Raw genomic sequence first — 108455 nt, 5'->3', positions numbered from 1 at the left:
CCGGTCGGCAAGCACATCCTGCACGCGGCGGCGGACAACCTGATCCCGTCGACGGTCGAGCTCGGCGGCAAGAGCCCGAACATCTTCTTCGCCGATGTGCTCGACCAGGACGACGCGTTCCTCGACAAAGCGCTCGAAGGTCTCGCGATGTTCGCGTTGAACCAGGGCGAGGTGTGCACGTGCCCATCGCGCGTGCTGATCCAGGAATCGATCTACGAGCGCTTCATCGAGAAGGCGGTCGCGCGCGTCGAGCGTATCAAGGCCGGCCATCCGCTCGACCTGCAGACGATGATCGGCGCGCAGGCGTCGCAGCAGCAGCTCGACAAGATCCTGTCGTACATCGACATCGGCCGCGGCGAGGGCGCGCAGTGCCTGACGGGCGGCGAACGCATGGCGCCCGCCGAGGAGCTGGGCACCGGCTTTTACGTGAAGCCGACGATGCTGCTCGGCAACAACAAGATGCGTGTGTTCCAGGAGGAAATCTTCGGGCCGGTCGCGTCGGTGATGACGTTCAAGGACGAGCAGGACGCGATCGAACTCGCGAACGATACGTTCTACGGGCTCGGCGCGGGTGTCTGGACCCGCAACGGCACGCGCGCATACCGGATGGGCCGCGAGATCGAGGCGGGGCGCGTGTGGACGAACTGCTATCACCTGTATCCGGCGCATGCGACGTTCGGTGGCTACAAGCAGTCGGGCATCGGCCGCGAGACGCACAAGGTCGCGCTGTCGAATTATCAGCAGACGAAGTGCCTGCTCGTCAGCTATCAGGCGGAGGCGCTCGGGTTCTTCTGAGCGTGCAATTTCCGACGATAAGAGGAGGCAACTGGTGCCCGCGATGCGGGCGGGCACCCAGTCGATGCCGGCGATTGGGTGCGCGTTTCGCGTGGTCAGGTTGGGCCGGCTGCCGTCACCCGGGTCCTACTTTTCCCGCTTGTCATGCATCACCATGATCGTTTGCTGCATCAGCGCACAAAGCGTTTCACGACCATTCTTGACCGCGAATACCTCTGCCTGAGTGACGATCAGCGTACGGCCCGGACGGACGACCTTGCCACGGGCGATCAGCATTTCGCCAGCGGCCGGGGCGACCAGATTCATCATGTACTCGACGGTCAATACGGAGGAGTCGGCCGGCGCCGTGGTCATCGCTGCGTAGCCGCCTGCAGAATCTGCGATCATGCCCACCACGCCGCCATGTACAAAACCGTGCTGTTGTTCGACGCCACTCCAGACAGGCAGGTGAATTTCGGTGTGGCCGTGCCCGATCACGGGTAAGGTTGCCTGGATCAGCGCCATCGCATTCTGGCGCGTGAAACTGGCGCGGACGTGCTCGGCGAAGAGTGGGGAGGAAGGATGTGTCATGGGCGCGATTGTGTGGGTAGATGCCACGCCGCAAACAATGCAGCTGGCGTAAACGACCGAACCAGGGGCGTGCCCGTTTGACCGGGCCGCATCTTCAACGCATTGTCGGAGGTTACTGTGGTGCCATCGCCGGAATTGCTCTATACGCAGCAGGTTCGCTCCTACCTCAAGGCGCTGGAGCGCGGTGACGTCGCCGCGATCTGCGCCCTGTTTACACCGGATGCCCGGATTTTCTCGCCGTTTCTCGGCTGGATGCAAGCTGCGCCGTTCTTTGCCAAAGTCAACGAAGCGTCGGGGGAGAGCACGATCACACCTATCGATATCTGCGTGAGCACGACGGGCAGCCGCCGAGCGACGGGTTACTTCATCTACGATTGGGTGTTGAAGGACGGTTCCGCCGTGCGCTTCGAGTGCGTCGATGTGTTCGAGTTCGACGCCAACGGGCTGATCGAGCGCATGAAAATTGTGTACGACACTTATCCCATCCGCAGTACCGTCGGCGACAAATACGCGTAGCGTTCGAAACAGCGAATCCGAATAGAATGACAAACAACCGCGCGGGCCTGCGCGTATGCCCATGGGCAATCCATGATACCGAAACTCGTTCACCAGACGTTCAGAGATCGCAATCTCCCGGAAGAGATTCAACTCAACATTCGGAATCTCACGGCAAACAACCCCGGCTGGCGACATTTTTTTTACGATGATTTCGATATGTTCCTGTTTATACGAAATCATTACGGCCATAGAGTGCTGAAGGCATTCAACTCGATCAATCCACTCTACGGCGCATCGCGGTCCGATTTCTTCCGGTATCTGCTGATATACAAGGTCGGCGGCGTGTATCTCGATATAAAAAGTTCGGCGGCCCGCCCGCTGGATTCCGTCACGGCAGGCCATCAATATCTCCTTTCATACTGGGACAACGGTTCGACCGGCACGCACAGCGGCTGGGGGCTGCACGTCCCAGGCTCGCCTCGCGGAGAGTTCCAGCAGTGGCACATTGCATCGATCCCGGAGCACCCGTTCCTCAAACGCGTGATCGAGCGCGTGCTGCACAACATCGAAAATTACAGTCCGCAACGTTTCGGGGTCGGCAGAATGGGCATACTCAACACGACGGGACCCATCGCGTACACGGAATCGATCATGCCCATGCTGCGGCAACATGATCACCATTTCGCGGATACCAACCATGAATTGGGCCTCGTCTACAGCATCTATAGCGATCACTGGAAGTCGCAACTGTATGATTTCCGGCACCCGCACTATTCATGTCTTTCCGACCCGGTCGTTCTCTGAGCGGTCGACCCCTCCTTTGCGTTTCGCCTTCCTGATGCGTCAGGTCGCGTGCAGCCCGTCGGCGCTGTAGCGCATCGCCGGCTTCGCTTTCTCGAGCGTGCGCGACTGGCCATCAAGCCGGAGATTCGGTAACATCCCGTTTTTTACATTTTCCTTACTTGACGTTGCGCATACCGAACCGACATCGCACTCTGACTGCCTGGATGGGCATGTTCGCGATCTGGTTCGCGATCGTGGCGCCGTTGGCATCGCAGTGGCGGGCCGCGCAGGCTGCCGTGCCGGACGCGATCGTCTGCAGTGCAGAGCATCGTGCGTATCAGGCATCCGATGCGGACGGCGCGCATCGTCACGCGCTACATCTCGATGCGTGCGGCTATTGCAGCTTTTTCGCGCATTGCCCGGTGCTCGGCGGCGCGTCCGCCGCGCCGGCGCCGCCCGTTCTCCCTGGCGCTTCGTCCGTCGCCGCGCCGGTCGCGGCCGTGGCGAGCGTCTACCGCTATCCGCGCGCCTATCCGCGCGCGCCGCCCGGGAACGCCTGACGCGTTCTCTTTCTTTTTTGTTTCCGCCGTTATCCGGGCGATCCATCGATCGCGTGGAGGGCGTTACCTGGGCGTTCGATCATGATTACCAACAAGTTGCGTGCGCAACCCGCGCCACGCGATGCCGGTTTGCGGCGTATGCCGCTGATGTTGAAACTCGCCGCGTCGGCGCTGGCCACCAGTGCAATGACGGCGGCTAGTGCCGAGACCGACACCGAGACCGGGGTCGCGGTCGCGGTCGCGCGCGCGGCCGGGGCGGGGCCGGCCGTGCCGGCCGATGCTTCCGTGGTGCTGCCGCCGGTCGAGGTGGTGGCGTCGCCGCTGGCGATGCCGCTCGTCGTCGTCACCGATCCGAAGGCGCCGCGCCAGCCGCTGCCCGCCAGCGACGGCGCGGATTACCTGAAGACCATTCCCGGTTTCGCGTCGATCCGCAGCGGCGGGACGAACGGCGATCCGGTGCTGCGCGGCATGTTCGGCTCGCGGCTGAACATTCTCGCGAACGGGGCGCCGACGCTCGGCGCATGCCCGAGCCGGATGGATTCGCCGACGTCGTACATCGCGCCGGAGAGCTACGACAAGGTCACCGTGGTGAAAGGGCCGCAGACGGTGCTGTACGGCCCCGGCGCGTCGGCGGGCACGGTGCTGTTCGAGCGCGTCACGCCGCGCTTCGGGAAACCCGGCGTGCGCTTCGACGGCAGTACCGTCGGCGGCTCGTTCGGCCGTAACGACCAGAACGTCGACATGACGGCCGGCACGCCGGACGTCTACGGGCGCGTGATCGCCAATCACGCGCATGCGCAGGACTACCGGGACGGCAACGGCCGCACGGTGCCGTCGCAGTGGGATAAATGGAACGCCGACGCCGCGTTCGGCTGGACTCCGGACGACCGCACGCGCGTCGAGCTGACGGCGGGCGGGGGCGACGGCTATGCGCGCTACGCGGGCCGTGGAATGGACGGCGTGCACTTTCGCCGCGAGACGTTCGGCCTGTCGTTCGACAAGCGGGACATCGGCGACGTGCTCGAGCGCGTCGAGGCGCGCGTGTACTACAACGAAGCCGATCACCTGATGGACAACCACACGCTGCGGCGGCCCGATCCGGCGAGCAGCATGCCGATGCGGATGGCGTCGGAAGTGCGGCGGCGCACGTTTGGCGCGCGTGCCGCCGCGACGTTCCGTTTCGGCGATGATTTCAAGCTCGTCGCGGGCGTCGACGCGCAATCGAACCGGCTTGATTCGCGCGCGGCGATGGGGCGGCGGAACTACGCGGATCAGCCGTGGAATGCGCAGGCGACGATGTGGAACGGCGGCGCGTTCGGCGAACTGACGTGGCATGCGAGCGATGCGTCGCGCGTGATCGGCGGCGCGCGTGCCGACTACGCGAGCGCCCGGGACAAGCGGGCAATGACGGGGGGTATGGCGGGCGGTATGGGGGGCGGCATGTCCAGCCGGCCGAACCCGACGTTCGACGACGATCGCGCGCGGGTATTGCCGAGCGGCTTCGTCCGCTACGAACGCGATCTCGCGGCGCTGCCGGTCACGTGGTATGCGGGGATCGGCCATGCCGCGCGTTTCCCCGACTACTGGGAGCTGTTTTCCGCGAAGCGCGGGCCGGACGGGGCGATCAACGCATTCTCGGCCGTTCGGCCCGAGCAGACCACGCAACTCGACGTCGGCGCGCGGTACGGCGGCGACAGGCTCGACGCGTGGGTGTCGGCCTACGCGGGCTATGTGCGGGACTTCATCCTGTTCGACTATGCGCGCGGCAGGATGGGCCCGAGCACGCAGGCGACCAACGTCGACGCGCGGATCATGGGCGGCGAGGCGGGCGTCGCGTGGCGGCCGGTCGGGCCGTTGCGCGTGGAAGCGTCGCTCGCGTATGCGTGGGGGCGCAATGCGTCGACCGGGGCTCCGCTGCCGCAGATGCCGCCGCTCGACGCGCGCTTCGGGCTCGAATACACGCGCGGCGCGTGGTCGGCCGGCGGGCTGTGGCGGGTCGTTGCGCCCCAGCATCGCTATGCGCGCAACCAGGGCAACGTCGTCGGCAAGGACTTCGGTCCGAGCGCGGGCTTCGGCTTGCTGTCGCTGCATGCGCAGTACAACGTCCGCAAGACCGTGCAGATTTCCGTCGGCATCGACAACGTGCTGAACAAGGCCTACGCGGAACACTTGAACCTCGCGGGTAACGCGGGCTTCGGCTATGCGGCGCATGTGCCGGTGACCGAGCCGGGCCGCACCGCGTGGGTGCGGGTCAGCACGAAGCTGTAGCGGCGCATCTGCGCATCGGCGCATCAGCTCAAGCGCGCGCGCGTGCGATCGTTGCCCGCACGTGAAGGTCGCACGCCGCGCATGCGAGCGGTCGGACATCGTCCTGACGGACGACGCGCAACCATTTTCCGCTCCCTAAAGTGGCTCCACTGTTCCGTGAACGAGGAGCCCGCGCATGAGCCACAGTGCCGTCGAAATCGCGAATCTGCTGTACCGCTACGCGGAGCGCCTGGACGGCGGCGACCTGGAAGGCGTCGCCGAGCTGTTCGCGCATGCGCGCATCAAGCTGCGCGACGGCGACGCGTCGGCCGGCGCGTTGTTCAGCGCGGCGGATCTGCTGCGCGTGCTGCGCGAGCGCGTGAAGCGCTATCCGTGCGGCACGCCGCGCACGAAGCATGTCGTCACGAACCCGATCATCGAAATCGACGAAGCCGCGAATCGCGCGACCGCGCGCTCGTACTACACGGTGCTGCAGGCCACCGACGCGCTCGCGCTGCAACCGATCGCCGCCGGGCGCTATCACGACGCGTTCGAGCGCGTCGACGGCGTATGGCGGTTTTCGTTCCGCGACTACACGATGCTCGATGCGGTGGGCGACCTGAGCAACCATCTGAACGCGGCAGTGGGGGGCAATGCATGACGCGCGCGATTTTCGGCCCGATCGATCAGATCGGCTATCTGGTCGACGACCTCGACCAAAGCATCCGCCGCTGGATCGACCGTCTCGGCGTCGGCCCGTGGACCGTGTTCCGGAACGTGCGAATGGCCGGCCGCTATCGCGGCGAGGCGGTCACGGTGACGATGGACGTCGGGCTCGCGTATCAGGGTGACGTGCAGATCGAACTGATCCAGGCGACCAACGACGCGCGCTCGCCGTATCGCGACGCGCAGGGCCGGCCGATTCTCGGGATGCATCACGTCGCGTGGGTCGTCGACGACGTCGACGACGCGATCGCGCGGCTGACCGCGAACGGACTGCGGGCCGTGTTCGACGCGCGCAATGACGCGACGCGCGTCGCGTATTTCGACGACGAACGCGAGCCCGGCGTGCTCTTCGAGGTGATCCAGGGCGCGGGGATGCGCGACATGATCGACCACGGAATCGCCGCCGCCCGCGCGTGGGACGGCACGCATCCGGTCACGACGATCGACGCCGGCGCCTGAGTGTACGAACAAGCACGAACGACAAGCACGAACGACAAGCACGAACAACCACGAACGCGCGCGCATGAACAGGCACGAACGCGCGCTCATCCCTTTCTTCCGATCAGGAGCACACACACGATGAGACGTCTCGAAGGCAAGGTGGCATTGATTACCGGCGGCGCACGCGGGCAGGGCGAAGCGGAAGCGCGCAGGTTCGTCGAGGAGGGCGCGCGGGTCGTCATCGCCGACGTGCTCGATGCGGACGGCGAGCGCGTCGCGGCCGAGCTCGGCGACGCGGCGGCGTTCCAGCATCTGGACGTGACGCAGCCCGACGCGTGGAGCGCGGCCGTGCGTGCCGCGCAGACGCGCTTCGGCAAGCTCGACGTGCTCGTCAACAACGCGGGCATCCTGAAGCTCGCGCCGCTCGAATCGTGCTCGCTCGACGACTATCGCAAGGTGATCGACGTGAATCAGGTCGGCTGCTGGCTCGGCATGAAGTCCGTGCTGCCCGCGATGAAGGACGCGGGCGGCGGCGCGATCGTGAACGTGTCGTCGACCGCGGGGATGGAAGGCGTCGCGACCGGCACCGCGTACGTGTCGAGCAAGTTCGCGGTGCGCGGGATGACGAAGGCCGCCGCGCTCGAGCTCGGGCGCTACGGGATTCGCGTCAATTCGGTCCATCCGGGCGGCATCGATACCGTGATGGCGCGCCCGCCGGAGTTCGCGGACTTCGAACCGTCCGCCGTCTATCGCGGCCTGCCGATCGCACGCATCGGCCGCCCGGACGAAGTCGCGAATCTGGTGCTGTTTCTCGCGTCGGACGAATCGAGCTACTGCACCGGCTCGGAATTCATCGTCGACGGCGGGATGCTCGCGGGGTCGACGTTCGGCTGAGTGCATTCGATTTCGACCCGCCGCATGGCCGGCGACGGTGAGCCGTCGCCGGCCTTTCTTTGCGCATTTCTTTCCTTGCGCGCGCAATGCGGTCGCGTGATCGTGTCATCGCGCCGGCGAGCCGGCGGAGTCGAGATCGGCGTCGCCGAGCGGAATGAACGCCATCACCTCCAGGTCGTGGCCCGACAGCGCCGGCAGCCGGAACGGGCTCGACAGCACGTTCAGCCGCCGCACGCCGATGTCGCGCAGGATCTGCGAGCCGATGCCGGTCACGCGGCCGTCGCGGCGCGCGGCGGCGCCATGTGCGCCATGCGCGCCGCTCGCCTGCGGCCTTGCCGCGTCGCTGCGCATCTCGCAGTCGAGCAGCACCGCGACGCCGCAGCCGGCCGCGTCGATTTTCTGCAGCGCCGCGTGCAGCGGCCACGAATGCGCGGATGGCTCCGCGTCGAGCAGATCGAGGATCGAATAGCACTCGTGTACGCGGGTGAGCACCGGTGTCGCCGGATCCGGCTCGCCGCGCACGAGCGCGAGATGCGGCGCGCGATGCACGGTGTCGCGGTATTCGATCGCGCGGAACGGCCCCCACGGCGTGTGCAGCGGCCGCTCGCCGACGCGCTCGATCAGCGATTCGTGCTCGCGCCGGTAGTGGATCAGGTCGGCGATCGTGCCGATCTTGAGCCCGTGCCGCTCGGCGAACGCGCGCAGCTCGGGCAGCCGCGCCATCGTGCCGTCGTCGTTCATCACCTCGCAGATCACCGACGCGGGCGTGAGGCCCGCCAGCGCGGCCAGGTCGCACCCCGCCTCGGTGTGGCCGGCGCGCACGAGCACGCCGCCGGGCCGCGCGGCGATCGGGAACACGTGACCGGGCTGAACGAGATCGTCGGCCCGCGCGCCGTCGCGCACCGCGGTGCGGATCGTGTGTGCGCGGTCGGCGGCGGAGATCCCCGTCGTCACGCCTTCGGCCGCCTCGATGCTGATCGTGAACGCGGTGCCGAACGGCGTGCCGTTGTGGTCGGCCATCGGCGGCAGCTTCAGCTGCGCGCAGCGCTCGGCTGTCAACGTCAGGCAGATCAGCCCGCGCCCGAAGCGCGCCATGAAATTGATCGCGTCGGGGCTCACGTGATCGGCGGCGATCACGAGGTCGCCCTCGTTCTCGCGGTCTTCCTCGTCGACGAGCACGATCATCCGGCCCGCGCGCAGCTCGGCGACGATTTCGGCGGTGGTGGCGAGCGTCATTGCGTATCCCGGCCGGCGTGTGCGTCGTCGAACGCGCGGCGCAGCGCATTCGCGCCGAACGTCAGCACGCGGTCGGCCGCGTCGAGCGCGCCGAGCATGCTCGCGAACCCGTGAATCTGCCCGGGCCAGCGCACCAGTGTCGTCGGCGTGCCGGCCTGCGCGAGCCGCGCCGCATACGCTTCGCCCTCGTCGCGCAGCGGATCGAATTCGGCGGTGATGATCGTCGCGCCCGGCAGGCCGGACAGATCCGCCGCGCAGGCGGCCAGCGGGCTCGCGAGCGGCGACGCGCGGTCGGCGCCGTCGTCGAAATACTGGTTCTTGAACCAGCGCATCGTGTCCGCCGTCAGGAAGTAGCCGTTGCCGCACGATTCGTAGGACGAACGTTCGTTCTCGCAATCAAGGACCGGATACAGCAGCAGCTGATGCGCGAGCCGGATGCCCGAGCCGCGCAACTGCTGCGCGGCGACGGCCGACAGATTGCCGCCCGCGCTGTCGCCGGCGACAGCGAGCGTGGCGTCGCGTGCGCCGAGATCGCGCGCGCTCGCGGCGGCCCAGCGCAGCGCGTCGATTGCGTCGTGCGCGGCCGCCGGAAAGCGTGCCTCCGGCGCGAGCCGGTAATCGACCGACAAAACCAGCGTGCGCGCGCGATGCGCGAGCGTGCGGCACACGTTCGCGTGCGAATCGAGCCCGCATGCGACGAACCCGCCGCCGTGGAAGAACACGGTCAGCGGCAGCGGCCCGTCCGCATGCGGACGGTACAGCCGCGCGGGCAGCGTGCCGCCGGACGCGGGAATGCGCCAGTCCTCCTCCGCGGCGACCGCGTCGCCGGGCGCGAATGCGCCGCCCGCCGCGACGATCGCGCGGTATTCAGGAACGGTCAGTTGATCGAAATTGATCGCGGGTGCTTGAGCGAACGCGGCGAGCAGCGCCTGCGTCTGAGGGTCGAGCGGCATCGGAACTCCAGTTCATCGGATGAATGCGGGGATCAGGTATACCCGCATCGCGGTTCCCCTGATATCGCGCCGAACGCTTGTCGGCGCAGCCTGACGGCCATTCCAGCGCAGCGGGCCGTCGGGTACATCGTCCGATCGGACGATGGTTCGCGCGCGCGAATCCCTAAAGCTGCGGGTTCAGTGAATGTCCCAATGACACCCGGCCCGGACACAATTTATCTTGGCGGCGCGGCGGGATCGAACAGCGTTGGATGGAGGATGGAGCGTGCTGATGGAGACGAGGTGGGCTTCGCAAGAAAGCCAGGCAGTGAATGAGGAAGCGAACCTCGGTATCGAGGCGTTCAGCGAGCTGATGGCGCGCATTTATCAGGGGCCGCTCGAGACGCCGCCGTGGGCGGGCGCGCTCGAGCTGATCCGTCGCGAGCTGCAGGCGAGCTACGTGACGCTGATTCTGCGCGCGGCCGCGAGCGACCGCCGCGCGCCGCTGTCGATCCATGCGTCGGAATTCGGGCCGGTCGTGCCGAACGACGGCGAGGAGCTGTACAACAGCTACTACTATTCGCTGGACCCGTTCGTCGGGCTGCCGTCCGACCGGGTCGTGACCGTCGACGACGTGTTCGGCGACACCGGCTGGCTGTCGAGCGAGCTGTACAAGCAGTTCCTGAAGCCGTCCGACATCCGCTACATCCTCGGCGCGGATCTGCGCACGCCATCCGGGGTCGAATGCCGTTTCCGCGTGTGCCGCAATCACGCGTCGAAGCAGTTTTCCGCGAGCGACAAGGCGTTCTGCGCGCTGCTGCTGCCGCATCTGAAGCGCGCGGTCGAGCTGCATTCGCGGCTCGACTCGGCCGAAGTCGAACGGTCGATCTACGCGAACGCGATCAACCGGATGCAGGTCGGCACGGTCACGCTCGACGAGAACGGCACGATCATCGACACGAACGACGTCGCCGACGAGATCCTGAAGCAGGGCAACGGGCTCACGATCGCGCGCGGCACGATCGAGGCGACCGACGCGCAGGAGAACCGCACGCTGAAGCGGCTGATCCGCCACGCGGTGATGGGGCATCACGGCACCGCGGCCGCGATCGTCGAGGCGATGCCGATCACGCGCAGCCACGACCGGCCGCGCCTCGGGCTGCTGGTGCGCACGATCCTGCTGTCGGACTGGTCGGAGGACAACAAGCGGCGGCCGGCCGTCGCGCTGTTCCTGCGCGATCCGGACCGCAAGCCGCAGGGCGCGCAGGAGATCATCCGTAAGCTGTTCGACCTGACGCCCGCCGAAACGGCGCTCGCGCTGCTGCTGACGAACGGACTCACGCTCGAGGAAGCGGCCGAGGAATCGGGGATCAGCAAGAACACCGCGCGCACGCATCTGCGCGCGATTTTCTCGAAGACGGGCGTGACGCGCCAGGCGACGCTCGTGCGAATCCTGCTCGGCAGCGTGGTGCCGCTCGGCTGATGCGCGCCTGACGTGCGGCGACGGGCGCAAGCGTGCGCCCGCGCCCGCTCCCGATTACTTCATATCATTCATCCGGACAACGGTGGAACGGCGAGCGCGTCGCCGCTCTGCCTGCTCAAGCGGCCCGCTTCTGGGAGATCACGAGCAGTCCGCCGCGGCGATCCTCGAGCACCGCGCGGAACTCGTGCGGCCCCGCCTGAACCGGCACGCGCACCGACGCACCCGCCTTCACGACGCGCTCCATCGCCGCATACAGATCGTCGTTCTCGTCGACGCGCAGCGTCAGCGCCGCGCGCTCGACGATCCGCTCCTCGCCGGCGACGAGCGCGATCGTCAGCGGCCCGCCGTCGAGCGCGCAATAGCGGTCGCCGTCGCGGAACTTCACACTCATCCCCAGCCCGTCGACGAACAACGGCAATGCCGTGTCGATGTCGTCGACCGGATACAGCAGCGTCGAAACCTTCATCCTCTCTCTCCGTTGTCGTTGCGCGGTCCACGCCACGCATTCGGCCGATCCTAGCGCGGGCGCCGCGCCCGCACGCAGTCCGATCGGATGACGGTGAAACCCCTCTGTCGTCCGACGTGCCCCGTTACTCCAAACAGACGATGTAGGCCGGCGCCCGCGCGCCGACACTCCCATTCGTGGACTCTGTCGCACGTCGTCTGCGCGTCGCAGGCAGCCGGCGCGACCGCGCCCCGTCCAACGAACCAGGAGACGCACGCAATGAAGTTTTCCCTTATCTACGAAGCCCAGACCACGGACGCGTCGCGTGAAGGCGACCACCGGGTGTTCAAGGAAACGGTCGAACAGGCGCTGCTCGCCGAACAGGTCGGCTTCGACACGGTCTGGTGCGTCGAGCACACGTCGCTGACGAACTACGCGCACATGAGTGCGCCGGAGACGTTCCTCGCGTATCTCGCCGGCCGCACGACGCGGATCGGCCTTGGTCACGGTGTCGTGTGCCTGCCGCCGGCGATGAATCATCCGATCAAAGTGGCGGAGCGCGTCGCGATGCTCGACATCCTGTCCGGCGGCCGCGTGCACTTCGGCGTCGGCAAGGGCGGCAGCCAGCAGGAAGCGGGCGCGTTCGGCTACGACCTCAACGAACTGCAGCCGATGATCGACGAATCGATGTATCTGGTGCCGAAGATGTTCGTGCAGGACGAGATCGAGCACGACGGCACGTACATCAAGATCCCGAAGCGCCCGATCCATCCGAAGCCGCTGCAGGACCCGCATCCGCCGATGTATCTCGCGTGCACGAACACCGACGCGCTGCTGCGCGCCGGCCAGCGCGGGATGGGCGCGCTCGTGCTCGGCTTCGGCGGCCCGGATGAGGTCGCGAAGAAGAACGTGGTGTATCGCGAAGCGTGGGCGAACCGCAAGCCGGAAGATCAGGTCGGCTTCCGCCCGACGCAGCATCTGGCCGCGCTGTGCCCGACCGTCGTGCTCGCGGACGGCCAGCAGGCCCGCAAGATCGGCATCCGCGGCCAGCGCTACTTCATGGAGTCGCTCGCGTACTGGTACACGGGCGGCGAGCGGCCGGACCCGTCGAAATGGGGCGACGACCTCGTGAAGGCCGACACCGGCGAGATGGTGATCCGCTCGCGCTTCGCGTCGGAGGAAGTCGTCGTCAATTTCGCGGACCCGGCGCTCGCGATGATGAACCCGAACCACGCGTACGGCACCGTCGACGACTGCATCGGCTACGTCGGCCGGCTGCAGGAAGCGGGCGTCGACGAAGTGCTGTTCCTGTGCCAGATGGGCACGGTGCCGCACGAAGCGCAGATGGAGACGATCCGCAACATCGGCGAGCACGTGATTCCGTACTTCAACCGCGAGAACGCGCGCGCGGTCGCGTAACGGCGCCGCTGCGCCACCGGCCTCGCGCGCTGATCGTCCTTTCGGGTGATGCGGCGCGCGGGCCGGACGCGGAATATCGACAACAGACACAACGGGCGCGGCGCGAGCCGGGCCGAACAGGAGACTGAAGCCGTGCATCGCGATAACGATTCGAACGCGCTGGCCACCGCGCTGATCGCCCAGGCCCACGCGCTGGCCCCGACGCTGGCCGCGCGCGCCGCGCAGGCCGAGGCCCAGGGCCGCATTCCCGCCGAGACGATTGCCGACATGCAGGCCGCCGGCTTCTTCAAGGTGCTGCAGCCGAAGCGCTACGGCGGCTACGAGCTCGATCCGCAGACTTTCTTCGACATCCAGATCGCGCTCGCGCGCGGCTGTATGTCGACCGCGTGGGTGTACGGCGTGGTCGGCGTGCACAACTGGCAGCTCGCGCTGTTCGACGAGCGCGCGCAGCACGACGTGTGGGGCGCGGATCCGACGACGCTGATCGCGTCGACGTATATGCCGGTGGGCCGTGTGACGCCGGTCGACGGCGGCTTCCGCCTGTCCGGGCACTGGAAGTTCTCGAGCGGCAGCGAGCTGTGCGACTGGGTGTTCCTCGGCGCGCTCGTGCCGCCGGCGAAAGCGGGCGAGCCGCCCGAATACCGGACGTTCCTGCTGCCGAAATCCGACTACCGGATCGAGCAGGACTGGGACGTGCTGGGCTTGCGCGCGACCGGCAGCCACGACATCGTCGTCGACGACGTGTTCGTGCCCGCGTACCGCACGCACAAGGCGATCGACGGGATGATGGGCACGAGCCCGGGGCTCGAAGTCAACGGCGCGCCGCTGTTCAAGCTGCCGTTCGCGCAGATTTTCGTGCGGGCGGTGTGCACGTCGTGCATCGGTGCGCTGCAGGGTGCGCTCGACGATTTCACGTCGTATGCGGCGACGCGCGTGTCCGCGAACAGCGGCGCGAAGACGACCGACGATACGGGCGCGCAGACCGCGTGCGCGAACGCGGCCGTCGCGCTCGACGAGATGCAGGTGCTGATCAAGCGCAACTTCGCCGAGCTGATGGCGGCGGCGAACGGCGGCCCGGCGGTGTCGATCGAGCGGCGCGTGCATTTCCGCTACCAGTCGGCGCAGGTCGCCGAGCGCTGTGCGCAGGCGGCGAACCAGTTGCTGCGCTACGCGGGCGGCAACGGGATCTACAACCGCAACCCGCTCGTGCGCCGCTTTCTCGACCTGCACGCGGCGCGCGCGCACTACGCGAACAACGTCGACCGCTTCGGCCAGAACCTCGGCGCGGTGATGCTCGGCCGCGAGAACACCGACTTCTTCATCTGACGAGACGGCGATGAGCGACACGCACGCGCAGCAATACGTATTCGACGTCGTCGTCGTCGGCTCCGGCGCGGGCGGGTTGCTCGCCGCGTGCCGCGCGGCCGACCGCGGCCTTTCCGTGATCGTGATCGAGAAGACCGCGCAGTACGGCGGCACGTCGGCGGTGTCGGGCGGCGGGATCTGGGTGCCGTGCAACCACCACATCGCGGAGCTCGGCGCGACCGACACGCGTGCCGCCGCGCGCCGCTATCTCGACGCATGCGTCGGCGGCGCGACGCCTTCGGACAAGCTCGACGCGTATCTCGATCGGGCGCCGGAGATGCTGCGCTATCTGGAATCGAAGACGCCGGTGCGCTACCAGGCGCTGCCGAAGTACGCGGATTACTTCCAGAAGCTGCCGGACGCGATGCCGGGCTACCGCGCGCTCGATCCGCTGCCGTTCGACGGCGCGCGGCTCGGTGACGAGTTCGAGCGGCTGCGCGCGCCGTCGCCGGGCACGCTGATCGGCGGGCGCGTCGCGGTGACGTCGAAGGAAGCGCACACGCTGTTCTCGCGCGGCCCCGGCTATATGAAGCTCGCGCTCGCGCAGTTCGGCCGCTACTGGCTCGACTGGCGGATGCGCCGCCGCTCGGCGCGCGACCGGCGCCTGACGCTCGGCAACGCGCTGATCGGCGGGCTGCGCCGCGCGCTGATGGACCGCAACGTGCCGCTGTGGCTCGACACGCCGATGCGCGACCTGCTCGACGTCGACGGCCGCGTGAGCGGCGTGCGCGCGGATCGCGCGGGGCAGCCGGTGACGCTCGTCGCGCGGCGCGGCGTGATTCTCGCGGCGGGCGGCTTCGAGCGCAATCAGCCGATGCGCGAGCGCTATCTGCCGCAGCCGAGCGCCGCGCAATGGAGCGCGACGCCGCCCGCGAACACCGGCGACGCGATCGCCGAAGGCGAGCGGCTCGGCGGCGCGCTCGCGCTGATGGAGCATGTGTGGGGCGCGCCGACGATTCGCGTGGCGGGCGAGGAGAAGCAGCGCGCGCTGTTCGTCGAGCGCAACCTGCCGGGCTGCGTGATCGTCAACGGGCTCGGCAAGCGCTTCGTGAACGAGGCCGCGCCGTATTCCGAGTTCGTGCCGGCGATGTATCGCGACCACGCGCGCACCGGCGCGAGCGTGCCCGCGTGGATGGTGTTCGACGCGCGCTTTCGCCGCAAGTATCCGTGCGGGCCGATCATGCCGGCGTCGATGATGCCGGACGCGCGGATTCCCGATGCGTTCCGCGACGTACTCGTGAAGGCGGACACGATCGATGCGCTCGCCGCGCGAATCGGCGTCGACGCGGCGGGCCTGCACGGCACGCTGCGCGACGTCGCGCGCTATGCCGCGACCGGCATCGACGAGGCGTTCGGCAAGGGCGACAACCTGTTCGACACGTATTACGGCGATCCGCAGGTGAAGCCGAACCCGTGCCTCGCGCCGCTCGACGAAGCGCCGTTCTACGCGGTGCGGATCGACGCGGGCGACATCGGCACGAAGGGCGGGCTCGTCACCGATGCGCACGCGCGCGTGCTGCGCGGCGACGGCACGCCGATCGACGGGCTGTACGCGATCGGCAACACGAGCGCGTCGATGATGGGCGCGAGCTATCCGGGCGCGGGCTCGACGCTCGGGCCGGCGATGACGTTCGGCTTCGTCGCCGCCGATCACCTGGCCGCGCAGTCGGCCGACGGCGCCGGCGCGCATGCCCGGCCGACCACGACAGAACTTGACGGAGTCCGATCATGACCGATCTCAACCCCGATCCGCTTCGCGCGGACATGTTGCTCGCGATGCGGCGCCTCGCGCGCTCGGTTGCGGTGATCACCTGCGCGCACGAAGGCCAGCGCTACTCGATGTCCGCGACCGCGGTCGATTCGCTGTCGACCGAGCCGCCGTCGCTGCTGATTTGCGTGAACCGCGCGACGTCGATGTATCAGGCGCTCGACGCGGGCGTGGACTTCTGCGTGAACGTGCTGTCCGCACGCCACGAAGGGATCGCGATCGACTGCGGCGGCCGGCTGAAGGGCGAGGCGCGCTTCACGACCGGCGACTGGCAGATGTCCTCGCACGGCGTGCCGTATCTGCACGATGCGCAGGCGAGCCTCGTCTGCGCGCAGGACGGCCGCTTCGAGTACGGCACGCACACGGTGTTCATCGGGCGCATCAAGGAAGTGCAGGTGACCGGCGACGTCGATCCGCTCGTCTACCTTGACGGCGCGTACACGACGCCGGGCGCGCCCGCGAGCCGCGTGGCCGCCTGACGCGCAAGCGCAACAGCTAGAGCAAGACTATGGATGAATCGCGTTTCCATCGACTGACCGTCGCCGAAGTGATCGACGAAAGCGCCGACGCCCGCTCGTTCGTGTTCGACGTGCCGGCCGCGCTGCGCGACGCGTTCGCGTACCGGCCCGGACAGTTCCTGACGCTGAACGTGCGGTGCGGCGACGCGACGGTGTCGCGCTGCTACTCGCTGTCGAGCGCGCCGGGCATCGACGCGGTGCTGAAGATCACCGTGAAGCGCGTGCGCGACGGCCGCGCGTCGAACTGGCTGTGCGACCACGTGTGCGCGGGCGACGTGCTCGACGTGATGCCGCCCGCGGGCGTGTTCACGCCGCGCGAGCTCGACGCCGATCTGCTGCTGTTCGCGGGCGGCAGCGGGATCACGCCGGTGCTGTCGATCCTGAAATCGGCGCTCGTGCACGGCCGGGGGATGCTGACGCTCGTGTACGCGAACCGCGACGAGCGCTCGGTGATCTTCCGCGACGAGCTGCAGCAGCTCGCGCAGCGGCATCCGGCGCGCATACGCGTGATCCACTGGCTCGACAGCGTGCAGGGCGTGCCGCAGCAGCGGCATCTCGAGGAGCTCGCGCGGCCGTTCAGCCGGCAGGAGACGCTCATCTGCGGCCCGGCGCTGTTCATGGAGAACGCGCTCGCCGCGATGCTCGGGCTCGGGTTGCCGCGCGCGCGCGTGCATGTCGAGCGGTTCGCGTCGCTGCCCGATGCGCCACCGGCGAAGTCGCCACGCGTGGCGGACGGTGGTGATACCGCCGCGTCCGGTGCCGGTGCGGGCGATACCGCGGGCGATGGTTCGAGTGAGGGTTCGGGCGACGGCGCGGCGATCGAAACCGTACTCGACGGCGCGTCGTTCGCGTTCGACAGCCGGCCGGGCGAGACGCTGCTCGACGCGATGCTGCGCGCGGGGCTGTCCGCGCCGAATTCCTGCCGGATGGGGCAGTGCGGCGCGTGCATGTGCCGGATCGAGCGCGGCGAGGTCGCGCTCGACGGCAACCACGTGCTCGACGAAGACGAACTGGCCGCGGGCTGGACGCTCGCGTGCTGCGCGAAACCCGCGAGCGACGCGCTGCGGGTCGTGTTTCCCGATTGAGCCGTCGCGCGCCGGCGGGCGGCGCGCGCGGCATTTCCTCCGTAGCGATGCAGACGATGACGCACAACGACGACACCCTGACCACGCCCGCGCTGATCGCGCGGGCCGCCGCGCGCCACGGCGCGCATCCGGCGATCGAATCCGAGCATGGCCGGCTGACCTACGCGGAGCTCGACGCGGCCCGCATCGAGGCGGCGCGCGCGCTGCTCGCGAGCGGCATCGAGCCGGGCGACCGGATCGCGATCTGGGCGCCGAACCTGCCGCAGTGGATCGTCGCGGCGCTGGCAATCCATAGCGTCGGCGCGGTGCTCGTGCCGGTCAACACGCGGATGAAGGGGATCGAAGCCGGCGGCATTCTGCAGGACAGCGGCGCGCGGCTGCTGTTCTGCTGCGGCACGTTCCTCGGCGAATCGTATCCGGAGATGCTCGCGCCGCACCGGCCGGCGACGCTCGAACGCGTGATCGTGTTCGACGGGGCGCCGGCCGGCGGCGCGCACGACGACACGTGGAGCGGGTTCGTCGCGCTGGGCGCGCGGGTGCCGCCCGACGCGGTGCGCGACCGGGCGGCCGCGGTCACGCCGGACACGGTGATGGACCTGATGTTCACGTCGGGCACGACGGGCCGCCCGAAGGGCGTGATGACGACGCACGGGCAGAATCTGCGCGCGGTGCAGGACTGGGGGAAGATCACCGGCGTCGCGCAGCACGACCGCTATCTGATCGTCAATCCGTTCTTCCACACGTTCGGCTACAAGGCGGGCTGGCTCGCCGCGCTGTCGTGCGGCGCGACGGTGCTGCCGCATCTGGTGTTCCAGCCGGACGACGTGCTGCGCCGCGTCGCCGACGAGCGCGTGTCGGTGCTGCCGGGCCCGCCGACGCTCTATTACGCGCTGCTCGATGCGCCGGCGCGCGCGACGCTCGATCTGTCGTCGCTGCGGATCGCGGTGACGGGTGCGGCGGCGATCGCGCCGAGCCTGATCGAGCGGATGCGCGACGAGCTCGGCTTCGAGACCGTGCTGACCGGGTACGGGCTGACCGAATCGTGCGGGTTCGCGACGCTGTGCCGGCACGGCGACGACGCGCAGACGGTCGCGACCACGTCGGGCCGGGCGATGCCGGGCGTCGAGCTGCGCATCGCGGGGCCGGACGGCGTGGCGCTCGGGGCCAACGAAACCGGCGAGATCCGCGTGCGCGGCTACAACGTGATGCGCGGCTACTTCAACCAGCCGGACGCGACGCGCGAGACCGTCGACGCCGACGGCTGGCTGCATACCGGCGACGTCGGCTGCGTCGACGAGCACGGCAATCTGCGGATCACCGACCGGATCAAGGACATGTTCATCGTCGGCGGCTTCAACTGCTATCCGGCGGAGATCGAGCGGCTCCTGACCGCGCATCCGGCGATCGCGCAGGTCGCGCTGATCGGCGTGCCGGACACGCGGCTCGGCGAGGTCGGCCACGCGTACGTGGTGCTGCGCCCGGGCGCGCGCGCGAGCGCGGACGAGCTCTCCGACTGGGCGCGGCGCAACATGGCGAACTACAAGGTGCCGCGCGCGTTCACGTTCGTCGAGCAGTTGCCGACGAGCGCGGCGGGCAAGGTGCTCAAGTATCAGCTGCGCGCGACGGCGCACGGCGCGGCGTGAGATCGGGGAGAGGCGGATGAGCGACAAAAGGATGAGCAACGACAGGTCGTTTCCGGATGGCGCCGCGCTGGTGTTCGGCGGCAGCGGCGGGATCGGGCAGGGCGTCGCGCTCGAGTTCGGGCGCGCCGGGGTGCCGGTCGCCGTCGGGTATCGCAGCAAGGCGGATGTCGCCGAGCGGGTCGCCGCGTCGATTCGCGGCGAGGGCGTGAAGGCGAGCACGCATCGGGCCGACGTGACCGATCCCGCGCAGATCGCGGCGGCGCTCGACGCCGCGATCGACGTGCACGGACGCATCCATACGATCGTGTGGGCGGCGGGGCCGCTCGTGAACCAGCGGCTGATCGCCGAGATGACGGCCGACGACTGGCGGCGCGCGATCGAGGTCGAGACGATCGGGTTCTTCAATGCGGCGAAGGCGGCGCTGCCGCACTTTCGCGCGGCGGGCGGCGGCTCGTTCGTCGCGCTCGGCTCGGCGGGCCACCTGCGCTGGCCGGATCGCGACGGGCTGTCGGTCGCCCCGAAGGCGGCGAACGAATCGCTGATCAGGGGCCTCGCGCGCGAGGAGGGGCGCCACGACATCCGCGCGAACTCGATTCTGGTCGGCGTGATCGAGGCGGGGATGTTCCCCGTGTTGCTCGAGCAGGGGCAGTTCGATCAGGCGTGGATCGACGAGACGATGAAGATGCTCGCGCTCAAGCGCTGGGGCAAGGCCGCGGACGTTGGCCGAACGGCCGTGTTCCTCGCATCCGACGATGCGGCTTACATTACCGGACAGCAGATCAATGTGTCCGGTGGGTACGGTTTATAGCGCGGGACGGCTTTCCGGGATTCATCCATCGGCACGCATCCGGGCGATCTCGATCGAGATCGGGGTGATAACAATGCTTGCATTTCGCTTGCTTGGTGATAGCATTGATATCACTTCAGGCAGGAGGATGTATGGCGAACCTATTGGTGCGAAACGTGGATGAAAGTATCGTTCAGAGCCTGCGCGAGCAGGCTGCGGCACATGGCCGGAGCGCGGAGGCCGAACATCGCGCGATTCTCGCGCAGGCGCTGGGCCGGCCCAAGCGCAGAACCTTCGCGGAAGTGCTCGCGAGCATGCCGAGCGTCGGCGAGGACGCGGATTTCGAGCGCATGCAGGACTCCGGCGAGGCCAGGCGTGTATTTGATTGATACGAACGTCATCAGCGAAATCAGGAAAGGGCCCCGGGCGAACAAGGGCGTGCGGGCGTTCTTTCGTGAAGCCGAAGGCGACGCGAGCCCGCTGTACCTGTCCGTCGTCACCCTTTCCGAGCTGCGGCGCGGCGTCGAGATGATCCGCCATCGGGGCGATGCGCGGCAGGCGTCGATGCTCGACACGTGGCTGGCGACGATCATGCGCGACTACGCGTCGAACATTCTGTCCGTCGATGCCGAAATCGGTCAGCTGTGGGGGCATCTTCGCGCGCCGAATCCGCAGCATGCACTGGACAAGCTGATTGCCGCGACCGCGTTGATTCACGACCTCACCGTCGTCACGCGCAATGTCGACGACTTCGCGAACACCGGCGTGAGGTTCGTGAATCCGTTTACGCGTTTCCCCCACCTCTCGTCCCAACAGACGATGTAACGCCCTCCCCGTCCGGCCAGAATCGTTTCACCAACAACGCATTCTGAACCGAACTGGAGGAGGCCGACATGATCGATGTTCGTGCGCTCGGCTATGCCGTCGTGGAGGCGACGCACGTCGATGCGTGGCGCCGCTACGCGGAGGACGTGCTGGGCATGCAGGCGCTCGACGCGCCCGGTGGCGCGCTGTACCTGAAAATGGACGAGCGCGATTTCCGCTACCTGATCGTTCCCGGCGGCGCCGATCGCTATTTCGCGTCCGGCTGGGAGCTCGCCGACGAAGCCGCATTCGACGCCGCCTGCGCGGCGCTCGCGCGCGCCGGCGCCGATCCGGTCCGCGCGACGCCCGAAGAAGCCGCGCTGCGCCGCGTGCAGGCGATGGCGTCGTGTACCGATCCGTCCGGCAACCGCCACGAGCTGTACTGGGGCGCGCGCTGCGACTTCCGCCGCTTCGCGTCGCCGATCGGCGTGTCGCGCTTCGTGACCGGCGACATGGGGCTCGGCCACGCGGTGCTGCCCGCGCCGCAGTTCGACGCGACCGACACGTTCGTGCGCGAGGTGCTCGGCTTCGAGCTGTCCGACATCTACCGCGTGAAGTTCACGCCCGATCCGGCCGAGCCGGAGAAGCGCATCCACTTCATGCACTGCCGCAACGCGCGCCATCACAGCCTCGCGCTGTTCGAAATGGCCATGCCGTCGGGCTGCGTGCACGTGATGGCCGAGGTCGACTCGATGGACGAGGTCGGCCGTGGGCTCGACCGCGCCGTCGCGCACGACGTGAAGCTGTCCGCGACGCTCGGCCGGCACTGCAACGACCAGATGATCTCGTTCTACATGAAGACCCCCGGCGGCTTCGATCTCGAATACGGCTTCGGCGGGCTGACCGTCGACTGGTCGCGGCACACCGTGTTCGAGGCGACGAAGGTCAGCCAGTGGGGCCACGACTTCAGCATCGGATACCGGTAACGCACGACGATGAAACCACTCGACAAACAGATGACCGCGCGCGACGTGATCGCGCAGCTCGCCGACGGGATGACGATCGGCATCGGCGGTTGGGGCCCGCGCCGCAAGCCGATGGCGCTCGTGCGCGAAATCGCGCGCTCCAACCTGAAGGACCTGACGATCGTCGCGTACGGCGGCGCCGACGTCGGCCTGCTGTGCGCGGCGGGCAAGGTGCGCAAGGTGGTCTTCGGCTTCGTGTCGCTCGACGTGATTCCGCTCGAGCCGCACTTCCGCCGTGCACGCGAGCAGGGCCGCATCGACGTGCTCGAACTCGACGAAGGGATGCTGCAGCTCGGCCTGCGCGCGGCCGCCGCGCGGCTGCCGTTCCTGCCGACGCGCGTCGGCCTCGGCACCGCGCTGCTCGATCAGGCGCCCGAGCTGCGCACCGTCCAGTCGCCGTATAGCGATGGCGAGACGCTGCTCGCGATGCCGGCGCTCGAGCTCGACGCGGCGCTCCTGCACGTGAACGCCGCGGACCGCGCCGGCAACACGCGGATCGACGGTCCCGATCCGTTCTTCGACGCGTGGTTCGCGCGCGCCGCGAAGCGCTGCTACGTATCGGCGGAGACGGTCGACGCATCGCTCGCGAGCGACGACCTCGCCGCCGCGCGCCGCAATCCGTTCGAGCGCTCGCTCGTGACGGGCGTCGTGCACGCGCCGGGCGGCGCGCATCCGACGTCGTGCGCGCCTGCGTACGGCTGGGACCTGCCGCATCTGCGCGCGTACTGCGCGAGCGCGGAGGACGACGCACAAGCCGCCGCGTATCTGCGCGACGTCGTGGGCCAGGACGAACGCCAGTACCTCGAAGGTGTCGGCGGTCTGTCGCAAGTGACGGCGCTGCCGTTGCCGATTCTGTAAAGGAGCGCCTGTGAGCGATTCTCTCGACCATTCCCTCGCGGAACTGATGATCGTCGCGTCCGCGCGCCTCTGGCGCGACGACGGCGAAGTGCTGGCGACCGGCATCGGTACCGGCCCGCGCGTCGCGGCGGGCCTCGCGCGCCTCGCGTACAACAACGGCCTGATGCTGACGGACGGCGAAGCGTATCTCGTCGAGGAGCCGGTGCCGCTCGGGCCCCGCCCCGACGGCTATCGCGTGAAGGCGAGCGGCTGGATGACGTACGAGCGCGTGTTCGACTGCGTGTGGCACGGCCGCCGCCACGCGCTCGTGATGCCGACGCAGATCGACCGCTTCGGCCAGGCGAACATCTCGCGCCTCGGCGGCGACCACGCGCGCCCGAAGACGCAACTGCTCGGTGCGCGCGGCTTCCCGGGCAACAGCATCAACCACGCGAACTCGTTCTTCGTGAGCGGCCACGGCAAGCGCACGTTCGTCGAAGGCGAAGTCGACATGGTGTGCAGCGTCGGCTACAACCCGGCGCGCCAGCTGCCCGGGATGAAGACGTTCGTCGATCTGCGCAGCATCGTCACCGATCTGTGCGTGATGGATTTCGGCGGGCCGGATCACGCGATCCGCGTGCGTTCGCTGCATCCGGGCGTGAGCTTCGACGAGGTGCAGGACGCGACCGGCTTCCCGCTCGTCGCGCATCCTGAGCTCGGCACGACGCCGCCGCCGACCGCGGACGACCTGCGCATCGTGCGCGCGCTCGACCCGCACAACCTGCGCGCGGCGATCGTGCGCAACAATCCGGCTCCGCGCCGGGGATGAGGTCCGATATGGAAACGACCCGGGAAGCGACCCAGATTTCGTTCGGCGACGGTGTCGTCGAGTATGCGGTCGAGAACGGCATCGCGACGATCACGATGAACCGCCCCGAGTATCACAACGCGCAGAACTCGAAGATGACGTATGCGCTCGACGCCGCGTTCAAGCGTGCGTCCCACGATGACGCGGTCAAGACGATCGTGCTCGCGGGCGCGGGCAAGCACTTCTCGGCCGGGCACGACATCGGCACGCCGGGGCGCGACATCAACGAATCGTTCGAGCGCACGTCGCTGTGGTACGACCACGTCGACAAGGACGGCGGCGAGTTTCTCTATGCGCGTGAGCAGGAGGTCTATCTCGGCATGTGCCGCCGCTGGCGCGACCTGCCGAAGCCGACGATCGCGATGGTGCAGGGCGCGTGCATCGCGGGCGGGCTGATGCTCGCATGGGTGTGCGACCTGATCGTCGCGTCCGACGACGCGTTTTTTGCCGATCCCGTCGTGCGGATGGGGATTCCGGGCGTCGAGTACTTCGCGCATGCGTACGAGCTGAACCCGCGCATCGCGAAGGAGTTCCTGTTCCTCGGCGAGCGGATGCCGGCCGAGCGCGCGTATCAGATGGGGATGGTCAACCGTGTCGTGCCGCGCGATCAGTTGCGCGACACGGCGTACGCGATCGCCGCGAAGATCGCCGCGATGCCGCGCCTCGGCCTCGCGCTGACGAAGCAGGCGGTGAATCACGTCGAGGAGTTGCAGGGCAAGCGCGCGGCGATGGACGCGGCATTCGCGTGGCATCACTTCGCGCACGCGCACAACGAGCTCGTCAGCGGCGACAAGCTCGGCGGCTACGACGCGCGCCGGATGGCGAGCTCGCAGCGCGAACCGTCGGAGGCGGCAGCGGCCGCAGCGCCGAATGGTGCTGTCAATGCGGCCGTCAACGGTGCGGCCGCGCCGGCCACGCCGGCCACGCCGCCGCGCACGCCGGGTTCGGCCGCGATCAACGGAGCCGCCGCATGAGCAAGACGCTTGCCACGCCGCTGACCGACCTGCTCGGCTGCCGCTACCCGATCGTGCAGACCGCGATGGGCTGGGTGGCCGACGCGAAGCTCGTCGCGGCCACCTGCAACGCGGGCGGCTTCGGCTTTCTCGCGGGCGCGACGCTCGACCCGGAGCACGTCGAGACCGAGATCCTGCGCGTGAAGCTGCTGACGGACCGGCCGTTCGGGATCAACTTCCACATGTTCCAGCCGAACGCCGCGCAGATCGTCGAGCTCGCGATCGAGCACAAGCTGCGCGCGGTCAGCTACGGCCGCGGCCCCGATGCGCAGACGATCCGCCGCCTGAAGGACGCCGGCGTGCTGTGCATGCCGACCGTCGGCGCGCCGAAGCACGCGGCGAAGGCGGTCGAGCTCGGCGCGGACATCGTGACCGTGCAGGGCGCCGAAGGCGGCGGCCACACGGGCTCGGTGCCGACCACGCTGCTGCTGCCGAAGGTGCTCGACACGGTGAAGGTGCCGGTCGTCGCGGCGGGCGGCTTTTTCGACGGGCGCGGCCTCGCCGCCGCACTCGCGTACGGCGCGGCCGGCATCGCGATGGGCACGCGCTTCCTGATGACCGCCGAGTCGCCGGTGCCGCGCACGACGCTCGAGCGTTACGTCGCGGTCGGCGATCCCGCGCAAATCCGCGTGTCCGACGCGCTCGACGGCCTGCCGCAGCGAATGATCGACAACCCGTACCTGCTGCGCCTTGAACACTTCGGGCCGCTGCGCCGCACGCTGTTCGCGCTGCGCACGGCCGACGCATGGCGCAAGCAGAACGGGCTGCGCGCCGGCCAGATGCTCGGCCTCGCGCTGAAGGCGCTGCGCGAGCACGACTACACCGCGAGCCAGACGCTGATGGCGGCGAACGCGCCGTTCCTGATCCAGCGCGCGATCGTCGAGGGCAAGCCGGACGAAGGCGTGCTGCCGAGCGGCCAGGCGGCCGCGATGATCGGCGCGATCGAGCCGTGCGACGCGCTGATCGCGCGAATCGTCGACGAAGCGATCGCGCGGCTCGATGCGATCGCGGCGCTGCGTGCCGGGGCGAGTGCGGCGGCCGAGCAGGCCGCGTAAACCATCTGAGAACGACGACCTGAACACGACAGGGGAAGAGGCAGACGACATGACAGCATCCATTCAGAAGAGCGAGACGAACGGCAGGCAGCCGTTCCGGATCGACCGGGCCGACGGCGTCGCCGAACTGGTGATCGACCAGCCGCCCGTCAACGCGCTCGACGCGCAGGGCTGGCACGCGCTCGCCGGCGCGCTCGACGCGCTCGGCCGCGACGACGACGTGCGCGTGATCGTCGTGCGCGGCGAGGGGCGCGGCTTCTGCGCGGGCGTCGACATCAAGGAACTGGCCGCGCATCCGGAGCGGATCGTGACGGTGAACGCCGGTAACTACGAGACGTTCCGCGCGGTGCACCGCAATCCGAAGCCGGTGATCGCGGCGGTGCACGGCTTCGTGCTCGGCGGCGGGATCGGCATCTGCGGCGCGGCGGACATCGTCGTCGCGGCCGACTGCGCGCGCTTCGGCGTGCCGGAGATCGATCGCGGCGCGATGGGCGGCGGTGCGCATCTGCAGCGTCTGTTCGGCGTGCAGAAGGTCCGCGCGATGTATTTCACGGGCGAGATGATCGACGCCGCCGAAGCATACCGGCTCGGCGCGATCGAGCAGGTCGTGCCGCGCGAAGGCCTGCGCGACGCGGCGCTCGCGATCGCGCGCAAGATCGCCGAGAAAAGCCCGGCGATGGTGCGGCTCGCGAAGGAGGCGCTGAACGGCGTCGAGGACGGCAATCTCGAGGACAAGTACCGCTGGGAGCAGGGCTTCACGCTGCAGGCGTACATGACGCAGGACTCGAGCGAGGCGCGCGCGGCGTTCGTCGAGAAGCGCGACGCGCGTTTTGATGCGCAGTCTGACGTGCAAGGGGCGCAGTCGGCGCAAGCCGACGCACCGGCGGAGGCGCGCGCATGAACCTGACCTACACCCCGCAGCAGCAGGCGTTCCGCGCGGAGATCCGCGACTGGCTCGCGACGCACGTGCCGCGCGAGCGGCTGCCGAGCTTCGACACCGAGGAAGGCTTCGCCGCGCACCGCGAATGGGAGCGCACGCTGCACTCGGGCCGCTGGAGCATGGTCACGTGGCCGCGCGAGCTCGGCGGGCGCGGCTGCGACCTGATCGAATGGCTGATCTTCGAGGAAGAGTACTGGCGCGCCGATGCGCCGATGCGCGTGAACCAGAACGGGATCTTCCTGCTCGGCCCGACGCTGATGGATTTCGGCACCGATGAGCAGAAGGCGCGCTTCCTGCCCGCGATGGCCGCGGGCGAGCACGTGTGGGCGCAGGGCTGGTCGGAGCCGAACGCCGGTTCCGACATGGCCGCGATCCGCACGAGCGCGATTCGCGTCGGCGACGAATACGTGCTGAACGGCCAGAAGATCTGGTCGACGCGCGCGGTGTGGGCCGACTGGCTGTTCGGCCTGTTCCGCAGCGATCCGGAATCGTCGCGCCATCACGGGCTCACGTTCCTGATGGTGCCGCTGTCCGCGCCGGGCATCACGGTGCGGCCGATCAGGCAACTGAACGGCCAGACCGGCTTCGCGGAGATTTTCTTCGACGACGTGCGCGTGCCGGTCGAGAACCGGCTCGCGGCGGAAGGCGCGGGCTGGCAGGTCGCGATGGCGACCGCCGGCTTCGAGCGCGGGCTGATGCTGCGCTCACCCGCACGCTTCCAGCGCACCGCGCAGGCGCTGCGCGACCTGTATCTCGCGCACCGCGACAGCGCCGACCGCGACCCGACGCTGCGCGAGCGCGTCGTCGCCGCGTGGATGGACGCGCAGGCGTACGCGCTGTCGACGTACGCGACCGCATGCCGGCTCCAGAAGGGCGGCCACATCGGCGCGGAATCGAGCACGAACAAGGTGTTCTGGTCGGAGCTCGATCTGCGGATGCACCAGACCGCGCTCGACATCCTCGGCGCGCACGGCGAGATCGTCCCGCAAACGCCCGCGCAGCACGCGCTGCTCGGCCACTGGCTCGACGGCTTCCTGTTCGCGCAGGCCGGCCCGATCTACGCGGGCACCAACGAGATCCAGCGCAACATCGTCGCCGAACGGATGCTCGGCATGCCGCGCGTGTGACCGTCCGCGCTCACTTCACCCAACGGACATCGTATGGATTTCGTATTCGATGAAGACCAGGAAGCGCTCGCGGATTCCGTGAAGCGCCTCCTGATGACCGAAATGACGCCGGAGCTGATCCGCGAGCTGTGGACGACGCCGACCGGCCGCTCCGACGACCTGTGGGCGCTGTTCGCGTCGCAGGGGCTGACCGCGGTGTCGGTGCCCGAAGCGTACGGCGGCCTCGGGCTGACCGAAGTCGAATGGGCGCTGCTCGCGCAGACCTACGGCTATTTCGGCAGCCCGGAACCGCTGCTCGACACCGCGCTCGTCGCGGCCGGCGCGCTCGCCGCGCTGCCCGCGAGCGGCTGGCGCGATGCGCTGCTGCGCGACGTCGCGGAGGGCCGCGCGCGCGTCGCGCTCGTGCATCCGGCCAATCCGTACGCGGCCGACGTGCACGTCGCGCACACGCTGCTGTGCGAGCACCGCGGCGAGCTGCACCGCGTCGATCCCGCGCAGTGCGCGTGGCGCGCGGTCGACAGCGTCGATCCGTCGCGGCGGCTGTTCACGCTCGACTGGGAGCCGACCGTCGCGACGCGCATCGCGAGCGCCGACGAAGCCGCGCCGATCCTTGCGCGCGCGCTCGATCACGGCGCGTTCGCGGTCGCCGCGCAACTGCTCGGGCTCACGCAGCGCGTGCTCGACGTCGCGATCGACTACAGCGCGCAGCGCAAGCAGTTCGGCAAGGCGATCGGCTCGTATCAGGCGCTCAAGCACCTGCTCGCGGACGTCGCGATCCGCTACGAGTTCGCGCGGCCGGTGGTCGCGCGCGCCGCGAAGGCGATCGCGGACGACCATCCGCAGCGCGCGGTGTTCGTGTCGCACGCGAAGCTCGCGGCGGTCGCCGCCGCGCAGCTCGCCGCGCGCCACACGATGCAGGTGCACGGCGCGATCGGCTACACGTGGGAGCTCGATCTGCAGATTTTCATGAAACGCATCTGGGCGCTCGCCAACAGCTGGGGCGACAGCGCGTTCCACAAGGCCCGCGTGGCCGACGCGATCCTGACCGGCGCGATGACGGCCGGCCCCGCGCAGACCTTCGATCTCGAGGAGCAGTTCCAATGAAGCAAGCCTATATCGTCGACGCGCTGCGCACGCCGACCGGGCGCCGCAAGGGCGGGCTCGCGCACGTGCACGCGGCCGACCTCGGCGCGTTCGCGCTGAAGACGCTCGTCGAGCGCAACGCGATTCCCGCCGACGACTACGACGACGTGATCTTCGGCTGCGTCGACACGATCGGCCCGCTCGCGGGCAACATCGCGCGCTCCTGCTGGCTCGCGGCCGGGCTGCCGCTCACGGTGCCGGGCGTGACCGTCGACCGCCAGTGCGGCTCGTCGCAGCAGGCGGTGCATTTCGCCGCGCAGGCGGTGATGAGCGGCGTGCAGGACGTCGTCGTCGCCGGCGGCGTGCAGACGATGACGCAGATCCCGATCTCGTCCGCGATGACGTGCGCGGCGCCGCTCGGCTTCACCGATCCGTTCTCCGGCAGCCGCGGCTGGCGCGCGCGCTTCGGCGACGCGCCGGTGTCGCAGTTCGTCGCCGCGCAGCGGATCGCCGATCACTGGAACCTGTCGCGCGACGCGATGGAGCGCTATGCGCTCGAAAGCCACCGCCGCGCGATCGCCGCGATCGAGGCCGGGCATTTCGCGCGCGAGGTCGTGCCGTTCGAGGGGGTGACGCACGACGAGACGCCGCGCCCGGACACGTCGCTCGAAAAGATGGCGTCGCTCGAGCCGCTGATGTCGGGCGGCTCGCTGACCGCCGCGGTGTCGAGCCAGACCTGCGACGCGGCGGCCGCGCTGCTGATCGTGTCCGAGGATGCGCTGAAACGCTATGGCCTGACGCCGCGCGCGCGCATCCATCACCTGAGCGTGCTCGGCGACGATCCGCTGTGGATGCTGACCGCGCCGATTCCGGCCACGAAGGCCGCGCTGAAGAAGGCGGGGCTCGACTTGTCGCAGATCGACGCCGTCGAGCTGAACGAGGCGTTCGCGTCGGTCGCGCTCGCGTGGCTCGCGGACACGCATTATCCGCACGAAAAAACCAACCCGAACGGCGGCGCGATCGCGCTCGGCCATCCGCTCGGCGCGACCGGCGCGAAGCTGATGACGACGCTGCTGCACACGCTCGAGCGCACCGGCGGCCGTTACGGACTCCAGACGATGTGCGAAGGCGGCGGCCTCGCGAACGTCACGATCATCGAGCGCCTGTGAGCGCGCCATCTTCGACGAGGAACAGCATGGGAATCTGCAACGGACGCACCGTTATCATCACCGGCGCGGGCGGCGGGCTCGGGCGCGAATATGCGCTCGCGTTCGCGGCCGAGGGCGCGGCGGTCGTCGTCAACGACATCCGGCATGACGCCGCGCAGGCGGTCTGCGACGAGATCGTGAAACGAGGCGGCCGCGCGCTCGCGAACGCCGACGACATCACGCGCATCGACACCGCGCAGCGGATCGTCGACGCCGCGCGCGACGCGTTCGGCGACGTGCACGTGCTCGTGAACAACGCGGGCATCTGCCGCGACAAGATGTTCGCGAGCATGACCGAAAACGACTGGGACGACGTGATGCGCGTGCATCTGCGCGGCCACTTCTGCCTGTCGAACCTGCTCGCGCGCGCATGGCGCGACGCCGCGAAGGCCGGCACGCCGGTCGACGCGCGAATCATCAACACGAGCTCCGGCGCGGGGCTGCAGGGCTCGATCGGCCAGTCGAACTACGGCGCCGCGAAGGCCGCGATCGCCGCGCTGACGCTGATGCAGGCGGCCGAGCTGCATCGCTACGGCGTGCGCGCGAATGCGCTCGCGCCGGCCGCGCGCACGTCGATGACCGAGAACGTGTTCGCCGACATGATGAAGAAGCCCGAACTCGGCGCGTTCGACTACTACGACCCGGCGAACGTCGCGCCGCTCGTCGTGTGGCTCGGCAGCGCGCAGTCGGCCGACGTGACCGGGCAGGTGTTCGAGGTCGCGGGCGGGATGATCTCGGTCGCCGAAGGGTGGCGCACCGGCCCGCGCGTCGATCGCGGCGCGCGCTGGGCGCCCGGCGAAGTCGGGCCGGCCGTCGCGAAGCTGCTCGCCGACGCGCGGCCCGCGCAGCCGGTCTACGGGAGCTGAGCGATGGAACTGTCGCTCACCGACGAACAGGCGATGATCCGCGACGCGGCGGCCGACGTGCTCGCCGAACGCAGTGCGTCGGCCGACGTGCGCCGCGCGCTCGAGCACTCGGCTGGCCGCGACGACGCGCTGTGGGCGACGCTCGCGGGCGAGCTCGGCTGGAACGCGCTCGCGTTGCCGGAAGCGGCGGGCGGCGTCGGGCTCGGCGCGCTCGAGCAGGTGCTGCTGATGGAGCAGCTCGGCCGGCGCGTCGCATGCGTGCCCTATCTGCCGACGACCTGCCTCGCCGCGACCGCGCTCGCGCAGTGCGACGCGCCGGCCGCACACGCGTGGCTCGCGAAGATTGCCGAAGGCGCATGCAGCGCGACGCTCGCGCTGCCGCTCGACATGCCGTTCGCCGCTCAGCCGTTTCCGTTCGTTGCCGACGAGACGGCGGGCGGCTACGCATTGTCCGGCGTCGCCGACTTCGTGATCGACGGCGCGCGCGCGGATCTGCTGCTGATCCCGGCGCGGATCGCGAACGAAGCGCGGTCGGTCGGGCTGTTCGCGGTGGACGTCGCCGCGGTGTCCGGCATCGTCGCGACGCCGCTCGACACGCTCGACGGCACGCGTCCGATCGCGCGCGTCGTGCTCGACGACGTACGCGTCACCCGCGATGCGTTGCTCGCGGGCCGCGACGCGGCGAGCGTGCTCGACCGCACCGCGTGGTTCGCCGTGCTCGCGCTCGCGGCCGAGCAGCTCGGCGGCGCGCAGCAGTGCCTCGACCTGACGCTCGACTACACCGGCCAGCGCGTGCAGTTCGGCCGCGCGATCGCGTCGTTCCAGGCGGTCAAGCATCGTTGCGCGCAGATGATGGTGCTGATCGAATCCGCGCGCTCGGCCGTGCTCGGCGCCGCGCACGCGTGGGACGCGGACGGCGGCGCGACACCGTCCGCCGCGCTGCGCGCGGACGTCGCGGCCGCGAAGGCCGCCGCGAACGACGCGTACGCGTTCTGCGCGCAGGAAGCGATCCAGCTTCACGGCGGCGTCGGCTTCACGTGGGAATACGACCCGCAACTCTATTTCAAGCGTGCGCAGGCGTCGGGCGCGCAGTTCGGCACGACGCCGCAACTGCTCGAATGGATCGCGGGCCATGCGATCGGCGACGTCGCAACTAACGGCCGCGACGACCCGACCGCCGCGTTCGCACACGCGACGCGCCCGTCCGCCGCACGCGCAGGAGCATTGCAATGAACGGCGAGACTCGCGAACAACAATTGCGGCACGAAGTCGCGGACTGGATGCGCTCGCACCTGACCGGCGAATTCGCGTGCCTGAAGCATCGCGGCGGCCCCGGCGACGAGGAAGCGTGGCCCGAGCTGCGCAAGGCATGGGAACGGGAAATGGCGAACGGCGGCTGGACCGGGCTCGGCTGGCCGGTCGAAGCGGGCGGCCGCGGCTTCTCGGTCGCCGAGCAGGTGATCTTTCACGAGGAATACGCGCGCGCGGGCGGGCCGGGGCGGATGGGCCACATCGGCGAAGGGCTGCTCGGGCCGACGCTCGTCGCGTGCGGCACCGACGACCAGCGCGCGCGCTTCCTGCCCGGCATCCTGTCCGGCACGCAGTTCTGGTGCCAGGGCTACTCGGAGCCCGGCGCGGGCTCCGATCTCGCGAACGTGCGCACGCGCGCGGAGCAGGACGCGGACGGTTCGTGGCGCGTGTATGGCCAGAAAGTGTGGACGTCGCTCGCGCACGAATCCGACTGGATTTTCGTGCTCGCGCGCACCGATCCGGCATCGAAGGGGAACAAGGGACTGTCGTTCCTGCTGATGCCGCTCGACCAGCCGGGCGTCGAGATCCGGCCGATCCGTCAGATGAACGGCGGCGCGGAGTTCAACGAAGTGTTCTTCGACGGCGCGCGTGCGCAGGCATGCGATCTCGTCGGCGCGCCCGGCGACGGCTGGCGGATCGCGATGACGCTGCTCGGCTTCGAGCGCGGCATGTCGACGCTCGGCCAGCAGATGCAGTTCGTGCGCGAGCTCGAATGGGTGATCGACGCCGCGCGCGACGCCGGCGCGGATCGCGACCCGGTGTTGCGTCAGCGGATCGGCCGCGCGTGGGCGGGCCTGCGCGTGATGCGCTACAACGCGCTCAGGATGCTGTCCGGCGCCGACGGTGCGGATGGCGAGGCCGCCGCGCCACTGCGCCGTGACGCGCTGATCTACAAGTACTACTGGTCGAACTGGCACCGCGATCTCGGCCAGCTCGCGATGGACGTGCTCGGCGCGCGCGCGAACGTCATCGATCCGTCCGACGAAAAACGCATGCATCTGCAGCGCGTGTTCCTGTTCTCCCGCGCGGACACGATCTACGCGGGCACCAACGAAATCCAGCTCAACATCATGGCCGAGCGCGGGCTCGGCATGCCCAGGGAACCTCGAGGTAACGCATGAACGAACCCCAGATCAAGCCGGCGCCCGCATACGTGCCGGGCCACCAGCTCCTCGCCGGCAAATCGGTGCTGATCACGGCCGCCGCCGGCGCCGGCATCGGCTTCGCGGCCGCGCGCCGCGCGGCGGAGGAAGGCTGCCGGGCCCTCTTCATCTCCGACATCCACGAGAAGCGCCTCGAGCAGGCGGTCGACACGCTGCGCGCGGAAACGGGGCTGCAGCAGATTTACGGGCGCCTCTGCAACGTCGCTGTCGAGGACGACGTGCAGGCGCTCGTCGCCGAGGCGCAGGACAAGCTCGACGGCGTCGACGTACTGATCAACAACGCCGGGCTCGGCGGCTCGAAACGCATCATCGAAATGGACGATGCCGAATGGTCGCGGGTGATCGACATTAGCCTCACCGGGACGTTCCGGATGACGCGCGCGATGCTGCCGCACATGCAGGCCCGCGGACGCGGCGCGATCGTCAACAACGCATCGGTGCTCGGCTGGCGCGCGCAGGCGGAACAGGCGCACTACGCGGCCGCGAAGGCGGGCGTGATGGCGCTCACGCGCTGCGCGGCGCTCGAGGCGGCGCCGTACGGCGTGCGCATCAACGCGGTCGCGCCGAGCATCGCGATGCACGATTTTCTGAAGAAGTCGGCCCCGGCCGATTTGCTGAATCAACTGGCGTCGCGCGAAGCGTTCGGGCGCGCCGCCGAAGTCTGGGAGGTCGCCAACGTGATGATGTTTCTTGCAAGCGATTACGCGTCGTACATGACGGGCGAAATCCTGTCGGTCAGTAGCCAGCACGCATGATGGACGCGACCCTCGACATCCCGCGTGCGACGCCCCGCGTATTCGCGCATCCGGACGAGCTGGCCGCCGCGGTCGGCGAGCGGCTCGGCGAGAGCGCGTGGCTCGAGATCGACCAGCTCCGCATCGACGGCTTCGCGGACGCGACCGGCGATCACCAGTGGGTGCACGTCGATCCGGTGCGCGCGAAGCGCGGCCCGTTCGGCGCGTGCATCGCGCACGGTTATCTGACGCTGTCGCTGGTCAACTATTTCCTGCCGCAGATCGTGCGCATCGACGGCGCGCGGCTCGGCGTCAACTACGGCTGCGACAAGATCCGCTTCCCCGCGCCGGTGAAGGTCGGCGCGCATGTGCGCGGCGTCGGCGAGCTGCTGCGCGTCGAGCCGCTCGACGGCGGCGTGCAGGCGTGGATCCGCGTGACGGTCGAGATCGACGGCGAGCCCAAGCCGGGCTGCGTCGCCGACACGATCAGCCGCTACTACTTCTAAATCCAGAGAGCCCTTCATGGAAGATGCAGTCATCGTCTCCGCCGCGCGCACGCCGATCGGCAAGGCGTTTCGCGGGATGTTCAACGATACCGACGCGCCGGTGCTCGGCGGCCACGTCGTGCGCTCGGCGATCGAGCGAGCGGGCGTCGCGCCCGGCGACGTCGACGACGTGCTGATCGGCTGCGCCGCGCAGCAGGGCTCGCAGGGCTACAACATCGGCCGGCTGTCGGCCGTCGCGGCGGGCCTGCCCGCGTCGGTGCCGGGGATGGCGATCGACCGGATGTGCTCGTCCGGCCTGATGACGATCGCGACCGCCGCGCGCAGCGTCGGCGCGGGCGATGCGCGGATCGTCGTCGCGGGCGGCGTCGAGTCGATCACGCTGACGCAGAACAAGCACAAGAACGCATATCGCGCGCGTTCGCAGGCGGTGCTCGCGCAGCAGCCGGCCGCGTACATGGCGATGATCGAGACGGCCGAGGTCGTGTCGCGCCGCTACGGGATCTCGCGCGCGGACCAGGACGCGTACGCGCTGCAAAGCCAGCAGCGTACCGCCGCCGCGCAGGCGGCCGGCCGCTTCGACGCGGAGATGGCGCCGCTCGACGTGCGCCGTGCGCTGTTCGACAAGGAAGGCAACGCGACCGGCCACGAGGATGTGCGCGCGACGCGCGACGAATGCGCGCGCGCCGATACGTCGGCCGCGAGCCTCGCCGGGTTGAAGCCGGTGTGGAGCGGCGGCGAAGCCGTCGCGCAGGGCGAGTTCGTGACGGCGGGCAATGCGTCGCAGCTGTCGGACGGCGCGGCGGCGGTGGTCGTGATGTCGCGCGCCGAAGCGAAGGCGCGCGGCCTCGCGCCGCTCGGCACGTTCCGTGGGCTCACGGTCGCCGGTTGCGAGCCGGACGAGATGGGCATCGGCCCGGTGTTCGCGGTGCCGAAGCTGCTCGACCGCTTCGGCCTGACCGTGCGCGACGTCGGCCTGTGGGAGCTGAACGAGGCGTTCGCGTGCCAGGTGCTGTATTGCCGCGACAAGCTCGGCATTCCTGACGACCGGCTGAACGTCGACGGCGGCGCGATCGCGCTCGGCCATCCGTTCGGCATGTCCGGCACGCGGATGACGATGCACGCGCTGCTCGAAGGCGCGCGCCGAGGCGTGAGTCACGTCGTCGTGACGATGTGCATTGGCGGCGGCATGGGCGCCGCCGCGCTGTTCGAGGTCGGTGCATGACGGCCGTGCCCGGACGCGCGCGGACATGACCGCCCCGCATTCAGGACGATTCGAGGCCGCGGCGTAGACCGCCGGCCCGAGCCTTGCATGGGACCGGAGTAAGCGCTAAAGCGCCAACTCTGGTCGACAGGAGACAGAAGATGAAACGAACGTTGCCCGGACTCGCGATGTCGGCGCTCGTGCTAGGCGCCGCGCTGTTCGCGTTCTCGCCGCGCCCGCTGCCGGCGTTCCCCGCGACCGCGATTCACGCGGATCGCCTGCAGATCAATGGCCTCGCGCGGGCCGGCGCGCGGATCGTCGCGGTCGGCGAGCGCGGCGTGATCCTGCTCTCGGACGACGGCGGCAAGCACTGGCGCCCCGCGTCCGTCACGCCGGACCAGCCGTCGACGCTCACGCAGGTCACGTTCGTCACGCCGACGCTCGGTATCGCGGTTGGCCACGACGGCCGCATCGTGCGCACCGACGACGCCGGCGAGCACTGGCGCGAAGTGCATGCCGACCACGAACATTCCGATCCGCTGCTGTCGGTGTGGGGTACCGCGAACGGCCCGCTGTTCGTATCCGGCAGCTTCGGCCAGCTGCTGCGCTCGGACGATGCCGGGCTCACGTGGCAGCCGCTGAAGACGCCGGTCGGCGACCGCCATCTGAACGCGATCGTCGGCGACGGCCACGGCAATCTGCTGATCGCCGGCGAAAGCGGCACGCTGCTGCGCTCGACCGACAACGGCGCGACCTGGGACAAGCGGCCGTCGCCGTACCAAGGCTCGCTGTTCGGCGCGCTGATGCTCGCGAACGGTGACTGGGTCGCGTACGGGATGCGCGGCAACGTCGTGCGCAGCTCCGATCGCGGCGAGACGTGGACGCACGTCGACAGCCACATTCCGACGTCGTATTTCGGCGCGACGCAACTCGGCGACGGCGAACTGGTGCTGGTGGGCCAGGGCGGCGCGATCGTCGCGTCGCGCGACGGCGGCCTGACGTTCGACGTGCGCAAGCTCGGCGGCGTGCAGAGCCTCGCGGCGGTGCTCGACATGGGGCACGGCGCGCTGCTGCTCGGCGGCGAGGCGGGCATCGCACCGCTCGCCGTCGTGTCGCCGCCGCCCGCATCGCCGTCGACGCCGCCCGCACCGCAGTCGTCACCGTCGTCACCGTCGTGATGCGGCCGCGCCCGCCCTTTCCGCTTCGATAGTCCGCTTCGACGTGAGACACCCATGAACGACCTGTCCCGCCCTCAAGATTCCGTACCCGCTACGCGCCTCGCGGCGTTCGTCGACCGCTGCGCCGACGCGATCGTCCGCTGGCGGCGCCTGCTGCTCGTGCTGTGCGTCGCGGTGACGCTCGCGCTCGGCCTGTCCGCGACGCGCCTGCGCCTCGACCCGGGCTTCAACAAGATGATCCCGATGCAGCACCCGTACATGCAGGTGTTCAACCGCTACGCGGGCGCGTTTCCGGGCGCGAACACGATTCTCGTGAGCCTGCGCTGGAAGGGGCAGGGCGACATCTACAACCAGCCGTTCATGGACGCGCTGCGCCACGCGACCGACGACGTGTTCTTCATCCCCGGCGTCAATCGCTCGCGCGTGTTCTCGCTGTTCACGCCGAACGTCCACTACACGGAAGTGACCGAGGCGGGCTTTCGCGGCGACGTCGTCGTGCCCGGGCAGTTCTCGAGCGCGAACCCGGACGATCTCGGGAAAGTGCGGCGCAATGTTGCGCGCTCCGGGCAGATCGGCCGGCTCGTCGGCAACGACCTGAAGTCGGCGCTGATCCGCGCGGAGTTGCGCGAGACCGACCCGGCGACCGGCAAGCGGCTCGACTACAGCGCGGTCGCGAAGCAGCTCGAGCAGATCCGCGCGCGGTATGCGAGCAAGGACGTCGACGTGAACATCATCGGCTTCGCGAAGCTCGTCGGCGACGTCGAGGCGGGGATCGCCGGCGTGATCACGTTCTTCGCGGTCGCGTTCCTCGTGACGGCCGCGCTGCTGTTCGCCTATACGCGCTCGCTGAAGACCACCGTGCTCGCGCTGGCGGTCGCGCTGCTGCCGGTCGTGTGGCTGCTCGGTGCGCTGCCGGTGCTCGGGCTCGGCATCGATCCGATGTCGATCCTCGTGCCGTTCCTGATCTTCTCGATCGGCGTGTCGCATGCGGTGCAGATGACGAACGCGTGGAAGCAGGCGCTCGTCAGGGGCGAGGCGCCCGTCGGCGCCGCGCGCGACGCGTTCCGCAAGCTGTTCGTGCCCGGCACGGTCGCGCTGCTGACGAACGCGCTCGGCTTCATGGTGATCATGCGGATCAAGATCGACATCGTGCGCGAGCTCGGCATCACCGCGTGCCTCGGCGTGCTGCTGATGATCGTCACGAACAAGGTGTTCCTGCCGATTCTGCTGTCGTACACGAAGCTCGAGCGCGGCGCGCTGGCCCGCGCGCAGCGCACGGCGGCGGCCGGCGGCGGCAGGATGTGGAACGGCTTCGCGACGTTCGCGCGGCCGCTGCCCGCGCTCGGCGTGTTCGCGGTCGCGCTCGCGCTGCTCGCGTACGGCGCGCTCGAATCGCGCAAGCTCGAGATCGGCGACATCGGCACCGGCGCGCCCGAGCTGCGCGCGACGTCCCGCTACAACGTCGACAACGCCGCGATCACGCATCAGTACGACATCGGCGTCGACGTGCTGTCGGTGATCGTCGAGACGACCGGCTTCGACGACGCGTGCCTGCATTACCCGGTGATGAGCGGAATCGAGAAGTTCGAAATGTATATGCGCGGCGTCGCGGGCGTGCAGTCGGTGACGAGCGTCGCGTCGCAGGGCAAGGTGTTCATCGCCGCATTTAACGAGGGCAATCCGCGCTGGGCCGCGCTGCCGCGCTCGAGCGACGGACTCACGCAGGGCGCGAACGCGTACGACCCGGACAACGGGATGAACACCGCGAACTGCAAGGCGATCCAGGTGCTGATCTACACGTCGAATCACGAGGGCAAGACGATCGCGCACATCGTCAGCGAGATCAAGCGCTTCGCGGCCGAGAACCCGACGCCGAACGTCGCGTTCCGGCTCGCGGGCGGCAACGTCGGCGTGATGGCGGCGACCAATGAGGCGGTGGCCGACGCCGAGATCGCGATGCTGGCGTCGATCTTCGGTGCGATCGCGCTGCTCTGCGCGGTCACGTTCCGGTCGTGGCGCGCGGTGCTGTGCATCATCGTGCCGCTGACGCTCGTGTCGATTCTCTGCAACGCGGTGATGGCGCTGCTCGGCATCGGGCTGAAAGTCGCGACGCTGCCGGTGATCACGCTCGGCGTCGGTGTCGGCGTCGATTACGGGATCTATCTGTACGAGCGCCTGCAGCACGACATCCGCGAAGGCGCGACGCTGCCCGACGCGTTCGCCGACGCGATGCGCCAGCGCGGCACCGCGGCGCTGTTCACCGCGGTCACGATGTTCATCGGTGTCGGCACGTGGGCGTTCTCCGCGCTGAAGTTCCAGGTCGACATGGGCGTGCTGCTCGCGTTCATGTTCCTCGTGAACCTGTTCGGCGCGGTGTTCCTGCTGCCGGCGCTCGCCGCGTGGCTCGGCGTCGAGCGCGCGGAGCGGCGCGTGCAGCTGCATCCGGCGCTGTCCGGCGCGGCGGCGGGCGCGGGCGCGTCGAGTGCGCCCGCCGCGCCCGCGTCGAGCGCGAACCGCGCCCGCGCCGCCGAATCCGGTCGTGCCGGCGCGCTCGAATCCGGCCATCCGACGCATTGAACCGATGCCCCCGCGCGCGGCCGGCGAGGCCGGCCGCCGCGCGAACCGAACCGACAAGGAGACGACTCACATGTCCGCACGCCCCTACAAGATCGAAGCCCAACCGCTCGTCGAGCGCTACGCGCGCGGCTGGCATTGCCTCGGGCTCGCCCGCGACTACAAGGACGGCGAGCCGCACACGCTGAACATTTTCGGGCGCAAGCTCGTCGCGTTCGCGGATTCGGCCGGCAACGTGAACGTGATCGACGCGTATTGCCCGCACATGGGCGCGGACCTGAGCCAGGGCCGGATCGAAGGCGATACCGTCGTGTGCCCGTTCCACGGCTGGGCGTGGAACGGCGCGGGCCAGTGCGCGTCGATTCCGTATTGCAAGCGGATTCCGCCGAAGGCGCGCATCGCCGCATGGCCGACTTGCGAGCAGAACAGGCTGCTGTTCGTCTGGAACGATCCGGAAGGCAATCCGCCGCCGCCCGAGGTGGCGATTCCGCGGCTCGAGCACTGTTTCTCCGACGAATGGTCGGACTGGGTCGTCGACAAGATGGTGATCCAGACGAACTGCCGCGAGCTCGTCGACAACATCTCCGACGCCGCGCATTTCGGCACCGTGCATCGCGCGCCGGTCGACTATTTCGCGAACCTGTTCGAGGATCACAAGGCGACGCAGCTGATGGTCGGCCGCAGCGAACGGCTGGGCGACGACCGGTTGATCGCGCTGTCGACGTATTTCGGGCCGGCCGTGCATATCACGCAGATGACCGGGCAGGCGAACGGGCATCCGATCCATTCGGTGCTGCTCAACTGCCACGTGCCGATCGACATGAACAGCTTCGAGCTGCGTTACGGCGTGATCGTGAAGAAGCTGCCGGGGCTCTCCGACGAGCAGAACATGGAGATGGCGACGGCCTATGTGAAGGAGGCGCAGCGTGCGTTCTACGAGGACGTCGACATCTGGCACAGCAAGACGCGGGTCGACAATCCGCTGCTGTGCGAGGGCGACGGGCCGATCTATCAGAGCCGCGACTGGTATTCGCAGTTCTATCTCGATGTGGCGGATGTGCGGCCGTCGAGCGTCGCGAGGAGGGTGTTCGAGCTGAAGATTCGGGAGGGGGAGGCGCCGCCGGAGCTGCATCACGTGTTCGAGCGGTAGGCGGCGGAGATCGTCGATGCGCTGCATCGGGACGCGCGCGGGCACGCGAAGCGGGCGATTGGCGATGGCCCGGGCAACCCGCCGGGGCCATTGATATGGCGGCGATGGGCATCACGCCATTGAACGATGACGGGCGGTGATTGCCGCCATCCTTACGGCGTTTGCAGCGTCCCATCCTTCAGCCGCGTCTGCGTCCAGGTGGTCACCGTGTTTTCGCACGGATATTTCGCCGCCTCCGCTTCATCGATGTCCACGCCCAGGCCCGGCTTGTCATTGGCATACACGTGCCCGTTCCGGAATTCGGGAAGGCCGGGGAATACATCGAGCAATGCCGCTCTCGGCCCCTTGAGTTCCTGAATCACGAAGTTCGGCGGCTCGGTGCCGGACCATTCCTGCACGCCGAAATTGCGCGCGGCGAGGTCGATGTGGATGTTCGCCGCGTGCGCGAGCGGCGACATGTCGCCCGGACCGTGCCATGCGGTCCTGACGCCGAACTGCTCGGCAAATATCTGCAGTTTGCGCCCCGCGGTGATGCCGCCGATCTGACTCAGGTGAACGCGGATGTAATCGATCAACCGCTCGGTGATCAGGAATCGCCATTCATACGGATTGTTGAAGAGTTCGCCCTGCGCCAGCGGAGTCGTCGTCTTCTCGCGCAACTGACGGATCCACTCGCCTTCTTCGAGCGCGATCGCGTCTTCGAGAAAGAACAGATCGTACTGCTCGAGCTCGCACGCGAACCGGATCGCTTCGACCGGCTTCAGACGCTCATGCACGTCGTGACACAACTCGACATCAAAGCCCACCTTGCTGCGAATGCCGTCGAACAGCTTGAGCGTTTCGCGCATGTATTTTCTGCTGTCGAGGTACACGCCGTCCGCCGCGCCTAGCGGCGTGCCCGCCGGCGCCTTGCCGTAACCGTCGCCGCCGTAGCCGCCGCTCTGGCAGCGGATGTGCGTGATGCCTTGCTCGCGATACTTCTGGATGTTCTCGCACAGCTCGTTCAGATTGCGGCCGTCCGCATGGCGATAGATGGGCACGCCTTCGCGGCACTTTCCGCCGAACAGCTGATAGAGCGGCATGTTCGCCATCTTGCCCTTGATGTCCCACAACGCCATGTCGACGCCCGAGATCGCGTTGTTCTCGATCGGACCATTGCGCCAGTACGCATTCTGGTGCATCAACTGCCACAGCTCCTCGATCGCTTCGGCATCGCGCCCGATCAGCAGCGGCCGCAGATACGCTTCGATCAAGCATTGGACCGCCACGTGCCGGTACGCGAACGTCGCGCATCCGAGACCGACCAAGCCCGGCTGGTTGGTCTCGACCTTGACGACGATCAGGTTGATGCCTTCCGGCGCGGTCAGGATGACCTTTACATCCGTGATGAGAGTTGTCATGTCCGTCTGTCAGAGGTGAGTGGTCAGTGAGTTTCCGTGGCGGCGGAAAGCGACCCGCTTCGCTTGACACGCTGTTCCGACGACGCGGGAAGCATGATCGTCAGGATCACGGACAACAGCAGCGAAATCGCCATGAAGATATAGGAGACGGCAGGGCTGCCGGTCGCGCCGTTCAGATAGCCGACGATCCAGGACCCGAGGAATGCGCCCAGCGCGCCACTGGAATTGATGAGCCCGATCGCTCCGCCGAGAACGTTGCTCGGGATCAGCTCGGGCACGAGCGCGAAGAACGGCCCATACGGCGCGTACATCGTCGCTCCCGCGACGACCAGCAGACCGAACGAGATCCAGAAGTGCGATCCGCCAACCAGGTACGACGCGACGAGCGCGATCGTCCCGACGAGCAGCAGCGGCCAGACGAACAGCTTGCGGTTGCGCGTCTTGTCGGAGAGCCAGGACGCAAGCAGCATCAGCACGATGGCGGCGAGATACGGCACGGCGGAGAGCCAGCCGACCGACACGATATCGATCGTCGATGCGGACTTGAGAATCGACGGCAGCCACATGATGAAGCCGTACACGCCGATGCTCCACAGTGCGTGGATCGCGCAGCATTTCAGCAACATCGGCGAACGGAAGGCCGCCTTGTAATTGCGCACCGGCGCGATGTGCGCCTGTTCCGCCACCAGACGTGCGTTGAGTTCGGTCTTTTCCGCATCGGTCATCCAGTGCGCGTCGGCCGGGCGATCCTTGACCGTGAACCACCACACGACCGCCCAGACGAGCGCGGGCAGCCCTTCGAGCACGAACATCTCGCGCCATCCGAAACTGTGCACCAGATAACCCGACACCACCGACATCCACAGAACGGTCACCGGGTTGCCGAGAATCAGGTACGTATTGGCGCGCGAGCGTTCGTTGCGCGTGAACCATCGGCTGATGTACATCAGCATCGACGGCATCACCGCGGCCTCGACCACGCCGAGCGTGAAGCGCAGCACCATCAGCATCGGGATGTTGTTGACCATGCCGGTGGCGGCGGCGCACAGGCCCCACAGGATCAGGCTGAAGAAGATCAGCTTCTTCACGCTGTTGCGCTGCGCGTAGATCGCGCCGGGCACCTGAAACAGGCAGTAGCCGAGAAAGAACAGCGAGCCGATCAGCGCCGACGTGCCGGACGTGACGCCGAGATCCTTGTTGATGCCCGCCGCGGCCGCGAAGCCATAGTTCGCGCGGTCCAGATAGGCGAGGCTGTAGGTGATGAAGATGATGGGCATCAGATACCACCATCTCTGGGTTGCTACGGGTTTGACGCTTTCCATGATGTCTCCGGATGGCAAGGCGCAAGGACGGTTCGATTCGCGCGGGCCGCCTTGGGTTCTTATGTTCTCCGCGCGAACCTGAATTCAAAGGACGGCGAGCCACCCGCCGTCGACGTAGATGATCTGGCCGTTCACGTAGCTCGACGCGGCCGACGACAGATACACCGCCGTGCCGACGAGTTCTTCCGGCTTGCCCCAGCGCTGGGACGGATTGCTGCTCTTCACCCACGCATCGAACGTCGCGTTCTCGATGAGGGGCTTGTTCATGTCGGTGAGGATGTAGCCCGGGCCGATCGCGTTCGCCTGAATGTTCGACGACGCCCATTCGGCGCTCATCGCGCGGGTCAGCATCTTGATGCCGCCCTTGGCCGCCGTGTACGCGCCGACCGTCGCGCGCGCGCCTTCGCTCGTGAGCGAGCCGATGTTGACGATCTTGCCGCCGGTGCCGCGCGCGATCATGCGTCGCGCTGCCTGTTTCGCGACGATGAACGCGCTGGTCAGATTGGTGTCGATCACGCGCTGCCAGTCGCTCAGTTCGAGCTCGACGAGCGGCTTGCGAAACTGGATGCCGGCATTGTTGACGACGATGTCGATCTGCACGCCGTCCTGGTCCCATTGCGCGAACGCGTCGGCGACGGCCTGTTCGTCGGTCACGTCGAACGCGCGGCCTTGCGCGTCGAATCCTTTGGCCGCGAGCCGGTCGACCGCGGCGGCGACCGTATCGGCCCGCGTGCCGTTCAGGATCACGCGCGCGCCGGCCGTCGCGAGCCCTTCGGCGAGCGCAAAGCCGATGCCGCGCGCCGAGCCGGTCACGAGCGCCGTGCGGCCGCTCAGATCGAATAGTGAAGTCATGTGCTTGCTCCTCTCGATGGTCAGGAATGAGGCGCGAGCGCGCCCCTCGCGGCCGGTTCTCCGGCCGCGATGATGTGAATGTCGACTCCGCTGGCTAACGTGGTGTCAGACGGGCGTCAGACGGGCTTGCCGGTGTCGGCGCGATTCAGTGCGGCGCGGTCTTCGAAGTCCTGCTCGGCGCGCTTGATGAGCGTGAGCACCGCTGCTTCCGCCGCGGCCGGATCGCCTTGCTCGATCGCGATGCAAATCGCTTCATGCATCGGCAGCGAACGGGCCGGGCCGCCGGCGATTTCCGAGCTGAGTTCGAAGCTCGTCCGCAGGATCGCCGACAAAGCGTTCTGCATCTGCTGGACGAACTGGTTGTGGCACGCGGTGAGGATCGCGCCGTGAAACGCGAGATCGGCCGGGACGTACTCGCCGTCGCCCGCGACGGCGCGCTCCATCGCCCGGTACGCGCGCCGCACCGCAGTGCGATCGTCGTCGGTGGCGCGCAGCGCGGCCAACCGGGCCGCGTTGGGCTCGATGATCAGCCGCAGTTCCATCAGATCCTGGATCAGACCCTCGTCGATCGCGCCGGCCCGGGCGCGCCAGGTCATCACGTCCGGATCGAACAGCTGCCACTGCGTGCGCGGCAGCACGACCGTGCCGTAACGACGGCGCACTTGTAGCATGCCCTTGGCGGACAGCGATTTGACCGTTTCGCGGATGGTGATGCGGCTCACCTGCAATTGTTCGGCGAGCACGTCCTCGGCCGGGAGAATGTCGCCCGGTGCGAACTGGCCGGAGCAAATCTGCTCGCCCATTCGATTCAGAACTTGCCGGTGTAGCGTCGCCATCAATGCCTCTCTAGATCATACGTATGATGTAGAAGAGTAGGCGGATGGACGTCTTGCCACAATTCGGGTTGACCCGAGGCCGTCGGGTTGACGGGCGCGTTCGCCGGCTGATGATTCAAGCGGATCGTGCGGGGCGTCCTCGAACCCGCGCGCTACGCCGCTTCAAACATCGAAGTACAGATAAAACTCCCACGGATGCGGCCGCATCCTGACCGGATCGACTTCCCGCCTGCGCTTGAAGTCGATCCACGTCCGGATCAGGTCGTCGCTGAACACGTCCCCCTTGCGCAGGAACGCGTTGTCGTCTTCGAGCGCTTGCAGCGCGGCATCGAGCGAGCCCGGCACCTGGCGGATGTTGCGCGCGACTTCGGGCGGCAGGTCGTAGATGTTCCGGTCGAGCGGATCGCCGGGGTCGATCCGGTTCTCGATGCCGTCGAGGCCGGCCATCAGCATCGCCGCGAACGCGAGGTACGCGTTCGCCGACGGATCCGGGCAGCGGAACTCGACGCGCCGCGCATTCGGCGCATCCGAATACATCGGGATGCGCGCCGCGGCGGACCGGTTGCGCTGCGACATCGCGAGATTCACCGGCGCTTCATAGCCCGGCACCAGCCGCTTGTACGAATTCGTCGACGGCGCGCAGAACGCCATCAGCGCGGGTGCGTGCCGCAGCAGGCCGCCGATGTACCAGCGGCACGTCTGCGACGTCAGCGCCCAGCCGCTCGCGTCGTAGAAGAGGTTGCGCTCGTCGTCCCACAGGCTCTGGTGACAGTGCATGCCGCTCGCGTTGTCGCCGTAGAGCGGCTTCGGCATGAACGTGGCGACCTTGCCGTGCCGGCGCGCGACGTTCTTGCAGACGTACTTGAAGATCATCACGTTGTCGGCCATCTGCGTGAGCGCCGCGAACCGCATGTCGATTTCGTTCTGTCCGGCCGTCGCCACTTCGTGGTGATGCACTTCGACCTGCACGCCCGCCCGCTGCAGCGTCAACGCGATCTCGGAGCGGATCTCCTGCAGCGTGTCCTGCGGCGGCACCGGGAAATAGCCTTCCTTGTAGCGGGTCTTGTAGCCGAGATTGCCGCCGCCGAACGCGCCTTCGTCGCGGCCCGTATTCCAGTCGCCTTCGGCCGATTCGACGCAGTAGTGGCCGCTGTGCTGGTCCTGCCCGAAACGGACCGAGTCGAAGATGAAGAATTCGAGCTCCGGGCCGAAGTAGCACGTCGTCGCGATGCCGGTCTGCCTCAGGTAATGTTCGGCCTTTTTCGCGACATAGCGCGGATCGCGCGAATACGGTTGCCTCAGCACCGGATCGACGACGTCGCAAATCAGCGACAGCGTCGGCGTGTCGAATACCGGATCGATGAACGCGGTGGCGGGGTCCGGCCGCAGCAGCATGTCCGATTCGTGGATCTCCTGGAAGCCGCGGATCGACGAACCGTCGAAACCGATGCCGGATTCGAACAGGCCTTCGTGAACTTCGGGCATCGTGATCGAGAAGTGCTGCCACTGGCCCGGCAAGTCGCTGAACTTCAGATCGACGATCTGAAGATCGCGCCTGCGCACCAGATCGATCACGTCTTGCGCGCTTTCGGGCCGCACGACGCGATAACTGCCCGCGTCGACGGAGACGGCCGGCGGCGACCGGGGCGGCGCTTGCGTATCGGACATGGGCGTTCGCTCAGTGCTCTTCACGCATGCCGGTCAGGCGGGCCTCGCCGGCATCCCTCGCGGCGGCAGCCGTGCCGTATGTGTCCTCCGACACGAGCGCGCGCTTGACGGTCTGCGCATCGAAATCGACGAGCGAAAGCACCCAGACGAACGCGCCGGCATGTTCCGCTGTTTGCACGAAGGCGCGCACGTTGCCGCTGGTTTCCGCATTCATGGCGATCTCCTTGAAAAAGGGGGCAGCTCGATCAGTCCGATCATGCAACATAGATTTTAGGCAATAGAAACGCACGCATTGCGACCGGTTTGGGCGGCGCCGATGTTCAAGTGTTCGACCCTTTTCGAGGCGCCCGCATGCGTTCTTCCGCACGTGTCCTCCTATACTTCACCGTTGATGGACACCCACTCCGACCGGCGCGAGGGCAGACACATGGATGGTGACGACCCGCTCATCCCGGCCGGGCAGCCCGCGCGTCGCCGCGTGCAGGTCTGGGATCTGCCGACGCGCCTGTTTCATTGGCTGATGGTCGTGCTGGTGGCGGCGGCCTATGTGAGCATCCGGTTCAACTGGCTCGGCTTGCACGTTCGCGTCGGCGAAACGCTGCTCGTGCTCGTGCTGTTCCGGTTGCTGTGGGGCTGCTTCGGCAGCGAGACGGCGCGGTTTCGCAGCTTTCTGAAGTCGCCCGCGGCCGCGCTCGGGCACCTGCGGCGGCTGTTTCGCCGCGAGCCTGACCTCGAGGTCGGCCACAACCCGGCCGGCGGATGGATGGTGCTGCTGTTGCTCGCGTTGCTGTCGGTCGAGACGCTGAGCGGGCTCTACGTGTACAACGACGTCGAGGACGTTGGCCCGCTGACCCCATGGGTGCCGGCGGCGCTCGCCGACGCAATCGACGATCTGCACATTATCCTGTGGGACGTGCTGCTCGCGGCGGTCGCACTGCACGTGCTCGCCATCGCGCTCTATGCGGCAGCCAAAGGGCACAACCTGCTGCGCCCGATGCTGACCGGCCGCAAGTCGCTTCCGGCCAGCATTCGTGCGCCGCGCGTCGCGCCGGCGGGGCGGGCGCTTTTGCTGCTGGCGGCGGCGGTCGCCGCCGTGGCGCTGCTCGCGACGTATTTATGAGCGCGCGATGAACGCATGGCGCACCGGCCGCGCCCGTTCCGGCCCCGGCCGCGCCCGATCCGGCGCCGGCACCGGGTTCCGTTACGCTCCGTCGCGTTCCGGCGGCCGGCCCGCCCGGATCAGGATCAGGCCGCGACCTCCCGCGCCCTTGCCATCGTCAGTGCCGTATCCTCGATCATGTCCTCCTGACCGCCGACGAGCCGCTGCCGCCCGAGCTCGACGAGGATGTCGCGCGCGGGAATCCCGTACTTCGCTTCCGCGCGCTTCGCGAACAGCAGGAACGACGAATACACGCCCGCATAGCCGAGCGCCAGCGCATCGCGATCGAGGCGGATCGGCGTGTCCATGATCGGCACGACGAGATCCTCGGCGACGTCCGAAATGCCGAACACGTCGACGCCGGTCTCGATCCCCATCCGCGTGCACACCGCGACGAACACCTCCATCGGCGTATTCCCCGCACCCGCGCCGAGGCCGGCGGCCGCCGCGTCGATCCGGTTCGCGCCCGCCGCGATCGCCGCGATCGAGTTCGCGACGCCCATCGCCAGGTTATGATGCCCGTGGAAACCCAGCTCCGTCTCCGGCTTCAGCGCGGCGCGCACCTGGCCGATCCGAGCGGTCACGTCCTCGGGCAGCATGTAGCCGGCCGAATCGGTGATGTAGATGCAGTTCGCGCCGTACGACTCCATCAGCTTCGCCTGCTTGACGAGCTGCTCCGGCGGCGACATGTGCGCCATCATCAGGAATCCGACGGTATCGAGCCCGAGCGTGCGCGCGAGCCCGATATGCTGCTCGGACACGTCCGCCTCGGTGCAGTGCGTCGCGACGCGGATCGTGCCGACGCCGAGTTCATGCGCCATCCGCAGATGGTCGACGGTGCCGATGCCCGGCAGCAGCAGCGCGGACACCTTCGCGCGCTTCAGTTCCGGAATCACCGCGCTCAGATAGGCCTCGTCGGTATGCGCGGGAAAGCCGTAGTTGACCGACGCGCCGCCGAGGCCGTCGCCGTGCGTGACCTCGATCAGCGGCACGCCGGCCGCGTCGAGCCCGCGCGCGATGGTGCGCATCTGGTCGAGCGAGATCTGGTGGCGCTTCGGGTGCATCCCGTCGCGCAGGGTCATGTCGTGAACGGTGATTTTCTTGCCTGCAAGTGACATCGCGTGGCTCCTCATGCGGTGGCGGCCGTCGCGGCCAGCATCTGTTCGGCGAAGCGCTCGGCGGTCGCGGCCGCGGCGGCGGTCATGATGTCGAGATTGCCCGCGTATTTCGGCAGATAGTCGCCGAGCCCTTCGACTTCCATGAACACCGACACGCGGTTGCCGTCGAACACCGGCCCGTTCTTCAGCGTGTAGCCGGGCACGTAGCGCTGCACTTCCTTGACCATCGCGTGCACCGACGCGGTGATCGCGTCGACGTCCGGCGGGCCGTCGGTCAGGCAGTGGATCGTGTCGCGCATGATCAGCGGCGGCTCGGCCGGGTTGATCACGATGATCGCCTTGCCCTGGCGCGCGCCGCCGACCCGCTCGATCGCGCCGGCCGTCGTGCGCGTGAACTCGTCGATGTTCTTGCGCGTGCCGGGGCCGACCGATTTCGACGACACCGTCGCGACGATCTCGCCGTACGCGACCGGCTGCACGCGCGACACCGCGTAGACCATCGGAATCGTCGCCTGGCCGCCGCACGTGACCATGTTCACGTTCATCTGCTCGGTGTCGAGGTGCGCGTCGAGGTTCACCGGCGGCACGCAGTACGGGCCGATCGCGGCGGGCGTCAGGTCGATCACCCGCACGCCGAGCGCGGTCAGCTTGTCGGAATGCTCGCGGTGCACGTACGCGGACGTCGCGTCGAACGCGATGCGGATGTCGTCGGCGGCGACGTGCGGCAGCAGCCCGTCGACACCCTGGTCGGTGGTCTTCAGGCCGAACTCGCGCGCGCGCGCGAGGCCGTCGGACGCCGGATCGACGCCGACCATCCACACCGGCTCGAGCACCGCGGAGCGGCGCAGCTTGTACAGCAGATCGGTGCCGATGTTGCCCGGCCCGATCAGCGCGCATCTGATCTTCTTCATGGGATTTCCTGGTTAGACAAAGCGGACGGAACAGCTGCCGATGCCTTCGATATGCATCGACAGCGCGTCGCCGGCGACGACGGGAATCAGCTTCGCGAGCGAGCCGGACAGCACGATCTCGCCGGCGAGCAGCGGCACGCCGAACGCGGCGAGCGTGTTCGCGAGCCACGCGACCGCGTCGGCCGGGTGGCCGAGCGCCGCGTCGCCGCGGCCCTGCGCGACCGGCTCACCGTTCTTCTCGATCGTCATCTCGCACGCGGCGAGGTCGAGCGCGCGCGGATCGACGCGCGCGTCGCCGAGCACGTAGACGCCGCACGACGCGTTGTCGGCGACCGTGTCCTCGATGCGGATCGCCCAGTCGCGAATCCGCGAATCGACGATCTCGAAGCACGGCGCGACGGCCTCGGTTGCGGCGATCACGTCGTCGCGGGTGATGCCGGGGCCGCGCAGGTCCCGCGCGAGCACGAACGCGATCTCGCCCTCGGCGCGCGGCGCGATCAGCGAATCGGCGGCGATCGCGTCGCCGGCCGCGTAGTGCATGCCGGACAGCAGGATGCCGAAGTCCGGCTGGCGCACGTCGAGCATGTCCTGCACGGCCTGGCTCGTCACGCCGATCTTCTTGCCGACGACCGATTCGCCTTGCGCGAGCCGCCGCTCGATGAAGCGCTGCTGGATGCGGTACGCATCCTCGAGCGACAGCCGGCGCGGCCGGCTCGACAGCGGCGCGACCGGCGTACGCGCGCGCCACGCGGCGTACAGCTCGTCGCCGAGCGCGGTATGCAACAGGGAAGACATGTTGGGCCCTCGAATGGAAAACGCCCGCGTCACGCGGGCGGCATCGTCATGCCGGGGCGGCGCCCCGGCGGGTCGGATGCTCGGTTGCGCTCAGTTGCCCGAGCCGCGGATCGCGTCCGGCGAGAAATACGCTTCGGTGAACTGCGGGCTGCTGTCGAGCTTCGGCATCGGCCCCTGGTTCGTCAGACGGTCCGCGAGGTACGCGCCCGAGATCAGGTCGTGATAGAACACCGTGCTCGGATAGAACGTCTTCGCGTCGAACGCGTACATCGTCGTCGCGATGTTCGTGCGCCACAGCTGGCCGCGCGCGTCGTAGTTGTCGGCGAGCACCGCGATCCACGAATCCTCGTCGAGGTACAGCTCGCGCTTCGCGTACTGATGGCGGAAGCCGCTCTTGAGCGTCGCCTGCAGCACCCACACGCGATGCAGCTCGTAGCGCATGTACGCCGGATTCTCGTGGCCCTTCGTCAGCAGATCGCTGTACTTCACCGACGGGTCCATGATCTTGTAGTTGTCGTACGGCACGTAGATCTCGCGCTTGCCGAGAATCTTCCAGTCGTAGCGTTCGCCGGAGCCGTTGAACAGGCGATCGTCGTCGACGGTGCGGAAGCCGCCCGGCCCTTGCGGCTGGTCGTAGCCGTATTCGGGGGCCTGGCGCACGCGGCGCGTGCCCGGGTTGTAGACCCACGTGCGCGACGTGTTGTCCGCGCCGGCCTTGTCCCAGTTCTCGTAGCCGACGGTCAGCGTGCCGCGGTCGGACAGCGGCAGCTCGGTCGACACGCGATAGTACGAGCGGTTGTTGATGTCGACCTTGGGGTCGAACTTGCCGTCGTTGCGCGGCGAGTAGATGTCGTAGCGGACCTTGCCCCACGCGATGTCGCCGCCCGGATAGACGACCGCCTGATCGTAGATCGCCTGCTCGGTGCCGATCGCCGACGAGAAGCGCTGGTTCCACAGCAGCTCGGCCGCGGTCTTCGGGATCGGGTACGGCACCTGCGGCGGCGCGTTCGTGAGCCCGTTCGTATCGGACGTCATCGTCGAGTCGGGCGCGTACTTGCGGATATCCTTGTACACCGAGTCGTCGTAGCGGAAGTCGCGATGGCTCGGATAGACCGGAATCTTGAACGTGGTCGGGTAGCGCTTGAGCATCGCCTTCTGGCCGTCGGTCAGATGGTCCGCGTACTGCGCCATGTTCTCGGCGGTGATCGTGAACAGCGGCTTCTCGTTCGCGAACGGATCCGGATAGCGGTTGCCGCGCTTGTACTGCACGTCGGGCGGCGTGCCGAGCCACTTGCCGGTCCACGCGGGCACGCCGTCGTCCTTGCTCGCGGCGCGCTGCGCGCCCATCGGCGTCAGCGTGCTGTCGAGCACTTTCAGGTCATCCTCCGAAATCTTCGAGAACGACGTCGTCGCGACGATCGCGCAGGCGGCCATCACCGATGCGCGCATGAGGGGGAGACGAATTCGCTTCATGACAATCCTCTTGCTGAATGACGAGCGGCCGGGCCGCTCAGAAGTGGTAGGTTGCCGTGGCCAGCACGTAGTCGCGGTCGGCGAGCGGACGCGTGACCGGGTTCGGCGAGCCGAGGAACTTCGCGTAGACGAGCGACAGCGACAGGTTCGACAGGCGCGTGAACGTGACGCCCGCGGTCACCCGGTGATCGCCCTGGCCCGTCAGCGAGCCGAGCGAGCCGGCGAGCGGCGACGTGCCGGACAGGTCGTGCGTGTAGGTGAGCGGCACGTCGAGATCCCAGCCGTTGAACACGTTCTTGTAGCTGAGCGTCCACGCGAGCTCGAGCGCGAGCGCGTTGCGCGAGTTCGCCAGCGTCGTCGAGCCCAGCGCATCCGAAATGCCGCCTGCGTGCACGTACGAGATTTCGCCGACCAGCGATTGCGATGCCGCGAGCGGCGTCGGCCCGATCGAGTAGATGCCGGACAGGTTCACCTGCGTGACGTTCGCGCGCGTCGCCGCGGCGCCGGTCGGCGTGTTGACGAGCACCGCCGCGCCCTGCCGGTACGACGCTTCGCCCGCGACGTTGACGGGGCCGATCTGCGTCGAGAAGCTCGCGCCGGTCAGCTTGATGTTGCTGAAATAGGTTTCCTGGTACTGGAGCGTCGGATAGAACGACGTGACGACGCTCGGGTTCATGTCGTTGTAGTGCAGGTAGTACAGGCCGAGCTCGGTGTCGCCGAGCACGCGCCAGCGCGCGCCGATACCCCACTGGTTGTTCGAGTTCGGCTTCTCGTCGGGGCCGCGCGGAATCTGCAGCCCGCCCGGCCCGATGATGTACTGCGCGCCGGGGCCGACGACGTCCGAATAGCTCCAGTACGAGCCGGGCGCGGTCAGCTTGTTCTGCTCGAACGCGAACTGGTAGTACGCGAGCAGGCTCAGCGTCGGCGTGATCTGCCATTGCGTCGAGATCTGCGGCACCGGCAGCAGGATGTCCTTCACCTCGGCGCCGGCGACGTACGACTTCGTCGCGTCGGCGGGGCCCTGAGCGCCCGCGATGTTCGGGAAGAACAGGCTCTCGCCCCACGCGACCACCTGATCGCCGACCTTCACGTTCAGGTTCGTCGCGCCGATCTGGAACGTGTTGTACGCATACGCGGCGAGCAGCGTCGTGTGGCCGCCCGACCAGTAGCGCGCGTCGCTCGTGAAGTCGTTGTACTGGCCGGTGTGGTTGACCGTGAACGGCGAGTCGTTGTAGTTCGAATGGTGGTACGCCTGATCGTAGAACGTGTCGGCGCGCACGAACACGCCCCAGGTGTCGTGCTTCAGGTTGACTTCGCCGAGCACGTCGACCTGGTTCTCGATCAGCTTGTTCTTCGCGAAATTGCGGTCGCCGTCGTCGCCGTTGATGTTCGCGGGCGCGAGCAGCGCGCCGCTCGGCGCGCGCGTGCGCATCCCGAGGCCGTAGCTGAGCGCGACCGAGTAGTCGAGTGTCGTGTCGGCGCCCAGATCGATCGTGTCGCCCGCGTGTGCGGCGGGCGCGCACGATAGCAGCGCGGCGGCAAGCGTCGATAGCGTGGCGGCTGCACGCTTGTCGGTACGGCGCGAATTCCGTTGATGCATGGTGTCTCCTCTGGGGTTATCGACGACGGTCGACTCGTTGTGGTGTCTCGATGGCAGAGTAGGGAGATCGCGGTAGACGGGAATCGTCAAAATGAACTAGAGGACTTCCCTAGGCCGCCCGGTTAACGAGACACAGGCGGTGACACAGCCGGCGACGCTGGCGTCGCCGCCGCCTGCGCGGCCGCGAGAAACGCCGGCCGCTCGCCGCCGCCGTCGAGCCGCAGATTCGTGCCCGATGCGTACGCGGCGTCCGGCGATGCGAGGAACAGGCAGGCGGACGCGATGTCGTCCGGCGTCGCGAGCCGGCCGGCCGGAATCGTGTCGCAGATCGCGGCGAGCGCGTCGGCGTCGCCGTAATGGCCATCGGCGGCCGATTCGGTGAGCACGAGGCTCGGGCTCACCGCGCACACGCGCACGCGCGGCGCCCACTCGACCGCGAGCGACGTGACCGCGTTCACGAGGCCCGCCTTCGCGGCGCCGTACGCGGCCGTGCCCGGCGACGGCCGCGACGCGCTGACGCTCGCGATGAACAGCATCACGCCGCCGCCCGGCTGCCGTTGCATGATCGCGTTCACGCGCTGCGCCATCTGCAGCGGCGCGATCAGGTTCAGCCGCACGATCGATTCGGTGAAGCGCGGCGACGCGTCGGCCGCGAGCGCGAACGGCGAGCCGCCCGCGTTGTTGACGAGCACGTCCAGCCCGCCCGCCGCGTCGCGCACGGTCGCGAGCAGCGCGTCGACCTGCTCGATGTCGCGCAGGTCGGCCGCGACGAACGTCGCGCGCCGGCCGTCCGCTTCGGGCGGTGCGTCGGGCGCGCCGCGCCCGCAGACGAACACGCGCGCGCCCGCCGCGAGAAACCGCTCGGCGATGCGCCGCCCGATGCCCTTCGTGCCGCCAGTGACGAGCACGGTCTTGCCGCTGTAGTCGAATCCGCTCATGGTTCTCTTCCGATCAAGTCCAGCCGATGATAGGAAGATCGCCGCGCAATTTCGTAGTCTGAAAGGATGATGCCGGGCCGCGCGCGGGCGGCAATCATCGCGGTACGCATTCCAGCGGACTGAAGCGGACTGAAGCGAACTCAAGAGGACTTCAGCGGACTTCAGCGAACGACGAAGGAGACAATCAGCGATGACCACCCCAACGGCAGTGCCGAGCGGCACGTTCACGGACGTGCCCGGCGGCTTGCGGCTCCATCACTTCGAAGCGGGCACGGGCCGGCCCGTGGTGTTCATTCACGGCAGCGGCCCCGGCGCGAGCGGTTTCAGCAACTTCAAGCACAACTATCCGCAGTTCGCGGCGGCGGGCCATCGCGCGATCGTCGTCGACCTGCCGGGGTACGGGCAGTCGTCGAAGCCGTCCGACGTCGCGTATACGCTCGATTTCTTCGTCAATGCGCTGCACGGGCAGCTCGAGGCGCTCGGCATCGGCCCGGCGGTGCTGCTCGGCAACTCGCTCGGCGGCGCGATCGCGCTGAAATACGCGCTCGATCACCCGGAAGGCGTCGACGGCCTGATCATGATGGCGCCGGGCGGCGTCGAGGATCGGGAAACGTACTTCCGGATGGAAGGCATTCAGCGGATGGTGCAGCTGTTCACCAATCGCCAGATGAATCGCGACACGATGCGCGAGCTGCTGACGCTGCTCGTGTACGACCCGGCGGTCGTGACGGACGCGCTCGTCGACGAGCGGATGAAGGTCTGCGTGGAGCAGCCGACCGAGGTGCTGTCGACGATGAGCGTGCCGAACCTGACCGACGCGCTCGGCGAGCTGCGCTGCCCGGTGCTCGGCTTCTGGGGCACGGACGACCGCTTCAACCCGGTCGGCGGCGCGATGACGTTCCTCGAGCGCTGCCGCGACGCGCGCTTCACGCTGATGAACCGGTGCGGCCACTGGGTGATGGTCGAGCACCGCGACTACTTCAATCGGGAATGCCTCGATTTCCTTGCGACGCTGAATGCGCGATAACACGCGCTTCGACCCTTCTGACACTGTGGTGGACACGATGAGCCTCATCGAACAACTGTTTGACATGCGCGGCAAGGTGGCCGCGATCACCGGAGCGGCACGCGGCATCGGCGCGGAGACCGCACGTACGCTGGCGGCCGCGGGCGCGGCCGTGGCGATTCTCGACGTGCTGGCGGAGGAGGGCGAGGCGCTGGCCGGAGCGATCCGCGCGGAGGGCGGGCAGGCGACCTTCTGGCGGCTCGACGTGACGCACGAGGCGGACGTCGCACGCGTGTTCGGCGAGATCGTCGGCCGCTTCGGGCGGCTCGACGTGCTCGTGAACAACGCGGGCATCGAAGGCGACAACATCCCGACCCACGAAATCTCGCTCGAGCGGTGGAAGCGCGTGCAGGACGTGAACGTGAACGGCGTGTTCCTGTGCACGCGCGCGGCGATTGCCCACATCGACGCGGCGGGCGGCGGGTCGATCGTGAACCTGTCGTCGATGTACGGCATCGTCGGTGGGCCGGACGTGCCGGCGTATCACGCGTCGAAGGCCGCGGTGCGGATGATGGCGAAGGTCGACGCGATGCTGTATGCGGCGAAGAACATCCGCGCGAACTCGGTGCATCCGGGCTACGTGCGCACGCCGATGCTCGAGGAATCGTTCACGCGGATGGGACAGGATCCGGATCAGGTGTTCGCGTATCTGCAGACGGGCGTGCCGCTCGGCAAGATCGGCAGCCCGCGCGATATCGCGGCCGGGATTCTGTATCTGGTGTCGCCGGCGGGGCGTTACGTGACGGGCGCGGAGCTCGTGATCGACGGCGGGTATACAGCACGCTGATACGGCGCGCGGATGCGGCGCCAACGGGTGGCGGAATAGGAGACAGGCAGTTGAAAGTGCTAGTGGCGGTCAAGCGGGTGGTCGATTACAACGTGAAGGTTCGCGTGAAGTCGGATCAGACGGGCGTCGACATCGCGAACGTGAAGATGTCGATGAATCCGTTCGACGAAATCGCGGTGGAAGAGGCGGTGCGGTTGAAGGAAGCGGGCGTTGCGACGGAAGTGGTCGTGGTGTCGGTCGGCGTCGCGCAGGCGCAGGAAACGCTGCGCACCGCGCTGGCGATCGGCGCGGATCGGGCGATTCTGGTCGAGGCGAACGACGGCGTCGAGCCGCTCGGCGTCGCGAAGGTGCTGAAGGCGCTGGTGGAAAAGGAGCGCCCGTCGCTGGTGATTCTCGGCAAGCAGGCGATCGACGACGATTCGAACCAGACCGGCCAGATGCTGGCCGCGCTGGCTGGGCTGCCGCAGGCGACGTTCGCGGCGAAGGTCGGCGTCGAAGGCGACAACGCAATCGTCGCGCGCGAAGTGGACGGCGGCACGGAAACGCTGTCGCTGAAGCTGCCGGCCGTCGTGACGACGGACCTGCGCTTGAACGAGCCGCGCTACGTGACGCTGCCGAACATCATGAAGGCGAAGAAGAAGCCGCTGGAGACGGTGAAGCCGGAAGCGCTGGGTGTCGATTTGACGTCGCGTCTGAAGACGCTGAAGGTGACCGAGCCGCCGAAGCGCGCGGCGGGCGTGAAGGTGCCGGACGTGAAGACGCTGATCGAGAAGCTGAAGACCGAAGCCAAGGTGCTGTGAGGGAGAGGAAAGAGATGACGATTCTGGTCATTGCGGAACACGACGGTGCTTCGGTCAAGGCGGCGACGCTGAATACGGTGGCGGCGGCGGTTGAGGTGGGTCAATTCGCCGGCGGCGACGTTCATGTGCTGGTGGCGGGGCATAACGCGCAGGGCGCGGCGGAGGCGGCGGCGAAGATCTCGGGCGTGAGCAAGGTGCTGCTGGCCGACGCGCCGCAGCTGGCCGATGGCCTCGCGGAAAACGTCGAAGCAACGGTGCTGACGCTTGTGCAAGACCCGGCCAAGAACTACACGCACATCCTGGCGCCGGCGACGGCGTCGGGCAAGAACGTCGCGCCGCGTATCGCCGCGAAGCTCGACGTCGCACAGATCTCGGACATCACGGCGGTCGATTCGGCCGACACGTTCGAGCGCCCGATCTATGCGGGTAACGCGATCGCGACGGTGCAATCGACGGACCCGATCAAGATGATCACGGTGCGTTCGACGGGCTTCGACGCGGTAGCAGCCGTTGGCGGCAGCGCAGCGGTCGAGAAGATCGACGCGGCGGCGGATGCCGGCGTGTCGCAGTTCGTGAGCCGCGAAGTGACGAAGCTGGACCGTCCGGAGCTGACGAGCGCGAAGATCATCGTGTCGGGCGGCCGTGGCCTGGGCAACGGCGAAAACTACACGAAGGTGCTGGAGCCGCTGGCGGACAAGCTTGGCGCGGCGCTGGGCGCATCGCGTGCGGCGGTCGATGCGGGCTTCGTGCCGAACGACTACCAGGTCGGCCAGACGGGCAAGATCGTCGCGCCGCAGCTGTACATCGCGGTCGGCATCTCGGGTGCGATCCAGCATCTGGCCGGGATGAAGGATTCGAAGGTGATCGTCGCGATCAACAAGGATCCCGAAGCGCCGATCTTCAGCGTGGCCGACTACGGCCTCGTCGGCGATCTGTTCACGCTCGTGCCCGAAGCGGTCGCGGCCCTGAGCTGACGTCGCCCGATGTCGCTCTTCGAATTCAACGGCATCCGCCCGCGCGTCGACGCCACCGCGTACGTCCATCCGAGCGCGGTCGTGATCGGCGACGTGACGATCGGCCCGCGCTGCTACATCGGCCCGCATGCGAGCCTGCGCGGCGATTTCGGCGCGATCGTCGTCGGCGAGGGCAGCAACGTGCAGGACGGCTGCGTGCTGCACGTGGGCATCCGCGAGACCTGCCGGCTCGGCACGAACAGCCACGTCGGCCACGGCGCGATCGTGCACGGCGCGACGCTCGAGCCCGACACGATGATCGGCATGAACGCGGTCGTGATGGATGGCGCGACGATCGGCGCGACGACGATCGTCGCGGCCTGCGCGTTCGTGAAGGCCGGCCTCGACGTGCCGCCCGGCGTGCTGCTCGCCGGCGTGCCGGGCCGCGTCGTGCGGCGCCTCTCCGATGCCGAGATCGACGCGAAAGCCGCCGGCACGCGCATCTATCAGCGGCTCGCCGAGGATTGCCTGCGCACGATGAAGCGGCTCGACGGCTGAGCGCGCCGCGCCGGCGCTTGCGCGTTGCGCAAGGCCGCAGGCGCGTCAGTCAGGCGCTTGCGCGTCAGTCGGGCGCTCGCGCGCCGCGCCGGTAATGGCTCGGCGCATGCCCGGTCCAGCGCCGGAACGCGCGGCGAAACGCCTCCTCGCTGCCGAGCCCGAGATGCGCGGCGACGCGCGCGATCGTCCAGTCGGTCTCGCGCAGGCATCGCTCGGCCGCGTCGCGCAGGCAGCGTTCGCGCAGCGCCTGGTAGCCGACGCCGTCGGCCGCGAGCCGCCGGCGCAGCGTCGGCTCGCTGACGCCGAACCCCGCGGCCAGTTCCGGCAACGCCGGCAGCACGTGCTCGCGCGCGAGCGCCGCGTCGAGAATGCCGCGCACCTGCTGCGCCCACGACACGACGCGCGGCGGCGCGTCGATCAGACGAAACGGAAAATCCACGAGGAACGCATCGAGCTCCGCCGGCTGCCGGACGACGCGGCGCGCGAGCAGCGTTGCGTCGAACGCGAAGCCGTAGGCCGGCGCGCCCACCGCGACCGGCGCGTTAAACACGCCGAGCAGCGGCACCGCGTCGTCGCGGCTCGGATGGCCGAGCCACACTTCATCGGGACGCAGCGGCTGCCCGATCAGCCAGCCGAACAGCTGTAGGTAGCAGAACAGGCCCGTCAGGTCGACGAGGCACGCGGCTGAGCTGCGCACGCGGCGCAGCGAGTCCATCTCGAAGGCCGCGCGCGCGTCGCGGACCGTCAGCGTCAGCGCGCCCGCGCGCGGATTCAGCATCTCGCAGAAATCGGCTGCGCAGCGGATCGCGTCGGCGAGCGTGTGGCTGCTCAGCAGGCAGCGGCACATCAGGTCGACCTCGCGCTTGCGCATCGGCGGATGGCCGTCGCCGCGCGCGACCTGGGCTTCGAGGCGCTCGATCGCATCCCGGTACAGCGCGATGAAATCGCCGGACGACGGGCCGGCCGCGTCGCCGTGCGCGGGCGGCTGCGCGCGGGGATCGTGGCCGTCGCGCGGCACGGCGGCGCCGCTGCGCTTCAGTTCGTCGAGCAGGCGCGCATCCAGCCCGGGCAGTGGGCGCGCGCGACGTGGCGGAGAGCCGGTTTTCATTGGAGTCCTGTTTTGATTGCCGCGATAGTGGTCGCTGATCGCGCCGGTAGGGGTCCGCCGCGCGAGCGCACCGGACAATTCTACCCACGTCTTTTGCGCATCGCCTCGCCCGACCGGCGCAGGGGCCCAGCCACGTATCCGAACGGACGAACTTCGAATGATCCAGATTCTCGATGAAATCACGCTTGCTCCGGAGCGCATTCCGGACGTGCTGGCGCTGCTGCGCGACCAGTATCTGCCGAGCCATGCGGCGCGCGGGCTGACGTTGCTCGGCCGCTGGGTGTCGCCGCCCGTCGCGATTCCCGGGCAACCGAACGTGCTGTGGCTGTCGTGGCAAGTGCCGGACGCGCCCGCGTACTACCGGATGCGCGCGACCGCCGACGCCGGCGTGTTCGGCTTCTGGGCCGCGGTCGATGCGATCTGCGAGTCGCGGCGCCGGCACGTGATGACCGACGCGGATGTGCCGCTGCCGTCGCCGCTTTCGGCCCCGGAGGTCGATCATGCGGCATGAAACCGCTCAGGTGTTCGTTCACGAACGCGCCGCCGCCGGCGACATCGCCCGCGCGCTGCAGGCGCACGCGCAGGCGCTGCCCGGCGTGCGCCGCGCCGAGGTCGGCTGCAATCTCGAAGGGAGCTGGGGCGCGGGCGATTGCACGCTCGACCTGCTCGTCGACGACGGCGCGCCGGCGTGCGCCGCCGCTGTTGCCGGGCTTGCGGAGCTGCCGGGCATCGCGCGCATCGATCACGCGAGCTGCGCCGCCATCGACGGCGGGCTGCGCGAGCCGGGGCTGCGCGACGGCGTCTGGCGCACGCTGATGTTCCGCGTGCGCGCGCAGGCGAGCGACGCGCAGGTCGCCGCGCTCGAGCGGGAACTGCTGCAGATGCCCGCGTACATGCGCGGCATCCGCAACTGGCGACTGAGCCGCGTGACGTCGCCGGGCCCATGGACGCACGTGTGGCAGCAGGAGTTCGCGCAGGTTGGCGACCTGCTCGGCGAATACCTGATGCATCCGTTTCACTGGGGCTGGGTCGACCGCCGGTTCGACGTCGAATGCCCGGACTGGACGGTGGAGGCGATCTCGCACGCGTTCTGTCCGCTCGCATCGAGCCTGCTGACCGAAGCGGCCGGCTGACGCCGCGCCCGGGGCTTTTGCGTGAAGGCCTCCGTTGCCAAGGGGTTTGACGATAGCCGGAGGTTGTAAGCAAGCACGGCCGCCGGAGGTCCGGGCGCGAAGGTCAAACCGTCGAGCAAGGCCGTCGGAGGTCCGGGCGCGGAGGTTAAACCGTCGAGCACGGCCGTCGGAGGTCCGGACGCGGAGGTCAAATCGTCGGGCCCGGCCGTCGGAGGTCCGGACGTGGAGGTCAAACCATCGGGCCCGGCCGTCGGAGGTCCGGCGCGTGGAGGTCAAACCGTCGAGCGCGGCCGTCGGAGGTCCGGGCGCGGAGGTCAAACCGTCGTGCACGGCGCTCGGAGGTCCGGGCGCGGAGGTCAAACCGTCGTGCACTCGGCCGTCGAAGGTCCGGGCGCGGAGGTCGAACCGCCGGGCACGACCGTCGAAGGTCCGGGCGCGGCGGTCAAACCGTCGTGCTCGGCGCTCGGAGGTCCGGGCGAGGAGATCAAACCGCCGTGCACGGTGCTCGAAGGTCCGGGCGCAGCGGTAGAACAGTCAGGCACGGCGCTCGGAGGCCCTGGCGCGGAGGTCAAACCGTCGGGCACGGCCGTCGGAGGCCCGGGCGCAGAGGTCAAACCGCCGAGCGCGGCGCTCGGAGGTCCGCGCGTGGTTAAACCGTCGCGTGCGAGGGTCGGAGGTCTGCCACCACCGGCCACCCTGAAACCCTTTGTCCGGCGCGGAGCTTCAAGCGGAAGCCCTGACGCCGCACCCCGAACACAAGACATAAGACACAAGACAGGAGACAGCAAAATGCGAGCGATCGCGATAGACCGCGTCGGATCGTCCGACGAAATGAAAATGACCGACCTGCCGACGCCGGTTCCCGGGCCGGGCGAAGTGCTGATCCGCGTCGCGTACGCGGGCGTGAACCCGGCCGACTGGAAATGCCGCGAAGGCTACCTCGGCGCGTTCATCCAGTACGCGTTTCCGTTCGTGATCGGCTTCGACGCGTCGGGCGTCGTCGCGGCGACCGGCGACGGCGTCGACGATCTGCCGCCCGGCACGCGCGTGTTCGCGCAGACCGACGTCGGTGCGGGCAAATGGGGTTCGTATGCGGAATACGTCGCGGTGCGCCGCGATTCGGTCGTGCGCGTGCCGGACGGGCTGAGCCTGGCGGAAGCGGCCGCCACGCCGACCCCTGCGCTCGCCGCGTGGGCCGGCGTGTTCGACGACGGCGACCTGCGGCCCGGCCAGACGCTGCTCGTGCACGGCGGCGCCGGCGCGGTCGGCACGTTCGCGATCCAGTTCGCGAAGCAGGCCGGCGCGACGGTGGCCGCGACCTGCAGCGCGGCGAACCGCGCGTACGTCGAATCGCTCGGCTGCGACCTGAGCATCGATTACCGCGCAGTGAATGTGCACAAAGCGGTGCACAAAGCGGTGCACGAAGCGGTGCGCGCGTGGGCGCCGCGCGGCGTCGATCTCGTGCTCGACGCGGTCGGCAACGGCACGCTGCCCGACGCGCTCGATCTGCTCGCGCCCGGCGGCACGCTCGTCAACATCATGACGCTCGTCGCGGCGGATGCGCCGCGGGTGGCCGCGGCCGCCGAAGCGGCGGCGCGGCGCGGGCTGCGCACCGCGATGACGTTCAGCCGGATGCCGAGCGGCGCATGCCTCGAAAAGATCGCCGCGCGCTTCGAGGTGCAGCCGGAAGCGCAGTCAAAAGCGCGGCCACTGCGCGCGCCGCGCATCGAAACCCTGCCTTTCGAGCAAGCCGCCCGCGCGCTGGACCTCGTTCAGTCGGGTGATGCGAAAGCGAAGCTCGTGCTGCACATTGCGGATCTCGACCGCTGATCCGTCACATCGAATAAACGGAAAGGAGACGACATGACCGACACCCGAACCCCCACGCTCGCCGGCAAATCGCTTACCGGCAAATGCGCGCTCGTGACCGGCGCGAGCCGCGGCATCGGCCGCGCGATCGCGCAGCGCCTCGCGTCCGAAGGCGCAACCGTCGTGGTCGCCGCGCGCAGCCTCGCGCATGCGGCGGGCGCGTCAAACACGCTTGCCGAGACGGTCGCGCTGATCGAGCAGGCGGGCGGCCGCGCGATTCCGCTCGCGGCCGACCTGTCCGTCGCCGCCGAGCGCGATGCGCTCGTCGCGCGTGCCGCCGACGCGGCCGGCGGCCTCGACATCCTGATCAACAACGCGGGCGTGGCCGACTACGACCGTGTCGAGACGATGCCGATCGACATGTTCGAGCGCACGCTCGATCACTACCTGCGGATTCCGTTCGCGCTGTCGCAGGCGGCCATTCCGCTGATGCGCGCGCGCGGCGCGGGCTGGATCGTGAACGTCGGCTCGGTCACCGCGCTGCCGCCGCTGCGGCCGTTCGACGATTTCTCGCGGGCCGGCGGCGCGACCGTCTATGCGGCGGTGAAGGCCGCGCTGTCGCGTTTCACGCAGGGGCTCGCGGCCGAGCTCGAAGCGGACGGGATCGCGGTGAACCTGGTCGCGCCGAGCACCGCGATCCGCACGCCGGGCGCGGCGCGCTACATCCCGGAAGGCTATCCGACCGAGGACGTCGCGTATCTGGCCGAGACCGCGCTCGCGCTGTGCCAGCTGCCCGCGCGCGAGCGCACCGGCGTGATCGCGCACAGCCTGCACTTTCCGCTGGCGAACGAGATCGCGGTGCGCTCGCTCGACGGCCGCGACGCGTTGCCGCCGCCGGTCGTGCCGGCTTACGCGCATCCATCCATCAACCCGACCGGAATTTGACCGATGACTGAAGCGATTCGTTTTGAAGGCGGCACGGCCGTCATTACCGGCGCGGCCAGCGGGATCGGCAGCGGTCTCGCGCGCCATGCGGCGTCGCTCGGCATGCGCGTCGTGCTGGCCGACGTCGATCCGGCGAAGCTCGACGCGTTCGCCGCGACGCTCGACGCCGACGTGCTGTGCGTGCCGACCGACGTGAGCCGCCCGGAGGCCGTCGACGCGCTCGCCGAGGCCGCCTGGCGGCGCTTCGGCGGCGTCGACCTGCTGTTCAACAACGCGGGCGTGATGGCGACCGGCTTCACGTGGGAGATTTCGCCGGAACGCTTCGAGCGCAGTTTCGCGATCAACGTGCATGGCGTGCTGAACGGGATCCGCAGCTTCGTGCCGCGCATGCTCGCGCGCAACGTGCCGGCGCACGTCGTCAATACCGCGTCGGTCGGCGGCTTCCTGCCGAGCCCGTTGATGTCGCCGTATTCGGCGACGAAGTTCGCGGTCGTCGCGCTGACCGAATCGCTGTACGGCGAGCTGAAGATGCTCGGCGCACCGGTCGGCGTGTCGCTGCTTGCGCCGGGGCCGGTGAAGAGCGCGATCTTCGACGATCCGTTCGGCGATGCGGGCAAGCGCCAGGAGGTGCGCGCGTTCGTCGACACGATGCGCACGATGCTGACCGCGCACGGGCTTACGCCGGACCAGTTCGCCGAGCGCGTGTTCGACGGCGTTCGCGAGCGGCGCTACTGGATCGTGCCGCAGCCGGAGACGATCGACGGGGCGTTGCAGCGTCGCACCGAGGATATTCTCGCGGAGCGCGATCCGACGCTGCCGGCGTTCTGATCCTGACGAAGTGAAACGCCCGCGCGCCGGAAGGCGGGCGGGCGTTACTTTTTGGTGCGCCGGCGCGATGCCGCGCCGGCGCCGATACGCTTCAGCCGCCGATCGCCTTCACGACGTACTGGCTCGTCGGCACGACGTCGATCTTGTCGAAATCGATGAAGCGCGCGCAGCTGTCCATCATCTGTGCGACGTTGCGCTGGAACTTCTCGTCATCACCGACCGCGTCGAAGAACGCGTGCGGATCAGTCATCGCGGCGGCCGGGAAGCATTCCTCGACGATCGCGTCGTAGCCCGGCGCCGCATGAGTGAGCGCGCGCACGACGACATTCTGCACGTACAGGAAATTGTCCTGCGTATCGATCGCGATTCGCGTGTGATGGTGATGCCAGACGTCGAGCCACGCGTCGTGCGTGAGGCGCGGCGGCCGCTTCAGGAACGCGAACTGCGAAAAGCCGCTCGTGCGCTCGCCCGGCTTCGCCGGAAAGCGCGTATTGCGGATCGGCTGCGATTCGGTCACCAGATACGCGGCCATGTGCGGCACGACCGCGCGCACCGCGTCGTCGAACGGCTGGCGGAACATCGTGTTCGCGCTGTCGATCCAGACGGCCGCGATGCCTTCGATGCCCGGATGCGTGTTGGTCTGCCGCAGCGCGGCCGCGGGCTCGACGTCGGCATCCGCGACGTTGATCTGCACGCCGTGCGCGCCGAGCGACAGCAGTTTATCCGCGAGCTGCGCGCGCAGCGTGCGGCTCCATTGATCGGCGGGCGTCTGCGCGTCGCGCCACAGCACGTAGATGATTTTTTCCATTGCAACGGCTCCAGGTGAGATTTAACGGGATTCGGGATCGGCGGCCGCGAAGCGGTTCGCGGTCAGCGAGAACGACGGCGGGATCGGCGACGTCACGCTTTCGAACAGCCGCTCGTGGCGTGTCGCGCTGATGCGCCACGCGCCGTCCTGCTTCACGTAGTCGTCGTGGTAGAACGCGGTGCCGTGCACCAGATAGTTGTCGTCGAGATTGATCGCGTGATCCTCGAGAAACCAGACGCCGCGCGCGCGATCCGCCGCGATCAGCGACAGCTCCGGATGATGGCCGTGATGCATCGTGAGGAACGTCGGCTTGCCGATCAGCGCGCGCAGGTTGTCGACGAACGCGTCGCGGCCGTCGTACGCGTAACGGCCGCCGTACAGCCGCGCGGTGCAGTCTTCCGTCAGGCATTGCGCGAGCAGCGCCCAGTCGTGCGTGTCGACCGCGCGGAAGTAGCGGTATTTCAGCTGACGGATCTGCTCGAATTCGTACAGTGTCCGGGTGGTGTCGTCCATCGGTGCGCGTCGTGGTGGTGTCGACCGATGGTAGGAACGAACGCGGCCGCGTCACATCGTCCGTTCGGACGAACGCGGCCGGCGCGCGGGCTTCGTCCGAACGGGTGATGGCCGCCCGCCGGCGCGCGGGTACCTTGATGTCGACGCATCGCACTTCGCGTGCGTCCCGATCAAGGAGACCGCATGACGTCCGTCGAACGACTGGAAACGCGGCTGCGCAGGCTCGAGGACGCCGACGCGATCCGCAGCCTGAAGGCGCGCTATTTCACGAGCTGCGATCGCAAGGATCCGCAGGGCATGCGCGACTGCTTCGCGCCCGGCGCGGTGCGAATCGACTACGGCCGGATCGGCGTGTTCGAGCATCGCGATCAGCTCGTCGACGTGTTCGAGCGGCTCGGCTGCCATCCGCACGTCGTCGAGATGCATCACGGCGTGAACCCGGACATCGTCGTGCTCGACGACACCCACGCGCGCGGCACGTGGGGCCTGCACTACCAGATGATCGACACGAACGCGCACACGATCACGCAGCTCGGCGCGTACTACGACGACGAATACGTGAAGCTCGACGGCGCGTGGAAGATCGCGGCAACGCGCTGCGTCGTCACGTCGACGCTGTCCGTGCGCTATACGGGCGAAACGCCGGCCGTGCTGTTCGCGGGTGCGCAGCCGCCGGCCGTGCCGGCCTGACGGGCCGCGCGCTCGTGTCCTGACGCACGCTCACGCTTTCACGCTGCATCGAACAGGAGACATCGAACATGACTCAGCAAACCGACCGCGTCGTCGCGGTCGTGACGGGCGCGTCGCGCGGCGCGGGCAAAGGCATCGCGCGCGCGCTCGGGATGGCCGGCGCGACCGTCTACGTGACCGGGCGCTCGCAGCATGAAGGCGACGCGCCGCTGCCCGGCACGATCCACGAGACCGCGCGCGAGATCGACGCGCTCGGCGGCCGCGGCATCGCGGTGCCGTGCGACCACGCGGACGACGCGCAGGTGAAGGCGCTGTTCGAGCGCGTCGAGCGGGAAAGCGGCCGGCTCGACATCCTCGTGAACAACGCGACGTTTCTGCACGATCAGCTCGTTCTGCCCGGCCCGTTCTGGGAGAAGTCGCTCGATCTCGTGAACATCCTCGATGTCGGCCTGCGTTCCGCGTACGTCGCGAGCTGGCATGCGGCACCGCTGATGACGAAGCGCGGCGGCGGGCTGATCGCGTTCACGTCGTCGTTCGGCGCGAGCTGCTACATGCACGGCGCCGCGTACGGCGCGCAGAAGGCCGGCGTCGACAAGTTCGCGAAGGACATGGCCGTCGACCTGAAGCCGTTCGACGTCGCGGCCGTGTCGATCTGGATGGGGCCGCTGCGCACCGAGCGCACGACGCGCGTGTGGGAGGAGCACCCGGATCTGTACAAGGAGTTCGCGCTCGTCGCCGAAACCCCCGAATTCACGGGCCGCGTGATCGATGCGATCTACCGCGATCCGGAGCGGATGGCGCTGTCCGGGCAGGTGCTCGTCGGCGCGGAGGCGGCGCTGAAGTACGGGCTCGCCGATCTCGACGGCAAGCAGCCGCCGTCGTATCGCGAGCTGCTCGGCGGGCCCGTGCAGGCGCATCCGGCGATCGTCGCATAAGGGGGCGCGCATGGGGGCGCTGGACAGCAAGGTCGCGCTCGTCACCGGCGCGGGGCAGGGCGTCGGCCAGGGCGTCGCGTACGCGCTCGCGGGCGAAGGCGCGTCGGTCGCGGTCGTCGGCCGCACGCGCGACAAGCTGCTCGCGACCTGCGACGAGATTCGCCGGCGCGGCGGCGTCGCCGAGCCGTTCGTCTGCGACGTGATGGATGCCACGCAGATCGTGCGCTGCGTCGACGAAGTCGTCGCGCGCTTCGGCGGCGTGCAGATCCTGATCAACAACGCGCAGGTCGTGCCACTCGGCCGCCTGCTCGACGTGACGGACGACGATTTTCTCGCGGGGCTCGAATCCGGCCCGATCGCGACGCTGCGGATGATGCGCGCGTGCCATCCGCATCTGAAAGGCGACGGCACGATCGTGAATTTCGCGTCGTCGGCCGCGGTGCGCTGGGATGCGTCCGGCTACGGCGCGTACGCGGCGACGAAGGAGGCGATTCGCGCGCTGACGCGCGCGGCCGCGTGCGAATGGGGCGTGGACGGCATCCGCGTGAACGCGGTCGCGCCGCATGCGCTGTCGCCGGGCCTGAAAGGCTGGGTCGACGCGAATCCGGACGAAGCGGCCGCGTTTTTCCGGACGATTCCGCTCGGACGCGTCGGCGATTGCGAGCACGACATCGGCCGCGCGATCGTGTTTCTCGCGAGCCGGGACGCCGCGTACCTGACCGGTGCGACGCTGCCGCTCGACGGTGGACAGGCTTATTGGGGATGAGGCCGGCGGCGCAGGCCGCGCGGCGATCAACGCGTCCGGCGGCGCGCGCGAAACGCGCGCTGCGCGCCGGCCAATCGAAAGGTAAGGAAAGGGGAAGGACATGGCTCGACTGGAAGGAAAGGTAGCGATCGTCACCGGCGGCGCGCGTGGAATGGGTGAAGCGACGTGCCGGCTGTTCGTCGAAGAAGGTGCGCGCGTCGTGATCGCCGACGTGCTCGACGCGGAAGGCGAGGCGCTCGCGCGCGAGCTCGGCGACGCCGCGCGCTTCATGCACCTCGACGTGGCCGACGAAGAGAACTGGGCGCGCGTCGCCGCGGCGACGACCGAACAGTTCGGCCGCGTCGACGTGCTCGTGAACAACGCGGCGGTGCTCGTGTTCGGCGGGATCACCGAGGTGTCGAAGCGCGACTTCGAGCGCGCGGTGTCGATCAACCTGGTCGGCACGTTCGTCGGCATCCGCACGATCGCGCCGCTGATGGTCGCGCAAAAGAGCGGGTCGATCGTCAACATCTCGTCGGTGGACGGGCTGCGCGGCGTCAACGCGCTCGCCGCGTACGTATCGAGCAAATGGGGCGTGCGCGGGCTCACGAAGGTCGCGGCGCTCGAGCTCGGGCATCAGGGCGTGCGCGTCAATTCGGTTCATCCGGGCGGCGTGAACACGGTGATGTCGAACCCGACCGGCGCGCCGCTCGACGAAGTCAACAAGCATTACACGAACGTGCCGCTACAGCGCGTCGGCCTGCCCGACGAAATCGCGCGCGCGACGCTGTTCCTCGCGAGCGACGACGCGTCGTACTGCAATGGCGCGGAGCTGTCGGTCGATGGCGGTATGGCGGCGGGGTCGTACTATCCGGGGTTGCCGGGGGCGCCGTTCTGAGCGATCGAGCGTACGTCATGCGCCGGCTCGACGTGTTCGGCAACGAAACCGTCCGGCTGGCGCGCGATCCTGTTTGACGCGTTGCACGGGGCTCACGTCTCGTGGTTGATCAGAACGCACTCGATCCCCGGTGCATCGGCGGCCCGCTCGATCGCGGCTTCGAGTTGCGTGAGGCCGAAGATGACCGGCCGCAGCGCGCCGACATCCAGCGCGCCCGCGCCGGCCAGCGCAAGCAATCGCCTGTACGCATCGCGCGGATACATGAATTGGCCGAGGATTTCCCAGCCGTTCAGCATGAGTTCGGTGTACGGAACGGGGAGATCGACGGCCATGCTGCCCATGAGGACGAGCCGCCCCCCGCGCGCGAGGCTGCGCAGTGCCGCGAGCGTCATGTTCGGATCGTGTGCGTTGCCGACCATGTCGAATGCGAGATCGATAGGACTACGTGCAGCGTCGCGAATGGTTTGCACGTCCGCCACGATTTCGCCGGTGACGACGGCCGGGACGATCCGGCCGCCGCCGTATTCCGCAAGCACTTGCAGGGCCTGCACGTTTCGGCCGATCGCGACGACCCGGCTCGCGCCCAGCGCCAGTGCCAGCAGTGCGGCCGCGCTGCCGTATGCGCCCGTTGCGCCGGACACGGCGACCGTTTCACCGACGGCAAGCCGGCCACGCAACAGTCCGCCGAAAGGCACGACGAATCGCGCCAGCAGGGCGAGTTGAGCGGCGTCGAGCCCGGCGGCGGCATCGGCCGGCGTCAGTGTCGACGCAGGCAGCAATGCGTATTCGGCCAGTGTGCCGTCCGGCCAGTCGGATTGCATCGCATGATCCGCGGCGCCAGCCGCTGTGATGCCGATCAGCATCTGCGCGGGATCCCTGACGTTCTCGCCTGCGACGAAGTGCGACGAAATCACGACGCGTTGCCCCGGCTGCAGGTGCCACACGTCTTTCCCGATCGCATGCACGATGCCGACACCGTTGCCGCCCGGAATGAATGGCCGATCGGGCGCATGGTAGACCGGCAACTCGCCGGCGACGTACTGGCGCATATACGACATGACGGCCGACGTCTGCATCCTGACGACGACGCTGCCGGGCCGCGGCTCGGGCGTCGGTACGTCCACGAGTTTGAGCTCGCCGCCGAGGCGAGTGAGTTTCCAGGCTTTCATGGTCGGTACCTCATTCGAAGGAAATCTGCAGTTTTCCGATTCCGCGATCGCGATACTGGCCGGCGATCGCGTCGGGCAGCCGCTCGAATCCTCGAACCGTGCGGCAGTGCGATCGAATCAGCCCCATACGCAGCAACCGCGACAGTTCGTCTTCAGCACGTAGCCGTTCGTGATAGAAACTGTCGACCGTCCAGGCGCCGCTCTTGATGTGGCGCTCGCGCAGCACGCGCTCGACGGTTGCGTTGATGCCGAAGATTTCGCGGATCGTTGGCTTGCGCGACGGCGCGTCACCGATGTCCGCCGCATACGACGCGGCGGCGGAACCGTATGAAAAGAGCCGGGCGTGGCGGTTCATGTGCGGCACCACGCGCTCGGTCAACGCGCCGCCGACACCGTCGGAGAACACATCGATGCCTTCGGGGAAGGCCGCGCGCAACGCGTCGTCGAAGTCATCCGCGGTGTAGTCGACGCACGCATCGATGCCCAGATGTTCCCGCACCCATCGGCACCGGTCCGGGCCGCCCGCGAAGCCCACCACGCGGGATCCGGCCGCCTTCGCGATCTGCGCGACGATCGAACCGACTGAGCCCGTCGAAGCGGCCACCGCCACCGAATCGCGCGGCATCAACGGCCCCTGCTCCCGCATGCCGAACCATGCGGTCATGCCGGACGTGCCGAAGATCTCCATCAGCACTTCCGGCGACCACATCCGCACGAGCGCCGGACGAAAAACATAGGTCCACGGGGATCGCGTGCGGTTCAATGCCTTCACCAGTTCGTCCGGCTCGCCGAATCCGACCGGCAGATCGCTGCTCCGTACGATCTGGTATTCCTGCCAGCCCGCCTGACACGCGATCACGTCGCCGACCGCGAATGCCGGATCTCGCGAGCGGACGACTTCCGCGCAAGCGTAATTGTTCGGGTCGGTGGCGCCTTCCGGAATGAGGCCGCGCGCGATACGCATGCGCGTCGCGGCGTGAACGTTGATGAGCTTGATGCGCACGAGCGCTTCGCCGTCCTGCGGCTGCGGCATCGACACGATGCGCTGCTCGAAGTGCTGCTCGCGCAATTCGTGCTGGGCAAGACCGCCTTTGACGACCCATTGGCGAAAGTGCTCGGGTAGTGCCGGGTGCTCGCTTGCGATTTCTGTCGGCATGGGCATGACTGACTTCCGTTGGAGAAAATCGGCCGCGTGCGTGGATGCGGCGGCGTCGACAGGATCTTCCCGCACGGCGCTGGAACTTTCTATAATCAATCAGCCATAAATTCTTATCGATCGTACGAGAATGGACGCGTTATCCGATGTCTTGTCGTTGCTGAAGGTGCGCAGCGGACTGTCGTCCCGATTCGAGGGCGAGGGCGCGTGGGCGTTCCGGTTTCCCGCGTATCAGCACATGAAGTTCGGCACCGTGCTTCGGGGGCGGCTTTATCTGCGGATGGCGGACGATGCGGAGCTCCGCGTGATCGAGGAAGGGGATGTCTATCTGCTGACGAACGGGCGGCCGTTCTGTTCGGCAAGCGTGCCCGGGTGCGAGCCGCTCGACGGTCCGGCGACCTACCGGTCGATTCGCGGCGCGGACGGGGTCGTGAGATTTCGCGGGCCCGGCGAGGTCGCGCCCGTCAGCCTCGCGAGCGGACGCTTCATCTTCGAAGGCGACGCGACGAGCACGCTGCTCAGGCATCTGCCTGCGCTGATTCATCTGCGTGCCGCCGACGTTGCCGCGCATGCGCTTTCTCATGTGCTCGCGTTGCTGAAGCTCGAGGCGGGGGATCCGGCGCCGGGCTCGGACGTGGTGAAGACGAGCCTCGCGACGCTGGTCCTTGTGCAAGCGCTGCGCGCGTATATTGCCGGCGGCGAGCTCGTCGATGGCTGGCTGAGCGCGTTATCGGATGTCAGGATAGGGGCGGCGCTGTCGATGATGCATGGCGCACCCGAACAGCGCTGGACGATTGAATCGCTGGCGTCGAGCGTGGGGATGTCACGTACGGCGTTTGCGTCGCGGTTTCGCAGAATGGTGGGCAGCGCGCCGCTCGAATACCTGTATCAATGGCGCATGACGATTGCGACGACGGCGCTCAAGGAGTCCGACGAGCCGCTGATATCGATTGCCGAACGCATCGGATACTTGTCGGACACGGCGTTCAGCATCGCATTCAAGCGCGCGACGGGCGTCAGCCCGGGGCGCTATCGTATGGAGCGGCGGCGCTGACAGCCCAGTGCGCGCCGCTTCTTCCATTTGGGGTAATATATCGTCTCAAATGGAGTGGGAGAGGATCATGGCACGCCGGGAAATCACGGAGGCATCGACCAGTCATACGAAAGCCGGTCGCGCGGTGACGGCGAAGCGAGCCATCGGCGCCGAGCCGGTATCGGGGCGGAAGAAGCCGAAGATGCAGAAAGCGCCTTTCGACGTGCTGGACTTTCGCAAGGCCTACCACTCGTCGAGCGCCGATCGTATCCAGGTCATCAAGGCCGGGGTTTTGGCAAAAAAGGTGTATGCGCTTGCGAGCGTGCTGAAGATCAGCCAGGACGTGATGATCAAGCGTCTCGGATTGTCGTCGTCTACCGTCAGCCGGAAGGCGCAAGCGGACGATACGCTGACCACGGATCAAAGCGAGCGCGTGCTCGGCTTGTCGAAGCTGATCGGCCTGGTGCAGACCATCGTCGACGAGTCGGGCGATCCCGATGCGGCGAAGGGCTTCGACGCGGCGGTATGGCTCGAGGAATGGCTCTCGCAACCGAATCCGGCGCTCGGCGGCATGCTGCCGTCCACGTACCTCGACACACATGAGGGGCAGGAGATTCTGCGCGCGCTGATCATGCAGATGCAGAGCGGGGCGTATGCATGACGGTTCATCTGTGGCGCATTGCCGCACTGACACCGGCTTACCGGGCCGAAGACATGTCTGGTGGCGGAGCCAAGACGACGGGCGGGCGATGGAATGCCAAGGGCGTCGCCGTGCTCTACACGTCGGAGAATCGCTCGCTCGCTTGTCTGGAAACGTTGGTTCACGTGGTCGGCGGAGGCTTGCCGCTGAACCGGATTCTCGTTCGTATCGACGTGCCGGATGACGTTTGGCGCGCAGCGATTCACTTCGATCCGGATGATCCGAAGAACGTCGGCTGGGATGTGGAGCCGGCCGGCATGACCAGCATCGACGCCGGAACGGACTGGGCGAATGGTGCGGCGAGTGCGCTTCTGGTCGTGCCGTCCGTCGTCGTTCCAGAGGAAATGAACGTGCTCATCAATCCGGCGCACCCGGATGTCGCGAAAATCAAGGCGACCAAGATCCGAAAATGGACGTACGACGCCCGCGCGAAGCGATAGGGCATCCGTCTTCCGCGCGTTGATATCGACCGCGAAAGACGGATGCCCGTATTCATTGCATGCCGCAATGCGCGACGACCTCATCGACCGCGCGCTGCACGTCGCCGCGCCGATAGCGGAGCAGCGCGAGATCGGCCGGGTCCGGTTCGTACGACACGACGTTGCCGCGCCCCGTATAGATCGCGATATCCGGCAGCAGCGGATGTTCCTGGTCGAGCGCGGGCACCGGCTGCGGATTGCCGGCCGCGCGGAAGAACGCCGCGAAATAGTCGGCGAAGCTCAGATTCTCGTCGCCGACCAGATACGCGCGGCCGGACTCGCCGCGCTGCAGCGCGCCCCAGATCGCTTCCGACAGCGATTGCGTCGAGATGAAGTTGCTGCCGCCCGCCGGCCCGTAGACCGGCAGGCCGCCGAGCTTGCCCTGCGCATAGCCGGTATACGCGGCGAACATCTCGTTCTTCAGCCCCGGCACGGAACCGACGACGAACGGCGCATTCACGCTGCAAACGGAGAACGACGGCGTCGCAAGCGCGCGCACGCGTTCGTCCGCGAGATGGCGCGAGCGAACGTACGGAATCGTGTCGACGAGTTGCGGCGCGACCTGCGGATAGAAGCTGCCGACGAGCACGGCCCGCTTCACGCCCGCGTCGCGCGCGAGCGCGAAGAAGCGCGGCACGGCCTCGACGTTCGCGCGCTCCCAGTGCGTGGCTTCGTCGGTGCCGGGCGGCAGATGGCGGATGTCGTTGCCGGCCGCGAACACGACCGCGTCGAAGCGCGCGAGATCGTCGCGCGTGAAATCGCCGGCGACGTAGTCGCGCTGCAGCACGTCGAACTGCGCGAGCGCGCTGCCGGGCGCGGGCGGCTTGCGCGCCGCGATCGTGACCGCGTTGCCCTGCGCGCGCAGATGCAGCGCGGCGTGGCCGCCGATCAGGCCGGTGCCGCCGATGACGAGAATGTTCATGATGGTGTCTCCGTGGACGGTTCGCAGACGGTTCGCAGACCGTGCGAAAGAAAGTCCGAATGAAAGTCCGAATGAAAGTCCGGCGCGCGGCCGATCAGAAGTTGAAGCCGTTGCCGGTCACGACCGGCATGTTGGTCCAGAAGCCTTTCGGGTCGCGATACCAGCCGGCGGCCGCGAGCGCGCCGCCGTCGACGTGCAGCGTCGTGCCGGTGACCCACGCGGCGAGCGGGCTCGCGAGAAAGAGCGCCGCGCCCGCGATGTCGCCCGCTTCGCCAAAGCGGCCGAGCGGAATCCAGCGCGGGATGTGGGCGTGGTGCTCGGCCGCGACCATCGCGCTCACCGGCACCTGCGGCGTCTCGGTCGTTTCGGGCGCGATCTGGTTCACGCGGATGCCGGCCGGCCCGAGCTCGAGCGCGAGGCTCTTCGTGAAGCCGGATAGCGCGGCCTTGAACGATGCATACACCGTGCAGTTCGGAATCGCGCGAAACCCTTCGATCGACGACACGCTGACGATGCTGCCGCCCGCGCCGCGACGCCGCAGCAGCGGCAGCATCGCGCGCGTGACGACGAATACCTGCCGCAGATTCACGTCGAACAGGCGCGCGATGTCGTCGTCGGTGTAGTCGTCGAACGGCTTCGCGATCTGCAGGAAGTCGCCGACGTTGTTGACGAGCACGTCGAGCCCGCCGAAGCGCGCGTCGATCGTGCGCGCGAGCGCGGCGACCTGGTCGCCGCGCGTCACGTCCGCGATTTCGACGAGCGAATCGACGCCCGCCGCCTCCAGCGCTTGCCGCACCTGCTGAGCGCGCCCGGCGTCGATCTCCGCGACGACGACGCGCGCGCCCGCCGCGCCGAACGCCTCCGCGCATGCGCGGCCGATGCCCGCTCCGCCGCCGGTGACGAGCACGGTCTTGCCGGTCAGTGAAATCATCGATGCTCTCCTTCGTGGACTTCGTGGAAAAGGTGCCGCGTCACAGCGACGCCACGAGCTGCGCGTTGTCGACCCGCAGCTCCGCGCCGTTCACGAAGCGCGATTCGTCCGATGCGAGGAACAGCACGAGATTCGCGACATCCTGCGCGTCGCACATGCGCGCCATCGGATCGTTGCCGATGCCGAGCGCGACCGGATCGAGGTCGGGCATCAGCGCCTGCGTCATCGGCGTCCAGATCCCGTCCGGGTGGATCGAGTTGCAGCGGATCCGGTAGCCGCTGCGCTTGCAGTGCACCGCGACGTTGCGCGCGAGCGCGGTCACCGCGCCCTTCGAGCCGGTGTACGCGCACATCATCGGCAGCCCGCCGAGCGCCGCGACCGACGACATCATCACGATCGAGCTCGGCGTCGTGTTGTGCTTCATCGCGTCGATCGCGTACTTGCAGCCGAGGAAGTAGCCGTCCGCGTTCGTGCGCATCACGCGCCGCCACGTGTCGAGGCTCGTCTCCTCGATCGAGCCGACCGGGCAGATCGCCGCGTTGTTGACGAGCACGTCGAGCTGGCCGAAACGCTCGAGCGTTGCCGCGATCGCGTGCCGCCAGCCGTCCTCGTCGGCGATGTCGTGGCGCACGAACAGCGCCGCGTCGCCGATCTCGCGCGCGAGCGCGCGGCCGGCATCCTCGTTGACGTCGGTGAGCACGACGCGCGCGCCTTCGGCGGCGAGCAGCAGCGCGTCCGCGCGGCCGACGCCGCTCGCCGCGCCGGTGATCAGCGCGACCTTGTTTGCGACTCGATTCATGATCTTGGAGGTTCCTTGCGGTTGAGCGAAGTGGGGAGCGGGCCGTTCATGCCGGGTCCGGCGCGCGGCCGGCCTTCACGGCGTCGAGCGCGGCGGCGCCGAAGATCTGCGCGATCGTGTCGTCGAAGCGGGGATTCGTGCGCAGTTCGTGCCCGCCGTCGACCGCGAAGCTCTGGCCGGTGACCCAGCCCGATTCCGGCCCGGCGAGATAGCGCACCGCGTGCGCGATGTATTCGGGCTCGCCGAGCGTGCCGAGCGGCACCTGCTCGTAGAAGCCGTCGAGCATCGCCGCGTTGTCGAACATCGGCCCGGTCGCTTCCGAGCGCGTGAGGCCGGGGCGCACCGCGTTCACGCGGATCTTCGCGCCGGCCAGCTCCTCGGCCGCCGCGCGAACCAGCGCCTCGAGCGCGGCCTTCGACGTGCAGTACCCGGACAGCCAGCGGAAATTGATCCGCGCGGCCGTCGACGAGATGCAGACGATCGCGCCACCGCCGCTTTTCGCGAGCAGCGGCGCCGCGTGACGGATCGCGACGAACGTGCTCGTCACGTTCAGGTCGAGGTCCGCGCGGAAGCTGTCCGCGTCGTGCATCAGCAGCGGGCGGAACGCGGCGCCGCCGACCGTCGGCACGACGATGTCGAGCCGATCGTTCAGCGACCACGCGAGATCCAGCGCGCGCTGCACGTCGGCCGCGTCGCAGGCGTCGCCGGCATCGATCTCGACGCGGCCGCCCGGCACCGCGTCGGTCAGCCGCCGTTGCGCGCATTCGAGCGCGTCGCGGCGGCGGCCGGTCAGCACGACCGTCGCACCGTCGGCGAGCAGCGCGTGCGCGCACGCCGCGCCGATGCCGCCGGAGCCGCCGGTCACGAGCGCGGTCTGGCCTTCGAGGGGGAGCGAGGCGCGCATCGGTCAGCCCTCCAGCGGCAGGTCTTGCGTCCAGTCGACGTGCAGCGTGCGCGATGCGAAGCGCCATGCGCCATCGTCGAGCACGCAGCGGTCGCGGTAGCGCACGCCCCAGTCGAGCTTGCGCTTCACGCCGTCGCGCGCGTACACGTGGCACGCGACGCAGTACGTCTCGACCGCTGCCTCGTCGCCGTCGAGCGTGACGAGCTGGTTGTGCACGTGATGCTGCGTGACGTCGTAGCGCTCGATCGCGCCCATGCCGGCGACGATCGCGTCGCGGCCGTCGAGCGTGAAGCCGGGGCCGATCAACTGCGCATCGACGGTGAAGAGCGCGGCGAGCTGCCGCCAGTCGCGCCGGTCGACGGCCTGCGCATAGCGGCACGCAAGCTCGTACAGCGCGTGACGGGGATTGGGGTCGGTCATGCGGTGCTCCCGTGAAAGGACGGAGAAAGCCGGCCGTGCCGCAGGCCGGGCGCGGCGGCGGTGTGATGCGCAGCGTCGCATCGGGGCGGCGGAATCTCATCGTCCGTATGAAGCAGATGCAGGCTCGGGAGAGTGCCGGGCGGGCGTGCACGGCGCGGGCGTCGTGCGGTGCAGCAACGCAGTCGCGGCGCCGGCCGCACGCGCGTGTGCAGATGCGTCGGGCGTGGTCGCGCGGTGCAGCGTGCCGGGTGCGTGAATCGATCGTCGGCGATGCTGCGATGCGTCACGCGAACGGGCCGCCGATCCGCGTTTGCCCCTAGTCGAAATGGACGATGGCCGGCGCGCGGCGCGCCGCTAACGTGCAGTTACCGGGCGTGACCGCCGACCGCGCCGGGCATGCAATCGCGGATGCGGCGGATCAGAGGGGACAACCATGAGACTGACGAACCGCAAGCTGAGCATGTTGGTGGCAGGCACGCTCGCGGCCATTGCCGTCGCGCGCTATGCGAGCGCCGACGCAATCCCGACGTTTTACGCGCAAGGCACCGTGCAATGCCGTTCGATCGACGCGAACGGGCAGCCGTCCGGCTGTGTGCCGATCGATCCGGTCCATTTCGGTTTCGCCGCGCTGCGTAGCATGTGACGCGGCATGTGACCCTGGATGTGACGGGGCATCGGCCCGCCACGCGCCGTGGCGGGCCGCGTCGTTGCGCGCGCGCTTCCCGATCTCCATCGACCCCCACTTACTGCACTTCATGTCATCCGAATACTCCCCGACCCGCCCCGTTCACCTGAGCGACGTTCGCCACTGGGACGCCGAGCACGACGTCGTGATCGTCGGCTTCGGCGCGGCCGGCGCGTGCGCGGCGATCGAAGCCGCGACGGCCGGTGCCGACACGCTGATCGTCGAGCGCGCGTCGAGCCACGGCGGCACGAGCGCGCTGTCCGGCGGCGAAATCTACCTGGGCGGCAGCGGCGGCACGCCCGCGCAGCGGCAGGCCGGCTTTCACGACGACACCGAGGATCTGTACCGCTACCTGATGCTCGCGGGCGGCCCCGACGCGGACGACGCGAAGGTCCGGCTCTACGCGGAGCAGAGCCTCGCGCATCACGACTGGCTCGTCGCGCAGGGTGTCACGTACAAGAACACGTTCCTGCCGGAGCGGATGGTCGAGCCCGAAACCGACGACTGTCTGATCTGGTCGGGCAGTGAGGAGGCCTGGCCGTTCAGCGACGCCGCGAAGCCGTGCCCGCGCGGCCACACGCCGCAGATGCAGGGCTGGGGCGGCGGCCGGGTGCTGATGGACGTGCTCGCCGCGCGCGTCGCGGCGCTCGGCGTGCCGGTGCGCTACGACACGCGCGTGCTCGCGCTGATCGTCGATGACGCGGGCGCGGTCTGCGGCGCGGTGCTGCGCGCCTACGGCGCGACCGTCTTCGTGCGCGCGCGCCGTGCGGTGATCCTGTGCGCGGGCGGCTTCGTGATGAACCGCGACATGGTGCGCCGCCACGCGCCGACGCTGCTGCGCTCGGCCGACCCGATCGGTAGCCCCGGCGACGACGGCTCGGGCATCCGGCTCGGCATCGGCGTCGGTGGCGCGGCGATTCATATGAACGAAGGGTTCGTCAGCCTGCCGTTCTACGCGCCGGAATCGCTGATTCGCGGGATTTTCGTGAACGGGCGCGGGCAGCGCTTCGTCAACGAGGATTGCTATCACGGCCGCACTGGCCATCACGCATTGCAGCAGCCCGGCGACCGGATCTTCCTGCTCGCCGATCAGGCGGTTTTTCGGGAGCCGCCGGCGTTCGCGCGGATCGGCATCGCGGCCGCCGGCGAAAGCTGGGAAGAGGTCGAGCGCGACCTGCAGATGCCGGCGGGCACGCTGACCGCGACCGTCGACACGTACAACCGGCACGCGGCGGCGGGCGTCGATCCGCTGTTCCACAAGGCGGCCAAATGGCTGAAGCCGCTCGACGAGCCGCCGTTCGTCGCGCTCGACTGCCGGATCGACTACGCGTTCTATCCGCATTTCACGCTCGGCGGGCTCGATACGCTGCCGACCGGGCAGGTCGTCGACGATACGCGCACCCCCGTGCGCGGGCTTTACGCGGCGGGACGCACCACGTGCGGGCTGCCGAGGTGGGGCGCGGGCTACAGTTCGGGGCTGTCGCTCGCCGACGCGACGTTCTTCGGCCGGCAGGCGGGGCGCCATGCGGCGTCGGGCGGGCGGGAGGCGCTGCGGGAGGCGGCCTAACGGGAGAGTAATACGGGGAGGGCGATGCGGCCCTCCCCGTCACGCTATCGACACGACGCTGTTCAGCAGCGTCTTCACGAGCACCGCCTGGCGCGTCGCGCCGGTCTTCGCGAAGATGCCGCGAAGATGCGCGCGCGCGGTGTTCTTCGTGATGCCGGTCGCGGTGGCGGCCTCGTCGAGCGTGTTGCCATCGACGAGCAGCAGCGCGATCTCGGTCTCCATCGGCGTGAGGCGGTACAACCGGTGCAGCATGTCGCGCGACGTCTGCGGCGACGACTTCGGATCGCGGACGAACACCGCGACGGCTGGCCGGTGCCGCCGGTCCTCCGCGCCGCGGTGCGGCGCGAGCGGCCGCAGCAGCAGGTTCAACGGCATCGCGCCGCCGGCGCGCGACAGCGTCGTCGCCTCGATGCGCCCGAGCGCCGACGCGCGGTAATGCTCGAGCGCCGCCTGGATCGTTTTCTGCAGCCGCCGCTCGTCGAGCGGGCATGACGCGTGCAGCTGGTCCTGCCGCAGGCAGAGGCCGTCCTGCCGTTCGAACAGCCGTTCCGCGATGCTGTTGTGTTTCAGCACGCGGCCGTCCTCGTCGAGGATCGCGGTGCCGACGTCGAGCCGGTCGATCGTGCCCGCATACAGCGCGCGCTCCGCGTCGAGCACGTCGAGCGTCGCGTGCAGCGCGACCGCGCGTTGCAGATGCGGCAGCAGCACCGCGATCCGCGCGCGTTCCGACGCGTCGAAATCCCGGCAGCGGTGCGCGCGGCTGACGAAGAACGCGCACTCGACGCCGTCGTTACCGCGCAGGTTCGCGCCGAGGATATAGCGCAGGTCGAGCGGCTCCAGGTACTGCCGGTAGAAATCGTGCGCGCGCCATCCGGGCTCGCCGAACAGCGAGTCGGCGGTGAACACCTCGCCGGCCGGCAGGTCGACGAACGGGCACAGCGCGTAGAACTGCTCGCTGTACGACGGCTCGCCGGGCAGCAGCGGCCCGTGCACCGACGCGTTGATGATCAGGCCGCGTCGCGCGCCGCCCGGATTGCGCAGCACGAGCGTCGTGAAGCTCGCGTCGAGGTCCGCGCGGATCGCTTCGAGCAGGCTGCCCCACGGCGTCGCTTCCGTCGGCCCCTGATAGACGAGGCCGAGCCATCGGTCGAGCTCGCGCGCGGTCCACGCGGCATCGTCGAAACGGTCGTGCGCGACGGCGCCGCCATCGGATGGAACAGCGGTCGGCATGCTTGGAGTCTCCTTGAACGCAATGATGTCTTCAAGTCGAGCATACGGAACCGGTGGCGGCGCGCGTCGTCCGAACGGGTTACGTCGCCGGCGAAGGCGCCCGCCTGGTTACCCGCGCATTCGTCCGCGCATTCGTCCACGGAATCGTCCGCGGAATCGTCGGCTTATTCGCCTGCCGGCACGCGCGTGAGGTGTGGATCGTTCGGCGGGCCGAGCACGCAACTCACGCCGGCGGGATCGTAGATCTTCGCGACGCACCGGTTGCAGCTGTTGCAGCCCGAATCCGCGACGCTGCCATCACGCAGATGCGCGACGAACGCCGGATCGTGGATCAGCGCGCGCGCGAGCGCGATGCAGTCGAACCCTTCCGCCATCAGCCGCTCGACGCCGGCGCGCGACTTCACGCCGCCGACGTACGCGAGCGGCATGCGCACCGCCTGCCGGACGACGCGCGAGTCGTCGAGAAAATAGAGCTCACGAAACGCGAGGTCGCGCGGGGTTTGTCTTTCGAGCATCGTCACGCCGAAGCGCGCGATCGCGCTGGGTGCCGCCGCCTTCATCTCGGCGGTCGGCATCGGGCTGCCGAAGATCGCCCACGGGCTTTCGACGTTGCGTCCGCCGCTCAGCGTCAGCAGGTCCGCGCCTTCGTGCTCGAGGATGCGCGCGATCGCCGCCGAATCCGCCGCGGTGTTGCCGCGCGGCGCGCCGTCATTGACGCTGATCTTGCAGGTCACCGCAAGGTGCGCGCCGACGGCGTCCTTCACCTGCCTCAGCACCTGCGCGGGAAAGCGCGCGCGGTTTTCGGCCGGGCCGCCGTACGCGTCGCGTCGCCGGTTGCTCAGCGGCGACAGGAACTGGTTCAGCAGATAGCCGTGGCCCATGTGAATCTCGACCGCGTCGAAGCCGCATTCGCGCGCGAGCATCGCCGCCTGCGCGAACCGCGACGCGACGCCGGACATGTCCGCCTGATCCATCGCGCGCTGGAAATAGACGCCGTGCATCATGCCGAACGCATTCAGCCCGGCGGACGCGCTCGGCGCGCGCATGCTTGCCCCGTGCCGCATCGTCGTGAACGATCCCGCGTGCGTCAGCTGCAGGCAGGCCGCCGCGCCTTCCCGGTGCACGGCGTCGGTCAGCGCGCGCAGCTGCGGTGCGATGCCCGCATGCATGTGCAACTGGTACGGAAACGTGAGCCCGTCCGGCGAGACCGCCGTATAGGCGACGGTGGTCATGCCGATCCCGCCGGCGGCCAGATCGCGATGATGCTTGACGAGCGCGCGGGTCGGCACGCCGTCCGGCGTCATTCCTTCGTTTGCGCCCGATTTGATGAAGCGGTTGCGCAGCGCGATCGGGCCGACGCGCATCGGCGAAAAAGGTGAAAGCGGTGAAAGCGGCGACGGTGCTTGGCTAGCCATGTGGGGGCAGTCTCCGTGATTCAGAACATCGTTGAACGCTGCGCGGCATCGTGGCCGCCGTCGACGAACAGCACGCTGCCGTGCACGTACGCGGCGTCCTCCCCGCACAGAAAGGCGATCAGCGTGGCGATTTCGTCGGGTTCGGCGCGCCGCCCGAGCGGCGGCACGAAATCGCGGATCGCGTCGCCGTAGCGTGCGTCCTTCAGCCCCGCCTGCAGCAGCGGCGTGTTCACCGGGCCGGGTGCGACCGCATTCAAGCGCACGCGCGCGCCGCCCCACGCGGCCGCGCGCTGCCGCACCGCGACCGTCACCGCGTTCTTCGAGCTCGCGTACGCGACGAAGCCCGCCTGCTCGGCCGGCACCGCGCGCAGCAGATCGTGCACGCCGGTCTCGTCGCCGGACAGGTACGCGCTGCGAAGCGGGCTGCCGGCCCACGATTGCAGCGTCGCCGAATTCGACGACACGACGACCGCGGACGGCGCGTCGCCGCGCTTGAGCGCATCGAACAGGCCATCGAGCAGTGCGACGGCGCCGAAGTAGTTGACCGACGCGACCAGTGATGCCGGCTCCGCTTGCGGACCAAGACCGGCGCAGCACACGAGCCGGTCGATTGTGCCGCCGGTTTTCGCGAGCGTCGCGTCGATCGCGGCCCGTCGGCCCGCGTGCGTGGACAGATCGGCGCAGATGTCGGTATCGCGCAAATCGATGCCGACGACCTGCACGCCGCGCGCGGCGAACGATCGGGATACGGCTGCACCGATGCCGGATGCGGCGCCGGTGACGACGGCTACGGTCATGATTTTCTCCCCGGGCAAATGAATGAGCTTGCTCGCGCGAGCATACGGATCCTGCCGCGGCTCGCGTCGTCCGAACGGCTGAGTGCCGGAACCGTCCGGACGAGCCGGACGAGCCGGACGAGCCGGACGACGCGAACGACGCGAACGATCCGAACCCCCGCGCGAGCGCCGCTCAGCCGGCGCTCTCCTGCAGCAGATACGCGACGATCCGTTCCGCCGCTTCCTCCGGCGACTCGGCGGTCGTGTCGATGCGCAGCTCCGGCCGCTCGGGCGCCTCATACGGCGAATCGATGCCGGTGAAGTGCTTCAGCTCGCCGCGCCGGGCCTTCTTGTACAGACCCTTCGGATCGCGCTCTTCCGCGACGGACAGCGGCGTATCGACGAACACCTCGACGAACTCGCCTTCGCCGACGCGCGCGCGCGCCATGTCGCGCTCCGCGCGGAACGGCGAGATGAACGACACGAGCGTGATCAGCCCCGCGTCGACCATCAGCCGCGCGACTTCGGCCACGCGCCGGATGTTCTCGACGCGGTCGGCCTCGGTGAAGCCGAGATCGCGGTTCAGCCCGTGCCGCACGTTGTCGCCGTCGAGCAGGTACGTGTGCTTGCCGAGCGCGTGCAGCTTCTTCTCGACGAGGTTCGCGATCGTCGACTTGCCCGCGCCCGACAGCCCGGTCAGCCACACGACGCGCGGCGTCTGGCGCTTCAGTTCCGCGCGCGCGCGCCGGTCGACGTCGACCGCCTGCCAGTGCACGTTGTGCGCGCGCCGCAGCGCGAAGTGCAGCATTCCGGCGCCGACCGTGTCGTTCGTGAAGCGGTCGATCACGATGAAGCCGCCGGTATGCGGGTTTTGCTCATACGGATCGAATGCGACGGGCCGGTCGAAGCTCAGGTTCATCACGCCGATCTCGTTCAGCGCGAGCGTGCGCGCGGCCAGATGCTCGCGCGTGTTCACGTCGATCTTGTACTTCGGCGTCGCGCACGTCGCGCCGACCGTGTGCGTGCCGACCTTCACCCAATACGGTCGGCCCGGCAGCATCGGCTCGTCGTGCATCCACACGACCGTCGCCTCGAACTGGTCCGCGACTTCGGGCGGCGCATCGGCGGTCGCGATCATGTCGCCTCGGCTGATGTCGATCTCGTCGGCGAGCGTCAGCGTGACCGCGTCGCCGGCGCGCGCGACGTCCGTCTCGCCCGCCGGCGTGATCACCGCCGTGACGCGGCTCTCCTTGCCGGACGGCAGCACGCGAATGCGCTCGCCGACGCGGATCTCGCCCGACACGATGCTGCCCGCGTAGCCGCGGAAATTCAGGTTCGGGCGGTTCACCCACTGCACCGGCAGCCGGAACGGCTCGAGCTGCGTCGCGCGCACGTCGAGCGGCACGGTGTCGAGGTGCTGCATCAGCGTCGGGCCGACGTACCACGGCATCCGCGTGCTCGGCGCGATCACGTTGTCGCCGCGCAGCGCGGACAGCGGAATGCTGACGATATCCTCGAGGCCGAGCTCCGCGGCGAACGCGCGATACTCGGCGTCGATGCGCTCGAACGTCGCGCGGTCGTAATCGACGAGATCCATCTTGTTGATCGCGAGCACGACGCGCTTGATGCCGATCAGCGCGACCAGGTGACTGTGGCGGCGCGTCTGCGTGAGCACGCCCTTGCGCGCGTCGATCAGGATCACCGCGAGGTTCGCGGTCGACGCGCCGGTGATCATGTTGCGCGTGTACTGCTCGTGGCCCGGCGTGTCGGCGACGATGAACTTGCGCCGTTCGGTCGCGAAGAAACGGTAGGCGACGTCGATCGTGATCCCTTGCTCGCGCTCGGCCGACAGGCCGTCGACGAGCAGCGCGAAATCGAGTTCGCCGCCTTGCGTGCCGACCTTCTTCGAATCGGCCTCGAGCTGGGTGAGCTGATCGTCGAACAGCATGTTCGATTCATAGAGAAGACGGCCGATCAGCGTGCTCTTGCCGTCGTCGACGCTGCCGCAGGTGATGAAGCGCAGCAGGTCTTTCGTCTGCGAATCCGGTGAATCCGGCGAATCTTGCAGACTGCGCGCGACGTCGTCGACGCGCTCGTTCAGGACGTGTGCCATCAGAAATACCCCTCTTGTTTCTTCTTCTCCATCGAACCGGCCGAATCGCTGTCGATCAGCCGCCCCTGGCGCTCCGATGTGCGCGTGTCGCGCATCTCGAGCAGGATGTCGTCGAGCGACGTCGCGTCGCTGTCGATCGCGCCCGTCAGCGGGTAGCAGCCGAGCGTGCGGAACCGCACCTTGCGCATCTGCGGCACCTCGCCTTCACGCAGCGGCATCCGCTCGTCGTCGACCATGATCATCGTGCCGTCGCGCTCGACGACCGGCCGCTCCTTCGCGTAGTAGAGCGGCACGATCGGGATGTCGTGCAGCTGGATGTATTGCCAGATGTCCAGCTCGGTCCAGTTCGAGATCGGGAACACGCGCAGCGTTTCGCCTTTGCGCTTACGCGTGTTGTACAGCGACCAGAGTTCCGGGCGCTGGCGCTTCGGATCCCAGCGGTGCTGCTCCGAGCGCAGCGACACGATCCGTTCCTTCGCGCGCGATTTCTCTTCGTCGCGGCGCGCGCCGCCGAACGCGGCGTCGAAGCCGTAGTGGTCGAGCGCCTGCTTCAGGCCCTGCGTTTTCCACACGTCGGTATGCACGGACGAGCCGTGCATGAACGGATTGATGCCGTTCGCGACGCCGTCCGGGTTCACGTGCACGCGCAGATCGAGGCCGAGGCGCGCGACGGTTTCGTCGCGGAACGCGATCATTTCGCGGAATTTCCACGTGGTATCGACGTGCAGCAACGGGAAGGGCGGCTTCGCGGGGTAGAACGCCTTCATCGCGAGATGCAGCATGACCGAGCTGTCCTTGCCGATCGAATACAGCATCACCGGATTTTCGCTTTCCGCCACCACCTCGCGCATGATGTGGATGCTCTCCGCCTCCAGACGCTCCAAGTGGGTCAACATCGTTCGTCTCCTTCTGTTGTCCGATGCCGGCGCCGCGCGACATGTGCGGCGGCTCGTGCATGACATCAACGGTATCGAGCGATGCCCCTGCCGCTCTTCGTCCGACCGGACTAAAACCCGCGTGCGGCGCGATCCGGATTCCCCTTAGTCCACCCGGACGAAGCCGGGCGCCGGGCCGCCGCGCTAACGTGGACGCTCGACTATCGGCGGAGACGACACATGACGGACGACACACGGGCCACGCAGTTGCTGACGGGCCAGACCTGGGCCGATTTCTGCGATGCGCTCAAACGCAGCGGACAGCAGATCCTGCGCGCGGAAGCGCCGGACGACCCGCTGACGCGCGCGGAGGGCTTTCGCTACCTGAGCCGGCTGATGCGCATCGCGCTCGAGATGCACGTCGAGTTCGCGGATGGCGCGTGGCCCGGCTTCTTCTCGCCGTCGCACGAAACCGCGAAGATCGGCGCGGACAACCCGGATAACCTGTACCAGTACGCGCGGCTCGACGGCCGCCACGACTATCGGGTGACGGGGCGGCGCGGCACGGTCGCGTACCTGAGCTTCGGCACACAGAAGGGCGGCTACGAGACCGACGGCAAGATGCTGCAGACCGGCTTTCTCGACGCGAAGCAGCTCGACGTCGCGCCGGACGGCAGCTTCGAGATCGTGCTGAGCCAGACGCCGCGCGACGGCAATTGGGTGCGGATCGAGCCGGCCACGAACGCGCTGCTCGTGCGGCAGACGTTCATGAACCGGCGTGCGGAGCAGCCGGCGCAGCTGAAGATCGAGCGCATCGACGCGCAGGACCGGCCCGCGCCGCTCGACCCGGCGACGCTGCAGGCGGGCCTCACGCGCGCGGCGGGGTTCGTCGAGCAGACCGCGCGGCTGTTCGCGGACTGGGCGGCCGGCTACGGCGCGCACGTGAACGCGCTGCCGCCCGCCGACCAGGCGCTGTGCCAGGCGGTCGGCGGCGATCCGAACATCTACTACTACCACTCGCGCTGGTCGCTCGCGGACGACGAGGCGCTCGTGATCGAAGTCGATCGCGTGCCCGACTGCGATTTCTGGAACGTTCAACTGAACAACTACTGGATGGAGTCGCTCGACTACCGCCATTTCGACGTGTGCGTGAACAAGCACAGTGCGCGGCTCGACGAGTCGGGCGGCGTGACGGTGATCGTCGCCGCGTCCGATCCGGGCCGAGGGAACTGGCTCGACACGGCCGGGCACTCGACCGGCACGATCTGCTGGCGCTGGGTCGGCGCCGCGCAGCCGTCGCAATTGGCCCAGTCGTCGCATCCGCGCACGCGCGTCGTCAAGCTCGCGACGCTGAAGGAGGCCGCATGAATACCGCGATCGAATCCGTGAAAACGCTGCTGAACGCCGATGATCTGATCGCGCAAGCGTCCGCGCGCACGGGCGGGTTGACCGCGTTCGGCGATGGGCCGTATCGCGAGGCGCTCGACGTGCTGTGCGCGTCGCTGACGGGCGAGGCGAACCTGTCCGCGCGCGGCGCCGCGATGATGCGTGAAAAGCTCGTCGGGCAGCTCGCGAACCGGCTCGTCGTCGAAGACTACTTTCGGCGCCATCCGGACATCGCCGACATCGAGATCGACGATCCGCTGGTGATCGTCGGCCTGCCGCGCACCGGCACGACGATGCTGCAACGGCTGCTGGCCGCCGATCCGCGCTTTCATTCGGCCGCGTGGTGGGAGACGCGCTATCCGGCGCCGCTGCCCGGCGAGACGCTCGCCGCGCCGACCGAGCGGATCGCGCGCGCGCAGGCCGAGGTCGCGATGATGATCGACGCGATCCCGCAGATCCTGTCGATCCATCCGCTCGACGCGATGCTCGCCGACGAGGAGTTCATGCTGATGGAGCATTCGTTCGTCTGCGCGATGGATTCGTATGCGAACGTGCCGACGTACACCGCGTGGCTCGCGCGGCAGGACCTGACGCCCGTCTACACGTACCTGAAGCGGATGCTGCAGTTCCTGCAGTGGCAGAAGGCGCGGCGCGGCGGTGCGGGCGCGGGCGCGTCGCGCTGGCTGCTGAAGACGCCGCAGCACCTGCACGCGCTCGACGTGCTGTGCCGCGTGTTTCCGCGCGCCCAGGTCGTGCTCACGCATCGCGATCCGGCGCAGACGATTCCGTCGATGGCGAGCATGGCGCACACGCTGTGGCAGATGTACGCGGACGATCCGGACCCGCGCGTCGTCGGCGCGCAATGGAACGCGGGGATGGCCCGCGCGATCGGCAGCGCGATGGGCGCGCGCGACACGCTGCCCGCGGAACGGTTTCTCGACGTGCGCTTCGAGGATACGGTCGCGAACCCGCTCGGCGTCGCCGAGGCGGTGTACGCGTTCGCCGGGCTGCCGCTGACGGACGAGGCGCGGGCGGCGATCCGCGACTGGCTCGCGCGCAACGGACGGGAAAAGCGCGCGGCGCACGACTACTCGATCGAACGCTTCGGCTTCACCGACGCGCAGCTCGCGCACGATTTCGCCGCGTATCGCGCGCGGCATCTGCAGGCCGCGCACTGACGCCGCGGACGTTGCGGACGTCGCGGACATTGCGAACACAACCATTATCAGGAGACGAACGATGTTGCTGAAGGACAAGGTCGTGGTGATTTCCGGCATCGGCCCGGGGCTCGGCGTGAAGCTCGCGGTCGAGGCGGCGCGCGAGGGCGCGCGGGGCGTCGTGATCGCCGCGCGCACGCCGGCGAAGCTCGATGACGCCGAAGCGCGGATCCGCGAGCTCGGTGTCGATTGCGACGTGCTGAAGGTGACGACCGACATCGCCGATCGCGCGCAATGCCGGCAGCTCGCCGCGCAGGCGATCGAGCGGTTCGGCCGGATCGACGCGCTCGTGAACAGCGCGTTCGTGCACGGCACGTTTCCGGAGGCCGTCGACGAGGCCGATCTGGACGGCTGGCGCGCGGTGTTCGACACGAACGTGTTCGGCACGATGACGCTCACGCAGGAGGTCGTGCCGCACATGAAGCGGCAAAAGCGCGGCGCGATCGTGATGATCAACACGCAGGCGACCCGCAAGCCGTTCGCGGGCGAATCCGGCTACGCGGTATCGAAGGGGGCGCTCGCGGTTGCGGCAAAATATCTGGCGCGCGAGCTCGGCGTGCACGGGATTCGCGCGAACAGCATCCACATGGGCTGGATGTGGGGCGTGCCGACGCAGACGTACTTCCGGCAGGCCGCGGAGGAATACGGCATCAGCGAGGAGCAGATCATCGCGCCGATCGCGTCGAACATCGCGCTTGGCGCGCTGCCGACCGACGACGATTGCGCGCGCGCGGCGCTGTTCCTCGCGTCCGACTACGCGAACGCGGTGACCGGCGCGACGCTCGATGCGAACGGCGGCGATTTCATGCCCTGACGGACGAAGGCGACAGACGATGCAACACACATCATCCAACGGACGACATTTCTACGCGTTCAACGGCGACGCGGACGGGCTGTGCGCGCTTCAGCAGTTGCGGCTCGCCGAGGGCGCCGGCGGCACGCTCGTCACCGGCGTGAAGCGCGACATCCGGCTGCTCGCGCGGATCGACGCGCGCGCGGGCGACCGGATCACGGTGCTCGACGTGTCGCACGACCAGAATCGCGAGGCGGCCGCGCGGCTCTTGCGCGACGGCGTCGCGGTGCGCTATTTCGACCATCACTTCGCGGGCGAACTGCCGGACGATCCACGCTTCGATGCACACATCGACACCGCGCCGGACGTCTGCACGAGCGAACTCGTAAACCGTTATCTCGGCGGGCGGCACGTGCGCTGGGCGATCGTCGCGGCGTTCGGCGACGAGCTGCCGGCGCTCGGCGGCGCGCTCGCGCGCGCGCATGGCGTCGGCGACGACGAGCGGCACACGCTCGCGGAGCTCGGGCTCTATCTGAACTACAACGCGTACGGCGACCATGTCGGCGATCTGCATTTCGACCCGGCCGCGCTCGCCGACGCGATGCTGCCTTGCGTCGATCCGCTCGACTTCGTGCACGGCACGCCGGTGTTCGCCGCGCTGCGCGACGGCTACCGCGACGACATGGCCCGCGCGTGCGCGCTGCCGCCGCTGCGCGAGGTGCCGGGCGCGACGCTGATCCGGATGCCGGATCATCCGTGGGCGCGGCGCGCGACCGGCATGCTCGCGAACGAGCGGATGCGCAGCGCGCCCGGCGCGGCGCTCGCGGTGCTGTCGCCGCGCGCGGACGGCGGGCTCGTCGTCAGCGTCCGGGTGCCGGACGGCCGCGCGCTCGGCGCGGACGATTTCTGCCGAGGCTTTCCGACGGGGGGCGGGCGCAAGCGCGCGGGCGGGATCAATCACCTGCCCGAAGCGGAGTTCGACGCGTTCGCCGCGCGGTTCGAGCAGGCGTTCCGGCTCGATTGATTCGATTGATTCGATTGATTCGATTGATTCGATTGATTCGATTGATTCGATCGACGCCGCGCTTTGCCGGATGCCGGGTGGAGCGTGGCGTCCGGTGAGTGAGTGCCGCGCCGCGCGTTCGATGTTCGACGCGCGGCGCGGTCCCATGCGGGTTCGGTCAGCCGACCGCCTGCATCAGCGCGGCCGGTACGTTGTGGCCATAGCAGCGCTCCTCGGCGCGCTCGGCGATGCGCCAGCCGTGCGCGGTGCGTACGAAGCGGTCGATGTACCAGAGGCCGAGAAACATCACCTGCGTGCCGCCGTCCGGCAGCGCGACCTCCATCGGATTGAAGCAGATCGTGCGGCCGTGCGCGCTGTTGTTGTCGCTGTCGCCGTCGAGCCGGATCGACACGTTGCCGACCATGTGCTGATAGTTCGGAAACGTCGGCAGCACCTCGCGCAGCCACGCTTTCACGTCCGGAAAGCGGCCGTCGATGCCGCCCATCGCGCGGTAGTCGATATACGCGTCGGGCGTGAACACCGCGTCGAGCGCATCGAAGTGCCGGGCGTCGATCGCGGTCGAATAGTCGACGACCAACTGGCGGATCTCGTGATGATCGGAAAGGGTTTGCAGATCGAGCATCGGGCGGCTCCGTTCACGTGGTGCCGCGCTCACGCGCGCGAGCCGTTGCGCGCCGCGTGCAGCGCTTCGGCGCGCTGCTTCACGTCGCGCGCGCACTGATCGAAGCCCTGCTTCACCCAGGCGCCATGGTTCTGCATGATCGTGTCCGCGTTGACGCCGAGGAACTGGTCGGTCGTGAAATAGCGGCAGCGGTCGGGGCCGTCGGCCTCGACGTACTGGTCGCGGCGCGCGGCATCCTTGTTGTCGTCGGTCGGGCGCTGCTCCCACGACAGCAGGCGCTCGGGCTCCCACGCGACCAGGCATTCGTTGACCGGAATCACCGTATCGGTGCCCGGAATCCGGACCTGCATGTAGACGAGATCGCCGAGGCGGCCGGTCGTGTCGAGCCCGACGCAGAAGCTGTTCCACTCCGCGTAGCGCGGGAAGTCGGTCAGCACTTCCCAGACGACGGAGGCCGGTGCGTCGATGTCGACGGTGAGCGAGGTAACGAGATTGGCTGCTTTGGTCATGATGGCGTGAAGGATCGGAGTGGGACGGGGCGGATCGGCCATCGCGCAGCGGGACCGCGCGACCGATACGCGTAGAGCGTAGTCGGTCGCGGGTGGCGGGAAATCGTCGGAATGGATGAGGGCGGGATGCGTGCGATGCCATCGAGCTCAACGCAACTGCGTCGCCGCGAGGAACAGCACCATGCCGCCGATCGCAGCGTCGAGCACGCGCCATGCGATCGCGCGCCGGAACCACGGCGCGAGCAGCCGCGCGCCGTAGCCGAGCGCGACGAACCAGACGGCGCTCACCGTCATCGCGCCGACCGCGAACGCGAGCCGCGCGCCGTCCGGCTCGCGCGCGCCGGCGGTGCCGATCAGCAGGAACGTGTCGAGATAGACGTGCGGGTTGAGCCACGTGAACGCGAGCGTCATCGCGACGACCGCGAGCGCAGGCTGTGGCTTCTGCTGTTGCTGCGCTGCCGGCTCGCCACGGACGTCGAGCGTCTCGTGGCCGGGCCTGAGCGCGCGCCGCAACGCGTTCAGGCCGAACCAGGCGAGATACGCGAGCCCGGCGTAGAGCACCGCGTGTACGAACGCCGGGTAGCGTCCGACGAGCGCGGATGCGCCGCCGACGCCCGCCGCGATCAGGATCATGTCGGACAGCGCGCAGAGCACGACGATCTTGCCGACGTGCGCGCGCAGGATGCCCTGCCGAAGCACGAACGCGTTCTGCGCGCCGATCGTGACGATCAGCGACGCGCACAGCGCGGCGCCGTGAGAATAAGCGAGCCAGTTCATAGTGGGGGAAAGCCGTGGACGGATGAATCGGATGGCGTTAGTCTGCGGGTTCCAGTGGAGTAAGAGAAGCTAAATAGACTAATGTCGATTAAGGAACGCTAATGCTCGACTATGCGCTGCTCGACGCGCTTGCGGCCGTGATCCGTCACGGCTCGTTCGAACGCGCCGCGAAGGAGCTGAACGTGACGGCGTCCGCGGTGTCACAGCGCGTGAAGCTGCTCGAGGAGCGGGTCGGCAGCGTGCTCGTGAAGCGTGGGCAGCCGTGCGTCGCGACGACGTCCGGCGCGCTGCTGTGCCGCCACACGGAGCGCGTGCAATTGCTCGAGGCGGAGCTGTCCGGGCGAATGCCGGCGCTGCCGGGCGCGCTCGCGTCCGCGTGGCCGACGCTGCGCATCGCGGTCAACGACGACAGCGTCGCGACGTGGTTCATCGACGCGGTCGGCCCGTTCTGCGCGGAGCGCGAGACGTTGCTCGACCTCGTGATCGACGATCAGGATCACACGGCCGCGCGCATTCGCGACGGCAGCGTGCAGGGCGCGGTGACCGCGCAGGCGGAGCCGATCCAGGGCTGCCGGTCGACGCGGCTCGGCCGGATGCGCTATCGCGCGGTCTGCTCGCCGGCTTTCCACGCGCGCTACTTCGACGCGGGGCTCACCCGCGACGCGCTTCGCCGCGCGCCGTGCGTGATGTTCAGCTCGAAGGACAGCCTGCAGGCGCGCTTCATCCGCCGCGTGACGCGCACGGATCTCGATCCACCGCAGCACTGGATACCGCACGTCGCCGGCTATCTGCGCGCGTGCGAGACGGGGCTCGGCTGGGGCATGTGCCCGGACCGGATGGTCGAGCGCCAACTGGCGGCGGGGGAACTGGTGGATCTGTCGGCGGAGCGGACCGTCGACGTCGATCTGTATTGGCAGAGCTGGCGCCTGTCGATCGGCTGGCTCGATGCGTTCAGTGAGGTGCTGAAGGCGCGCGCCGCGCTGTTTCTCGACTGACTCGTCGACTCAATTCGTCGGCTTGACTCGTCGGCTTGTCTCGTCGACCGACCTGCGGGATCAGACCCGCTGCAGCTCGTCGAAATCGACGATGCGCACCGCGCGGCCCTGCATCTCGATCAGGCCGCGCTTGCGGAACTTCGACAGCGTGCGGCTGACCGTTTCGAGCGTCATGCCGAGATAGCTGCCGATATCCTCGCGCGTCATCCGCAGATTGAATTCCGCCGGCGAATAGCCGCGCTTCCGGTAGCGCGACGACACGTCGAGCAGAAACGACACGATCCGCTCGTCGACGGTCAGCGCGCCGATCCGCATCGCCTGCGCGGTCTCGCGCACGATCTGCTCGCTCATCAGTTTGTGCATCCGGCGCTGCATCGTGTCCGCTTCCGCGCAGAGCGACGCGAGCGGGCGGTACGGAATCACGCAGACGGAGCTGTCCTCGAGCGCGATCGCGGTGCTCGGGTGCGTGTCGTCGGAAATGCCGTCGAGCCCGAGCGCCTCGCCCGCGAGATGCAGCCCGGTGACCTGCTCGCGGCCGTCGGCGCGGGTCGACACGGTTTTCAGCGACCCGGAGCGCACCGCGTACAGGTTGTGAAACACGTCGCCCGCGCGAAACACCGTTTCGCCGCGCTTGACCGGGCGGGCGGTGTGGATCACCGCTTCGAGCCGCGACAGCGCGGCCGGCGCGAGGCCATTCGGCATGCAGAGATGACCGAGCGCGCACGACGAGCAGTCCGGTACGTTGCGCGATGCTCGATAGCTGGCGGGGCGGGCGGCGGGGATGAGCATGGTCGGCGTGTATTGAAAGAAGCAGTCCGGCACATTATTCCACCGCAACCCGCCGCGATCGGGCGGCAAAACGTCGCGTTCAAACGTCGCGTTCAGCTCGACAGGTCCGTCAGCTCGATCACGCGCTCGGGCCGGCGCGCGTGCCACGGCCAGTGCTCGCGCCCGCGTGCCCGATGCTGCGGGCCGAGCGCGTCCGCGTCGAGCGGCGACGGCGCGTCGAACCCCTTCTCGACGACCGCGTAGCCGTCGCGCAGCGCGAGCGCCGGATGATTGCCGCCCGGCCGGCTGTCGAAGCCGGCGAGCCCGTCGGTGGCTTCGGGCACCGCGTTGACGAGCGACGCGTTGCTCGTCGTGATCTGGTCCGGCGACATCGCGTCGCCGCGCGCGAGGCGGGCCGCTTCGCGATTCTTGCCGTCGGTGTCGACGGTGCTGTCGTGCGTGTCTTCGTTGTAGAGCTCGACGCTGCGCGGATGCGCCGCGCGCCGGTTTTCAGCCGATTCCATCGCGAGTCTCCTGCGGCGGCGAATGCTTCCGGATTCAGGCAAGTCCCGTTCCGGACGTGACGGGAAAATGTGCACGAACGTTCGCCGCCGCCGTGTCGCGCGCGTTGATTTGGCGTGTTTTTTTCAGCTAGAAGACGCGTTTTCTACAGAGTATGATTCTTTTCCTGCGAAGCGGCGCACGGGGATGCAAAAGCTGCCGCTTCCGTCCGCAGGGCGCCGCAGCACCCGCGGGACGGTAGTGAACAAGAAAGTAAGAGACCTGGGCGAGCGCACTCATGCTATCGACATCTGCCTTCACACATCGCGGCTATCTATTGAACTGTGCGCCCGCGCGCACGGGCGACGGCTCATTCAAACCCTACGTGGTGATTTCGCGTTCGAGCGACGGCGAACTCGTCGCGAACCGGTTCTTTCCTTCCGACCTCCATTTCAACGACGAAGACACCGCGATCGCGCACGCGCGCGACTGGGCGGTGAGATGGATCGACGCGAGCAGCGTCACCGTCTGATTTGCCGCCTGATTTACCGCCTGAGTTACCGTCTGATTCGCGGCGGCGTTGGCCGTTCGGCCGACCCACGACGCAGGGCCGCGCGCCGGAAAACGCGGTAATCTTGCGACACCCGTCACTTTTATTCGCGGCCGAGCGGGCAAGCCCGGCCGCCTGCATTTGCCTATGTCGAAACCGTCCGTCCGTCAATGGGGCCTCGAGTCGATCGTCGCCGGCTTGCGCGAGTCGCGCGAACAATTGCACCGCACGCGCCACCCGCGCGGCATTCGCGAACTGCCGTCGCGCGACGCGATCTGCAGGATCGTCGCCGGGCTGCGCGCGGCGATGTTCCCGACGCACTACGGTGCGCCGGACCTGACCGACGAGAGCGTCGACTATTACGTCGGCCATACGCTCGAGAGCACGCTGCGGCTGTTGTCCGAGCAAATCCGCCGCGCGCTGCCGTTTCTGTCCGAGCACGCCGATTCGCCGTCCGCCGAGCTCGACAAACGCGCGTTCGAAATCGCGCGGGAACTCGGCGCGCAACTGCCCGCGATCCGCGCGCTGCTCGTCAGCGACATCCAGGCCGCGTACGCGGGCGATCCGGCCGCGCAGCACATCACCGAAATTCTGCTCTGCTATCCGGGCGTGTTCGCGATGATGCATCACCGGCTCGCGCATGCGCTCTATCGTCTCGGCGTGCCGCTGCTCGCGCGCTTCATCAACGAAATCGCGCATTCGGCGACCGGCATCGACATCCACCCGGGCGCGCAAATTGCCGCGAGCTTCTTCATCGATCACGGCACCGGCGTCGTGATCGGCGAGACGGCGATCATCGGCGAGCGCGTGCGCGTCTACCAGGCGGTGACGCTTGGCGCGAAGAGCTTCCCCGCCGACGGCGATGGCACGCTCGTGAAGGGCAACGCGCGGCATCCGATCGTCGAGGACGACGTCGTGATCTACGCGGGTGCGACGATCCTCGGCCGTGTGACGATCGGCCGCGGCTCAGTGATCGGCGGCAACGTGTGGCTCACGCACAGCGTGCCGCCGGGCAGCAGCGTCGCGCAGGGCAAGATCCGCGAAGGCGAGCGCGACGAGAAGCCGTAACGGCTGCCACGGTTGTCACGGTCGCTACGGTCGCTACGGTCGCTACGGTCGCTACGGTCGCTACGGTCGCTACGGTCGCGCGCGCCGAAGTCAGTGCTTGCTCGCCGGCGAGCGATGCTTGTAGAGCACGTCCTGATCGACGCGGATCAGGTTCTGGCCCGCATCGATGACGAAGTCGACGCCGTTGTACGCGGAGCCCGTCAGCAGCAGGATCGCGCGTGCGACGTCGTCGGGCCCGGCGACGCGCGCGAGCGGCGTCGCCGCGTGGCTCGCGTGCTCGAAGTCGGCGTCGGTCTGGTCGTCGCTCGGCAGCATCAGGCCGGGGAACACCGCGTTCACGCGCAGCACCGGCGCGGCCGACAGCGCGAGCATCTGCGTCAGGTTGCCGAGCGCGGCCTTCGCGACCGTGTAGCTGAAATGGTCGCGATGGAAGTTCTCCTTGATCTTCTGGTCGACGACGTTCACGACCACGCCCTGCGTGCCCGCCGCGCGCGCTCGCTCGTGGAACGCGCGCGTCAGCAGGATCGGCGCGCGGCAGTTGACGGCCCATGCGTTGTCGAACGCGGCGAGATCGAAGCTCGGAAAGTGGTCCTGCCAGAACACCGACGCGTTGTTCACGAGCACGTCGAGGCGGCCGAAGCGCGCGCACACCGCATCGATCAGCGCGGCGATCTGCGCGGCGTCGGACAGGTCAGCCTGGAAGGCCGCCGAGTCCGGGCCGCGCGCGGCGATCGCGTTCGCGGTGGCGTGCGCGGCGTCGGCCGAACGGTCGTAATGGATGGCGGTGCGGTAGCCCGCGGCGGCGAAATGTTCGGCGAACGCGCGCCCCGCGCGGCGGGCCGCGCCGGTCACGAGCACGACAGGCGCCACGGGTGCCGCGGGTGTCGCCGCTTGCGTCGTCTGCGCCATCACGTGTTCGTCAGGTTCACCGACGACGGATTCGCGACGATCGACAGGAATTCGCGCCGCGTCGACGGATCGCTGCGGAACGTGCCGAGCATCCGCGACGTGACCATCTCGACGCCGGGTTTGTGGATGCCGCGCGTCGAGATGCACTGGTGCGCGGCTTCCAGGATCACGCCGACCCCCTTCGGCTGCAACACCTCAAACAGCGTATCGGCGATCTGAACGGTCATTTTTTCCTGGATCTGCAGGCGCTTCGCGAATGCGTCGACGAGCCGCGCGAGCTTCGAGATCCCGACCACGCGATGATTCGGCAGATACGCGACGTGCGCGCGGCCGATGATCGGCACCATGTGATGCTCGCAGTAGCTTTCGAAGCGGATGTCCTTCAGCACGATCATCTCGTCGTAGCCGTCGACTTCGCTGAACGTGCGCGCGAGGATGTCGCGCGGCTCCAGCGCGTAGCCCGCGAAGAACTCCTCGTAGGCGCGCACGACGCGCGCCGGCGTGTCGAGCAGCCCTTCGCGGGCGGGATCGTCGCCCGCCCAGCGCAGCAGCACGCGGACGGCTTCTTCGGCCTCGTCGCGGGACGGCCGGGCGTCGGCTCGCGAGGATTTTTTTCTCATCTATTGGCTCCATCGAGACGGCCGCCGGCGGCGGCGCGGTTGGGGGAGATTGTTTCATGCTTTCGCGCGTCGTGCGCGGCATGCAGTCGGACGCTCACGTCAGCCTCCGCCGGGCCGCCCCAAGGAGGCTGACCGCCCCCTCGGGGGGCAGCGAACGTAGTGAGCGTGGGGGCCGTTCGCGTCAGCCTCCGCCGGGCCGCCCCAAGGAGGTTGACCGCCCCCTCGGGGGGCAGCGAACGTAGTGAGCGTGGGGGCTGTTCATTTCGGCCATTCGTCCTGCTCGTCGTTGAACAGGGACGAGACCACGCCGCGCAGCCAGGCCGTGCGCGGATCGTTGTGGAACTTGCGATGCCAGTGCTGCTTCAGGTCGAAGCGGGGCAGCGGCAGCGGCGGCTCGACCGGCGTGATGAACGCGTGCTCGGCCGCATACGCGTGGCCGATCGCGTGCGGCACGGTCGCGATCAGGTCGGTGCGGCTCAGGATGAACGGCAGGCTCATGAAGTGCGGCGTCTCGAGCACCGCGCGCCGGTGCATCCGCCGCTTCGCGAGGTATTTCTCGAGCACTTCCTGGCTGCGTCCCTCGGCGCGCACGACCGCGTGCCCGCACGCGAGGAACTGCTCGACCGTGAACGGCCGCGTCCGCTCGAGCGGATGCCCGCGCCGCATCAGGCACACGAAGCGGTGCGTGAACAGCCGCTGCTGGAAGAAGTTGTTGCCGTCGAGATCCGGGAAATAGCCGACCGCGAGATCGATGCTGCCCGCCTCGAGGCCGCGCCCGACCTCGTCGTGCGGCAGCGACACCGAGCGCAGGTTCACGTGCGGCGCGCGCGTCGAGAATGCCTGCAGCAGCCGCGGCAGGAACACGATCTCGCCGACGTCGGACAGCGCGATCGAGAACGTATGCGTGCTCGTCGCCGGATCGAAGTCGTGCGGCGCGACGAGGCCGCGCTCGATCTGCGCGAGCGCGTCGCGCGCCGCGGGCAGCAGCGCGAGCGCGCGCGGCGTCGGCTCCATGCCGCGCGACGTGCGCACGAACAACGGGTCGCCGAAATAGTCGCGCAGCCGGCCGAGCGCTGCGCTCACGCGCGGCTGGCTCACGCCGAGCCGGTCGCCGGCGCGGCTCACGTTACGCGTCTCGTCGAGCGCGACGAGGTACGGAATCAGGTTCAGATCGAGCACTTCCATCGCTGCACCACTATTTGTAAAACGTATATAACTTATCTCCTAAATCGCGTTGCCGCATAGTCGGGAAAGCGCTGAAATGCGTTCAACCATTCGAACCAATGTTCTGGAGACGAACAATGCGCACCCAAGTCGCGATCATCGGCGCCGGCCCGGCTGGCCTTCTGCTTTCCCATCTGCTGCGCCTGCAGGGCGTGGATTCCGTGCTCGTCGAGGCGCGCTCGCGCGAATACTGCGAGAACCGGATCCGCGCCGGCGTGCTCGAGCAGGGCACCGTCGACACGCTGAACGCCGCCGGCCTCGGCGACCGGATGCGCCGCGAAGGGCTCATCCATCACGGGATCGAGCTGCTGTTCGCCGGGCAGCGCCACCGGATCGACCTGAGCAGCCTCACCGGCGGGCGCGCGATCACCGTGTACAGCCAGCACGAAGTCGTGCGCGACCTGATCGCGGCGGCCGTCGAGCACGGTCACGACATGCATTTCGAGGTCCGCGACGTCGCGCTGCACAACGTCGACGGCGAGCGCCCGTTCGTCACGTTCACGCACGCCGACGGCCGTGCGGATCGCATCGACTGCGACTACATCGCCGGCTGCGACGGCTTCCACGGGATCGCGCGCCAGACGATTCCCGCCGAGCGGCTGCGCACGTTCGAGCGCGTGTATCCGTACGCATGGCTCGGGATTCTCGCCGACGCGGCGCCGTCGCTCGACGAACTCGTGTACGCGCATCACGACCACGGCTTCGCGCTGTTCTCGATGCGCTCGCCGTCGGTCACGCGCCTGTATCTGCAATGCCGGCCCGACGAGAACCTCGACGAATGGTCCGACGCGCGGATCTGGGACGAACTGCATACGCGCTTCTCGAACGACACCGGCTGGACGCCGGCCGAGGGCCGGATCACGCAGAAGAGCGTGACGCCGATGCGCAGCTTCGTGTCGGAGACGATGCAGTACGGGCGGCTGTTCCTCGCCGGCGACGCCGCGCACATCGTGCCGCCGACCGGCGCGAAGGGGATGAACCTCGCGGTGGCCGACGTCCGCGCGCTGGCCCGCGCGTTCGGCGCGCGCTACCGCGACGGCGACGCGGCGCCGCTCGACGGGTACTCGTCGACCTGCCTCGAGCGCGTGTGGCGCGCCGAGCATTTCTCGTACTTCATGACGAACATGCTGCACCCGTCCGCCGACGACACCCCGTTCCTGAACCGCCTGAAGCTCGCCGAGCTGAAGTACGTGTCGCGCTCGCGCGCCGCCGCGCAGGCCCTCGCCGAGAACTACGTCGGCCTGCCGTTCGACGACGAAGCGGCGCCCGGCGCGTAAATGACGTCGGCGACATCGCGGACATCGCCGACATCGCCGACGTCCGGCTCTTCCCGCCTTGACAACGCCCGCGACGGCACCCTATGATCGCCGCAACGTTCGCTAAACGAATAGTGGTTCGATAGGCGAACAAATTCCGGGCGACGGACGAGCCCGGCCCGGCACGCGCGCCGCGCGTGCTTCTCCGCCGGCCGCGCAACGGGCCGCGGGTTCGTATCAGGAATCAGGAAGAGACATGATCAACAAGATTTTCGAATCGCTTCAGTCGGCGGTGGCCGACATTCACGACGGCGCGACGATCATGATCGGCGGCTTCGGCACGGCCGGCATGCCGTCCGAGCTGATCGACGCGCTGATCGAGCAGGGCGCGCGCGACCTGACGATCGTCAACAACAACGCGGGCAACGGCGAGACCGGGCTGGCGGCGCTGTTGAAGGCGAAGCAGGTGCGCAAAATCATCTGCTCGTTTCCGCGCCAGTCGGATTCGCAGGTGTTCGACGGGCTGTATCGTGCGGGCGAGATCGAGCTCGAGCTCGTGCCGCAGGGCAACCTCGCGGAGCGGATCCGCGCGGCGGGCGCCGGGATCGGCGGCTTCTTCACGCCGACCGGCTTCGGCACGAAGCTGGCCGAAGGCAAGGAAACGCGGATGATCGACGGCCGGCAGTACGTGTTCGAGACGCCGATCCACGCCGACTTCGCGCTCGTGAAGGCGTATCAGGGCGACCGCTGGGGCAATCTCGTGTACCGGAAGACCGCGCGCAACTTCGGGCCGATCATGGCCAGCGCCGCGAAGACCGCGATCGTGCAGGTGTCGCAGGTCGTGCCGCTCGGCAGCCTGAACCCCGAGCACATCGTGACGCCGGGCATCTTCGTGCAGCGCATCGTCGAAGTGCCGCAAGCCGCGCATGCGGCCGAACTCGCCGCATCCCAAGCCGCCTGACCGCCCGAGGAGATCACACATGAAACGACTGACCCGCGATGAAATGGCCAAGCGCGTCGCGCAGGACATCCCCGAAGGCGCGTATGTGAACCTCGGCATCGGCGTGCCGACGCTCGTCGCGAACCATCTCGATCCGAGCAAGGAAATCTTCCTGCACAGCGAGAACGGCCTGCTCGGCATGGGCCCGGCGCCCGCGCCCGGCCAGGAGGACGACGAGCTGATCAACGCCGGCAAGCAGCACGTGACGCTGCTGACCGGCGGCGCGTATTTCCACCACGCCGATTCGTTCGCGATGATGCGCGGCGGCCACCTCGACTACTGCGTGCTCGGCGCGTTCCAGGTGTCGGTGGACGGCGATCTCGCGAACTGGCACACCGGCGCGCCCGACGCGATTCCCGCCGTCGGCGGCGCGATGGACCTCGCGATCGGCGCGAAGCAGGTGTTCGTGATGATGGAGCACCTGACGAAGCAGGGCGAGAGCAAGGTCGTCGCCGCGTGCTCGTATCCGGTGACCGGCGTGCAGTGCGTGAGCCGCATCTACACGGATCTCGCGGTGCTCGACGTGACGGCCGACGGGCTCGCGGTGCGCGAGATCTTCACGGACCTGTCGTTCGACGAGCTGCAGAAGCTGACCGGCGTGCCGCTGATCGACGCGACGCGCTTTGCAGCCTGAACCTGTCCGCCTGAACCCGTCCGCCTGATTCTGGTAGCCAGATTGCGGCAGCCAGATTGCGGCAGCCTGAGCCGCGCACCGGCCTGCGCATCGCGCGCATGCCGGTGCGCTTCGTTGGACAATATCCGCACCGCGTTTCCCATCCTGACGCCATGCTCGAAGACAGCGCCCGCCTGACCTCCCTCATCTGCGGCACCGAGCCGCTCAACCGGATCTGGTCGCCGCGCGCGACCGTCCAGCGCATGCTCGACGTCGAGGCGGCGCTCGCGCGCGCGCTCGCCGCGCGGCAGGTGATTCCGGCCGCCGCGGTGCCCGCGATCGAACGCGCGTGCGACGCCGACCAGCTCGACGCGGACGCGCTCGCGCGCGGCGCGGCGCTCGGCGGCAATCTCGCGATTCCACTCGTCAAGCTGCTGACCGCGAACGTGAAGGAACACGACCCGGAAGCCGCGAAGTACGTGCACTGGGGCGCGACGAGCCAGGACATCATCGATACCGCGACCGTGCTGCAGCTGCGCGATACGCTCGACGTGCTCGAGCCGCTGCTCGACGCGACCTGCGCATCGCTCGCCGAACTCGCGCGCACCCATCGCGCGACGCCGGCGATCGGCCGCACGTGGCTGCAGCAGGCGCTGCCGATCACGCTCGGTCTGAAGTTCGCGCAGTGGCTCGACGCGCTGCTGCGCCATCGCGCGCGCTTCGCTGAACTGCGCGCGCGCGCGCTCGTGCTGCAGTTCGGCGGCGCGGCCGGCACGCTCGCGAGCCTGCGCGACGCGGCATCCGGCGTCGCGGCGTCGCTCGCCGCGGATCTTGAGCTCGCGCTGCCGGCCGTGCCGTGGCACACGCAGCGCGACCGGATCGCGGAGGCGGCCGCGTGCTTCGGCATGCTGATCGGCACGCTCGGCAAGATCGCGCGCGACGTATCGCTGCAGATGCAGACCGAGGTCGGCGAGCTCGGCGAGCCGGCCGCGGCCGGCAAAGGCGGTTCGTCGACGATGCCGCACAAGCGCAATCCGGTCGGTTGCGCGGCGGTGCTGACCGCGGCCGTGCGCGCGCCGGGCCTCGTCGCGACGGTGTTCGCGGGGATGGTGCAGGAGCACGAGCGCGCGCTCGGCGGCTGGCAGGCCGAATGGGACGCGCTGCCGGACCTCGCGCGTCTGGCGGGCGGCGCGCTCGCGCAGATCGCGCAGATCGCCGCCGGCCTCGACGTGAACACCGAACGGCTCGCCGCGAATCTCGACCTGACGCGCGGGCTGATCCTCGGCGAAGCGGTGATGCTCGCGCTCGGCGACAAGATCGGCCGGCTCGATGCGCATCACGTCGTCGAACATGCGTCGAAGGAGGCGGTGCGCACCGGCGCGACGCTCTTCGACGTGCTCGCGGCCGACCCGACCGTCGCCGCGCATCTGTCGCGCGACGCGCTCGAACGTCTGCTCGATCCCGCTCACTACGTCGGCGACGCGCATGCGTACGTCGACGCCGTGCTCGCTTCCTATGCGAGCGCGCTGAACCGACCCTAAGGAGATATCCGATGCCCTTCGCCACCCTCGACGGCGTGAAACTGCATTACCGGATCGACCGTGCCGCGCGCGCCGACGCGCCGTGGCTCGTGTTCTCGAACTCGCTCGGCGCCGACCTGCAGATGTGGGCGCCGCAGATTCTGCCGCTGACGCAGCACTTCAACATCTTGCGCTACGACACGCGCGGCCATGGCCACTCCGACGCGCCGACTGGCTCGTACACGATCGACCAGCTCGCGGGCGACGTGATCGGCCTGCTCGACCACGTCGGCATCGCGCAGGCGTTTTTCTGCGGGATCTCGATGGGTGGCCTGACGGGCGCGGCGCTCGCCGCGCGCTATCCGTCGCGGATCGTGCGTGCGGTGCTCGCGAACACCGCCGCGAAGATCGGCTCGCCCGAAGTGTGGGCGCCGCGCGCGCAGAAGGCACGCGCCGAAGGGATGGCCGCGCTTGCCGACGCGGTGCTGCCGCGCTGGTTCACGAACGCGTTCGTCGAGCGCGAGCCGCGCCTGTTCGACGCGATCCGCGACACGTTCGTCCATACCGACAAGGACGGCTATGCGGCGAACTGCGACGCGCTGAACGCGGCGGACCTGCGCGAGGAAGTGAAGGGAATCGCGCTGCCGGTGCTCGTCGTGACGGGCGCGCACGACATGTCGACGCCGCCCGATCAGGGCCGCGCGCTGGCCGCCGCGATTGCGGGCGCGAAGCACGTCGAATTCGACGCCGCGCACATCTCCAACATCGAGTGCACGGACGGCTTCAACCGCGCGCTGCTCGATTTTCTGACCGCCTGAGGGACGCACGATGGACGACCAGCAACGTTACGAAGCAGGGATGCAGGTGCGCCGCGCGGTGCTCGGCGACGCGCACGTCGACCGCTCGATCGCGAACCGCAACGAAGTGACCGAGGAATTCCAGAACTTCATCACGCGCTATGCGTGGGGCGAGATCTGGACGCGCGACGGGCTGCCGCGCCACACGCGCAGCCTGCTGACGATCGCGATGATGGTCGCGCTGAACCGCGGCGAGGAGCTCGCGCTGCATCTGCGCGCGGCGCGCAACAACGGCGTCACGCGCGACGAGATCAAGGAAGTGCTGCTGCAGACCGCGATCTACTGCGGCGTGCCGGCCGCGAACTCGGCGTTCCATCTCGCGGACCGGATCTTCAAGGAGCAGGACGCGGCTGGTTAAGCGCGCTGGCAACGTATCAGCGCGCCGAGCATCCCATGGCGATGCGCAATCACAGGAGACAAACGATGAACCGCCCCTCGGCCGTCAACGTACAGACCTTCATCAACGATCAGCCATTCGGCGCCTTTCAGTGGCTGATCTTCTTCATGTGTTTCGTGATCGTGCTGCTCGACGGTTTCGACACGGCGGCGATCGGCTTCATCGCGCCGTCGCTGCTGACCGAATGGCATCTGGCGAAGCCGGACCTCGCGCCGGTGCTGAGCGCCGCGCTGTTCGGTCTCGCATGCGGCGCGCTCGTGTCGGGGCCGCTGTCCGACCGGCTCGGGCGCCGGATGCTGCTGCTCGGCTCGGTGTTCCTGTTCGGCGTGGCGTGCCTCGCGTCCGCGTTCTCGTCGAGCATCGGGCAGCTCACGACGCTGCGCTTCGTCACCGGCGTCGGCCTTGGCGCGGCGATGCCGAACGCGGTCACGATGATGGGCGAGTTCTGCCCGGACCGTCGCCGCGCGACTGTGATCAACCTGATGTTCTGCGGCTTTCCGCTCGGCGCGGCGTTCGGCGGCTTCCTCGCCGCGTGGATGATTCCGCATCTCGGCTGGCGCAGCGTGCTGATGCTCGGCGGCACGACGCCGCTGGTGCTCGGCGTGCTGCTGCTCGTGAAGATGCCGGAATCGGTGCGCTTCATGGTCGCGAACGGCCAGCCGGTCGACCGGATCCGCACGACGCTTGCGCGCATTTCGCGCGACGCGTTGAACGCGGTTTCGTTCGCGATGACCGAGACCGCGCCGCAGACCGGCGGCAACGGGCTCGGCGTCGTGCTGTCGCGCTCGTACATCGTCGGCTCGGTGATGCTCTGGATCGCTTACTTCATGGGGCTGGTGATCTTCTACGCGTCGATCAACTGGATGCCGATCCTGCTGAAGGAGGCCGGCCTGACCCCGAAAAGCGCGACGCTGATCTCCGCGCTGTTCCCGCTCGGCGGCGTCGGCGCGGTGCTGTGCGGGATGCTGATGGATCGCTTCAACGCGAACCGCGTGATTGCGGTGTGCTATGCGCTGACGGCGGTCAGCGTGTACGGGATCGGGCAGGCGGTCGGCAACGTCGGGCTGCTCGTGCTGATCGTGTTCGTCGCCGGCGTGCTGATGAACACCGCGCAGTCGTCGCTGCCCGCGCTCGCGGCGGCGTTTTATCCGACCGCCGGGCGCGGCACCGGCGTCGCGTGGATGCTCGGCGTCGGACGCTTCGGCGGCATCGCGGGGTCGTTTCTTGTGGCCGAACTGACGCGCCGTCACGTCACGTTCGCGGGCGTGTTCGCGACGATCGCGGTGGCCGGCTTGCTGTCGTGCATCGCGTTGCTGATCAAGCAGATGGCGCGGCCCCATGACGCGACCGCGACGGGCGGCGTCGAGTCGCTCGGGCACTGATCGGTAGGGCCCGAACGCAACTCACGCCGCCGCGTACGGGCTTTGCTATGAAAGGGCGCTTGTTTGGCGCGCGTTCCGGCGCCGCTATTCCTCCGCGTCGTGCTCCTTCACGAAGTGCCGCAGATACGCGCGCAGCGCGGCATCGCGGGCGCGATGATCGGCGATGTTCGGCGCGCCCATGTCCGCCTCGTCGCCGAACAGCGTCCGCGGCGCGCCGTAGGTGCCGACCTCCATGTGTTCGCGCAGCACGCGAATGTCGTGCGTCAGTTGATGATATTCGGCGATCCAGTGCATCCCTTCGATGTGCTCGCCCGTTCTCAGCATCGGCTTCATCGGCGTCTCCCGACTGCGGCGCGCATCCCGGCAGACCGGCTTCGCGCGCCCGGAACCCAAGCGTACGCCCGCGCGCGGCGAATCACAACGGGTGCGCCGCGGCGGGCGTCAGTGCGTGAGCAGGCGTGCGACGAGCGGATACAGGGACAGAATCAGCAGCAGCGCCATCGTCACGTTGAACGCGCGCAGCGCGCGGCGGTTCGACAGGAAGCGCCGCAGGCCGACGCCGAACGCGGCCCACATCGTGATGCACGGCAGGCCGATCACGATGAACACGACGGCCATCCACATCGCGCTCTGGCCATAGTCGGCCGACAGGCGGATCGTCGTCGCGGCGGTCAGCACCATCATCCATGCCTTCGGATTGATCCACTGGAAAGCGGCCGCTTCGACGAACGTCATCGGGCGCGTCTTGCCGCCGCTCGTCTTTACGTCGCCGGACGTGCCGATTCGCCACGCGAGATACAGCAGGTACGCGACGCTCGCGGCTTCGAGCACCGTATACAGGATCGGCAGGCGCTCGAATGCCTGGCCGAGGCCGAAGCCGACGGACAGCATCAGGATCGCGCAGCCGAGGCTGATGCCGAGGATGTGCGGAACCGTGCGGCGGAACCCGAAGTTCACGCCGGACGCGAGCAGCATCGTGTTGTTCGGGCCGGGCGTGATCGTCGTGACGAACGCGAACAGCATGCCGGCCGGGAGTGCGCTCAGCGCGATCAGGTTCATGGTGTCGCTCTCCATTCGGTGCGTTGATGTGGGGAATGGAGAGAGTGTAGCGGGATGGAGCGGTACGGTACCGGTACAGTTTGATTGACGGTTGCCGGTACGGGGTGGGTCTCGTCGGGGTTTGTCCGTCTCAATTCGTGCTGGCTCGCCGCCCTCCGTCCACACGTCACCTGACGCGAGATAGCGCTTGCATGGCTACGGTATAGGGCGCACTCTCAAAAGGCTCGATCCGGCAGTTCAGCGCAATTCATTTGGAGAACCCGCATGTCCAAGCAAGCCGAACTGAAGTCAGCCGCGCCCTTCAGGCAAAGCGATTACGTGGACGTGCAAAAGGCTCGCGGCCTGGCACTGAAGCGCGCGGACAGCGAGCGCGCTCAGAAGCGGCTGGAAAATGACGCCCGCATCAATGTCAACGCGAGCAAGTGGCGTTATATCTGTCAGGAGGGTTAGATGGGGAAGAGTGACGTGACACTCAACTTTCCTAATCCCAGTCGCACCTACGATATTTCCAGACACTGTGTGTGCTTCTGGGGTTACGACGATTCTCGCGAGATTACCTTTCTGGTCGACGATGCGATGCTGGCGAGACTGAACGTCGACATGGATTCCGAGCCTATCCGGAACCTTGTGTGTGAGGCATAAACTGATGGCCAAGGAGCCACTTTATGCCACGCAAACGCAAGGAAGAAGTGACGATTGAACCGGGCAAGGGCTTGAACCTTGACCCGGAGCTGATCAAGCAACTGGT

General features: G+C 68.4%; 112 protein-coding genes and 1 pseudogene. 72 read left to right on the top strand and 41 right to left on the bottom strand.

Going from position 1 to position 108455, the window contains the following annotated elements; genetic code table 11:
• Positions 1–795: aldehyde dehydrogenase family protein (locus tag HZI36_RS23830; RefSeq protein ID WP_179405134.1), on the top strand; the 795-nt coding region annotated here is incomplete at its 5' end.
• Between the two features lie 126 nt (positions 796–921).
• On the opposite strand, the gene HZI36_RS23825 is transcribed toward HZI36_RS23830, so the two are convergent.
• Positions 922–1365 carry a PaaI family thioesterase gene (locus tag HZI36_RS23825; protein WP_179405133.1) on the bottom strand — a complete coding sequence of 148 codons (444 nt, stop codon included), beginning with the start codon at positions 1363–1365 and terminating at the stop codon, positions 922–924.
• A gap of 117 nt (positions 1366–1482) precedes the next feature.
• Here HZI36_RS23825 and HZI36_RS23820 point away from each other — a divergent pair, with 117 nt between their 5' ends.
• From HZI36_RS23820 to HZI36_RS23790, 7 genes are all read left to right on the top strand, one after another.
• Positions 1483–1881 carry a nuclear transport factor 2 family protein gene (locus HZI36_RS23820; RefSeq protein WP_179405132.1) on the top strand — a complete coding sequence of 133 codons (399 nt, stop codon included), beginning with the start codon at positions 1483–1485 and terminating at the stop codon, positions 1879–1881.
• Between the two features lie 72 nt (positions 1882–1953).
• Entirely contained in the window at positions 1954–2667 is a 714-nt protein-coding gene (locus tag HZI36_RS23815) for a glycosyltransferase family 32 protein (protein ID WP_179405131.1), read from the top strand.
• Positions 2668–2876: 209 nt separating this feature from the next.
• Entirely contained in the window at positions 2877–3206 is a 330-nt protein-coding gene (locus HZI36_RS23810; RefSeq protein ID WP_218884259.1) for a DUF2946 domain-containing protein, read from the top strand.
• 81 nt (positions 3207–3287) lie between these two features.
• On the top strand, positions 3288–5474 hold the full coding sequence (locus tag HZI36_RS23805) for a TonB-dependent copper receptor (protein ID WP_425485291.1): 2187 nt from the start codon (positions 3288–3290) through the stop codon (positions 5472–5474).
• A 175-nt stretch (positions 5475–5649) separates the two neighbouring features.
• Positions 5650–6114 (top strand): nuclear transport factor 2 family protein, encoded by a 465-nt coding sequence (locus tag HZI36_RS23800; protein ID WP_179405129.1) that lies wholly within the window; start codon positions 5650–5652, stop codon positions 6112–6114.
• Positions 6111–6638, top strand: coding sequence for a VOC family protein (locus tag HZI36_RS23795; protein ID WP_179405128.1), 528 nt, complete (start codon positions 6111–6113; stop codon positions 6636–6638). Before HZI36_RS23800 ends, HZI36_RS23795 begins: the two co-directional genes overlap by 4 nt.
• Before the next feature lie 120 nt (positions 6639–6758).
• Positions 6759–7514, top strand: coding sequence for a glucose 1-dehydrogenase (locus HZI36_RS23790; RefSeq protein WP_179405127.1), 756 nt, complete (start codon positions 6759–6761; stop codon positions 7512–7514).
• Between the two features lie 105 nt (positions 7515–7619).
• Here HZI36_RS23790 and ribBA read toward each other — a convergent pair whose 3' ends face one another.
• Positions 7620–8750, bottom strand: a complete 1131-nt coding sequence (ribBA, locus tag HZI36_RS23785; RefSeq protein WP_179405126.1) for a bifunctional 3,4-dihydroxy-2-butanone-4-phosphate synthase/GTP cyclohydrolase II — start codon at positions 8748–8750, stop codon at positions 7620–7622.
• Positions 8747–9703 carry an alpha/beta hydrolase gene (locus HZI36_RS23780; RefSeq protein ID WP_179405125.1) on the bottom strand — a complete coding sequence of 319 codons (957 nt, stop codon included), beginning with the start codon at positions 9701–9703 and terminating at the stop codon, positions 8747–8749. Before HZI36_RS23780 ends, ribBA begins: the two co-directional genes overlap by 4 nt.
• A 271-nt stretch (positions 9704–9974) precedes the next feature.
• Between HZI36_RS23780 and HZI36_RS23775 the strand changes: the two genes are divergently transcribed.
• The gene (locus HZI36_RS23775) at positions 9975–11165 is read left to right on the top strand and encodes a helix-turn-helix transcriptional regulator (RefSeq protein ID WP_179405124.1); all 1191 of its coding nucleotides are present in this window, start codon (positions 9975–9977) and stop codon (positions 11163–11165) included.
• Between the two features lie 115 nt (positions 11166–11280).
• On the opposite strand, the gene HZI36_RS23770 is transcribed toward HZI36_RS23775, so the two are convergent.
• Positions 11281–11631: a VOC family protein gene (locus tag HZI36_RS23770; RefSeq protein WP_179405123.1), complete on the bottom strand. Its 351-nt coding sequence runs from the start codon at positions 11629–11631 to the stop codon at positions 11281–11283.
• 258 nt (positions 11632–11889) lie between these two features.
• Between HZI36_RS23770 and HZI36_RS23765 the strand changes: the two genes are divergently transcribed.
• The 27 genes from HZI36_RS23765 (at position 11890) to HZI36_RS23640 (ending at position 40838) form a co-directional block, all read left to right on the top strand.
• Entirely contained in the window at positions 11890–13029 is a 1140-nt protein-coding gene (locus HZI36_RS23765) for an LLM class flavin-dependent oxidoreductase (protein WP_179405122.1), read from the top strand.
• A 132-nt stretch (positions 13030–13161) separates the two neighbouring features.
• On the top strand, positions 13162–14355 hold the full coding sequence (locus tag HZI36_RS23760) for an acyl-CoA dehydrogenase family protein (protein WP_179405121.1): 1194 nt from the start codon (positions 13162–13164) through the stop codon (positions 14353–14355).
• 10 nt (positions 14356–14365) lie between these two features.
• A complete protein-coding gene (locus HZI36_RS23755; protein WP_179405120.1) occupies positions 14366–16126 on the top strand; it encodes an FAD-dependent oxidoreductase in 1761 nt (586 codons plus the stop codon).
• Complete coding sequence (locus HZI36_RS23750) at positions 16123–16641, top strand: flavin reductase family protein (protein WP_179405119.1); 519 nt, start codon at positions 16123–16125, stop codon at positions 16639–16641. The genes HZI36_RS23755 and HZI36_RS23750 overlap by 4 nt, the downstream gene beginning before the upstream one ends.
• 29 nt (positions 16642–16670) lie before the next feature.
• On the top strand, positions 16671–17765 hold the full coding sequence (locus tag HZI36_RS23745; RefSeq protein ID WP_179405118.1) for a ferredoxin--NADP reductase: 1095 nt from the start codon (positions 16671–16673) through the stop codon (positions 17763–17765).
• 56 nt (positions 17766–17821) lie between these two features.
• On the top strand, positions 17822–19408 hold the full coding sequence (locus HZI36_RS23740) for a FadD3 family acyl-CoA ligase (protein WP_179405117.1): 1587 nt from the start codon (positions 17822–17824) through the stop codon (positions 19406–19408).
• Positions 19409–19424: 16 nt separating this feature from the next.
• A complete protein-coding gene (locus tag HZI36_RS23735; protein WP_246327196.1) occupies positions 19425–20216 on the top strand; it encodes an SDR family NAD(P)-dependent oxidoreductase in 792 nt (263 codons plus the stop codon).
• A 131-nt stretch (positions 20217–20347) separates the two neighbouring features.
• Positions 20348–20584 (top strand): FitA-like ribbon-helix-helix domain-containing protein, encoded by a 237-nt coding sequence (locus tag HZI36_RS27090; RefSeq protein ID WP_246327195.1) that lies wholly within the window; start codon positions 20348–20350, stop codon positions 20582–20584.
• Positions 20571–21020, top strand: coding sequence for a type II toxin-antitoxin system VapC family toxin (locus tag HZI36_RS23730; RefSeq protein ID WP_343050527.1), 450 nt, complete (start codon positions 20571–20573; stop codon positions 21018–21020). Before HZI36_RS27090 ends, HZI36_RS23730 begins: the two co-directional genes overlap by 14 nt.
• A 68-nt stretch (positions 21021–21088) precedes the next feature.
• Positions 21089–21985: a VOC family protein gene (locus HZI36_RS23725; RefSeq protein WP_179405115.1), complete on the top strand. Its 897-nt coding sequence runs from the start codon at positions 21089–21091 to the stop codon at positions 21983–21985.
• Between the two features lie 9 nt (positions 21986–21994).
• Positions 21995–22882 (top strand): CoA transferase subunit A, encoded by an 888-nt coding sequence (locus HZI36_RS23720; protein WP_179405114.1) that lies wholly within the window; start codon positions 21995–21997, stop codon positions 22880–22882.
• A gap of 10 nt (positions 22883–22892) precedes the next feature.
• Complete coding sequence (locus tag HZI36_RS23715) at positions 22893–23690, top strand: ketoacid CoA transferase (protein ID WP_179405113.1); 798 nt, start codon at positions 22893–22895, stop codon at positions 23688–23690.
• 8 nt (positions 23691–23698) lie between these two features.
• A complete protein-coding gene (locus HZI36_RS23710) occupies positions 23699–24703 on the top strand; it encodes an enoyl-CoA hydratase (RefSeq protein WP_246327194.1) in 1005 nt (334 codons plus the stop codon).
• Positions 24700–25797: an NAD(P)H-dependent flavin oxidoreductase gene (locus HZI36_RS23705; protein WP_179405112.1), complete on the top strand. Its 1098-nt coding sequence runs from the start codon at positions 24700–24702 to the stop codon at positions 25795–25797. Before HZI36_RS23710 ends, HZI36_RS23705 begins: the two co-directional genes overlap by 4 nt.
• Positions 25798–25846: 49 nt before the next feature.
• Positions 25847–26698: an enoyl-CoA hydratase family protein gene (locus tag HZI36_RS23700; RefSeq protein WP_179405111.1), complete on the top strand. Its 852-nt coding sequence runs from the start codon at positions 25847–25849 to the stop codon at positions 26696–26698.
• Positions 26695–27864, top strand: a complete 1170-nt coding sequence (locus tag HZI36_RS23695) for an acyl-CoA dehydrogenase family protein (RefSeq protein WP_179405110.1) — start codon at positions 26695–26697, stop codon at positions 27862–27864. Before HZI36_RS23700 ends, HZI36_RS23695 begins: the two co-directional genes overlap by 4 nt.
• A gap of 33 nt (positions 27865–27897) precedes the next feature.
• Positions 27898–28968, top strand: a complete 1071-nt coding sequence (locus HZI36_RS23690; protein ID WP_179405109.1) for an acyl-CoA dehydrogenase family protein — start codon at positions 27898–27900, stop codon at positions 28966–28968.
• Entirely contained in the window at positions 28965–30116 is a 1152-nt protein-coding gene (locus tag HZI36_RS23685) for an acetyl-CoA C-acetyltransferase (protein ID WP_179405108.1), read from the top strand. Before HZI36_RS23690 ends, HZI36_RS23685 begins: the two co-directional genes overlap by 4 nt.
• Positions 30117–30142: 26 nt before the next feature.
• Positions 30143–31021, top strand: coding sequence for an SDR family oxidoreductase (locus HZI36_RS23680; RefSeq protein WP_179405107.1), 879 nt, complete (start codon positions 30143–30145; stop codon positions 31019–31021).
• Between the two features lie 3 nt (positions 31022–31024).
• Complete coding sequence (locus HZI36_RS23675) at positions 31025–32254, top strand: acyl-CoA dehydrogenase family protein (RefSeq protein ID WP_179405106.1); 1230 nt, start codon at positions 31025–31027, stop codon at positions 32252–32254.
• Positions 32251–33453 (top strand): acyl-CoA dehydrogenase family protein, encoded by a 1203-nt coding sequence (locus HZI36_RS23670; RefSeq protein ID WP_179405105.1) that lies wholly within the window; start codon positions 32251–32253, stop codon positions 33451–33453. The genes HZI36_RS23675 and HZI36_RS23670 overlap by 4 nt, the downstream gene beginning before the upstream one ends.
• Positions 33450–34250: an SDR family oxidoreductase gene (locus HZI36_RS23665; protein WP_179405104.1), complete on the top strand. Its 801-nt coding sequence runs from the start codon at positions 33450–33452 to the stop codon at positions 34248–34250. The genes HZI36_RS23670 and HZI36_RS23665 overlap by 4 nt, the downstream gene beginning before the upstream one ends.
• Positions 34250–34735, top strand: coding sequence for a MaoC family dehydratase (locus HZI36_RS23660; RefSeq protein WP_179405135.1), 486 nt, complete (start codon positions 34250–34252; stop codon positions 34733–34735). The genes HZI36_RS23665 and HZI36_RS23660 overlap by 1 nt, the downstream gene beginning before the upstream one ends.
• 16 nt (positions 34736–34751) lie before the next feature.
• On the top strand, positions 34752–35957 hold the full coding sequence (locus HZI36_RS23655) for an acetyl-CoA C-acyltransferase (RefSeq protein ID WP_179405103.1): 1206 nt from the start codon (positions 34752–34754) through the stop codon (positions 35955–35957).
• A gap of 140 nt (positions 35958–36097) precedes the next feature.
• Entirely contained in the window at positions 36098–37114 is a 1017-nt protein-coding gene (locus HZI36_RS23650; protein ID WP_246327193.1) for a WD40/YVTN/BNR-like repeat-containing protein, read from the top strand.
• A gap of 54 nt (positions 37115–37168) precedes the next feature.
• Positions 37169–39691 carry an efflux RND transporter permease subunit gene (locus tag HZI36_RS23645; RefSeq protein ID WP_246327192.1) on the top strand — a complete coding sequence of 841 codons (2523 nt, stop codon included), beginning with the start codon at positions 37169–37171 and terminating at the stop codon, positions 39689–39691.
• A 70-nt stretch (positions 39692–39761) separates the two neighbouring features.
• On the top strand, positions 39762–40838 hold the full coding sequence (locus tag HZI36_RS23640; protein ID WP_179405102.1) for a 3-ketosteroid-9-alpha-monooxygenase, oxygenase component: 1077 nt from the start codon (positions 39762–39764) through the stop codon (positions 40836–40838).
• A gap of 152 nt (positions 40839–40990) precedes the next feature.
• Here the strand turns inward: HZI36_RS23640 and HZI36_RS23635 are convergent, their stop codons facing one another.
• From HZI36_RS23635 to HZI36_RS23610, 6 genes are all read right to left on the bottom strand, one after another.
• Complete coding sequence (locus HZI36_RS23635) at positions 40991–42238, bottom strand: enolase C-terminal domain-like protein (protein ID WP_179405101.1); 1248 nt, start codon at positions 42236–42238, stop codon at positions 40991–40993.
• 23 nt (positions 42239–42261) lie between these two features.
• A complete protein-coding gene (locus tag HZI36_RS23630) occupies positions 42262–43560 on the bottom strand; it encodes an MFS transporter (protein WP_179405100.1) in 1299 nt (432 codons plus the stop codon).
• An 84-nt stretch (positions 43561–43644) separates the two neighbouring features.
• Positions 43645–44412: an SDR family oxidoreductase gene (locus tag HZI36_RS23625; protein WP_179405099.1), complete on the bottom strand. Its 768-nt coding sequence runs from the start codon at positions 44410–44412 to the stop codon at positions 43645–43647.
• A gap of 116 nt (positions 44413–44528) precedes the next feature.
• On the bottom strand, positions 44529–45248 hold the full coding sequence (locus tag HZI36_RS23620; RefSeq protein WP_179405098.1) for a FadR/GntR family transcriptional regulator: 720 nt from the start codon (positions 45246–45248) through the stop codon (positions 44529–44531).
• Positions 45249–45410: 162 nt separating this feature from the next.
• Complete coding sequence (gene glnA / locus HZI36_RS23615; protein ID WP_179405097.1) at positions 45411–46916, bottom strand: type I glutamate--ammonia ligase; 1506 nt, start codon at positions 46914–46916, stop codon at positions 45411–45413.
• Positions 46917–46926: 10 nt separating this feature from the next.
• Positions 46927–47130 (bottom strand): hypothetical protein, encoded by a 204-nt coding sequence (locus HZI36_RS23610; protein WP_179405096.1) that lies wholly within the window; start codon positions 47128–47130, stop codon positions 46927–46929.
• Positions 47131–47343: 213 nt separating this feature from the next.
• Between HZI36_RS23610 and HZI36_RS23605 the strand changes: the two genes are divergently transcribed.
• Positions 47344–48036: a cytochrome b/b6 domain-containing protein gene (locus HZI36_RS23605; RefSeq protein WP_179405095.1), complete on the top strand. Its 693-nt coding sequence runs from the start codon at positions 47344–47346 to the stop codon at positions 48034–48036.
• 125 nt (positions 48037–48161) lie between these two features.
• Here the strand turns inward: HZI36_RS23605 and dmpG are convergent, their stop codons facing one another.
• From dmpG to HZI36_RS23575, 6 genes are all read right to left on the bottom strand, one after another.
• Positions 48162–49193 (bottom strand): 4-hydroxy-2-oxovalerate aldolase, encoded by a 1032-nt coding sequence (gene dmpG / locus HZI36_RS23600; RefSeq protein ID WP_179405094.1) that lies wholly within the window; start codon positions 49191–49193, stop codon positions 48162–48164.
• An 11-nt stretch (positions 49194–49204) separates the two neighbouring features.
• The gene (locus HZI36_RS23595; protein WP_179405093.1) at positions 49205–50104 is read right to left on the bottom strand and encodes an acetaldehyde dehydrogenase (acetylating); all 900 of its coding nucleotides are present in this window, start codon (positions 50102–50104) and stop codon (positions 49205–49207) included.
• A 12-nt stretch (positions 50105–50116) separates the two neighbouring features.
• Complete coding sequence (dmpE, locus tag HZI36_RS23590; RefSeq protein ID WP_179405092.1) at positions 50117–50899, bottom strand: 2-oxopent-4-enoate hydratase; 783 nt, start codon at positions 50897–50899, stop codon at positions 50117–50119.
• A 90-nt stretch (positions 50900–50989) separates the two neighbouring features.
• Positions 50990–52372 (bottom strand): DUF1329 domain-containing protein, encoded by a 1383-nt coding sequence (locus HZI36_RS23585; RefSeq protein ID WP_179405091.1) that lies wholly within the window; start codon positions 52370–52372, stop codon positions 50990–50992.
• 37 nt (positions 52373–52409) lie between these two features.
• Entirely contained in the window at positions 52410–53972 is a 1563-nt protein-coding gene (locus HZI36_RS23580; protein WP_179405090.1) for a DUF1302 domain-containing protein, read from the bottom strand.
• Positions 53973–54094: 122 nt separating this feature from the next.
• Positions 54095–54910 (bottom strand): SDR family oxidoreductase, encoded by an 816-nt coding sequence (locus HZI36_RS23575; RefSeq protein ID WP_179405089.1) that lies wholly within the window; start codon positions 54908–54910, stop codon positions 54095–54097.
• A 190-nt stretch (positions 54911–55100) separates the two neighbouring features.
• Here HZI36_RS23575 and HZI36_RS23570 point away from each other — a divergent pair, with 190 nt between their 5' ends.
• Genes HZI36_RS23570 through HZI36_RS23550 form a run of 5 tightly spaced genes read left to right on the top strand, consistent with a single transcriptional unit; the run spans position 55101 to position 59074 of the window.
• On the top strand, positions 55101–55937 hold the full coding sequence (locus HZI36_RS23570; RefSeq protein WP_179405088.1) for an alpha/beta fold hydrolase: 837 nt from the start codon (positions 55101–55103) through the stop codon (positions 55935–55937).
• A gap of 37 nt (positions 55938–55974) precedes the next feature.
• The gene (locus tag HZI36_RS23565; RefSeq protein WP_179405087.1) at positions 55975–56763 is read left to right on the top strand and encodes an SDR family NAD(P)-dependent oxidoreductase; all 789 of its coding nucleotides are present in this window, start codon (positions 55975–55977) and stop codon (positions 56761–56763) included.
• Between the two features lie 50 nt (positions 56764–56813).
• Complete coding sequence (locus HZI36_RS23560; RefSeq protein WP_179405086.1) at positions 56814–57563, top strand: electron transfer flavoprotein subunit beta/FixA family protein; 750 nt, start codon at positions 56814–56816, stop codon at positions 57561–57563.
• Between the two features lie 14 nt (positions 57564–57577).
• A complete protein-coding gene (locus HZI36_RS23555) occupies positions 57578–58537 on the top strand; it encodes an electron transfer flavoprotein subunit alpha/FixB family protein (protein WP_179405085.1) in 960 nt (319 codons plus the stop codon).
• A gap of 9 nt (positions 58538–58546) precedes the next feature.
• The gene (locus tag HZI36_RS23550) at positions 58547–59074 is read left to right on the top strand and encodes an acyltransferase (protein WP_179405084.1); all 528 of its coding nucleotides are present in this window, start codon (positions 58547–58549) and stop codon (positions 59072–59074) included.
• Positions 59075–59138: 64 nt separating this feature from the next.
• Here HZI36_RS23550 and HZI36_RS23545 read toward each other — a convergent pair whose 3' ends face one another.
• Positions 59139–60182: a helix-turn-helix domain-containing protein gene (locus HZI36_RS23545; protein WP_179405083.1), complete on the bottom strand. Its 1044-nt coding sequence runs from the start codon at positions 60180–60182 to the stop codon at positions 59139–59141.
• Positions 60183–60339: 157 nt separating this feature from the next.
• On the opposite strand from HZI36_RS23545, the gene HZI36_RS23540 reads away from it, so the two are divergent.
• From HZI36_RS23540 to HZI36_RS23520, 5 genes are all read left to right on the top strand, one after another.
• Positions 60340–60693 (top strand): hypothetical protein, encoded by a 354-nt coding sequence (locus tag HZI36_RS23540; RefSeq protein ID WP_179405082.1) that lies wholly within the window; start codon positions 60340–60342, stop codon positions 60691–60693.
• A complete protein-coding gene (locus HZI36_RS23535) occupies positions 60683–61315 on the top strand; it encodes a Dabb family protein (protein WP_179405081.1) in 633 nt (210 codons plus the stop codon). The genes HZI36_RS23540 and HZI36_RS23535 overlap by 11 nt, the downstream gene beginning before the upstream one ends.
• A gap of 789 nt (positions 61316–62104) precedes the next feature.
• Positions 62105–63145, top strand: a complete 1041-nt coding sequence (locus tag HZI36_RS23530; protein ID WP_179405080.1) for an NADP-dependent oxidoreductase — start codon at positions 62105–62107, stop codon at positions 63143–63145.
• Between the two features lie 33 nt (positions 63146–63178).
• A complete protein-coding gene (locus HZI36_RS23525) occupies positions 63179–64069 on the top strand; it encodes an SDR family NAD(P)-dependent oxidoreductase (RefSeq protein WP_179405079.1) in 891 nt (296 codons plus the stop codon).
• 3 nt (positions 64070–64072) lie between these two features.
• Positions 64073–64897 carry an SDR family NAD(P)-dependent oxidoreductase gene (locus HZI36_RS23520; RefSeq protein WP_179405078.1) on the top strand — a complete coding sequence of 275 codons (825 nt, stop codon included), beginning with the start codon at positions 64073–64075 and terminating at the stop codon, positions 64895–64897.
• A 91-nt stretch (positions 64898–64988) separates the two neighbouring features.
• Here the strand turns inward: HZI36_RS23520 and HZI36_RS23515 are convergent, their stop codons facing one another.
• Together HZI36_RS23515 and HZI36_RS23510 are read right to left on the bottom strand one after the other, a co-directional pair.
• Complete coding sequence (locus HZI36_RS23515) at positions 64989–65705, bottom strand: EthD domain-containing protein (protein ID WP_179405077.1); 717 nt, start codon at positions 65703–65705, stop codon at positions 64989–64991.
• A 21-nt stretch (positions 65706–65726) separates the two neighbouring features.
• Positions 65727–66218, bottom strand: a complete 492-nt coding sequence (locus HZI36_RS23510) for a nuclear transport factor 2 family protein (RefSeq protein WP_179405076.1) — start codon at positions 66216–66218, stop codon at positions 65727–65729.
• A 183-nt stretch (positions 66219–66401) separates the two neighbouring features.
• Between HZI36_RS23510 and HZI36_RS23505 the strand changes: the two genes are divergently transcribed.
• From HZI36_RS23505 to HZI36_RS23490, 4 genes are all read left to right on the top strand, one after another.
• The gene (locus tag HZI36_RS23505; protein WP_179405075.1) at positions 66402–66908 is read left to right on the top strand and encodes a nuclear transport factor 2 family protein; all 507 of its coding nucleotides are present in this window, start codon (positions 66402–66404) and stop codon (positions 66906–66908) included.
• A 68-nt stretch (positions 66909–66976) separates the two neighbouring features.
• On the top strand, positions 66977–67843 hold the full coding sequence (locus HZI36_RS23500; RefSeq protein WP_179405074.1) for an SDR family NAD(P)-dependent oxidoreductase: 867 nt from the start codon (positions 66977–66979) through the stop codon (positions 67841–67843).
• Between the two features lie 10 nt (positions 67844–67853).
• Positions 67854–68609: an SDR family NAD(P)-dependent oxidoreductase gene (locus HZI36_RS23495; RefSeq protein ID WP_179405073.1), complete on the top strand. Its 756-nt coding sequence runs from the start codon at positions 67854–67856 to the stop codon at positions 68607–68609.
• 100 nt (positions 68610–68709) lie between these two features.
• Positions 68710–69486 carry a glucose 1-dehydrogenase gene (locus HZI36_RS23490; protein ID WP_179405072.1) on the top strand — a complete coding sequence of 259 codons (777 nt, stop codon included), beginning with the start codon at positions 68710–68712 and terminating at the stop codon, positions 69484–69486.
• A 92-nt stretch (positions 69487–69578) separates the two neighbouring features.
• Here HZI36_RS23490 and HZI36_RS23485 read toward each other — a convergent pair whose 3' ends face one another.
• Together HZI36_RS23485 and HZI36_RS23480 are read right to left on the bottom strand one after the other, a co-directional pair.
• A complete protein-coding gene (locus HZI36_RS23485) occupies positions 69579–70655 on the bottom strand; it encodes a zinc-binding dehydrogenase (protein WP_179405071.1) in 1077 nt (358 codons plus the stop codon).
• A gap of 10 nt (positions 70656–70665) precedes the next feature.
• Entirely contained in the window at positions 70666–71817 is a 1152-nt protein-coding gene (locus HZI36_RS23480; protein WP_179405070.1) for an MDR family NADP-dependent oxidoreductase, read from the bottom strand.
• Between the two features lie 124 nt (positions 71818–71941).
• Between HZI36_RS23480 and HZI36_RS23475 the strand changes: the two genes are divergently transcribed.
• Genes HZI36_RS23475 through HZI36_RS23465 form a run of 3 tightly spaced genes read left to right on the top strand, consistent with a single transcriptional unit; the run spans position 71942 to position 73984 of the window.
• On the top strand, positions 71942–72865 hold the full coding sequence (locus HZI36_RS23475) for an AraC family transcriptional regulator (protein WP_179405069.1): 924 nt from the start codon (positions 71942–71944) through the stop codon (positions 72863–72865).
• A gap of 7 nt (positions 72866–72872) precedes the next feature.
• Positions 72873–73505, top strand: coding sequence for an antitoxin Xre-like helix-turn-helix domain-containing protein (locus HZI36_RS27390; RefSeq protein ID WP_179405068.1), 633 nt, complete (start codon positions 72873–72875; stop codon positions 73503–73505).
• Entirely contained in the window at positions 73502–73984 is a 483-nt protein-coding gene (locus tag HZI36_RS23465; protein WP_179405067.1) for an RES family NAD+ phosphorylase, read from the top strand. The genes HZI36_RS27390 and HZI36_RS23465 overlap by 4 nt, the downstream gene beginning before the upstream one ends.
• Positions 73985–74036: 52 nt before the next feature.
• On the opposite strand, the gene HZI36_RS23460 is transcribed toward HZI36_RS23465, so the two are convergent.
• From HZI36_RS23460 to HZI36_RS23440, 5 genes are all read right to left on the bottom strand, one after another.
• On the bottom strand, positions 74037–74945 hold the full coding sequence (locus HZI36_RS23460; RefSeq protein WP_179405066.1) for an NAD-dependent epimerase/dehydratase family protein: 909 nt from the start codon (positions 74943–74945) through the stop codon (positions 74037–74039).
• 94 nt (positions 74946–75039) lie between these two features.
• The gene (locus HZI36_RS23455) at positions 75040–75876 is read right to left on the bottom strand and encodes an SDR family NAD(P)-dependent oxidoreductase (protein ID WP_179405065.1); all 837 of its coding nucleotides are present in this window, start codon (positions 75874–75876) and stop codon (positions 75040–75042) included.
• 40 nt (positions 75877–75916) lie between these two features.
• The gene (locus tag HZI36_RS23450) at positions 75917–76675 is read right to left on the bottom strand and encodes an SDR family oxidoreductase (protein ID WP_179405064.1); all 759 of its coding nucleotides are present in this window, start codon (positions 76673–76675) and stop codon (positions 75917–75919) included.
• Between the two features lie 46 nt (positions 76676–76721).
• Positions 76722–77579, bottom strand: coding sequence for an SDR family NAD(P)-dependent oxidoreductase (locus HZI36_RS23445; RefSeq protein ID WP_179405063.1), 858 nt, complete (start codon positions 77577–77579; stop codon positions 76722–76724).
• 3 nt (positions 77580–77582) lie between these two features.
• The gene (locus tag HZI36_RS23440) at positions 77583–77999 is read right to left on the bottom strand and encodes a nuclear transport factor 2 family protein (protein WP_179405062.1); all 417 of its coding nucleotides are present in this window, start codon (positions 77997–77999) and stop codon (positions 77583–77585) included.
• A gap of 433 nt (positions 78000–78432) precedes the next feature.
• Here HZI36_RS23440 and HZI36_RS23435 point away from each other — a divergent pair, with 433 nt between their 5' ends.
• Both HZI36_RS23435 and HZI36_RS23430 read left to right on the top strand, forming a co-directional pair.
• On the top strand, positions 78433–78642 hold the full coding sequence (locus HZI36_RS23435) for a hypothetical protein (RefSeq protein WP_179405061.1): 210 nt from the start codon (positions 78433–78435) through the stop codon (positions 78640–78642).
• Positions 78643–78754: 112 nt separating this feature from the next.
• Positions 78755–80251 (top strand): FAD-dependent oxidoreductase, encoded by a 1497-nt coding sequence (locus HZI36_RS23430; protein WP_179405060.1) that lies wholly within the window; start codon positions 78755–78757, stop codon positions 80249–80251.
• A gap of 39 nt (positions 80252–80290) precedes the next feature.
• Here HZI36_RS23430 and HZI36_RS23425 read toward each other — a convergent pair whose 3' ends face one another.
• The 5 genes from HZI36_RS23425 to cysD all read right to left on the bottom strand — a co-directional run bounded on the left by HZI36_RS23425 (position 80291) and on the right by cysD (position 86747).
• Positions 80291–81481 carry a helix-turn-helix transcriptional regulator gene (locus HZI36_RS23425; protein ID WP_179405059.1) on the bottom strand — a complete coding sequence of 397 codons (1191 nt, stop codon included), beginning with the start codon at positions 81479–81481 and terminating at the stop codon, positions 80291–80293.
• A gap of 164 nt (positions 81482–81645) precedes the next feature.
• On the bottom strand, positions 81646–82896 hold the full coding sequence (locus tag HZI36_RS23420) for an NADH:flavin oxidoreductase (protein ID WP_179405058.1): 1251 nt from the start codon (positions 82894–82896) through the stop codon (positions 81646–81648).
• Positions 82897–82916: 20 nt separating this feature from the next.
• Positions 82917–83693, bottom strand: coding sequence for an SDR family oxidoreductase (locus HZI36_RS23415; protein ID WP_179405057.1), 777 nt, complete (start codon positions 83691–83693; stop codon positions 82917–82919).
• A gap of 172 nt (positions 83694–83865) precedes the next feature.
• Positions 83866–85785, bottom strand: a complete 1920-nt coding sequence (gene cysN, locus HZI36_RS23410; RefSeq protein WP_179405056.1) for a sulfate adenylyltransferase subunit CysN — start codon at positions 85783–85785, stop codon at positions 83866–83868.
• Positions 85785–86747 (bottom strand): sulfate adenylyltransferase subunit CysD, encoded by a 963-nt coding sequence (gene cysD, locus HZI36_RS23405; protein ID WP_218884255.1) that lies wholly within the window; start codon positions 86745–86747, stop codon positions 85785–85787. Before cysD ends, cysN begins: the two co-directional genes overlap by 1 nt.
• A 153-nt stretch (positions 86748–86900) precedes the next feature.
• Between cysD and HZI36_RS23400 the strand changes: the two genes are divergently transcribed.
• The 4 genes from HZI36_RS23400 to HZI36_RS23385 all read left to right on the top strand — a co-directional run bounded on the left by HZI36_RS23400 (position 86901) and on the right by HZI36_RS23385 (position 91080).
• The gene (locus HZI36_RS23400) at positions 86901–88028 is read left to right on the top strand and encodes a DUF1214 domain-containing protein (RefSeq protein WP_179405054.1); all 1128 of its coding nucleotides are present in this window, start codon (positions 86901–86903) and stop codon (positions 88026–88028) included.
• A complete protein-coding gene (locus tag HZI36_RS23395; RefSeq protein WP_179405053.1) occupies positions 88025–89224 on the top strand; it encodes a sulfotransferase family protein in 1200 nt (399 codons plus the stop codon). The genes HZI36_RS23400 and HZI36_RS23395 overlap by 4 nt, the downstream gene beginning before the upstream one ends.
• Positions 89225–89285: 61 nt before the next feature.
• The gene (locus tag HZI36_RS23390; protein WP_179405052.1) at positions 89286–90077 is read left to right on the top strand and encodes an SDR family oxidoreductase; all 792 of its coding nucleotides are present in this window, start codon (positions 89286–89288) and stop codon (positions 90075–90077) included.
• Between the two features lie 19 nt (positions 90078–90096).
• A complete protein-coding gene (locus HZI36_RS23385; protein WP_179405051.1) occupies positions 90097–91080 on the top strand; it encodes an acetyltransferase in 984 nt (327 codons plus the stop codon).
• 157 nt (positions 91081–91237) lie between these two features.
• On the opposite strand, the gene HZI36_RS23380 is transcribed toward HZI36_RS23385, so the two are convergent.
• From HZI36_RS23380 to HZI36_RS23370, 3 genes are all read right to left on the bottom strand, one after another.
• Complete coding sequence (locus HZI36_RS23380; RefSeq protein ID WP_179405050.1) at positions 91238–91702, bottom strand: nuclear transport factor 2 family protein; 465 nt, start codon at positions 91700–91702, stop codon at positions 91238–91240.
• A gap of 29 nt (positions 91703–91731) precedes the next feature.
• On the bottom strand, positions 91732–92211 hold the full coding sequence (locus HZI36_RS23375; RefSeq protein ID WP_179405049.1) for an SRPBCC domain-containing protein: 480 nt from the start codon (positions 92209–92211) through the stop codon (positions 91732–91734).
• Positions 92212–92358: 147 nt separating this feature from the next.
• On the bottom strand, positions 92359–92988 hold the full coding sequence (locus tag HZI36_RS23370) for a LysE/ArgO family amino acid transporter (RefSeq protein ID WP_179405048.1): 630 nt from the start codon (positions 92986–92988) through the stop codon (positions 92359–92361).
• A gap of 101 nt (positions 92989–93089) precedes the next feature.
• Here HZI36_RS23370 and HZI36_RS23365 point away from each other — a divergent pair, with 101 nt between their 5' ends.
• Positions 93090–93983 carry a LysR family transcriptional regulator ArgP gene (locus HZI36_RS23365; RefSeq protein ID WP_179405047.1) on the top strand — a complete coding sequence of 298 codons (894 nt, stop codon included), beginning with the start codon at positions 93090–93092 and terminating at the stop codon, positions 93981–93983.
• Between the two features lie 60 nt (positions 93984–94043).
• On the opposite strand, the gene HZI36_RS23360 is transcribed toward HZI36_RS23365, so the two are convergent.
• Both HZI36_RS23360 and HZI36_RS23355 read right to left on the bottom strand, forming a co-directional pair.
• On the bottom strand, positions 94044–94772 hold the full coding sequence (locus HZI36_RS23360; protein WP_179405046.1) for a helix-turn-helix domain-containing protein: 729 nt from the start codon (positions 94770–94772) through the stop codon (positions 94044–94046).
• Positions 94773–94864: 92 nt separating this feature from the next.
• The gene (locus HZI36_RS23355) at positions 94865–95275 is read right to left on the bottom strand and encodes a DUF3005 domain-containing protein (protein WP_179405045.1); all 411 of its coding nucleotides are present in this window, start codon (positions 95273–95275) and stop codon (positions 94865–94867) included.
• 275 nt (positions 95276–95550) lie between these two features.
• On the opposite strand from HZI36_RS23355, the gene HZI36_RS23350 reads away from it, so the two are divergent.
• Together HZI36_RS23350 and epsC are read left to right on the top strand one after the other, a co-directional pair.
• Positions 95551–95784 carry a hypothetical protein gene (locus HZI36_RS23350; RefSeq protein ID WP_179405044.1) on the top strand — a complete coding sequence of 78 codons (234 nt, stop codon included), beginning with the start codon at positions 95551–95553 and terminating at the stop codon, positions 95782–95784.
• 165 nt (positions 95785–95949) lie between these two features.
• The gene (gene epsC / locus HZI36_RS23345) at positions 95950–96870 is read left to right on the top strand and encodes a serine O-acetyltransferase EpsC (RefSeq protein ID WP_179405043.1); all 921 of its coding nucleotides are present in this window, start codon (positions 95950–95952) and stop codon (positions 96868–96870) included.
• Between the two features lie 90 nt (positions 96871–96960).
• On the opposite strand, the gene HZI36_RS23340 is transcribed toward epsC, so the two are convergent.
• The 3 genes from HZI36_RS23340 to HZI36_RS23330 form a co-directional block, all read right to left on the bottom strand.
• The gene (locus tag HZI36_RS23340; protein ID WP_179405042.1) at positions 96961–97779 is read right to left on the bottom strand and encodes an SDR family oxidoreductase; all 819 of its coding nucleotides are present in this window, start codon (positions 97777–97779) and stop codon (positions 96961–96963) included.
• On the bottom strand, positions 97779–98399 hold the full coding sequence (gene folE, locus HZI36_RS23335) for a GTP cyclohydrolase I FolE (protein ID WP_179405041.1): 621 nt from the start codon (positions 98397–98399) through the stop codon (positions 97779–97781). Before folE ends, HZI36_RS23340 begins: the two co-directional genes overlap by 1 nt.
• 258 nt (positions 98400–98657) lie before the next feature.
• Complete coding sequence (locus HZI36_RS23330; RefSeq protein WP_179405040.1) at positions 98658–99584, bottom strand: LysR family transcriptional regulator; 927 nt, start codon at positions 99582–99584, stop codon at positions 98658–98660.
• Positions 99585–99700: 116 nt separating this feature from the next.
• Between HZI36_RS23330 and HZI36_RS23325 the strand changes: the two genes are divergently transcribed.
• From HZI36_RS23325 to HZI36_RS23295, 7 genes are all read left to right on the top strand, one after another.
• Positions 99701–100900 (top strand): 4-hydroxybenzoate 3-monooxygenase, encoded by a 1200-nt coding sequence (locus HZI36_RS23325; protein WP_179405039.1) that lies wholly within the window; start codon positions 99701–99703, stop codon positions 100898–100900.
• 235 nt (positions 100901–101135) lie between these two features.
• A complete protein-coding gene (locus HZI36_RS23320) occupies positions 101136–101840 on the top strand; it encodes a 3-oxoacid CoA-transferase subunit A (RefSeq protein WP_179405038.1) in 705 nt (234 codons plus the stop codon).
• Positions 101841–101859: 19 nt separating this feature from the next.
• Entirely contained in the window at positions 101860–102513 is a 654-nt protein-coding gene (locus tag HZI36_RS23315; RefSeq protein WP_179405037.1) for a CoA transferase subunit B, read from the top strand.
• Positions 102514–102665: 152 nt separating this feature from the next.
• The gene (locus tag HZI36_RS23310; protein ID WP_179405036.1) at positions 102666–104033 is read left to right on the top strand and encodes a 3-carboxy-cis,cis-muconate cycloisomerase; all 1368 of its coding nucleotides are present in this window, start codon (positions 102666–102668) and stop codon (positions 104031–104033) included.
• Between the two features lie 11 nt (positions 104034–104044).
• Positions 104045–104830: a 3-oxoadipate enol-lactonase gene (gene pcaD / locus HZI36_RS23305; RefSeq protein WP_179405035.1), complete on the top strand. Its 786-nt coding sequence runs from the start codon at positions 104045–104047 to the stop codon at positions 104828–104830.
• Between the two features lie 10 nt (positions 104831–104840).
• Positions 104841–105227 carry a 4-carboxymuconolactone decarboxylase gene (gene pcaC / locus HZI36_RS23300; RefSeq protein ID WP_179405034.1) on the top strand — a complete coding sequence of 129 codons (387 nt, stop codon included), beginning with the start codon at positions 104841–104843 and terminating at the stop codon, positions 105225–105227.
• 65 nt (positions 105228–105292) lie between these two features.
• A complete protein-coding gene (locus HZI36_RS23295; RefSeq protein WP_179405033.1) occupies positions 105293–106648 on the top strand; it encodes an MFS transporter in 1356 nt (451 codons plus the stop codon).
• An 84-nt stretch (positions 106649–106732) separates the two neighbouring features.
• Here HZI36_RS23295 and HZI36_RS23290 read toward each other — a convergent pair whose 3' ends face one another.
• A complete protein-coding gene (locus HZI36_RS23290) occupies positions 106733–106981 on the bottom strand; it encodes a hypothetical protein (RefSeq protein WP_179405032.1) in 249 nt (82 codons plus the stop codon).
• Between the two features lie 108 nt (positions 106982–107089).
• On the bottom strand, positions 107090–107707 hold the full coding sequence (locus HZI36_RS23285; protein ID WP_179405031.1) for a LysE family translocator: 618 nt from the start codon (positions 107705–107707) through the stop codon (positions 107090–107092).
• A gap of 264 nt (positions 107708–107971) precedes the next feature.
• Here HZI36_RS23285 and HZI36_RS23280 point away from each other — a divergent pair, with 264 nt between their 5' ends.
• The gene (locus tag HZI36_RS23280) at positions 107972–108157 is read left to right on the top strand and encodes a hypothetical protein (protein WP_179405030.1); all 186 of its coding nucleotides are present in this window, start codon (positions 107972–107974) and stop codon (positions 108155–108157) included.
• A pseudogene (locus tag HZI36_RS23275) lies at positions 108158–108316 on the top strand (DUF1488 family protein); the annotation flags it as partial.
• Positions 108317–108455 lie beyond the last annotated feature (139 nt).

It is taken from the genome of Burkholderia guangdongensis (genome assembly GCF_013403875.1).
GTDB lineage: Bacteria > Pseudomonadota > Gammaproteobacteria > Burkholderiales > Burkholderiaceae > Burkholderia > Burkholderia guangdongensis.
Note: the sequence above shows the minus strand (reverse complement) of the source record. Positions and strands in the feature narration are given on the sequence as shown.

Coding starts and splice junctions, on each gene's coding strand:
- HZI36_RS23740 (WP_179405117.1), top strand. CDS start 17,822: ATGACGCACAACGACGACACCCTGACCACGCCCGCGCTGATCGCGCGG.
- cysD (WP_218884255.1), bottom strand. CDS start 86,747: ATGTCATGCACGAGCCGCCGCACATGTCGCGCGGCGCCGGCATCGGAC.
- HZI36_RS23735 (WP_246327196.1), top strand. CDS start 19,425: ATGAGCGACAAAAGGATGAGCAACGACAGGTCGTTTCCGGATGGCGCC.
- HZI36_RS23455 (WP_179405065.1), bottom strand. CDS start 75,876: ATGATTTCACTGACCGGCAAGACCGTGCTCGTCACCGGCGGCGGAGCG.
- HZI36_RS23680 (WP_179405107.1), top strand. CDS start 30,143: ATGGGAATCTGCAACGGACGCACCGTTATCATCACCGGCGCGGGCGGC.
- ribBA (WP_179405126.1), bottom strand. CDS start 8,750: ATGACGCTCGCCACCACCGCCGAAATCGTCGCCGAGCTGCGCGCGGGC.
- HZI36_RS23650 (WP_246327193.1), top strand. CDS start 36,098: ATGAAACGAACGTTGCCCGGACTCGCGATGTCGGCGCTCGTGCTAGGC.
- HZI36_RS23545 (WP_179405083.1), bottom strand. CDS start 60,182: ATGAAAACCGGCTCTCCGCCACGTCGCGCGCGCCCACTGCCCGGGCTG.
- HZI36_RS23400 (WP_179405054.1), top strand. CDS start 86,901: ATGACGGACGACACACGGGCCACGCAGTTGCTGACGGGCCAGACCTGG.
- HZI36_RS23620 (WP_179405098.1), bottom strand. CDS start 45,248: ATGGCGACGCTACACCGGCAAGTTCTGAATCGAATGGGCGAGCAGATT.
- HZI36_RS23670 (WP_179405105.1), top strand. CDS start 32,251: ATGAACGGCGAGACTCGCGAACAACAATTGCGGCACGAAGTCGCGGAC.
- HZI36_RS23710 (WP_246327194.1), top strand. CDS start 23,699: ATGGAAACGACCCGGGAAGCGACCCAGATTTCGTTCGGCGACGGTGTC.
- HZI36_RS23280 (WP_179405030.1), top strand. CDS start 107,972: ATGTCCAAGCAAGCCGAACTGAAGTCAGCCGCGCCCTTCAGGCAAAGC.
- HZI36_RS23660 (WP_179405135.1), top strand. CDS start 34,250: ATGGACGCGACCCTCGACATCCCGCGTGCGACGCCCCGCGTATTCGCG.
- HZI36_RS23770 (WP_179405123.1), bottom strand. CDS start 11,631: ATGAAGGTTTCGACGCTGCTGTATCCGGTCGACGACATCGACACGGCA.
- HZI36_RS23440 (WP_179405062.1), bottom strand. CDS start 77,999: ATGACCGACCCCAATCCCCGTCACGCGCTGTACGAGCTTGCGTGCCGC.
- HZI36_RS23720 (WP_179405114.1), top strand. CDS start 21,995: ATGAAACCACTCGACAAACAGATGACCGCGCGCGACGTGATCGCGCAG.
- HZI36_RS23420 (WP_179405058.1), bottom strand. CDS start 82,896: ATGGCTAGCCAAGCACCGTCGCCGCTTTCACCGCTTTCACCTTTTTCG.
- HZI36_RS23665 (WP_179405104.1), top strand. CDS start 33,450: ATGAACGAACCCCAGATCAAGCCGGCGCCCGCATACGTGCCGGGCCAC.
- HZI36_RS23330 (WP_179405040.1), bottom strand. CDS start 99,584: ATGGAAGTGCTCGATCTGAACCTGATTCCGTACCTCGTCGCGCTCGAC.
- HZI36_RS23765 (WP_179405122.1), top strand. CDS start 11,890: ATGAAGTTTTCCCTTATCTACGAAGCCCAGACCACGGACGCGTCGCGT.
- HZI36_RS23500 (WP_179405074.1), top strand. CDS start 66,977: ATGACTCAGCAAACCGACCGCGTCGTCGCGGTCGTGACGGGCGCGTCG.
- HZI36_RS23775 (WP_179405124.1), top strand. CDS start 9,975: ATGGAGACGAGGTGGGCTTCGCAAGAAAGCCAGGCAGTGAATGAGGAA.
- HZI36_RS23350 (WP_179405044.1), top strand. CDS start 95,551: ATGCTATCGACATCTGCCTTCACACATCGCGGCTATCTATTGAACTGT.
- HZI36_RS23310 (WP_179405036.1), top strand. CDS start 102,666: ATGCTCGAAGACAGCGCCCGCCTGACCTCCCTCATCTGCGGCACCGAG.
- HZI36_RS23700 (WP_179405111.1), top strand. CDS start 25,847: ATGACAGCATCCATTCAGAAGAGCGAGACGAACGGCAGGCAGCCGTTC.
- HZI36_RS23565 (WP_179405087.1), top strand. CDS start 55,975: ATGAGCCTCATCGAACAACTGTTTGACATGCGCGGCAAGGTGGCCGCG.
- HZI36_RS23435 (WP_179405061.1), top strand. CDS start 78,433: ATGAGACTGACGAACCGCAAGCTGAGCATGTTGGTGGCAGGCACGCTC.
- HZI36_RS23630 (WP_179405100.1), bottom strand. CDS start 43,560: ATGGAAAGCGTCAAACCCGTAGCAACCCAGAGATGGTGGTATCTGATG.
- HZI36_RS23655 (WP_179405103.1), top strand. CDS start 34,752: ATGGAAGATGCAGTCATCGTCTCCGCCGCGCGCACGCCGATCGGCAAG.
- HZI36_RS23430 (WP_179405060.1), top strand. CDS start 78,755: ATGTCATCCGAATACTCCCCGACCCGCCCCGTTCACCTGAGCGACGTT.
- HZI36_RS23475 (WP_179405069.1), top strand. CDS start 71,942: ATGGACGCGTTATCCGATGTCTTGTCGTTGCTGAAGGTGCGCAGCGGA.
- HZI36_RS23465 (WP_179405067.1), top strand. CDS start 73,502: ATGACGGTTCATCTGTGGCGCATTGCCGCACTGACACCGGCTTACCGG.
- HZI36_RS23450 (WP_179405064.1), bottom strand. CDS start 76,675: ATGAATCGAGTCGCAAACAAGGTCGCGCTGATCACCGGCGCGGCGAGC.
- dmpE (WP_179405092.1), bottom strand. CDS start 50,899: ATGTCTTCCCTGTTGCATACCGCGCTCGGCGACGAGCTGTACGCCGCG.
- glnA (WP_179405097.1), bottom strand. CDS start 46,916: ATGTCCGATACGCAAGCGCCGCCCCGGTCGCCGCCGGCCGTCTCCGTC.
- HZI36_RS23340 (WP_179405042.1), bottom strand. CDS start 97,779: ATGGCGCAGACGACGCAAGCGGCGACACCCGCGGCACCCGTGGCGCCT.
- HZI36_RS23645 (WP_246327192.1), top strand. CDS start 37,169: ATGAACGACCTGTCCCGCCCTCAAGATTCCGTACCCGCTACGCGCCTC.
- HZI36_RS23555 (WP_179405085.1), top strand. CDS start 57,578: ATGACGATTCTGGTCATTGCGGAACACGACGGTGCTTCGGTCAAGGCG.
- HZI36_RS23525 (WP_179405079.1), top strand. CDS start 63,179: ATGACCGACACCCGAACCCCCACGCTCGCCGGCAAATCGCTTACCGGC.
- cysN (WP_179405056.1), bottom strand. CDS start 85,785: ATGGCACACGTCCTGAACGAGCGCGTCGACGACGTCGCGCGCAGTCTG.
- HZI36_RS23625 (WP_179405099.1), bottom strand. CDS start 44,412: ATGACTTCACTATTCGATCTGAGCGGCCGCACGGCGCTCGTGACCGGC.
- HZI36_RS23425 (WP_179405059.1), bottom strand. CDS start 81,481: ATGCCGACCGCTGTTCCATCCGATGGCGGCGCCGTCGCGCACGACCGT.
- folE (WP_179405041.1), bottom strand. CDS start 98,399: ATGAGAAAAAAATCCTCGCGAGCCGACGCCCGGCCGTCCCGCGACGAG.
- HZI36_RS23530 (WP_179405080.1), top strand. CDS start 62,105: ATGCGAGCGATCGCGATAGACCGCGTCGGATCGTCCGACGAAATGAAA.
- HZI36_RS23540 (WP_179405082.1), top strand. CDS start 60,340: ATGATCCAGATTCTCGATGAAATCACGCTTGCTCCGGAGCGCATTCCG.
- HZI36_RS23795 (WP_179405128.1), top strand. CDS start 6,111: ATGACGCGCGCGATTTTCGGCCCGATCGATCAGATCGGCTATCTGGTC.
- HZI36_RS23375 (WP_179405049.1), bottom strand. CDS start 92,211: ATGACCAAAGCAGCCAATCTCGTTACCTCGCTCACCGTCGACATCGAC.
- HZI36_RS23320 (WP_179405038.1), top strand. CDS start 101,136: ATGATCAACAAGATTTTCGAATCGCTTCAGTCGGCGGTGGCCGACATT.
- HZI36_RS23675 (WP_179405106.1), top strand. CDS start 31,025: ATGGAACTGTCGCTCACCGACGAACAGGCGATGATCCGCGACGCGGCG.
- HZI36_RS23285 (WP_179405031.1), bottom strand. CDS start 107,707: ATGAACCTGATCGCGCTGAGCGCACTCCCGGCCGGCATGCTGTTCGCG.
- HZI36_RS27090 (WP_246327195.1), top strand. CDS start 20,348: ATGGCGAACCTATTGGTGCGAAACGTGGATGAAAGTATCGTTCAGAGC.
- HZI36_RS23725 (WP_179405115.1), top strand. CDS start 21,089: ATGATCGATGTTCGTGCGCTCGGCTATGCCGTCGTGGAGGCGACGCAC.
- HZI36_RS23790 (WP_179405127.1), top strand. CDS start 6,759: ATGAGACGTCTCGAAGGCAAGGTGGCATTGATTACCGGCGGCGCACGC.
- HZI36_RS23315 (WP_179405037.1), top strand. CDS start 101,860: ATGAAACGACTGACCCGCGATGAAATGGCCAAGCGCGTCGCGCAGGAC.
- HZI36_RS23580 (WP_179405090.1), bottom strand. CDS start 53,972: ATGCATCAACGGAATTCGCGCCGTACCGACAAGCGTGCAGCCGCCACG.
- HZI36_RS23605 (WP_179405095.1), top strand. CDS start 47,344: ATGGATGGTGACGACCCGCTCATCCCGGCCGGGCAGCCCGCGCGTCGC.
- HZI36_RS23495 (WP_179405073.1), top strand. CDS start 67,854: ATGGGGGCGCTGGACAGCAAGGTCGCGCTCGTCACCGGCGCGGGGCAG.
- HZI36_RS23290 (WP_179405032.1), bottom strand. CDS start 106,981: ATGAAGCCGATGCTGAGAACGGGCGAGCACATCGAAGGGATGCACTGG.
- HZI36_RS23810 (WP_218884259.1), top strand. CDS start 2,877: ATGTTCGCGATCTGGTTCGCGATCGTGGCGCCGTTGGCATCGCAGTGG.
- HZI36_RS23460 (WP_179405066.1), bottom strand. CDS start 74,945: ATGAACATTCTCGTCATCGGCGGCACCGGCCTGATCGGCGGCCACGCC.
- HZI36_RS23505 (WP_179405075.1), top strand. CDS start 66,402: ATGACGTCCGTCGAACGACTGGAAACGCGGCTGCGCAGGCTCGAGGAC.
- HZI36_RS23575 (WP_179405089.1), bottom strand. CDS start 54,910: ATGAGCGGATTCGACTACAGCGGCAAGACCGTGCTCGTCACTGGCGGC.
- HZI36_RS23595 (WP_179405093.1), bottom strand. CDS start 50,104: ATGAAGAAGATCAGATGCGCGCTGATCGGGCCGGGCAACATCGGCACC.
- HZI36_RS23365 (WP_179405047.1), top strand. CDS start 93,090: ATGCTCGACTATGCGCTGCTCGACGCGCTTGCGGCCGTGATCCGTCAC.
- HZI36_RS23295 (WP_179405033.1), top strand. CDS start 105,293: ATGAACCGCCCCTCGGCCGTCAACGTACAGACCTTCATCAACGATCAG.
- HZI36_RS23385 (WP_179405051.1), top strand. CDS start 90,097: ATGCAACACACATCATCCAACGGACGACATTTCTACGCGTTCAACGGC.
- HZI36_RS23815 (WP_179405131.1), top strand. CDS start 1,954: ATGATACCGAAACTCGTTCACCAGACGTTCAGAGATCGCAATCTCCCG.
- HZI36_RS23780 (WP_179405125.1), bottom strand. CDS start 9,703: ATGCCGCTCGACCCTCAGACGCAGGCGCTGCTCGCCGCGTTCGCTCAA.
- HZI36_RS23515 (WP_179405077.1), bottom strand. CDS start 65,705: ATGGAAAAAATCATCTACGTGCTGTGGCGCGACGCGCAGACGCCCGCC.
- HZI36_RS23325 (WP_179405039.1), top strand. CDS start 99,701: ATGCGCACCCAAGTCGCGATCATCGGCGCCGGCCCGGCTGGCCTTCTG.
- HZI36_RS23635 (WP_179405101.1), bottom strand. CDS start 42,238: ATGACAACTCTCATCACGGATGTAAAGGTCATCCTGACCGCGCCGGAA.
- HZI36_RS23390 (WP_179405052.1), top strand. CDS start 89,286: ATGTTGCTGAAGGACAAGGTCGTGGTGATTTCCGGCATCGGCCCGGGG.
- HZI36_RS23705 (WP_179405112.1), top strand. CDS start 24,700: ATGAGCAAGACGCTTGCCACGCCGCTGACCGACCTGCTCGGCTGCCGC.
- HZI36_RS23510 (WP_179405076.1), bottom strand. CDS start 66,218: ATGGACGACACCACCCGGACACTGTACGAATTCGAGCAGATCCGTCAG.
- HZI36_RS23695 (WP_179405110.1), top strand. CDS start 26,695: ATGAACCTGACCTACACCCCGCAGCAGCAGGCGTTCCGCGCGGAGATC.
- pcaD (WP_179405035.1), top strand. CDS start 104,045: ATGCCCTTCGCCACCCTCGACGGCGTGAAACTGCATTACCGGATCGAC.
- HZI36_RS23570 (WP_179405088.1), top strand. CDS start 55,101: ATGACCACCCCAACGGCAGTGCCGAGCGGCACGTTCACGGACGTGCCC.
- dmpG (WP_179405094.1), bottom strand. CDS start 49,193: ATGTCACTTGCAGGCAAGAAAATCACCGTTCACGACATGACCCTGCGC.
- HZI36_RS23685 (WP_179405108.1), top strand. CDS start 28,965: ATGAAGCAAGCCTATATCGTCGACGCGCTGCGCACGCCGACCGGGCGC.
- HZI36_RS23355 (WP_179405045.1), bottom strand. CDS start 95,275: ATGGAATCGGCTGAAAACCGGCGCGCGGCGCATCCGCGCAGCGTCGAG.
- HZI36_RS23395 (WP_179405053.1), top strand. CDS start 88,025: ATGAATACCGCGATCGAATCCGTGAAAACGCTGCTGAACGCCGATGAT.
- HZI36_RS23750 (WP_179405119.1), top strand. CDS start 16,123: ATGACCGATCTCAACCCCGATCCGCTTCGCGCGGACATGTTGCTCGCG.
- HZI36_RS23490 (WP_179405072.1), top strand. CDS start 68,710: ATGGCTCGACTGGAAGGAAAGGTAGCGATCGTCACCGGCGGCGCGCGT.
- HZI36_RS23370 (WP_179405048.1), bottom strand. CDS start 92,988: ATGAACTGGCTCGCTTATTCTCACGGCGCCGCGCTGTGCGCGTCGCTG.
- HZI36_RS23415 (WP_179405057.1), bottom strand. CDS start 83,693: ATGACCGTAGCCGTCGTCACCGGCGCCGCATCCGGCATCGGTGCAGCC.
- HZI36_RS23825 (WP_179405133.1), bottom strand. CDS start 1,365: ATGACACATCCTTCCTCCCCACTCTTCGCCGAGCACGTCCGCGCCAGT.
- HZI36_RS23610 (WP_179405096.1), bottom strand. CDS start 47,130: ATGAATGCGGAAACCAGCGGCAACGTGCGCGCCTTCGTGCAAACAGCG.
- HZI36_RS23690 (WP_179405109.1), top strand. CDS start 27,898: ATGGATTTCGTATTCGATGAAGACCAGGAAGCGCTCGCGGATTCCGTG.
- HZI36_RS23550 (WP_179405084.1), top strand. CDS start 58,547: ATGTCGCTCTTCGAATTCAACGGCATCCGCCCGCGCGTCGACGCCACC.
- HZI36_RS23360 (WP_179405046.1), bottom strand. CDS start 94,772: ATGCTCATCCCCGCCGCCCGCCCCGCCAGCTATCGAGCATCGCGCAAC.
- HZI36_RS23745 (WP_179405118.1), top strand. CDS start 16,671: ATGGATGAATCGCGTTTCCATCGACTGACCGTCGCCGAAGTGATCGAC.
- HZI36_RS23520 (WP_179405078.1), top strand. CDS start 64,073: ATGACTGAAGCGATTCGTTTTGAAGGCGGCACGGCCGTCATTACCGGC.
- HZI36_RS23805 (WP_425485291.1), top strand. CDS start 3,288: ATGATTACCAACAAGTTGCGTGCGCAACCCGCGCCACGCGATGCCGGT.
- HZI36_RS23755 (WP_179405120.1), top strand. CDS start 14,366: ATGAGCGACACGCACGCGCAGCAATACGTATTCGACGTCGTCGTCGTC.
- HZI36_RS23585 (WP_179405091.1), bottom strand. CDS start 52,372: ATGAAGCGAATTCGTCTCCCCCTCATGCGCGCATCGGTGATGGCCGCC.
- HZI36_RS23380 (WP_179405050.1), bottom strand. CDS start 91,702: ATGCTCGATCTGCAAACCCTTTCCGATCATCACGAGATCCGCCAGTTG.
- HZI36_RS23485 (WP_179405071.1), bottom strand. CDS start 70,655: ATGAAAGCCTGGAAACTCACTCGCCTCGGCGGCGAGCTCAAACTCGTG.
- HZI36_RS23800 (WP_179405129.1), top strand. CDS start 5,650: ATGAGCCACAGTGCCGTCGAAATCGCGAATCTGCTGTACCGCTACGCG.
- HZI36_RS23480 (WP_179405070.1), bottom strand. CDS start 71,817: ATGCCCATGCCGACAGAAATCGCAAGCGAGCACCCGGCACTACCCGAG.
- HZI36_RS23535 (WP_179405081.1), top strand. CDS start 60,683: ATGCGGCATGAAACCGCTCAGGTGTTCGTTCACGAACGCGCCGCCGCC.
- epsC (WP_179405043.1), top strand. CDS start 95,950: ATGTCGAAACCGTCCGTCCGTCAATGGGGCCTCGAGTCGATCGTCGCC.
- HZI36_RS23640 (WP_179405102.1), top strand. CDS start 39,762: ATGTCCGCACGCCCCTACAAGATCGAAGCCCAACCGCTCGTCGAGCGC.
- HZI36_RS23445 (WP_179405063.1), bottom strand. CDS start 77,579: ATGCGCGCCTCGCTCCCCCTCGAAGGCCAGACCGCGCTCGTGACCGGC.
- pcaC (WP_179405034.1), top strand. CDS start 104,841: ATGGACGACCAGCAACGTTACGAAGCAGGGATGCAGGTGCGCCGCGCG.